The organism is Kitasatospora aureofaciens (assembly GCF_019192735.1).
Classification (GTDB): Bacteria; Actinomycetota; Actinomycetes; order Streptomycetales; family Streptomycetaceae; genus Kitasatospora; species Kitasatospora aureofaciens_A.
In genome coordinates this window covers 110860-224255 of record NZ_JAHTKP010000003.1, presented here as the reverse complement: position 1 = coordinate 224255, position 113396 = coordinate 110860, and the positions used below count along the sequence as shown (strand labels likewise).

General features: G+C 71.1%; 111 protein-coding genes and 1 tRNA gene (2 of these 112 only partly in view). 21 read left to right on the top strand and 91 right to left on the bottom strand.

The window, feature by feature from the left end:
- Positions 1–417, top strand: the final stretch of a protein-coding gene (locus tag KV557_RS05090; RefSeq protein WP_218198463.1) for a PspC domain-containing protein. The gene continues 1044 nt to the left of window position 1, outside the view; the window shows 417 of its 1461 coding nt (coding positions 1045–1461); the start codon falls outside the window, past its left edge; it ends in the stop codon at positions 415–417.
- Positions 414–623: a hypothetical protein gene (locus KV557_RS05085; RefSeq protein ID WP_218198462.1), complete on the top strand. Its 210-nt coding sequence runs from the start codon at positions 414–416 to the stop codon at positions 621–623. The genes KV557_RS05090 and KV557_RS05085 overlap by 4 nt, the downstream gene beginning before the upstream one ends.
- A 37-nt stretch (positions 624–660) precedes the next feature.
- Here KV557_RS05085 and KV557_RS44790 read toward each other — a convergent pair whose 3' ends face one another.
- From KV557_RS44790 to KV557_RS05050, 7 genes are all read right to left on the bottom strand, one after another.
- Positions 661–1725, bottom strand: coding sequence for a Rieske (2Fe-2S) protein (locus tag KV557_RS44790; RefSeq protein WP_218198460.1), 1065 nt, complete (start codon positions 1723–1725; stop codon positions 661–663).
- Between the two features lie 193 nt (positions 1726–1918).
- Positions 1919–3487 carry a glutamine-hydrolyzing GMP synthase gene (guaA, locus tag KV557_RS05075; protein ID WP_374106591.1) on the bottom strand — a complete coding sequence of 523 codons (1569 nt, stop codon included), beginning with the start codon at positions 3485–3487 and terminating at the stop codon, positions 1919–1921.
- A 1026-nt stretch (positions 3488–4513) separates the two neighbouring features.
- Positions 4514–6295: a hypothetical protein gene (locus tag KV557_RS05070; protein WP_218198452.1), complete on the bottom strand. Its 1782-nt coding sequence runs from the start codon at positions 6293–6295 to the stop codon at positions 4514–4516.
- Between the two features lie 119 nt (positions 6296–6414).
- Positions 6415–8220: a GMC oxidoreductase gene (locus tag KV557_RS05065; protein ID WP_218198449.1), complete on the bottom strand. Its 1806-nt coding sequence runs from the start codon at positions 8218–8220 to the stop codon at positions 6415–6417.
- Positions 8221–8346: 126 nt separating this feature from the next.
- Positions 8347–9987 (bottom strand): succinic semialdehyde dehydrogenase, encoded by a 1641-nt coding sequence (locus KV557_RS05060; RefSeq protein WP_218198448.1) that lies wholly within the window; start codon positions 9985–9987, stop codon positions 8347–8349.
- 66 nt (positions 9988–10053) lie between these two features.
- Entirely contained in the window at positions 10054–11814 is a 1761-nt protein-coding gene (locus tag KV557_RS05055) for a serine/threonine-protein kinase (RefSeq protein ID WP_218198444.1), read from the bottom strand.
- A 160-nt stretch (positions 11815–11974) separates the two neighbouring features.
- Complete coding sequence (locus tag KV557_RS05050) at positions 11975–13069, bottom strand: protein kinase domain-containing protein (RefSeq protein ID WP_218198442.1); 1095 nt, start codon at positions 13067–13069, stop codon at positions 11975–11977.
- 307 nt (positions 13070–13376) lie between these two features.
- Here KV557_RS05050 and KV557_RS42185 point away from each other — a divergent pair, with 307 nt between their 5' ends.
- A complete protein-coding gene (locus tag KV557_RS42185; RefSeq protein WP_256176941.1) occupies positions 13377–13499 on the top strand; it encodes a hypothetical protein in 123 nt (40 codons plus the stop codon).
- 9 nt (positions 13500–13508) lie between these two features.
- On the opposite strand, the gene KV557_RS05045 is transcribed toward KV557_RS42185, so the two are convergent.
- Entirely contained in the window at positions 13509–15509 is a 2001-nt protein-coding gene (locus tag KV557_RS05045) for a serine/threonine-protein kinase (protein WP_218198441.1), read from the bottom strand.
- A 253-nt stretch (positions 15510–15762) separates the two neighbouring features.
- Between KV557_RS05045 and KV557_RS05040 the strand changes: the two genes are divergently transcribed.
- Positions 15763–16341 carry a hypothetical protein gene (locus KV557_RS05040; RefSeq protein ID WP_218198433.1) on the top strand — a complete coding sequence of 193 codons (579 nt, stop codon included), beginning with the start codon at positions 15763–15765 and terminating at the stop codon, positions 16339–16341.
- A 59-nt stretch (positions 16342–16400) separates the two neighbouring features.
- Here the strand turns inward: KV557_RS05040 and KV557_RS05035 are convergent, their stop codons facing one another.
- The 4 genes from KV557_RS05035 to KV557_RS05020 form a co-directional block, all read right to left on the bottom strand.
- Positions 16401–17528, bottom strand: a complete 1128-nt coding sequence (locus tag KV557_RS05035; RefSeq protein WP_218198432.1) for a GuaB3 family IMP dehydrogenase-related protein — start codon at positions 17526–17528, stop codon at positions 16401–16403.
- Between the two features lie 161 nt (positions 17529–17689).
- Positions 17690–19192: an IMP dehydrogenase gene (gene guaB, locus KV557_RS05030; protein ID WP_218198431.1), complete on the bottom strand. Its 1503-nt coding sequence runs from the start codon at positions 19190–19192 to the stop codon at positions 17690–17692.
- A gap of 248 nt (positions 19193–19440) precedes the next feature.
- Entirely contained in the window at positions 19441–20025 is a 585-nt protein-coding gene (gene shbA / locus KV557_RS05025; protein ID WP_374106596.1) for an RNA polymerase sigma factor ShbA, read from the bottom strand.
- Between the two features lie 503 nt (positions 20026–20528).
- Complete coding sequence (locus KV557_RS05020) at positions 20529–21140, bottom strand: response regulator transcription factor (RefSeq protein WP_014136228.1); 612 nt, start codon at positions 21138–21140, stop codon at positions 20529–20531.
- A gap of 560 nt (positions 21141–21700) precedes the next feature.
- On the opposite strand from KV557_RS05020, the gene KV557_RS05015 reads away from it, so the two are divergent.
- Positions 21701–22027 carry a WhiB family transcriptional regulator gene (locus KV557_RS05015; protein ID WP_218198430.1) on the top strand — a complete coding sequence of 109 codons (327 nt, stop codon included), beginning with the start codon at positions 21701–21703 and terminating at the stop codon, positions 22025–22027.
- Between the two features lie 87 nt (positions 22028–22114).
- On the opposite strand, the gene KV557_RS05010 is transcribed toward KV557_RS05015, so the two are convergent.
- The 3 genes from KV557_RS05010 to groES form a co-directional block, all read right to left on the bottom strand.
- On the bottom strand, positions 22115–23113 hold the full coding sequence (locus KV557_RS05010) for a LysR family transcriptional regulator (RefSeq protein ID WP_218198429.1): 999 nt from the start codon (positions 23111–23113) through the stop codon (positions 22115–22117).
- A gap of 257 nt (positions 23114–23370) precedes the next feature.
- Positions 23371–25002, bottom strand: a complete 1632-nt coding sequence (gene groL, locus KV557_RS05005; RefSeq protein ID WP_218198428.1) for a chaperonin GroEL — start codon at positions 25000–25002, stop codon at positions 23371–23373.
- Positions 25003–25118: 116 nt separating this feature from the next.
- Positions 25119–25424 (bottom strand): co-chaperone GroES, encoded by a 306-nt coding sequence (gene groES / locus KV557_RS05000; RefSeq protein WP_049654366.1) that lies wholly within the window; start codon positions 25422–25424, stop codon positions 25119–25121.
- A 280-nt stretch (positions 25425–25704) separates the two neighbouring features.
- On the opposite strand from groES, the gene KV557_RS04995 reads away from it, so the two are divergent.
- Positions 25705–26871 carry a class I SAM-dependent methyltransferase gene (locus tag KV557_RS04995; RefSeq protein WP_218198427.1) on the top strand — a complete coding sequence of 389 codons (1167 nt, stop codon included), beginning with the start codon at positions 25705–25707 and terminating at the stop codon, positions 26869–26871.
- Positions 26872–26908: 37 nt separating this feature from the next.
- Here the strand turns inward: KV557_RS04995 and KV557_RS04990 are convergent, their stop codons facing one another.
- From KV557_RS04990 to tsaB, 5 genes are all read right to left on the bottom strand, one after another.
- Positions 26909–27814 carry a polysaccharide deacetylase family protein gene (locus KV557_RS04990; RefSeq protein WP_218198426.1) on the bottom strand — a complete coding sequence of 302 codons (906 nt, stop codon included), beginning with the start codon at positions 27812–27814 and terminating at the stop codon, positions 26909–26911.
- A gap of 79 nt (positions 27815–27893) precedes the next feature.
- A complete protein-coding gene (locus tag KV557_RS04985) occupies positions 27894–28154 on the bottom strand; it encodes a hypothetical protein (protein WP_218198425.1) in 261 nt (86 codons plus the stop codon).
- Positions 28151–29242 (bottom strand): tRNA (adenosine(37)-N6)-threonylcarbamoyltransferase complex transferase subunit TsaD, encoded by a 1092-nt coding sequence (tsaD, locus tag KV557_RS04980; RefSeq protein ID WP_218198424.1) that lies wholly within the window; start codon positions 29240–29242, stop codon positions 28151–28153. The genes KV557_RS04985 and tsaD overlap by 4 nt, the downstream gene beginning before the upstream one ends.
- The gene (gene rimI, locus KV557_RS04975; protein WP_218198606.1) at positions 29235–29714 is read right to left on the bottom strand and encodes a ribosomal protein S18-alanine N-acetyltransferase; all 480 of its coding nucleotides are present in this window, start codon (positions 29712–29714) and stop codon (positions 29235–29237) included. The genes tsaD and rimI overlap by 8 nt, the downstream gene beginning before the upstream one ends.
- 23 nt (positions 29715–29737) lie before the next feature.
- Positions 29738–30412 (bottom strand): tRNA (adenosine(37)-N6)-threonylcarbamoyltransferase complex dimerization subunit type 1 TsaB, encoded by a 675-nt coding sequence (gene tsaB, locus KV557_RS04970; protein ID WP_218198423.1) that lies wholly within the window; start codon positions 30410–30412, stop codon positions 29738–29740.
- A gap of 165 nt (positions 30413–30577) precedes the next feature.
- Here tsaB and KV557_RS04965 point away from each other — a divergent pair, with 165 nt between their 5' ends.
- Complete coding sequence (locus KV557_RS04965) at positions 30578–31144, top strand: L,D-transpeptidase (RefSeq protein WP_218198605.1); 567 nt, start codon at positions 30578–30580, stop codon at positions 31142–31144.
- Between the two features lie 9 nt (positions 31145–31153).
- On the opposite strand, the gene KV557_RS04960 is transcribed toward KV557_RS04965, so the two are convergent.
- The 6 genes from KV557_RS04960 to glmS all read right to left on the bottom strand — a co-directional run bounded on the left by KV557_RS04960 (position 31154) and on the right by glmS (position 38434).
- Positions 31154–31348: a hypothetical protein gene (locus tag KV557_RS04960; RefSeq protein ID WP_218198618.1), complete on the bottom strand. Its 195-nt coding sequence runs from the start codon at positions 31346–31348 to the stop codon at positions 31154–31156.
- A 98-nt stretch (positions 31349–31446) separates the two neighbouring features.
- Positions 31447–31941, bottom strand: a complete 495-nt coding sequence (gene tsaE, locus KV557_RS04955) for a tRNA (adenosine(37)-N6)-threonylcarbamoyltransferase complex ATPase subunit type 1 TsaE (protein ID WP_218198422.1) — start codon at positions 31939–31941, stop codon at positions 31447–31449.
- 291 nt (positions 31942–32232) lie between these two features.
- Positions 32233–33417, bottom strand: a complete 1185-nt coding sequence (locus KV557_RS04950; RefSeq protein WP_218198418.1) for an alpha/beta fold hydrolase — start codon at positions 33415–33417, stop codon at positions 32233–32235.
- Positions 33418–33516: 99 nt separating this feature from the next.
- Entirely contained in the window at positions 33517–34713 is a 1197-nt protein-coding gene (alr, locus tag KV557_RS04945; protein ID WP_218198416.1) for an alanine racemase, read from the bottom strand.
- 199 nt (positions 34714–34912) lie between these two features.
- Positions 34913–36388 (bottom strand): NAD(P)H-hydrate dehydratase, encoded by a 1476-nt coding sequence (locus KV557_RS04940; RefSeq protein ID WP_218198414.1) that lies wholly within the window; start codon positions 36386–36388, stop codon positions 34913–34915.
- Between the two features lie 189 nt (positions 36389–36577).
- The gene (gene glmS / locus KV557_RS04935) at positions 36578–38434 is read right to left on the bottom strand and encodes a glutamine--fructose-6-phosphate transaminase (isomerizing) (RefSeq protein WP_218198412.1); all 1857 of its coding nucleotides are present in this window, start codon (positions 38432–38434) and stop codon (positions 36578–36580) included.
- Between the two features lie 99 nt (positions 38435–38533).
- Here glmS and coaA point away from each other — a divergent pair, with 99 nt between their 5' ends.
- Positions 38534–39529 (top strand): type I pantothenate kinase, encoded by a 996-nt coding sequence (coaA, locus tag KV557_RS04930; protein ID WP_218198411.1) that lies wholly within the window; start codon positions 38534–38536, stop codon positions 39527–39529.
- Positions 39530–39622: 93 nt separating this feature from the next.
- Here coaA and glmM read toward each other — a convergent pair whose 3' ends face one another.
- The 42 genes from glmM to rfbB all read right to left on the bottom strand — a co-directional run bounded on the left by glmM (position 39623) and on the right by rfbB (position 69606).
- Positions 39623–40987 (bottom strand): phosphoglucosamine mutase, encoded by a 1365-nt coding sequence (gene glmM / locus KV557_RS04925; RefSeq protein WP_218198409.1) that lies wholly within the window; start codon positions 40985–40987, stop codon positions 39623–39625.
- A 163-nt stretch (positions 40988–41150) separates the two neighbouring features.
- Positions 41151–41654: a 30S ribosomal protein S9 gene (rpsI, locus tag KV557_RS04920; protein WP_030300426.1), complete on the bottom strand. Its 504-nt coding sequence runs from the start codon at positions 41652–41654 to the stop codon at positions 41151–41153.
- A 45-nt stretch (positions 41655–41699) separates the two neighbouring features.
- Positions 41700–42143, bottom strand: coding sequence for a 50S ribosomal protein L13 (rplM, locus tag KV557_RS04915; RefSeq protein WP_030055846.1), 444 nt, complete (start codon positions 42141–42143; stop codon positions 41700–41702).
- A gap of 231 nt (positions 42144–42374) precedes the next feature.
- Positions 42375–44033 carry an ABC-F family ATP-binding cassette domain-containing protein gene (locus KV557_RS04910; protein ID WP_218198408.1) on the bottom strand — a complete coding sequence of 553 codons (1659 nt, stop codon included), beginning with the start codon at positions 44031–44033 and terminating at the stop codon, positions 42375–42377.
- A gap of 41 nt (positions 44034–44074) precedes the next feature.
- Positions 44075–44986, bottom strand: a complete 912-nt coding sequence (gene truA / locus KV557_RS04905) for a tRNA pseudouridine(38-40) synthase TruA (protein ID WP_308129768.1) — start codon at positions 44984–44986, stop codon at positions 44075–44077.
- An 89-nt stretch (positions 44987–45075) separates the two neighbouring features.
- Positions 45076–45570, bottom strand: coding sequence for a 50S ribosomal protein L17 (rplQ, locus tag KV557_RS04900; RefSeq protein ID WP_218198406.1), 495 nt, complete (start codon positions 45568–45570; stop codon positions 45076–45078).
- A gap of 127 nt (positions 45571–45697) precedes the next feature.
- On the bottom strand, positions 45698–46720 hold the full coding sequence (locus KV557_RS04895) for a DNA-directed RNA polymerase subunit alpha (RefSeq protein ID WP_030055844.1): 1023 nt from the start codon (positions 46718–46720) through the stop codon (positions 45698–45700).
- A 146-nt stretch (positions 46721–46866) separates the two neighbouring features.
- Positions 46867–47274 (bottom strand): 30S ribosomal protein S11, encoded by a 408-nt coding sequence (rpsK, locus tag KV557_RS04890; RefSeq protein WP_030232513.1) that lies wholly within the window; start codon positions 47272–47274, stop codon positions 46867–46869.
- Positions 47275–47346: 72 nt separating this feature from the next.
- Positions 47347–47727 (bottom strand): 30S ribosomal protein S13, encoded by a 381-nt coding sequence (gene rpsM / locus KV557_RS04885; protein ID WP_188306769.1) that lies wholly within the window; start codon positions 47725–47727, stop codon positions 47347–47349.
- A 178-nt stretch (positions 47728–47905) separates the two neighbouring features.
- Positions 47906–48019, bottom strand: coding sequence for a 50S ribosomal protein L36 (rpmJ, locus tag KV557_RS04880; protein WP_003956441.1), 114 nt, complete (start codon positions 48017–48019; stop codon positions 47906–47908).
- Positions 48020–48053: 34 nt separating this feature from the next.
- Positions 48054–48275 (bottom strand): translation initiation factor IF-1, encoded by a 222-nt coding sequence (gene infA / locus KV557_RS04875; RefSeq protein WP_003956442.1) that lies wholly within the window; start codon positions 48273–48275, stop codon positions 48054–48056.
- Between the two features lie 180 nt (positions 48276–48455).
- A complete protein-coding gene (gene mscL / locus KV557_RS04870; protein WP_218198405.1) occupies positions 48456–48881 on the bottom strand; it encodes a large conductance mechanosensitive channel protein MscL in 426 nt (141 codons plus the stop codon).
- Between the two features lie 170 nt (positions 48882–49051).
- Positions 49052–49891 carry a type I methionyl aminopeptidase gene (gene map / locus KV557_RS04865; RefSeq protein WP_218198400.1) on the bottom strand — a complete coding sequence of 280 codons (840 nt, stop codon included), beginning with the start codon at positions 49889–49891 and terminating at the stop codon, positions 49052–49054.
- Positions 49892–49980: 89 nt separating this feature from the next.
- Positions 49981–50634 carry an adenylate kinase gene (locus KV557_RS04860; protein ID WP_218198398.1) on the bottom strand — a complete coding sequence of 218 codons (654 nt, stop codon included), beginning with the start codon at positions 50632–50634 and terminating at the stop codon, positions 49981–49983.
- Positions 50634–51944 (bottom strand): preprotein translocase subunit SecY, encoded by a 1311-nt coding sequence (gene secY / locus KV557_RS04855; protein ID WP_218198397.1) that lies wholly within the window; start codon positions 51942–51944, stop codon positions 50634–50636. Before secY ends, KV557_RS04860 begins: the two co-directional genes overlap by 1 nt.
- A gap of 341 nt (positions 51945–52285) precedes the next feature.
- A complete protein-coding gene (rplO, locus tag KV557_RS04850; protein ID WP_255752515.1) occupies positions 52286–52738 on the bottom strand; it encodes a 50S ribosomal protein L15 in 453 nt (150 codons plus the stop codon).
- 2 nt (positions 52739–52740) lie between these two features.
- Complete coding sequence (gene rpmD / locus KV557_RS04845; RefSeq protein ID WP_030055835.1) at positions 52741–52923, bottom strand: 50S ribosomal protein L30; 183 nt, start codon at positions 52921–52923, stop codon at positions 52741–52743.
- Positions 52923–53543, bottom strand: coding sequence for a 30S ribosomal protein S5 (gene rpsE / locus KV557_RS04840; protein WP_218198395.1), 621 nt, complete (start codon positions 53541–53543; stop codon positions 52923–52925). Before rpsE ends, rpmD begins: the two co-directional genes overlap by 1 nt.
- A gap of 48 nt (positions 53544–53591) precedes the next feature.
- Positions 53592–53975, bottom strand: coding sequence for a 50S ribosomal protein L18 (gene rplR, locus KV557_RS04835; protein WP_218198393.1), 384 nt, complete (start codon positions 53973–53975; stop codon positions 53592–53594).
- A 3-nt stretch (positions 53976–53978) separates the two neighbouring features.
- Complete coding sequence (gene rplF / locus KV557_RS04830) at positions 53979–54518, bottom strand: 50S ribosomal protein L6 (RefSeq protein ID WP_218198392.1); 540 nt, start codon at positions 54516–54518, stop codon at positions 53979–53981.
- 22 nt (positions 54519–54540) lie between these two features.
- Positions 54541–54948, bottom strand: coding sequence for a 30S ribosomal protein S8 (rpsH, locus tag KV557_RS04825; RefSeq protein WP_030055831.1), 408 nt, complete (start codon positions 54946–54948; stop codon positions 54541–54543).
- Between the two features lie 269 nt (positions 54949–55217).
- Entirely contained in the window at positions 55218–55403 is a 186-nt protein-coding gene (locus tag KV557_RS04820; RefSeq protein ID WP_030055830.1) for a type Z 30S ribosomal protein S14, read from the bottom strand.
- A 4-nt stretch (positions 55404–55407) separates the two neighbouring features.
- Positions 55408–55977 (bottom strand): 50S ribosomal protein L5, encoded by a 570-nt coding sequence (rplE, locus tag KV557_RS04815; protein ID WP_030393302.1) that lies wholly within the window; start codon positions 55975–55977, stop codon positions 55408–55410.
- The gene (gene rplX, locus KV557_RS04810) at positions 55977–56288 is read right to left on the bottom strand and encodes a 50S ribosomal protein L24 (RefSeq protein ID WP_030055828.1); all 312 of its coding nucleotides are present in this window, start codon (positions 56286–56288) and stop codon (positions 55977–55979) included. The genes rplE and rplX overlap by 1 nt, the downstream gene beginning before the upstream one ends.
- Before the next feature lie 15 nt (positions 56289–56303).
- Positions 56304–56675, bottom strand: coding sequence for a 50S ribosomal protein L14 (rplN, locus tag KV557_RS04805; RefSeq protein ID WP_030055827.1), 372 nt, complete (start codon positions 56673–56675; stop codon positions 56304–56306).
- Between the two features lie 102 nt (positions 56676–56777).
- Complete coding sequence (rpsQ, locus tag KV557_RS04800; protein WP_030055826.1) at positions 56778–57050, bottom strand: 30S ribosomal protein S17; 273 nt, start codon at positions 57048–57050, stop codon at positions 56778–56780.
- On the bottom strand, positions 57050–57274 hold the full coding sequence (rpmC, locus tag KV557_RS04795) for a 50S ribosomal protein L29 (RefSeq protein ID WP_063348970.1): 225 nt from the start codon (positions 57272–57274) through the stop codon (positions 57050–57052). The genes rpsQ and rpmC overlap by 1 nt, the downstream gene beginning before the upstream one ends.
- Entirely contained in the window at positions 57274–57693 is a 420-nt protein-coding gene (gene rplP / locus KV557_RS04790; RefSeq protein WP_030055824.1) for a 50S ribosomal protein L16, read from the bottom strand. The genes rpmC and rplP overlap by 1 nt, the downstream gene beginning before the upstream one ends.
- A 5-nt stretch (positions 57694–57698) precedes the next feature.
- Positions 57699–58523: a 30S ribosomal protein S3 gene (rpsC, locus tag KV557_RS04785; RefSeq protein ID WP_188301636.1), complete on the bottom strand. Its 825-nt coding sequence runs from the start codon at positions 58521–58523 to the stop codon at positions 57699–57701.
- Positions 58523–58870: a 50S ribosomal protein L22 gene (gene rplV / locus KV557_RS04780; RefSeq protein ID WP_033824229.1), complete on the bottom strand. Its 348-nt coding sequence runs from the start codon at positions 58868–58870 to the stop codon at positions 58523–58525. Before rplV ends, rpsC begins: the two co-directional genes overlap by 1 nt.
- A gap of 50 nt (positions 58871–58920) precedes the next feature.
- Entirely contained in the window at positions 58921–59202 is a 282-nt protein-coding gene (gene rpsS / locus KV557_RS04775; RefSeq protein ID WP_030055821.1) for a 30S ribosomal protein S19, read from the bottom strand.
- An 11-nt stretch (positions 59203–59213) separates the two neighbouring features.
- On the bottom strand, positions 59214–60050 hold the full coding sequence (rplB, locus tag KV557_RS04770) for a 50S ribosomal protein L2 (protein WP_218198386.1): 837 nt from the start codon (positions 60048–60050) through the stop codon (positions 59214–59216).
- A gap of 43 nt (positions 60051–60093) precedes the next feature.
- The gene (rplW, locus tag KV557_RS04765) at positions 60094–60414 is read right to left on the bottom strand and encodes a 50S ribosomal protein L23 (protein WP_374106590.1); all 321 of its coding nucleotides are present in this window, start codon (positions 60412–60414) and stop codon (positions 60094–60096) included.
- Positions 60414–61091, bottom strand: a complete 678-nt coding sequence (gene rplD / locus KV557_RS04760; protein ID WP_218198384.1) for a 50S ribosomal protein L4 — start codon at positions 61089–61091, stop codon at positions 60414–60416. Before rplD ends, rplW begins: the two co-directional genes overlap by 1 nt.
- A gap of 4 nt (positions 61092–61095) precedes the next feature.
- Positions 61096–61743, bottom strand: a complete 648-nt coding sequence (rplC, locus tag KV557_RS04755; RefSeq protein ID WP_218198382.1) for a 50S ribosomal protein L3 — start codon at positions 61741–61743, stop codon at positions 61096–61098.
- Between the two features lie 14 nt (positions 61744–61757).
- Entirely contained in the window at positions 61758–62066 is a 309-nt protein-coding gene (rpsJ, locus tag KV557_RS04750) for a 30S ribosomal protein S10 (protein ID WP_012785157.1), read from the bottom strand.
- Between the two features lie 392 nt (positions 62067–62458).
- Positions 62459–64270 (bottom strand): hypothetical protein, encoded by a 1812-nt coding sequence (locus KV557_RS04745; RefSeq protein WP_218198381.1) that lies wholly within the window; start codon positions 64268–64270, stop codon positions 62459–62461.
- Between the two features lie 191 nt (positions 64271–64461).
- Entirely contained in the window at positions 64462–66021 is a 1560-nt protein-coding gene (locus tag KV557_RS04740) for a hypothetical protein (RefSeq protein WP_218198379.1), read from the bottom strand.
- Between the two features lie 98 nt (positions 66022–66119).
- Complete coding sequence (locus tag KV557_RS04735; protein ID WP_218198378.1) at positions 66120–66527, bottom strand: DUF2304 domain-containing protein; 408 nt, start codon at positions 66525–66527, stop codon at positions 66120–66122.
- Positions 66524–67216, bottom strand: coding sequence for a glycosyltransferase family 2 protein (locus tag KV557_RS04730; protein WP_256176937.1), 693 nt, complete (start codon positions 67214–67216; stop codon positions 66524–66526). Before KV557_RS04730 ends, KV557_RS04735 begins: the two co-directional genes overlap by 4 nt.
- Before the next feature lie 81 nt (positions 67217–67297).
- Positions 67298–68632, bottom strand: a complete 1335-nt coding sequence (locus tag KV557_RS04725) for a lipopolysaccharide biosynthesis protein (RefSeq protein WP_218198376.1) — start codon at positions 68630–68632, stop codon at positions 67298–67300.
- Positions 68629–69606 carry a dTDP-glucose 4,6-dehydratase gene (rfbB, locus tag KV557_RS04720; RefSeq protein WP_218198375.1) on the bottom strand — a complete coding sequence of 326 codons (978 nt, stop codon included), beginning with the start codon at positions 69604–69606 and terminating at the stop codon, positions 68629–68631. Before rfbB ends, KV557_RS04725 begins: the two co-directional genes overlap by 4 nt.
- A gap of 116 nt (positions 69607–69722) precedes the next feature.
- Between rfbB and rfbA the strand changes: the two genes are divergently transcribed.
- From rfbA to KV557_RS04690, 6 genes are all read left to right on the top strand, one after another.
- Positions 69723–70598, top strand: coding sequence for a glucose-1-phosphate thymidylyltransferase RfbA (gene rfbA, locus KV557_RS04715; RefSeq protein ID WP_218198373.1), 876 nt, complete (start codon positions 69723–69725; stop codon positions 70596–70598).
- Positions 70595–71194 (top strand): dTDP-4-dehydrorhamnose 3,5-epimerase family protein, encoded by a 600-nt coding sequence (locus KV557_RS04710; RefSeq protein ID WP_218198372.1) that lies wholly within the window; start codon positions 70595–70597, stop codon positions 71192–71194. The genes rfbA and KV557_RS04710 overlap by 4 nt, the downstream gene beginning before the upstream one ends.
- A 45-nt stretch (positions 71195–71239) precedes the next feature.
- On the top strand, positions 71240–72136 hold the full coding sequence (locus KV557_RS04705; RefSeq protein WP_218198370.1) for a glycosyltransferase family 2 protein: 897 nt from the start codon (positions 71240–71242) through the stop codon (positions 72134–72136).
- A 57-nt stretch (positions 72137–72193) separates the two neighbouring features.
- A complete protein-coding gene (locus tag KV557_RS04700) occupies positions 72194–73156 on the top strand; it encodes an NAD-dependent epimerase/dehydratase family protein (protein ID WP_218198368.1) in 963 nt (320 codons plus the stop codon).
- 127 nt (positions 73157–73283) lie between these two features.
- A complete protein-coding gene (locus tag KV557_RS04695; protein ID WP_218198366.1) occupies positions 73284–74534 on the top strand; it encodes an acyltransferase family protein in 1251 nt (416 codons plus the stop codon).
- Between the two features lie 115 nt (positions 74535–74649).
- Positions 74650–75915 (top strand): acyltransferase family protein, encoded by a 1266-nt coding sequence (locus KV557_RS04690; protein WP_218198365.1) that lies wholly within the window; start codon positions 74650–74652, stop codon positions 75913–75915.
- Between the two features lie 61 nt (positions 75916–75976).
- Here KV557_RS04690 and KV557_RS04685 read toward each other — a convergent pair whose 3' ends face one another.
- The 8 genes from KV557_RS04685 to KV557_RS04650 all read right to left on the bottom strand — a co-directional run bounded on the left by KV557_RS04685 (position 75977) and on the right by KV557_RS04650 (position 85494).
- On the bottom strand, positions 75977–76414 hold the full coding sequence (locus KV557_RS04685; RefSeq protein WP_218198364.1) for a GtrA family protein: 438 nt from the start codon (positions 76412–76414) through the stop codon (positions 75977–75979).
- A gap of 29 nt (positions 76415–76443) precedes the next feature.
- Entirely contained in the window at positions 76444–78831 is a 2388-nt protein-coding gene (locus KV557_RS04680) for a hypothetical protein (RefSeq protein ID WP_218198362.1), read from the bottom strand.
- Between the two features lie 42 nt (positions 78832–78873).
- Entirely contained in the window at positions 78874–79887 is a 1014-nt protein-coding gene (locus tag KV557_RS04675) for a glycosyltransferase family 2 protein (RefSeq protein ID WP_218198361.1), read from the bottom strand.
- A gap of 228 nt (positions 79888–80115) precedes the next feature.
- Positions 80116–81309, bottom strand: a complete 1194-nt coding sequence (gene tuf / locus KV557_RS04670) for an elongation factor Tu (RefSeq protein WP_031063092.1) — start codon at positions 81307–81309, stop codon at positions 80116–80118.
- Between the two features lie 235 nt (positions 81310–81544).
- A complete protein-coding gene (gene fusA / locus KV557_RS04665) occupies positions 81545–83650 on the bottom strand; it encodes an elongation factor G (protein ID WP_218198359.1) in 2106 nt (701 codons plus the stop codon).
- A gap of 39 nt (positions 83651–83689) precedes the next feature.
- Positions 83690–84160, bottom strand: a complete 471-nt coding sequence (gene rpsG, locus KV557_RS04660; RefSeq protein WP_148644378.1) for a 30S ribosomal protein S7 — start codon at positions 84158–84160, stop codon at positions 83690–83692.
- Between the two features lie 2 nt (positions 84161–84162).
- Positions 84163–84534, bottom strand: coding sequence for a 30S ribosomal protein S12 (gene rpsL, locus KV557_RS04655; RefSeq protein WP_014144289.1), 372 nt, complete (start codon positions 84532–84534; stop codon positions 84163–84165).
- Between the two features lie 435 nt (positions 84535–84969).
- Entirely contained in the window at positions 84970–85494 is a 525-nt protein-coding gene (locus tag KV557_RS04650; RefSeq protein WP_256176935.1) for a DUF1707 and DUF4190 domain-containing protein, read from the bottom strand.
- A 242-nt stretch (positions 85495–85736) separates the two neighbouring features.
- Between KV557_RS04650 and KV557_RS04645 the strand changes: the two genes are divergently transcribed.
- The 4 genes from KV557_RS04645 (at position 85737) to KV557_RS04630 (ending at position 90750) form a co-directional block, all read left to right on the top strand.
- Positions 85737–86558 (top strand): ABC transporter ATP-binding protein, encoded by an 822-nt coding sequence (locus KV557_RS04645; RefSeq protein WP_218198354.1) that lies wholly within the window; start codon positions 85737–85739, stop codon positions 86556–86558.
- Positions 86555–88168: a transporter gene (locus KV557_RS04640; RefSeq protein WP_218198353.1), complete on the top strand. Its 1614-nt coding sequence runs from the start codon at positions 86555–86557 to the stop codon at positions 88166–88168. The genes KV557_RS04645 and KV557_RS04640 overlap by 4 nt, the downstream gene beginning before the upstream one ends.
- A 132-nt stretch (positions 88169–88300) precedes the next feature.
- Positions 88301–89578 carry a DUF2786 domain-containing protein gene (locus tag KV557_RS04635; protein WP_218198351.1) on the top strand — a complete coding sequence of 426 codons (1278 nt, stop codon included), beginning with the start codon at positions 88301–88303 and terminating at the stop codon, positions 89576–89578.
- Between the two features lie 68 nt (positions 89579–89646).
- Entirely contained in the window at positions 89647–90750 is a 1104-nt protein-coding gene (locus KV557_RS04630; RefSeq protein ID WP_218198350.1) for an ADP-ribosylglycohydrolase family protein, read from the top strand.
- A 21-nt stretch (positions 90751–90771) separates the two neighbouring features.
- Here KV557_RS04630 and KV557_RS04625 read toward each other — a convergent pair whose 3' ends face one another.
- The gene (locus KV557_RS04625; RefSeq protein ID WP_218198344.1) at positions 90772–92088 is read right to left on the bottom strand and encodes a serpin family protein; all 1317 of its coding nucleotides are present in this window, start codon (positions 92086–92088) and stop codon (positions 90772–90774) included.
- Positions 92089–92180: 92 nt separating this feature from the next.
- On the opposite strand from KV557_RS04625, the gene KV557_RS04620 reads away from it, so the two are divergent.
- Entirely contained in the window at positions 92181–92819 is a 639-nt protein-coding gene (locus KV557_RS04620) for a hypothetical protein (RefSeq protein ID WP_218198343.1), read from the top strand.
- Positions 92820–92823: 4 nt separating this feature from the next.
- On the opposite strand, the gene KV557_RS04615 is transcribed toward KV557_RS04620, so the two are convergent.
- The 3 genes from KV557_RS04615 to KV557_RS04605 all read right to left on the bottom strand — a co-directional run bounded on the left by KV557_RS04615 (position 92824) and on the right by KV557_RS04605 (position 95875).
- Positions 92824–93822: an ADP-ribosylglycohydrolase family protein gene (locus tag KV557_RS04615; RefSeq protein ID WP_308129767.1), complete on the bottom strand. Its 999-nt coding sequence runs from the start codon at positions 93820–93822 to the stop codon at positions 92824–92826.
- 19 nt (positions 93823–93841) lie between these two features.
- Positions 93842–95068 carry a cytochrome P450 gene (locus KV557_RS04610; protein ID WP_218198342.1) on the bottom strand — a complete coding sequence of 409 codons (1227 nt, stop codon included), beginning with the start codon at positions 95066–95068 and terminating at the stop codon, positions 93842–93844.
- A 66-nt stretch (positions 95069–95134) separates the two neighbouring features.
- Entirely contained in the window at positions 95135–95875 is a 741-nt protein-coding gene (locus KV557_RS04605; protein WP_218198340.1) for an SIR2 family NAD-dependent protein deacylase, read from the bottom strand.
- Between the two features lie 126 nt (positions 95876–96001).
- Here KV557_RS04605 and KV557_RS04600 point away from each other — a divergent pair, with 126 nt between their 5' ends.
- Both KV557_RS04600 and KV557_RS04595 read left to right on the top strand, forming a co-directional pair.
- Complete coding sequence (locus KV557_RS04600; RefSeq protein WP_218198339.1) at positions 96002–97066, top strand: ATP-binding protein; 1065 nt, start codon at positions 96002–96004, stop codon at positions 97064–97066.
- Positions 97063–98865 carry a vWA domain-containing protein gene (locus tag KV557_RS04595; protein ID WP_218198338.1) on the top strand — a complete coding sequence of 601 codons (1803 nt, stop codon included), beginning with the start codon at positions 97063–97065 and terminating at the stop codon, positions 98863–98865. The genes KV557_RS04600 and KV557_RS04595 overlap by 4 nt, the downstream gene beginning before the upstream one ends.
- A 32-nt stretch (positions 98866–98897) precedes the next feature.
- Here KV557_RS04595 and KV557_RS04590 read toward each other — a convergent pair whose 3' ends face one another.
- The 11 genes from KV557_RS04590 to KV557_RS04540 all read right to left on the bottom strand — a co-directional run.
- Complete coding sequence (locus tag KV557_RS04590; protein WP_218198336.1) at positions 98898–99521, bottom strand: hypothetical protein; 624 nt, start codon at positions 99519–99521, stop codon at positions 98898–98900.
- Positions 99522–99724: 203 nt separating this feature from the next.
- Positions 99725–100405: a response regulator gene (locus KV557_RS04585; RefSeq protein WP_218198335.1), complete on the bottom strand. Its 681-nt coding sequence runs from the start codon at positions 100403–100405 to the stop codon at positions 99725–99727.
- The gene (locus KV557_RS04580) at positions 100402–101538 is read right to left on the bottom strand and encodes a sensor histidine kinase (protein WP_218198334.1); all 1137 of its coding nucleotides are present in this window, start codon (positions 101536–101538) and stop codon (positions 100402–100404) included. The genes KV557_RS04585 and KV557_RS04580 overlap by 4 nt, the downstream gene beginning before the upstream one ends.
- A gap of 133 nt (positions 101539–101671) precedes the next feature.
- Positions 101672–102325 (bottom strand): hypothetical protein, encoded by a 654-nt coding sequence (locus tag KV557_RS04575; RefSeq protein WP_218198333.1) that lies wholly within the window; start codon positions 102323–102325, stop codon positions 101672–101674.
- A 205-nt stretch (positions 102326–102530) separates the two neighbouring features.
- Positions 102531–102604: transfer RNA gene (locus KV557_RS04570), tRNA-Met, on the bottom strand.
- 139 nt (positions 102605–102743) lie between these two features.
- Positions 102744–106637, bottom strand: a complete 3894-nt coding sequence (locus KV557_RS04565; RefSeq protein ID WP_218198331.1) for a DNA-directed RNA polymerase subunit beta' — start codon at positions 106635–106637, stop codon at positions 102744–102746.
- A gap of 102 nt (positions 106638–106739) precedes the next feature.
- On the bottom strand, positions 106740–110216 hold the full coding sequence (gene rpoB, locus KV557_RS04560; RefSeq protein ID WP_218198330.1) for a DNA-directed RNA polymerase subunit beta: 3477 nt from the start codon (positions 110214–110216) through the stop codon (positions 106740–106742).
- Positions 110217–110925: 709 nt separating this feature from the next.
- A complete protein-coding gene (rplL, locus tag KV557_RS04555; RefSeq protein WP_218198329.1) occupies positions 110926–111309 on the bottom strand; it encodes a 50S ribosomal protein L7/L12 in 384 nt (127 codons plus the stop codon).
- Positions 111310–111397: 88 nt separating this feature from the next.
- Positions 111398–111961, bottom strand: coding sequence for a 50S ribosomal protein L10 (gene rplJ, locus KV557_RS04550; protein ID WP_218198325.1), 564 nt, complete (start codon positions 111959–111961; stop codon positions 111398–111400).
- Between the two features lie 363 nt (positions 111962–112324).
- A complete protein-coding gene (locus KV557_RS04545; protein ID WP_218198324.1) occupies positions 112325–113188 on the bottom strand; it encodes a hypothetical protein in 864 nt (287 codons plus the stop codon).
- Between the two features lie 72 nt (positions 113189–113260).
- Positions 113261–113396, bottom strand: the 3' portion of a protein-coding gene (locus tag KV557_RS04540) for a hypothetical protein (protein ID WP_218198323.1). It continues 803 nt past the right edge of the window; the window shows 136 of its 939 coding nt (coding positions 804–939); the start codon falls outside the window, past its right edge — the gene reads right to left on this strand; it ends in the stop codon at positions 113261–113263.

Sequence of the window (113396 nt, the reverse complement as noted above, 5' to 3'; positions counted from 1 at the left end):
GGCCTGCTGCTCACCATGGCCCTGGTCTTCGTCGGCCGGTCGCCGACCTCGCTGCAGAACGCGGTCGGCGACCGCGACTGGACCGTCACCTCGGCGGCCCAGCTGGAGCCCAGGTACGCCCTCGGCGCCGGCCAGCTCCGGCTCGACCTGAGCAGGCTCGACCCCGCCGGGGCGGCCCTCGCCAGCCGGGCGGAGCTCGGCGCCGGCGACCTGACCGTGGTGGTGCCCGCCGACGTGACGGTGACGGTGATCGCCCGGATGGGCCTCGGCAACGTCAGCGTCCCCGGCACCGACCAGAGCGACGGCACCGGCACCCACACCTACCAGATCAACCCCGGCAGCGACCGGCCGTCCAAGGGCACGCTCGACCTCCAACTCTCGGTCGGGCTCGGCAACATCAAGGTGGTCCAGCAGTGAGGAAGCACCGGCTCGACCTGTTCTCGCTGACCGCGGGCGCACTGTTCACCGTGATCGCGGTGGTCTACCTGGTCGCGGCACTCAACGACCAGTCGGTGAACGGACGGATCGTCGTCCCTGTCGCCTTCCTCGTGCTGGGCGCCGGCGGCCTGGCCGGGGCGGTCGCCGCGGTGGCCCGCCGCGGGCGCACCGACCGGGAGGAGTGACGCCGGGACGCCCCGGGAAACCTCGGCCCTGCGCAGCTCAGCTCTGCAGCGGGCCGAGGTTCAGCTTGTCGCCGTCCTTGGTGACGGTGTACTTCGGCAGCGGCTTGGTGGCCGGCCCGTTGACCACCGCGCCGGTGGCCGCGTCGAACCGGGAGCCGTGGCACGGGCAGTACAGATGACCGTTCTTCGGGGCGTCCACCGCGCAGCCGGAGTGCGTGCAGACCGCCGAGAGGCCGCAGTACTGACCGGCCTTGGGCTGGACGATGTAGACGGCGTCGCCGGTCGCCGGGTCCTTGACCTGGGCCGAGCCGCCGACCGGCACGCTCGCGGCGGCCACCGCCGGGGCCGGCCGTGCCGTCGCGCCGGTGCCCGGGGCGGTGCTGCCCGAGGCGGTGCGGCCCGGGGCGGTGCTGCCCGGGCCTGCGGCCTGCTTCGGGGCGGCCTGCTTGTCCCGGCCGAAGGTGCGGGTCAGCGAGCCGGTGAGCAGCCCGGCGCCGCCGAGCGCGACGGCGGCGATCCCGCCGTCCACCAGGGCCCGGCGCTTGACGTGGTCCTCGGTCAGCCCGCGCTCGCGGTCGCGGCCGGCGCGCCGGGCGAGGTAGCCGTCCACCGACAGCTCCGGGGTGCCGGCCAGCAGCAGCGGCGTCCAGGCCAGCAGGTAGCCCAGGTCGTTGCCGAGGTAGTACGGCGAGACGTTCCAGCTGACGGTCAGCCAGAGGCTGAGGTTGATCAGCGCGCCGCCGAGCGCGGCGACCCGGCCCCAGAGGCCGAGCAGGGTGCCGAGGCCGACGGCCAGTTCACCGAAGGCGATGGCCAGCGCGAACAGCGTCGGCGTGTCCAGGGCGGCACCGAGCAGGAAGGAGATCGGGCTGCTGCCCTTGACCGCCTGGGTCTGCGAGACGAACGACGCCGGATCGCCCGCCCCGGCCAGGTAGTGCGCGTCGGACAGCTTGTCCAGGGCGGCGTACACGAAGGTGATGCCGAGGAAGAACCGCAGCGGCAGCATCGCGTACCGGGTCGCGAACGCCCGCCGCTGGGCCGCCCGGTCCGCCAGGCCGGCCGCTCCCCCGTCGACCGCCACGGAGTTGCTGGCCTCCGACATGCCTCACACCTTCCCTCACGGCCCGCCACTGCTGACAGGTCCGGTCCGATTCTGCCCGCTCCTGAACGCTTTCGGTGGGAGGTCCCACCCGCCCGCCACCTGCCGGACCGCGAAACGGCCGCGCCGCCGTTCCCTTGTACACGGGAACGACGGCGCGGCCGTTCGGCTCCGGCTCAGCGTCCGGCGGGAGTGCTCACTCCCACTCGATGGTGCCCGGCGGCTTGCTGGTGACGTCGACGACGACGCGGTTCACGTCGGGGACCTCGTTGGTGATCCGGGTGGAGATCCGGGCCAGGACGTCGTACGGCAGGCGCGACCAGTCGGCGGTCATGGCGTCCTCGGACGAGACCGGGCGCAGCACGATCGGGTGACCGTAGGTGCGGCCGTCGCCCTGCACACCCACGCTGCGCACATCGGCGAGCAGCACGACCGGGCACTGCCAGATCTCACGGTCCAGGCCGGCCGCGGTCAGCTCCTCGCGGGCGATCGCGTCGGCCTCGCGGAGCAGGTCCAGCCGCTCCTTGGTGACCTCGCCGACGATCCGGATGCCCAGGCCCGGGCCCGGGAACGGCTGGCGCTGGACGATCTCCTCCGGCAGGCCAAGCTCCTGGCCGACCATCCGGACCTCGTCCTTGAACAGCTTGCGCAGCGGCTCGACCAGCTGGAACTGCAGGTCCTCGGGCAGGCCGCCGACGTTGTGGTGGGACTTGATGTTGGCGGTGCCGGTGCCGCCGCCGGACTCCACCACGTCCGGGTACAGGGTGCCCTGGACCAGGAAGTCGACCGACTCGCCGTGCTCGCCGGCCTCGGCGATGATCTCGGCCTGGGCCTGCTCGAAGACCCGGATGAACTCGCGGCCGATGATCTTGCGCTTCTCCTCGGGGTCGGAGACACCCTTGAGCGCGTTCAGGAAGCGGTCCGCCGCGTCGACCACCTTGAGCTGCACGCCGGTGGCCGCGACGAAGTCCTTCTCGACCTGCTCGGTCTCGCCCTTGCGCATCAGGCCGTGGTCGACGTAGACGCAGGTCAGCTGGTCGCCGATGGCCTTGTTGACCAGGGCCGCCGCGACCGCGGAGTCCACGCCGCCGGAGAGGCCGCAGATCGCGCGCTTGCTGCCGACCTGGGCGCGGATCAGCGCGACCTGCTCGTCGACCACGTTGCCGGTGGTCCAGGTCGGGGCGATGCCGGCGCCGCGGTAGAGGAAGTGCTCCAGGATCAGCTGGCCGTGGTCGGAGTGCAGCACCTCGGGGTGGTACTGGACGCCGTAGAGCCGGGCCTCGTCGTTCTCGAAGGCCGCGACCGGCACCACGTCGGTGGAGGCGGTGACGGTGAAGCCCGCCGGGGCGGCGGAGCAGGCGTCGCCGTGCGACATCCACACCGAGTGCTGCGCCGGGACGCCCTCGAACAGGGTGGAGCCGGTGCGGCTGACGGCCAGCGGGGTGCGGCCGTACTCGCGGGCACCGGTGTTGTCGACCGTGCCGCCGAGCACCTTGGCCATCAGCTGGAAGCCGTAGCACATGCCGAAGACCGGGACACCGGCCTCGAAGATCGCGCGGTCGAGCTGCGGCGCGCCCTCCTCGTAGACCGAGGACGGGCCGCCGGACAGGATGATCGCCTTCGGGTTCTTGGCGAGCATCTCGGCGACCGGCATGGTGCTCGGCACGATCTCGCTGTAGACCCGGGCCTCACGCACCCGACGGGCGATGAGCTGGGCGTACTGGGCACCGAAGTCGACCACCAGGACGGTGTCGGTCTCAGGCACGGACTGGACGGGAATTGCAGCGGACACAGACGGCCTTCCGGCAGCGGTATCGAGGGTGTCGCACGGAACGCGTCCCTGACAGGGCCGCGGCGGCGACGGGTGGGGGTGTCTGAGTACCGATTCTACCGGGCTGCCCGGTTTCACTCGTCTGCCCATCCAAGCGACCGTGACCGGGCGGGCCAGTTCTTCGTTGCTTCTGACGACGTGCGACCGCGCCGCGCCTGCCAGACGCGCCGCCTCCGCCCCGGGCGCGGGGCGCCGCCGCACGGCATGCAGGACCACGCGTGGAGCTTCATCCCAGTCCACCGGCGCACGTGGCGCCGCCGCCGTTCCGGCCCCGCCGGGCGCGGCGCGCCGTGGGACCGTGCGCGGGTGCCGCGGCCGGCCAGCAGGGGACAGCGACCCCGGCCGCGACTGGACCACGAGGTGGGGCGGCCGGCCCCGGGGACGCCCGGGACGGCCGCCGCACCCCGGCACGACCCCGGTGTGCGCCCGAGATGCGACCGGGCGCACACCCTTCACCGTCCCGCGCCGCTACGCGCGTCCTCGTGCGCCGCAATCGGCCAAACCACTACACACCGTGATCATCGACGGGGCGAACGGGGGCTCGCCGCCCCAAAATGGACTGTGCCGAAGTGTGCCGAACCGGTTGCAGAGCGAGCCCCTCGTCCAGCACGATGCTCCGTGGAAGCGGTTCTCCCGGCGGCCGACGGCTCACCGTGGGGACCGGGACCGCTGCCGCCGCGACCCGGGGCGGCAACGGCGATCACCTCACGCTCCGTGAGCGAAGGCCCGGCGCAGGCATGCGCGCCGACCCGCCGCACCGCGAGCGTGCGCGCCCCGCGCCGCCGGCCACCCACGCCGGAGCCGCACCCGGCGCGACCCCCGACCAACCGACACGACGGCGCTCCTCCCCCGGCGCCGTCACTCCAGCACCGGCGCAGCCCTGACGCCGCGTGCTGAGCGACAAAGGGCCCCGTTCCCCCGCGGGGCCCTTTGCCCTGTCCACTTCGCTCAGGGGGCCGCTCAGGGGTGCTCGCGCCAGACGCTCGGGTCGACCGGCTCGTCGCCGTCCCGCGGGCCCTTGAGCAGTTCCACCGGCCCGGCCCCCGGCACGCGCGGCCCCTCGTGCGAGCCGACCACGTCGCTCACCCGGGCGTCCACCGGGTGCTGCTCGGGCTCGGCGGCCGGCCCGTACCCGTACGGCACACCCTGCTGCGGCACCCTGCCGTACGGGACGGCCACCGCGCCCCGGCCGCTCGTGAAGGCGGCCAGCACCGGCGGCAGCACCACCGCGCCGATCACCGCCCAGATCACGTTGGCCGCGAGCAGCGACACGAAGACCAGGCTCACCGCGTAGTGCTGGCGGAGAGGCTCGCCGTGCGAGTACGCCGCGGTGGCCGTCGAGTACGCGCCACCGGCCACCACCATCAGCAGGGTCAGCCCGACCGCGTACACCACCGCCAGCCGGATCCGGTCGGCCGCGTCGAGCCGGCGCCGGTGGGCCGTCCAGGCCAGCAGGGCCACCGCGAAGAGCGCCAGCAGCCCGGCCCAGCGCCAGTCGGCGGTCTCGTCGTGCAGGTCGAAGAAGGAGAAGTCCTGGGCCCCGGGGGACCCGCTGTCGTAAGGGCCCCAGCCCGACGAACCGGTCCGGCCGGCGACGGCGTCCTCGGCCCGGGCGGTCGCCCCCGAGCCGATGCCGATCAGCATCAGCCCGAGATTGGGCAGGAAGGCGAGCGACAGGGCGACCTGCGAGCCGTCGCCGTTGGCCGCGACCAGGATGAAGACCGCCACCACGGAGACCCCGACCAGCAGCGCGAGCACCTGGCCGGCCGCCAGCGAGGCCACCGCCCAGCCGCGGATCGCCCGGCTGCGCCAGGCCGCCCAGCGCAGCGCGTCGGTGCCGTGGACGGCGAACGCGACCAGCCCGGCGAGCAGCGCGCTCCAGCCGACCGCCTGCGGCCAGCCGGAGTCGGCGGTGTACGTCACCGCAGCCGCCCTCCCGTACAGGCCCGACGGGCCGTCGATGTACGGGCTCCAGCTGGTGCCGGCGAACAGACCGAGCAGCAGCGTCACGGCCGCCGCGACCACCGCGGTGCGCAGGGCCTCCCCGGCCGCCTGTCCGCGGGTCGGGTGCTGGGCCGTCCGGGCCTGGCGGCGACGGGAGAAGAACCGCAGGCCGAGCCAGAGTGTGAGCAGCCAGAGCGCGGTGACGGTCAGCGGGACCAGCCGCACCATCGCGTCGATGCCGTTGCCGGTGCTCCGCCAGTGGGACGTCAAGCCCAGCTGGAACGGGGCGCCGAGCGCGCCGAGCGCCATCGCGAGGGTGGCGCCGAAGCGCTCGCCGAACCCGGGGACCTCGATCAGGGGGCCGGTGTCGTAGCCGCTCGGGGACGCCGCGATCAGCGCGGCGATCAGCAGCACGGCGGTCGGCGCGAGCAGCACGGTGAGCGCCGGGCGCCAGTCCGCGCCGGTCAGCCGGCGCAGTACGGGCGACTGCCCGACCGCTGGGTCGTACAGCCGGCCGGCGCCCCAGGTGCCCAGCGCGGGTGCCCCGGCGCCCGGCGGGTACGGCGCGGGGCGTCCGGGCGGGGGCGTGGGTGCGTACCCAGGCGGAGGCGCGTAGCCGGGCGGGGGCGTGGGCGCGTACCCGGGAGGGACGGTCGGCCCGTACGAGGGCGGCACGGGCGGCGGCGGCACGGCGGGCGGGGCGACCGGCGGTGGCGGCGGTGCCGACGGCCGTCCGCACCCGGCGCAGGCGAGCGCCCCCTCCATCGAAGCCGCGCCGCACGATGCGCAGATGGCCATGAAACCGCATTCCCCCCGCTCGACGAGTCCCCTGGTCCCCAGGGAGCCCGTTTATCCCATCGGACCCGAACGGCTGTCAACCGGCATACCGGCCGGGCGTGTTGACCAGGCGCCTGCGCTCAGTCGCGCTTCTTCGGCACCTCCGGGACGGGCAGCAGCGGCAGCCGCAGCGCCCCGAACGCGCCCTCCGGCACCGCCGGCCGCACCGGCGCCACCGCGGCGACCCGGCGGTACGCCTCGCCCTGCTCCGGCCGCCGGTCCGCCTCCCCCTTGTTGGGCCACATCGACAGGGCGCGCTCGGCCTGCGCGGTGATGGTCAGCGAGGGGTTGACGCCGAGGTTGGCGGAGACGGCCGCGCCGTCCACCACGCTGATCCCCGGGTGCCCGTACAGCCGGTGGTACGGGTCGACCACGCCGGTCTCGGGGGCGTCGCCGATCGGGCAGCCGCCGAGGAAGTGGGCGGTCATCGGGATGTCGAAGATCTCGCCGACGGTACTGCCGGCGAAGCCGTTGATCTCCACGGCCAGCGCCCGGGCGCCCTCCTCGGCGGCCGGGATCCAGGTCGGGTTGGGCGCGCCGTGGCCCTGGCTGGAGGTCAGCCGGCTCTTGCCGAGCAGGTCCTTCTTCAGCGAGACGGTGATCGAGTTGTCCAGCGACTGCATCACCAGGCCGATGATCGTCTTCTCCGACCAGCGGTGCTGGTTCATCGAGCGGGCGAAGGTCACCGGGTGACGCACCGAGCCGCCCAGGTAGCGCAGCCAGCGCGGGGTCCGCCCGGCGCCCTTGACCTGGGCGATCGACAGCGCGCCCATCGCGTTCGAGCCCTTGCCGTAGCGGACCGGCTCGATGTGGGTGTTCGCGTCCGGGTGGATCGACGAGGTGATCGCGACGCCCTTGGTGAAGTCCGCCCGGGCGCCGTACCGCCGGTCGGTGGTCTGCGCACCCACCAGCGCCTCGGAGTTGGTCCGGGTCAGCTCGCCGAGCCGGGCCGAGAGGCGGGGCAGGTGACCGTCCGCGCGCATCCGGTGCAGCAGCGACTGCGTGCCGTACGTGCCGGCCGCGACCACCACCCGGGCGGCCGTGATGGTCCGCGCACCCGCCTTCACCCGGTCCGTCCGGGAGCGCGCGTCGGTGCGGCGCACGTCGACCGCGAAGCCGCTGTTCCCCTCGGCGTCGGCGCACTCGCGGATCCGGGCCACCGTGGTGAGCGGGTGGATCTCCGCGCCGCCCTTCTCGGCCAGGTACAGGTAGTTCTCGGTGAGCATGTTCTTGGCGCCGTGCCGGCACCCGGTCATGCACTCGCCGCACTCCACGCAGGCCTTGCGGGCCGGGCCGGCGCCACCGAAGTACGGGTCGGCGACCTCGTCCCCGGGGGCCGCCTTGGCGGTGCCGTCGGTGTCCTTGCCGTCCCCGAAGAAGACCCCGACCGGCGCCATGTGGAAGGTGTCCGCGACGCCCATCCGCTCGGCCGCCGCCTTGAGGTGGACGTCGGACGGGGTGACGGTCGGGTTGAGCCGGACGCCCAGCATCCGCTGCGCCTGGTCGTAGAACGGCGCCAACTCCTCCTGCCAGTCGGTGATGTGGCGCCACTGGCGGTCCTCGAAGAACGCCTTCGGCGGCACGTACAGGGTGTTGGCGTAGTTCAGCGAGCCGCCGCCGACCCCCGCACCGGCCAGGATCAGCACATTGGCCAGCAGGTGGATCCGCTGGATGCCGTACAGCCCGAGCCTGGGCGCCCACAGGTAGTTCGGTAGGTCCCAGGAGTTCCTGGGCAGTTCGTCGCGGTCGAAGCGCCGCCCGGCCTCCAGGACGGCGACCCGGTAGCCCTTCTCGGTCAGCCGCAGTGCGGCCACCGAACCGCCGAAGCCGGAGCCGACCACGACCACGTCGTAGTCGAACCCGCCCTGCTCCCGGGACTCCGCCATCTGCCACTGCTCCTTCGCCGTGTGAACCTGCCTGTGGTGCCCGCGAGTCGGGCCACTCCCTGAACGCAGCCTGCAGCGCGCCTGCTTGAGGCGCAGCTACTTGAGGCGCAGCTACTTGAGGCGCAGCTACTTGAGACGCAGCGCCTTCAGCACCCGCAGTCCGCTGGTCATCACCGCGGCGAACTGCTTGTCGTCCAGGCCGAACGAGGGCGCGATCGGCATCAGCCGCTGGGTCGCGATCGTCTGCGCCTCGGTGAACCGCAGGATGCCCTCGGCGCCGTGCCGCCGGCCGAGCCCGGAGTCGCCCATCCCGCCCATCGGCGAGCCGACCGAGCCGTACGCGGCGGCGTAGGCCTCGTTGACGTTGACCGTGCCGGTGCGCAGCCGGGCCGCGACCGACCGGCCGCGCCTCAGGTCCCGGGTCCAGACGCTGGAGTTGAGGCCGTACGGGGTGGCGTTGGCGGCGGCCACCGCCTCGTCCTCGGTGTCGAAGCGGTAGATCGAGACGACCGGCCCGAAGGTCTCCTCGCCGCAGACCGCCATCTCCGGGGTGACGCCGTCGAGGATGGTCGGCTCGTAGAAGAACGGGCCGAGGTCCGGCCGGGGCCGGCCGCCGGCCAGGACGGTGGCGCCCGCCTTGACCGCCTCCTCGACGTGCCGGGTGGTGGTGTCCAGCTGGCGGACCGAGACCAGCGAGCCCATGTCGGCGCCGTACGCGAGACCGCCGCCGAGGCGCAGGTTGCGGGTGCGCTCGGCGAACTTCTCCAGGAAGGCGTCGGCCACCGAGCGGTGGACCATCAGGCGCTCGATCGAGATGCAGAGCTGCCCGGCGGAGGAGAAGCAGGCCCGGACGGCGCCCGCGGCGGCCCGGTCGAGGTCGGCGTCGGCGAGCACCAGCATGGCGTTCTTGCCGCCGAGTTCGAGCGAGGCGCCGACCAGCCGGGCGGCGGCGCGCTGGGCGACGTCGCGGCCGGTGCGGGTGGAGCCGGTGAAGGAGACGTAGTCGGCGTGCTCGACCACGGCCGGGCCGATCACCGGCCCGTCGCCGATCACGACCTGCCACAGGTCGGCCGGCAGCCCGGCCTCGACCAGCAGCTCGCGGGCCCACAGCGCGGTCAGCGCGGTCTGCGTGTCGGGCTTGTTGACCACCGCGTTGCCGGCCACGAAGGCGGGCAGCGCGTCGCCGACGGACAGCTCCAGCGGGTAGTTCCACGGCGAGACGTGGCCGATCACGCCCTTGGGGCGGCGGGCCTCGATCGCCTGGGTGAGCACCGGCAGTGCACCGCCGTGCCGCTTGTCGCGCAGGTAGCCGTGCGCGGCCCGCCCGTAGTGCCGGGCGGCCATCGCGACGGCGAGCACCTCCTCGAAGGCGTGCAGCCGGGCCTTGCCGGTCTCGGCCTGGATCAGGTCCAGGACCTCGTCCTGCCGCTTGAGCAGCAGGTCGTGGAAGCGCAGCAGGACGGCGGCGCGGCGGCGGACCGGCAGCGCGGCCCAGGCCGCCTGGGCGCGGCGGGCCAGCTGGAAGGCGACCTCGACGTCGGCCGGGGTGGACTGCGGCAGGCTCGCCAGCCGCTCGCCGGTCAGTGGGGCGACGGTCTCCACCACGCTGGGCTCGTCGGTCGCGGTGACGCCGGCGGCCAGCCGGGTGATCAGGGACGGCGGGACGGCCGAGGCGACGGTCCGGCCGCCGCCGGGGGCGGCGGGGTTGCCGCCCGCGCGAGCTCCGGGGTGTTCGGTGGCCACTGCATCTGCTGTGAGGTCCGACATACGGCGCAGCCTAGGCGCTCGGAGGTCGGTTCGGTACCCGGCGGTAACAAGAATCTGCCGAAGCCGTCAGCGGGTCGGCGTGAAGTGGTTGAGCACCGTGCGGAAGCGCTGCTCGGCCTCGTTCCACTCGGTGCCCCGCTCCGGGCTGGACGAGTAGATCGCGTAGCCGGTGCCGTCGTCATCGAGGAACTCGGCCTCGATCGCCCGCCGCCGGCCGCCCTCCTTGGCCGCGTAGCTGAACTCCCAGACGGCCGCCTCGTGGCCGTTCACCGCGACGCTGGTCATCTGGTGCTGCTTGTAGTCCTTCAGCGACTTGGAGACGGAGGTCTCCATCTCCCGCATGTGCTCCAGCGGCTTGACGGACTGGCCGACGGTGACCGCGAACTGCAGGTAGTGCACCTTGCCGTCGGGGCTGTAGTAGATCTGGTTGTCGGACGAGGTGATGCGCTGCCAGACCGGGGTCGAGCTCGGCAGCGGGAAGCGGAAGCCGGCCGGGTCGTCCACCCAGTGGTAGCCGGCGGGCGCCGGCGTGGAGCTGGCGGAGCCGCTCGGCTCCGGGCCGGCCGAGGCGGTCGGGGCGGGCGTTGCCGGGTCGTCGGCCTGGGTGCCGACGACGTGCCGGGTGGCGAAGAAGGTCGCCCCGGCCGCCACCAGGCCGACGGCCAGCGCGATCGCGACGATCTTCAGCGTGTTGCGGCGTCTGGCCGGTCCGCGCGCGGGCGCGACGGGGTGCGCGACGGGCGCGACCGGTCCCGTGGGTGTCGTTCCCAGGGCCTGCACGCCCCCGGCCGGGGCGTCCGGTGCCGTGACGGCCGTCGCGGCCCCACGCGCCTCGGTGGTCCCGTCGGTGGTCCCCTCGGCGTCCTCCGCAGCCACCTCGGAGGCAGCCTCGTCGTCCGCCTCCGCCGGCACCTCGCTGCGGTCCACCACCGGCACCGACAGGGTCGGCGTCCGGACCGACGCGACCGACTTCAGACCGATCGTGTGCCCGGCCTGCACCTCGGCCAGCATCCGGGCCGCCTCGTCCGCGGTCGGCCGGTCCGCCGGGTCCTTGGCCATCAGCGCGGCCAGCACCGGCCCCAGCGGCCCGGCCCGGCGCGGCTCCGGCAGCGGGTCGCCCACCACCGCGGCCAGCGTGGTGATCGGCGAGGTCCGGCGGAACGGCGACTGGCCCTCGACCGCCGCGTACAGCGTCGCCCCGAGGCCCCACAGGTCGGAGGCCGGCCCGGGCCGCTCCCCCTGGGCGCGCTCCGGCGCCAGGTAGTCCGGCGAGCCGACCAGGTCGCCGGGCCGGGTCAGCTCGGCCGAGCCCTCGTACGTCGCGATGCCGAAGTCCAGCAGCACCACGCGGCCGGTGCCGCGCTCCAGCAGCACGTTGGCCGGCTTCACGTCCCGGTGCAGCACTCCCAGCTGGTGGCCGCGGTGCAGCGCGGCCAGCACCTGGCTGCCGACCTCGGCGGCGGCGCGCGGCTGGAGGGTGCCGTCCTGGCTGATCACGTCGGCCAGCGAGCGGCCGTCCACCAGCTCCATGACGATCCACGGCCGGCCGTCCTGCTCCAGCACGTCGTGCACGGTGATCACGCCGGGGTGCTTGATCCGGGCCGCCGCACTGGCCTCGCGCTTCATCCGGGCGTGCAGGATCTGCAGCTCGTCCTCGGGGAGGTGGTTGACGGTCAGCTCCTTGACCGCGACCTCGCGGTCCAGCATCCGGTCCCAGGCCCGCCAGACGGTGCCCATCCCGCCCCGGCCGAGCCGCTCGCCCAGCTCGTACCGCCCGGCCAGCAGCCGCTCCGCCTCGGCCGTCTCCGGCCGGTCCTGCACGCCCATCGGCGACCGCTCCCCCTCGCTCCCACCTGCCGTCAGTGCGACGGAGGGCCTGGTGCAGACCACTGTTCGAACAAATCCCAGGCACACATTAGGCGCACCTTGCCAACGCCGGTAATCTCCCCGGCCCGCCGCACCGGCGAACGGGGTACGGCCGGGGCCGTCAGCCCGCGAACAGCACCACGGCGGCCACCCCCAGCGCCAGCAGCAGGAAGATGCCTCCGACCAGCAGCGGCCCCAGCAGGGCCGGGGGTATCAAGGGCGGCCTGCCCCCACCCGTCCGCGCCGGCCCGTCGGTCGGCGGCCCAGCCGCACCCCGGCCGCGCCGCCGCGGCCGGAACAGCACCAGCGGCCCCTCCGGCCGCACCACCAACTCCCGCGCGGCCCGCTCCTCGTCGGCCGGCTCCGGCGCGCCTGCCAGCAACTCCGCGAGCTCCCGGCGGATCGCCTCCGCGGTCGGCCGCTGCACCGGATCAGGCTGGAGCAGCCGCTCGACCAGCGGCGCCAGCGGCCCGCAGACCGCCGACGGCTCCCGCCGCCCGTCCCGGACGGCCGTCACCAGCTCCGGCACGCTCCCGCCCGGGAACGGCGAGCGCCCGGTCAGCAGCCGCTGGAGCAGCACCCCGAGCGCCCAGCAGTCGCCCGCCGGACCGCCGTCCAGCGGCCAGCGCTCCGCCACCGGGCCGACCAGGGTGGCCCGGACGTCGTACCGGCGGCGCCCGCCCGGCCCACCGAGGTCCTCGGCCAGCGCCTCCTCGGCCGCCCCGGACAGCAGCCCGCCGAGCATCGCCGCGCCGTCCTCGCAGACCAGCACCGACTCGGCGGTCAGGTTGCCGTGGCTGAGCCCGGCCTCGTGCAGCGCCCGCAGCGCGCCCGCCAGGTCCGCCGCCAGCTCGGCCGCGCGGTACGGCGGCACCGGCCCGGCCGCGGCCAGTTCGGCCAGCGACACCCCGGCGGGCCGCTCCTCGACGGTCCACAGCAGCTCGCCCTCGACGAACGCCCCGACCCCGCGCAGCAGCCGCGGGTGCCAGGCCGGCGCGGCCGAGCCGACCGCCGCGACCCGGCGGACCAGCCGGTCGGCCTGCGCCGGGACTTCGTCTTCCGGCTCGTAACCACTCGTCAGCAGCGAGGGAAGTTCCAGGGCGCGCAACAGCACCGGCTCACCGGTCACCTCGTCCACCGCGACCGCGCACAGCGGCCCGGGACGGTCCGTCAGCCGGTAACGCCCCGCCAGCACCTGCCCCGGGCCCGCTCGCATGCCTGTTCCTCTCGCTCACCGAGCAGCCTACTGAGCGGCTCCTTCACGCTCGGTCCCATGGACTGGACCGATCTGATCGACACCGCCTTCCGGGTGGCCGGCACCGGCAATCGGACGGCGCAGGCCGAGGCGCTCGCACGGTCGAGGCGACCGTGATCGACGGCGAGAAGCCGGTCGCCTCCACCGCCGGGCGGCACCCCGACCACTTCCGCAAGGGCGCGCTCATCCTCACCATCCACCGGCCGCTCTTCCTCAGGACGGCAAACCGCCGGTGCCGGTTCCGCTTTCCGCGGTCACCGACACGACCGTGACCAGGACCAAGCTCAACGGCGACGTCCTGACGGTCATCGCCCTGACCGGCTCGCACCGCTTCGAGGACGTGGTCAAGGCCGACGTGGTCGCCCGGGCCGAGGAGCGCCTGATCGGCTGACCGCCGCTGTTACGGCGCGGGCTGGAAGCTGGCGAAGGCCTGGTCCCTGGCCTGGGAGTTGGCCGGGGCGTTCCAGTCGGCGTCAGGCGTGATCCAGTAGATCGCGTATCCGTACTTGGCCGGATTCCCGGTCACGAAGCCGCGGTTGAGCGAGTGCATCTTCGGCGTGCCGTTGGTCCACTCCCAGTCCGCCGCGTTGCTCCACTGCCGGTAGTTGGTCGCCGCCAGGTTGACCCGCTGGTAGTTGGTGACCTGTGCGCGCAGATCGGGCTCGGCATCCTGCCAGTCCGCGACGGCGCTGGCGTGGGGGCTGGTGCGCCACTCGATCTTCAGGGTGCTGCCGTTGCCCTGGAAGGTCCGACGGATGCTCTCCGAGCCGGTCTGCTGGAGCCAGTCCGGCAGCACGACCGAGAAGCCGGTCGGGTCCTTGTACAGGTGGTACCCGGGCGGCACCGCGGCACCGGCGGCGGTAGGGGCCGCGCTCGGCGTGGCGGACGGGGTCGGCGTGGGCGTCGGGGTCGCCACGGGGCCGGCCACCGTGGTGGCCGGGGCCGGCGGCGGCGCGGCCGACGAGACGGCCGGAGCCGGCTCGGCCGCCGTCGAGGCCGGGGCCGAGGCCGTCGCGGTCGGCGAGGTCGCGGCAGGCGGCGCAGCGCTCGGCGTGGCGTCCGTGCTGGCCGCCACCGGCGAGGTGGCGCCCGCGCCGTGCGCGGAGCCGCTGTCCGAGCCGCCGACGGCCTTCACCACCGCGACCACCCCGGCGATCAGCAGCAGCACCAGCACCACCGTCACCACGGCCAGCCGCCGCCGGCCCTTGCGCGGGTCGGCGCCGGCCGCCTGGGTCGCGCCCATCGTCCACTCGCTGGTCACCGGCCGGAGCGGCTCGGCGGACGCGGCCGGCGTCGACGTCGACGTCGGCTCGGGAGCCGGCTCGGGGGCGGTCTCCACGACGGCCGGGGACTCCGCGTCCTTCGCCTTGCTGCCGACCCGGACGGTCCCCAGCAGCCCGGCGATGGTCCGCTTCGGGGCGCCCTCGGACGCCGCGGCCTCCGTGTCGACTTTCTTCGCGGCCTCCGGCTCCCCCTTCACGGCCTCCGGCTCCCCCTTCGCGGCCGGAGCCGCAGGGGCGGCGGGCTTCAGCGGCACCGCGTGCTCGGTCGTCGACTCGGCCTTCGCCGTGGCCTCCGCAACCACCCGCTTCAGCATCGACCGGGTCTGCGAGGCGTCCAGCCGCTCGGCCGGGTCCTTCTCCAGCAGCCCCTCGATCACCGGCAGCAGCGGCCCCGCGTTCAGCGGCGTGGCCAGCTCCTCGGTCATCACGGCCGTCAGGGTGGCCAGCGCCGACCCCCGGTCGTAGGGCGGCCGGCACTCCACCATCGCGTACAGCGTGCCGCCCAGCGACCACAGGTCGGCCGGCGGGCCGGGCTTCTGCCCGCGCGCCCGCTCCGGGGATATGTACGAGGGCGCGCCGACCAGCATGCCGGTGGAGGTGACCGAGGCGTCGCCCTCGACGCTGGCGATGCCGAAGTCGGTGAGCACCACCCGGCCGTCGTCCCCGATCAGCACGTTCGACGGCTTCACGTCCCGGTGCAGGATGCCGAGCGCGTGCGCGGCGATCAGCACGCCCAGCACGTCGAGCGCGATCTCGGCCGCCCGAGCGGGCGTCAGCGGCCCGTCCTCCTTGATGACGTCCGCCAGCGAGCGGGACTCCACCAGCTCCATGACGATCCACGGCCGGTCGTCCTCGTCGACCACGTCGAAGACGGTGACCGCCGAGTTGTGCCGGATCCGCGCGGTGGCCTTGGCCTCGCGCAGCGTCCGGACGATCAGCCGGTGCTTCTCCTCCTCCTCGACGCTGCCGTTCATCCGAAGTTCCTTGACCGCGACCACACGGCCCAGCATCTCGTCCTCGGCGCGCCAGACGGTGCCCATACCGCCGCGCCCGAGCACCGTGTCGAGCCGGTAGCGTCCGGCCAGAAGTCGGCCGGTGGAACCCTGCGCCTGGGTCATTCGGAACGTTCCCCCATGTGCTGCTGGCGGTCGAGGTGACGGCGCGTCGGCCCGGGGTCGGGCCCGAACGCCCAAGCCTCCATCATCCCCTGTCCCGGGGGCCCGCGACCACCCGGCCCCCGCCCCGGGCTCCGACGGACCGCAACGGGCCGGGCTCTCCGTGCCCGATCTGTGATCGAAAACTCGCCAAGATTAATCTCGAACACTGTTACGGTTCGGCAGCTCACCGTCTTTCCGGGGGGATTCGACACCCATGACCGCACCCACCTGGGGCACTGACGAACAGTCGGGCCGACCGCAGACCGCCCAGCACTACTCGGTGGCGCCCGCCCTGGGCGCCCCGGAGGGCTACGTCGCTCCCGGTATGCCCGGTGCCCCGGTGGCCGGATACGAACCCACCGCCGCCGGCCGTCCGGGCCCGCGACGCCGCACCGGTCTCGCCACCGCGACGGCGGTCGGTGCGATGCTGCTCGGCGCCCTCGCCTACGGCCTCGCGCCGCTGCGGGCCGAGGACAGCATCGGCTGGCTGGCCATCGCCCCGGCCGCCGCCGTCGCCTGGCCGCTCGGCCGGCTCGGCGGCCGCAGCCGGGTGCTGCCGCTGCTGGGCGCGCTGCTCGCGGCCGGCGCGCTCTTCCTCGGCCAGTTACTCCTCCAGTCCCGCGAGATCCGGTCCCAGGAGCTGCCCGAGCGGGCCGGCGCCCCGATCCGGGTCCTGCTGCACGACGCGCTGGTGCAGTGGCGCGCCGACCTCCGCCCGCTGGACCTCGCCTTCTACGGCATCGCCCTGGTCGGCGGCTTCATCCTGACCCGCCGCACCGCCACCCGGAGCTGAGCCCCGGGCAGGACGAGGCCCCCGCCGGCATTCCGGCGGGGGCCTCGGTCACGCGGGCGTCAGCGGTGGTTGAGCGCCGGGTTGACGGTCACCTCGACCCGCTGGAACTCCTTGAGCTCCGTGTAGCCGGTGGTGGCCATCGCGCGGCGCAGCGCGCCGAACAGGTTCATGGTGCCGTCGGGGGTGTGCGACGGGCCGGTGAGGATCTCCTCGGTGGTGCCGACCGTGCCGAGGTCCACCCGCTTGCCGCGCGGCAGCTCCTCGTGGACGGCCTCCATGCCCCAGTGGAAGCCCTTGCCGGGCGCGTCGGTGGCCCGGGCCAGCGCGGCGCCGATCATCACCGCGTCGGCGCCGCAGGCGACGGCCTTCGGGATGTCACCGCTGTAGCCGACGCCGCCGTCCGCGATCACGTGCACGTAGCGGCCGCCGGACTCGTCCATGTAGTCGCGGCGGGCGGCGGCCACGTCCGCGACGGCGGTGGCCATCGGCACCTGGATGCCGAGCACGTTGCGGGTGGTGTGGGCGGCGCCGCCGCCGAACCCGACCAGCACGCCGGCCGCGCCGGTGCGCATCAGGTGCAGCGCGGCGGTGTAGGTGGCGCAGCCGCCGACGATGACCGGAACGTCCAGCTCGTAGATGAACTGCTTCAGGTTGAGCGGCTCGGCGGCGCTGGAGACGTGCTCGGCCGAGACGGTGGTGCCGCGGATCACGAAGACGTCGACGCCGGCGTCCACGACGGCCTTGGAGAACTCGGCGGTGCGCTGCGGCGAGAGCGCGGCGGCGGTGACCACACCCGAGTCGCGGACCTCCTGGATCCGCTGCTTGATCAGCTCGGCGCGGATCGGCGCCGAGTAGATCTCCTGCAGGCGGCGGGTGGCGGCGGCCTCGTCCGTGATCGTGGCGATCTCGTCGAGCAGCGGCTGCGGGTCGTCGTAGCGGGTCCAGAGGCCTTCCAGGTTCAGCACGCCCAGGCCGCCGAGGCGGCCGATGGCGATCGCCTGCTGCGGCGAGACCACGCTGTCCATCGGGGCGGCCAGGAACGGCAGCTCGAAGCGGTAGGCGTCGATCTGCCAGGCGATCGAGACCTCCTTCGGGTCCCGGGTACGGCGGCTGGGGACGACGGCGATGTCGTCGAAGGAGTACGCCCGGCGGCCGCGCTTGCCTCGCCCGATCTCGATCTCAGTCACTTCGAGCCCTTCTGGTTTGTTGCTCATGCCCGCCGGGTCACCCCGGCCGCCCCCAGTATCCCGCAAGGTAGCTGCGGGTGCCCTGACGGCCCAGCCCACGGACGCACGCGAGGGGCCCGCCGCTGCTCGGCAGCGACGGGCCCCTCGGGAGTCTCAGGTGATCAGCGGGCGGAGTAGTTCGGCGCCTCGACGGTCATCTGGATGTCGTGCGGGTGGCTCTCCTTGAGGCCCGCCGAGGTGATCCGGACGAAGCGGCCCTTGCTCTCCATCTCGGCGATGGTGGCGGCGCCGACGTAGCCCATGGTCTGGCGCAGACCGCCGACCAGCTGGTACAGCACCGCGGACAGCGGGCCGCGGTACTGCACCTGGCCCTCGATGCCCTCGGCGATGAGCTTCTCGTCGGAGGTGACCTCGCCCTGGAAGTAGCGGTCCTTGGAGAAGGACCTCGCCTGGCCACGGGACTGCATGGCGCCCAGCGAGCCCATGCCGCGGTAGGACTTGTACTGCTTGCCGTTGATGAACAGCAGCTCGCCCGGGGACTCCTCGCAGCCGGCCAGCAGCGAGCCCAGCATCACGGTGTCGGCACCGGCGGCCAGCGCCTTGCCGATGTCGCCCGAGTACTGCAGGCCGCCATCGCCGATGACCGGCACGCCGGCCGCCCGGCAGGCCAGCGCGGCCTCGTAGATCGCGGTGACCTGGGGGACGCCGATGCCGGCGACCACGCGGGTGGTGCAGATGGAGCCCGGGCCGACACCGACCTTGACGCCGTCCACGCCGGCGTCGATCAGCGCCTGAGCGCCGTCGCGGGTGGCGACGTTGCCGCCGATGACGTCGATGCCGACCGCCGACTTGATCTTGGACATCCAGCTCAGCGCGTTGCTGTTGTGGCCGTGCGAGGTGTCGACGACCAGGAAGTCCACCCCGGCCTCGACCAGCGCCTGGGCGCGGTCGAAGGCCTCCGGGGAGGCGCCGACGGCGGCACCGACCAGCAGCCGGCCCTCGGCGTCCTTGGCGGCGTTCGGGTACTTCTCGGCCTTGACGAAGTCCTTGACGGTGATCAGGCCCTTGATCCGGCCCTCGTCGTCGACCAGCGGCAGCTTCTCGATCTTGTGACGGCGCAGCAGCGCAATCGCGTCCTCGCCGGAGATGCCGACCTTGCCGGTGATCAGCGGCATCGGGGTCATGATCTCGCGGACCTGGCGGCTGCGGTCCGACTCGAAGGCCATGTCGCGGTTGGTGACGATGCCGAGCAGCTTGCCCGCCTCGTCGGCGACCGGGACGCCGGAGATGCGGAACTTGGCGCACAGCGCGTCGGCCTCGGCCAGGATGGTCTCCGGGCCGACCGTGATCGGGTCGGTGACCATGCCGGACTCGGAGCGCTTCACCAGGTCGACCTGGTTGGCCTGGTCCTCGACCGACAGGTTGCGGTGCAGGACGCCGACGCCGCCCTGGCGGGCCATGGCGATGGCCATCCGCGCCTCGGTGACCTTGTCCATCGCCGCGGAGAGCAGCGGGATGTTGACGCGCACGTTCCGGGAGACCCGCGAGGAGGTGTCGACCTGGTTCGGCAGCACCTCGGAGGCCCCGGGCAGCAGCAGGACGTCATCGAACGTGAGCCCGAGCATGGCGAACTTCTCGGGTACGCCTGCGGCGTTGTAAGACATTTCGGGGGTACCTTCCGTGGCCGGCCTAATCCGCTCACGCCCTGAGGGTGCGGGCGCGTTCATCGCTCACTCGCGCAGACCGCCGAAAGCCCGGTGTTCTTGGAGGATCCTCCAGGGGAACCCCGTTCGCACCCACGAAACTTTGGCAACCCGCCCAGGCGCCGATACCCCATGGTACTGGCACCGCGAATGTGTCCTCGTGTGCCCTTGACAACACCCGCACCCCATGAGCCATTCCACGGCAGGCGTCAGGACGACTCCTCCGCGAGCGCCCGCAGCCGGCTGAGCGCCCGGTGCTGGGCCACCCGGACGGCGCCGGGCGACATCCCCAGCACCTCGCCGGTCTCCTCCGCCGACAGCCCGGCGGCCACCCGCAGCAGCACCAGCTCGCGCTGACGGGCCGGCAGGTTGGAGAGCAGTTCCTTGGCCCAGGCCGCGTCGCTGCTGAGCAGCGCCTGCTCCTCCGGGCCGAGCGCCTCGTCCGGCACCTCCGGCAGGTCGTCCTGCGGGATCACCGTCGAGCCGGGCCCGCGCATCGCGGCCCGCTGCAGATCGGCGATCTTGTGCGCGGCGATGCCGTAGACGAAGGCCTCGAAGGGCCGCCCCTGGTCCTTGTACCGGGGCAGCGCGCACAGCACGGCGACGCACACCTCCTGCGCGATGTCGTCCACGTGGTGCCGGGCACCGCCGGGCAGCCGGATCAGCCGGCCGCGGCAGTACCGCAGCGCCAGCGGGTGGACGTACGCGAGCAGCGCGTCGATGGCCGGGCCCTCACCGCGGACGGCGGCCGCGACCAGTTCGCCCACCAGCGGCGAACCGCCCGCGCCGAGCACCGGCGGGCGACCGGGGCCTGCGCCACCACCGGGAGCTGCACCGGTCTCGCCGGGAACCGCGCCGGTCTCGCCAAAATCGGCGTACGACGGATCGCGACCCGGATCGGAGGGCTCGGCCTCCACCGGGTCCGCCTGGCCGGCCGCACCGGCGACGTCGTCACGCATCGGTCCATGGTGCCTGGTCGAACGGGAAAACGCGGCACCGCGTCCGGAGTTGTGCACCGGAACGTTATGCGGTGCGGCACCGAACGGCGTGCCGCCGCGCACCACCGGCCCCTCCTGCACCGTGCCGCCTCCCGCCCCGCCGCCGTCGGTGGTCCCGTCCGTCGCGCCGTCCGCCGAGTGTCCTGCGGCTGCGTGGTTCGCCGCAGTGCCTGTCCGCTGGTCCCCGAGGTGCTCCACTACTCCATGGTGCAACCTCGGGACCGTAACGTCACACGCCCGTGCGGCGCCCGTCCAAGGAAACGCCGGCGGCGCGCCGCAGCCGGCGCCGCCGCCGGTGGTCAGCGGACCAGGCCCCAGCGGAAGCCGAGCGCCACCGCGTGCGCGCGGTCCGAGGCCCCGAGCTTCTTGAACAGGCGCCGGGCGTGGGTCTTGACGGTGTCCTCGGAGAGGAAGAGCTCGCGGCCGATCTCGGCGTTGCTGCGGCCGTGGCTCATGCCCTCCAGCACCTGGATCTCACGCGCCGTCAGGGTCGGCGCCGCGCCCATGTCGGGGCTGCGCAGCCGGCGCGGGGCGAGCCGCCACGTCGGGTCGGCGAGGGCCTGGGTGACGGTGGCCCGCAGCTCGGCGCGCGAGGCGTCCTTGTGCAGGTACCCGCGGGCGCCGGCGGCCACGGCGAGCGCGACACCGTCGAGGTCCTCGGCGACGGTGAGCATGATGATCCGCGCGCCCGGGTCGGCGGACAGCAGCCGCCGGACCGTCTCGACCCCGCCGAGGCCGGGCATCCGGACATCCATCAGTACGAGATCGGAGCGGTCGGCCACCCAGCGGCGGAGGACCTCCTCCCCGTTCGTCGCGGTGGTGACCCGGTCGACCCCGGGTACAGTCGCGACGGCGCGGCGAAGCGCCTCGCGGGCGAGCGGGGAATCGTCGCAAACGAGAACGGAAGTCATGACCGTCGTCCTCCGCAGCTGATCCGCGTCACGTTGAGCCTCCTGGCTGGTACGAACCTCTCCGACACGGCCGATCGGCGACAGAGTCCGTGCTGATCGCCTCAACTTCCCCGCGATCGTTCCCGACGTCCGGCGCCCGCTAACCGCCTCCGCACTTCCAACGACCGTCACTCGAATGAGTTACGGCCTTCAGGGCCATCTCCACCACTGTACGTGGCCAACCCGTTACCGATCAGCCGCATCGCGGTGCACACGCCGCACTTTTGTGCAGCTCGCGCGCGGTCGGCGTACGACCCGCACATCGGTGCGGAGCGTCGTGCGCCCGTCGGCCACCCGATTGCCACGCCCGCGCCCGGCGAAGTCCATGCCCACTTTGCCCGTTTTTATAGCTTTCGTATGGTCATTGACTGTTGTGCCACTCTGTGGGTGACTTGTCCATGGAGTTGCCTTAAGTCATATTTCCAGGTGTCCATACCAATGCATCGACGCCCCGCCGTGCCCGCAGCCACAGCCCGCTGGGGCCGGCCCGCGGGCCGACGAGCCTCTGAAGGGAATGAGCCATGGCAGATTTCTCCCGCCTCCCCGGTCCCAACGCGGACCTCTGGGACTGGCAGCTCTCCGCAGCATGCCGTGGCGTGGACAGCTCGCTCTTCTTCCACCCCGAGGGCGAGCGCGGGGCCGCGCGCAGTTCGCGCGAGGCCAGCGCCAAGGAGGTCTGCATGCGCTGTCCGGTGATCGCCGAGTGCGCGGCGCATGCGCTGGCGGTCCGCGAACCGTACGGCGTCTGGGGCGGGATGACGGAGGACGAACGCGAGGAGATGCTCGGGCGCTCGCGGCACCGCCTGGTGGAGGTCCCACTGGCCGCCCCGTCGGTCGCGCAGCGTTAGACCCGTACACGCGACGCGCCGTGAAGAAACGTTTCTCCTTGGCGCCTCAAGCCTTACCCGTCCGGGGTAACCCGGCGTCAGCGGGCCTCAGCGACCTTCAGCGGCGCCCGCCAACCGCTCCAGCATCAGCGCCACGGCCGGCACCTCGGCCAGATCCGGCAGCGTCAGCGCGACCACCTGGCGCACCGCCGGCGCCCCCGAGGCCGTCCGCACCGGGACCGTCGACACGCCGTCAGGGCGCACCGACTCCAGCGCCAGCCGGGGCAGCACCGCCACTCCCAGCCCGGCCGCCACCAGGCCGACCACCGCCGGGTAGTCGTCCGTCGCGAAGTCGATCCGGGGCTCGAACCCCGCCCCCGCGCACAGCTCCACCAGATGCCCCCGGCACTGCGGGCAGCCGGCGATCCACTGCTCCCCCGCCAGCCCGGCCAGCTCCACCGGCCCGCCGCGCCCCGCCAGCGGGTGTGCGGCGGGCAGCACGCCCACCAGCGGGTCGTCCAGCAGCGGTGTGACCACCAGATCGGACCAGTCGGTGCCGGCGCTCAGCTGCTGCGCCTCCAGATTGGCCTCGGCCCGCGCCTCGCGCGGCGTGCCGTGCGCGGGTGCCGACAGCACGGCGGGCCCGTCGGACTGCGGGTAGCGGAAGGCCAGTGCGATCTCGCACTCCCCGCCGCGCAGCATCGCCAGCGACTCCGGCGGCTCCGCCTCGACCAGCGACACGCGCACCCCCGGATGGCTGTCCCGCAGCCGGGCGACGGCGGGCGGCACCAGGGTGGAACTCGCGGTCGGGAAGGACACCAGCCGCACCCGTCCGGCCCGCAGCCCGGCGATCGCCGCGACCTCCTCCTCGGCGGCGGAGAGCCCGGCCAGGATCCCCGTGGCATGCTTGAGCAGCACCCGCCCGGCCTCGCTCAGCTGCATGCCCCGGCCCGAGCGGACCACCAGCGGGGTGTCCACGGACTTCTCCAGCGCCTTCATCTGCTGGCTGATGGCGGGCTGCGTACAGCCCAGCTCGCGGGCGGCCGCGGAGAAGGAGCCGGTGCGGGCGACGGCACGCAGGACGCGCAGATGGCGGGCCTCGATCATGCCTCAGTTATAAGGCAATCTTTGCCGTATGCAAAATTCTGCTGATAGTTGAACGATTAAGCACGCCCCCCGCGCCGAGCCAAAGGGGAGCGCCGGTGCCGAAAGGGAGAGAGCGAGGAGGACCGAGGAACGAGGGCCTTGGAGCGATGACCGTCGGCACCGGACCAGAGCGGACCGGAGGCGAGCGCGCGAGTAACTGCCGGAGGCCCGGCCCGCGTCCCGAGGGAGCGGACCGGGCCTCCGGTCGACGGCAGGCGTCAGTGCGAGTGGCCGTGGCCGTGCGAGTGGCCGTGACCGTTGTCGGCGGCCTCCTCCTTCTTCTCCACCACGAGGGTCTCGGTGGTGAGCAGCAGGGAGGCGATCGAGGCGGCGTTCTCCAGGGCGGAGCGGGTGACCTTGACCGGGTCGATGACGCCGGCCTTCACCAGGTCGCCGTACTCGCCGGTGGCCGCGTTGAAGCCCTGGCCGGACTCCAGCTCGGCGACCTTGGAGGTGATGACGTAGCCCTCCAGGCCGGCGTTCTGGGCGATCCAGCGCAGCGGCTCGTGCAGCGCCTTTCGGACCACGGCGACACCGGTGGCCTCGTCGCCCGACAGGCCCAGGCCGTCGTTCAGCACCTTGGCGGCGTGCACCAGGGAGGCGCCACCACCGGCGACGATGCCCTCCTCGACCGCGGCACGGGTCGCCGAGATGGCGTCCTCCAGGCGGTGCTTGCGCTCCTTCAGCTCCACCTCGGTGGCGGCGCCGACCTTGATGACGCAGACGCCGCCGGCCAGCTTGGCCAGGCGCTCCTGCAGCTTCTCGCGGTCCCAGTCGGAGTCGGTGTTGGCGATCTCGCCCTTGATCTGGGCGACGCGGCCGGCCACGGCCTCGGCGTCGCCGGCACCCTCGACGATCGTGGTCTCGTCCTTGGTGATGGTCACGCGGCGGGCGGTGCCCAGCACGTCCAGACCGGCCTGGTCGAGCTTGAGGCCGACCTCCTCGGAGATCACGGTGCCGCCGGTCAGGGTGGCCAGGTCGCCGAGGATCGCCTTGCGGCGGTCGCCGAAGCCCGGGGCCTTGACGGCGACGGCGTTGAAGATGCCGCGGATCTTGTTCAGCACCAGGGTGGACAGCGCCTCGCCGTCGACGTCCTCGGCGATGATCAGCAGCGGCCTGGAGCCACCGCCCTGCAGGATCTTCTCCAGCAGCGGGAGCAGCTCCTGGATCGAGGAGATCTTGCCCTGGTGGATCAGGATGTACGGCTCATCCAGGACCGCCTCCTGCCGCTCCGCGTCGGTGACGAAGTACGGCGACAGGTAGCCCTTGTCGAACTGCATGCCCTCGGTGAAGTCCAGCTCCACGCCGAAGGTGTTCGACTCCTCGACGGTGATGACACCGTCCTTGCCGACCTTGTCGATCGCCTCGGCGATCAGCTCGCCGACCTGGGTGTCCTGGGCGGAGAGGGACGCGACGGCGGCGACGTCGTCCTTGCCCTCGATCTCGCGGGCCACCGACAGCAGGTGCTCGGAGACGGCGGCGACGGCCTTGTCGATGCCCTTCTTCAGGGCGGCCGGGCCGGCGCCGGCGGCGACGTTGCGCAGACCCTCGTTGACCAGGGCCTGGGCCAGCACGGTGGCGGTGGTGGTGCCGTCACCCGCGACGTCGTTGGTCTTGGTGGCGACCTCCTTGACGAGCTGCGCGCCAAGGTTCTCGTACGGGTCGTCCAGCTCGACCTCGCGGGCGATGGTGACACCGTCGTTGGTGATGGTCGGGGCGCCGAACTTCTTGTCGATGACGACGTTGCGGCCCTTGGGGCCGATGGTCACCTTGACGGTGTCGGCCAGCTTGTTGACACCGCGCTCCAGCGAGCGGCGGGCGTCCTCGTCGAACTGCAGGATCTTCGCCATGTTCCCTATTCCCTCGGGGCTGCGGCCGGCCCACCGGCCGCCGAACTACGTGAACCAACGACCACGCCCCGGGCCCCTGTCACTTGGGACACGGATCCGGGGCGGGTCGGGACGCCTTACTTCTCGATGACCGCGAGCACGTCGCGGGCCGAGAGGACGAGGTACTCCTCGCCCTTGTACTTCACCTCGGTGCCGCCGTACTTCGAGTACAGGACGATGTCGCCGACGGCGAGGTCGAGCGGAAGTCGCTGGCCGTCCTCAAAGCGGCCCGGGCCGACGGCCAGGACGACGCCCTCCTGGGGCTTCTCCTTGGCGGTGTCCGGGATAACCAGGCCGGAGGCCGTGGTGGTCTCGGCGTCGAGCGGCTGGACCACGATGCGGTCCTCAAGCGGCTTGATGGCAACCTTGCTGCTGGTGGTCACGTCCGAGCTCCCCTTCGGAGATTACGGGGTTTTCTAACGGGTAAGTGGCGAACCTGCGGGCCTGCCGTCGCGGGGGTCAGACACGCGTCTTCGCGTTAGCACTCCCCTGGTGGGGAGTGCCAAGGACGACCATAGGCCCGTGTTAGCACTCAGTCAACCAGAGTGCCAACGACGCGCCCCGAGGTCTCGCACGGCGGATGGTCACCCGCACGCATGTACGACCGGGCCCGTACGACCGGTCCGCCGATCGCCGCACGCCCCGACCGGCGAGAATGGGGCCGTGGACACCGAGAACCTCCAGCCGCTGCTGACCTCCGAGGGGCAGGCCCTGCTCGCCGAACTGCGCGAGTTCACGCCCGAGGAGGAGTTGGCGCTGGCCACCCGGCTGCGGCGGGAACACCCGGCGGAGCTGGTGTCGGCGGCGTTCGGGCAGGCGCGGCTGCGGCAGCGGGCGCGGGCGAAGTTCGGGGCGGACGCCGACCTGATGTACTTCACGCCCAACGGCGTCGAGCAGTCCACGCGGCGCAGCGTGGCCGAGTGGCGGGCCGGGCGGTTCGCCGAGCTGGGCGTGCGCCGGCTGGCGGATCTGTGCTGCGGGATCGGCGGGGACGTGCTGGCGCTGGCCCGGGCCGGGATCGAGGTGCTGGCCGTCGACAAGGACCCCGCCGCCTGCGCGGCCACCGCCGCCAACGCTGCCGCGCTGGGCCTGGCCGACCTGGTCGAGGTGCGCTGCGCGGACGTCGCCGAGGTGGACGTCACCGGCTACGACGCGGTGTTCACCGACCCGGCCCGCCGCACCTCGCGCGGCCGGGTGTTCGACCCGGAGGCGTACGCCCCGCCGCTCTCCTGGGCGATCGAGGCCGGCCGCCGCACCCCGATCGGCGCGCTCAAGGTGGCGCCGGGCATCCCGCACGAGGCCGTCCCGGCGGACGCCGAGGCCGAGTGGGTCTCCGACCACGGGGACGTCAAGGAGGCGGTGCTCTGGTTCGGCACGAAGGCCGCCCGCCCGCACCGCGCCACCCTGCTGCCGCAGGGCGCGAGCCTCACCGGCGGCGACCTGCCCGACCCGGCGGCCGGGCCGGTCGGCCGCTACCTGTACGAGCCGGACGGCGCGGTGATCCGGGCCCACCTGGTGGCCGAGGTGGCCGAGCAGGTGGGCGGCCGGCTGATCGACCCGAAGATCGCCTACCTGACCTCGGACGCGCTGGTCCCCACCCCGTACGCGCACGCCTTCGAGCTGACCGACGTGCTGCCGTTCCACATCAAGAAGCTGAAGGCCCTGCTGCGCGAGCGCGGCGTCGGCACGGTGGTGATCAAGAAGCGCGGGATGGCGATCACCCCGGAGGAGCTGCGCCGTCAGCTCAAGCCCTCCGGGCCGAACACCGTCACGGTGATCCTCAGCCGCACCGACAACGGCCCGCTCATGATGCTCGGTCAGCCGGTCTGAGCGACTGCGACGACTGCCACGACTACGACTGCCACGACTACGACGCGGGCGCCTGGATGTAGTCCTCCAGCCGGGCCACCGAGAAGCCCTGCTCCTGGATCCGGGCCAGCAGCTCGCCGAACATCTCGGTCATCGCCGCGCCCTTGAGCTCCTTCGGGCCGCGGAAGTGGGCGAGGATGATGTCGCCGGGCTTCAGCTTCTTCTCCCCCTGGTACTGCATGTCGTGGATCTGCATCGACTCGCGCCAGAGCACGATCGCGCGCGGCCCGCACTGCTGCACCGCGTTGTTGAGGGTCGGGGTGTTGGCGCCGTCGCCGAACGGCGGGCGGAACAGCAGCGGCGCGGTGCCGTACTGCTGGGTGAGCGCGGACTGGTCGTCGCAGACCTCGGACTTCTGCTTCTCAGGCGGGATCTTGCTCATCACCGGGTGGTCCACGGTGTGGTTCTGGATGTGGTTGCCGAGCGCCTGGAGCGGCTTGAAGTAGCCGTAGTCGTTCTTGACGATGTCCCGGGTCAGGAACATCGAGATCGGCACCTTGAGGTCGGTCAGCATCTCGACGAACTTCGGGTCCTTCTCGGCGCCGTCGTCGATGGTGATGAAGACGACCTTGTCGTTCGTCTTCACGTCGCTGAACACCGGTACGGTGCCGGTCCGTTCGAGCTTGATGGGCTTGTCGGCGGGCGGCGCGGGGGCCGGCGCCAGCGGCTTGAGGTTCCACTTCGCCCACGCGGCGTCCCCGGCGGCCGGCGCCGCGGTGGGCGTGCCGGCCGCGGTCGACGCCGCGCCGCCGCCGGTCGGCTGGGGCGCGGCCGGGGCCGTCGTCCTGGCAGCCGGGGCGGCGGCGGCGCCGTCCCCGTTGTCGCCGCACGCGGTGGCGAAGGCCAGCAGGGCCAGCGCCCCCGCCGCGTACGCCTTGGTCCTGTTCCGTCCGTCCTGCTTCACCGCACCGCGCTCCCGGTCCCGTCCAGCCTTCTCTCAGCTATGCACGGTAGCGGCCGGGCGAGCGGTTCCCGGACAGCTCCTACTCGACGTGCTCGCTGGTGAAGGACCAGCAGTGCACCGGACGGCCGATCAGCTCGGCCGGCGGGTCGGCGACGGGCACCGGCTCACCGCTCCACCAGGTGATCAGCAGCACCCGGTCGCCGGAGGCGCCGAACAGCTCGGTGCGCTCCAGCCCGGCCGAGCCGCGCAGCGCGGGCAGCGCCACTTCCCGCACCCAGACGGCGAGTTCGGCCCCGCGGCCGTCGGCGGCGCGGGCCTCCCACATCGCGGCGACGGTCATGCGGCACCGCCGCCGAGCGCGTCGTACGCCTGGCCGTGGAAATCCGTGTGAGGCACGTGCACGTCGGTGACGGGCAGCGAGGAGTCGGCGGACAGGTCGAAGGCGGACGGCGTGCGGCCCCGCCACACCATCTCGGCGCCCAGCGCGGCCACCATCGCGCCGTTGTCGGTGCACAGGCCCGGCCGGGGCACCCGCAGCCGGATGCCGGCCCGCTCGCAGCGCTGCTGGGCCATCTCGCGCAGCCGCGAGTTGGCCGCGACCCCGCCGCCGATCATCAGGTGGTCGACGCCGTTGTCCCGGCACGCCTTGACGGCCTTGCGGGTGAGCACGTCGGTGACCGCCTCCTGGAAGGACGCCGCCACGTCGGCGATCGGCACCTCCTCGCCGGCCCGGCGCTTGGCCTCCACCCAGCGGGCGACGGCGGTCTTCAGGCCGGAGAAGGAGAAGTCGTACGCCGGGTCGTTCCTGCCGCTCAGGCCGCGCGGGAAGGCGATCGCCTTGCGGTCGCCCTCGCGGGCCGTCCGGTCGACCACCGGGCCGCCCGGGAAGCCCAGGCCGAGCACCCGGGCGACCTTGTCGAAGGCCTCGCCGGCCGCGTCGTCGATGGTGGCGCCGAGCGGGCGGACGTCGCTGGTGATGTCCTCGCTGAGCAGCAGCGAGGAGTGCCCGCCGGAGACCAGCAGCGCCATCATGGGCGACGGCAGCCGGCCGTGCTCCAGCTGGTCGACGCAGATGTGCGAGGCGAGGTGGTTGACCCCGTACAGCGGCTTGTCGAGCGCCCAGGCGTACGCCTTCGCGGCGCTGACGCCGACCAGCAGCGCGCCGGCCAGGCCGGGGCCGGCGGTGACCGCGATGCCGTCCAGGTCGCTCGCCTTGACCCCGGCGGTGTCCAGGGCCCGCTGGATGGTCGGGACCATCGCCTCCAGGTGGGCGCGGCTGGCGATCTCCGGGACGACGCCGCCGAAGCGGGCGTGGTCGTTGACGCTGGAGGCGACCGCGTCGGCCAGCAGCGTGGTGCCGCGCACGATGCCGACGCCGGTCTCGTCGCAGGAGGTCTCGATGCCGAGGACGAGCGGTTCGTCAGCCATGGCGGGTGTCCTTAAGGTCCTTCGGGTCAGTGCTCGGGTGGTCGAGGCGCATCACCAGCGCGTCGACGTTGGCGGGCTGGTAGTAGCCGCGCCGGATGCCCACCGGCTCGAAGCCGAAGCGCTCGTACAGCCGCTGGGCGCGCGGGTTGTCCACCCGGACCTCCAGCAGCAGTTCGGCGCAGCCGCGCCGGGCGGCCTCCCGGATCAGGTCGGTGAGCAGCGCCGCGCCGAGGCCGGCGCCCTGGTGGCGCTCGTCGACGGCGATGGTCTGGACGTCGCCCTCGCCGGCGATCGACATCAGTCCGGCGTAGCCGACGATCGTGCCGTCCGCGGTGGTGGCGACGCTGTAGTGGCGGGTGCCGCCGGGGTGGGTCTCGGCCAGCTCGGACCAGTACATCCCGGTGGACCAGGCGTCCTCGGGAAAGAGCCGCAGCTCCAGTTCCATCACCGGCGCGATGTCCCACCAGCGCATCGGGCGCAGGGTGGTGCCGTGGTTCACGCCGGGAGCACCGCCTTGCCGCCTAGAACGGTCTTATAGGCGGCGGGAACCTGGGCGTCGGGGCGGCGCAGGTAGAGCGGCACGTTCCGCAGCAGCTCGCGGCCGGCGGCCAGCTCGGCGGCGGCGAAGCCGGCCAGGGCGCCGGCCGAGACGTGCTCGGGGCCGTGCGCGCCCGGGAAGGCGTCGGGGTAGAGCAGCGCGCCGGCGCCGACCGCGCGGGGCTGCGGCGTCAGCTCGGCCGGGCGGTCCACGGCGGGGCCCTCGGTGCGGCGGCCCTCGGCGTCGTACGAGGCCCAGTAGACCTCCTTGCGGCGCGCGTCGGTGGCGACCGTGAACGGCTGCCCGGCCAGGCCCTCGGCGCGGGCCTGGAAGGCGATCGCGTCCAGGGTGCAGACGCCGTGCACCGGCAGGCCGAGCGCGTGCCCGAGCGCGGCGGCGGTCACCAGGCCGACCCGCAGGCCGGTGTACGGGCCCGGGCCAACGCCGACCGCGATGCCGGTGAGCTGGTGCTTGTCGACCCCGGCCGTCCGCAGCACCCGGTCGATGGCGGGCAGGAGCAGTTCGCCGTGGCGCCGGGCGTCGACCTGGTCGGTCTCGGCGAGGACGGCCGTGCCGTCGTGGACGGCGGCGGTGACGGCGGGGGTAGCGGTGTCGAACGCGAGCAGCAGCACGGGGTCAAGGTTAGACCGACGTTGGGCCGACCGGCCGATCGAGCCGATCGAGAAGACGTCCTGGTCCGGAACACACGTCCGACGCGCTGCGGACCGGCCGGGCGGACCTGGCACGATAAGGGCCGTACGGTTGTGGACGGCGGCGGGAGCGGGCACGTGTCGAAGATGGGTCCTGGAGTGGTGGTCACGGGGCTGACCCTGGGGGCCCTGGCGGTGGTGAGCCTGCTGGCCTTCCAGGCGAACGGCGCGCAGGACCGCGCGGGCGGAGCCCGTCCGACCCCCTCGGCGACGTCGAGCGGGCCGGCCGCCTCCGCGGCGCCGAGCGCGTCCGCGACCCCGACCGTCCCGGCGCTGCCCACCACCTCGGGCAGCGGCACGCGGGTCGTCTACTCCGTCGGCAGCCACTACGTCTGGCTGGTCGACCCGAAGAAGAACCCGCAGGTGGTGGCCGCCTACCCGGTCACGCCGGGCTCGGTGGAGCCGACCCCGGGCAGCTACCCCGTGTACAGCCGGACGCCGAGCACCACGGGGACGGACGGCCGGCAGATCGAGCACGTGGTGCGCTTCGCGCAGCAGAACGGCGTGGTGTTCGGCTTCAGCGCGGCTCTGGACGGCGCGACCCCGACCACCGACCCGAAGGCCAAGACCGGCGGCATCCGCAGCTCCCGCCAGGACGGGCAGCTGCTCTGGGACTTCGCGCCGAACGGCACCAGGGTGATCGTGGTCGCCTGAGCGGGCGCGTCACGCGGCGCGGGGCGTGCCGGTCTCCGCGTCGTCGGCCGGCCGGGGCTCCGGTTCGGGCGGGGTGGACACCGCCTCGGCGGCGGCACACGCGGCCAGCAGGGCCCGCATCGGCTCACCCGGAGCGCAGCGGGCGGACTCTCCGGCTCCGGTGCCGCGCACGGCGCGCTCCGGGGCGGGGGTGGGGCTCGACATGGCGCCTCCCTAGTTAGGCAGACCTAACCGCAACACCCATCCCATCACGCCCGGTACCCCGCCCGCAACACCTTCCCGACAGCCTGTCGGCAAAGCCGCTACGCGAGCTTCGCCAGCTCGACGCCCTCCCAGCGCGCTCCGATGCCGGTCAGCACCACCCGGCGCGGGTCGTGGTCCTCCCCCGCGGTGTCCCCGATCGCCCGCTCGATCCGTACCTCCAGCCGATCCTCGGACAGCCGCTCGACCTTGCCCTCGCCCCACTCGACGACGATCACCGACTCCGGCAGCGAGACGTCCAGGTCGAGGTCCTCCATCTCGTCCAGGTCGCCGCCCAGCCGGTACGCGTCCACGTGCACCAGCGCCGGGCCACCCACCAGCGACGGGTGCACCCGGGCGATCACGAAGGTCGGCGAGGTCACCGCGCCGCGCACCTGCAGCCCCTCCCCGAGGCCCCGGGTCAGCGTCGTCTTCCCCGCCCCCAACTCGCCGGAGAGAAGCACCAGGTCCCCGGGCCGCAGCAGCGCGGCCAGCTCGCGGCCGAGCCGGCCCATCCGCTCCGGGGTGGGGACGGTGAGAGTGGCGTGCGAGCCCATGCGCGTGTCTTGCCCTTCGGTCCGTACCGGGCGCGCCGACCGCCGGCCGCCCCCGCTACCGTGCCACATCCCCGCCCGCGCGTGCTCCGGGCTCCGCTCTGTCCGGATACGGACGGCTTTCACCACCGTGATCGCCCTGACCGGTGGCGTCGTGCTCGCCGCCGGCGCCGGCACCCTCGTGTTCCTGCGCCGCCGCAAGGGCGGCGCGAGCGCCTGATCCGCCCCTCCGGACGAACGGTGGCCCGGCCCCCTCTGCGCGAGGGGGCCGGGCCACCGGCGGTCGGGCGGGCCTCAGGCCTCGTCGAGGACCGCCGAAGGCAGCGGCGAGGCGCCGCGGAAGGCGGCGGCCCGGCGCAGCAGGTCGACGAGGTGACGGTCGACCAGTTCCGGGCGCTCCAGCATCACCAGGTGGCCGGCGCCCTCGACCAGGACCAGCTCCGCCCCGGGCAGCTGCTCGGCCATCGCCTCGCTGTGCGCGGCCGGGGTCAGCAGGTCCTTGGTGCCGGCCAGCACCAGCGCCGGAAGGCCGCGCAGGGCCGCCAGTGCGGCGGTCTTCTCGTGCGCGCCGAACACCGGGTAGAACTCGGCGACCACGTCGATCGGGGTCGCGTCCAGCAGCTGCTCGGCGAACCGCACCACGCCCGGGTCGACGTCCTTCCCGCCGAAGGAGAACTTCCGGTAGAAGACGGCCGTGACGTCCGAGCCGAACCGCCTGGTCGCCTCCACCAGCTCGACCTGACGGCCCAGCAGCTTCATCACCCCGGGCGCGACCTTCTTGAACAGCTTGGCGCCCGCCGACGGCAGGCCCAGGCTGACCTGGTCCCAGTTCCCGGCCAGCGTGCCGACCAGCGCCACCCCGGCCACCCGCTCCCGGAACAGCTCCGGGTGCTGGTCCGCCAGCGCCATCACCGTCATGCCGCCCATCGAATGGCCGACCAGCACCAGCGGCCCGGTCGGGGCGACGGCGTCGATCACCGCCCTGAGGTCCCCGCCCAGCTGGTCGATGCTGGCGGGCTCGCCGGCGACGTACGAGCGGGAGCGCTCCGAGCGGCCGTGGCTGCGCTGGTCCCAGAAGACCAGCCGCAGGCCCTCGCGCAGCGCGGCCCGCTGGAAGTGCCAGCTGTCCTGGTTGAGGCAGTAGCCGTGGCAGAACACGACGGTCAGCGGCTCGGGCCCGGCTCCATCCCCGTCAGGCTCGGCCCAGCCGGTGCCGTCCAGCTCGACGTACAGCTCGGAGCCGTCCGGCGCGGCCACCGTCAGCGGGCGCCCGCGCAGCGAACCGTACGGGGCACCGGCGTCCAGCTCGGCCCGGGCCCGGCGGCGGGTCGCCCGGCCGACCGTCAGTCGGTCGATCGCCACCCCGGCCGCCGCACCGGCGGCCAGCACGCCGACCGAGATCCCGATCACGCCCGCCCGGCTCACCCCGGACGCCGCCTTCGCGACCGCCTCGACCGGGCCGTCGGCCGCCTCACTCATGCGCCCGCCTCGCTCCGCTCGGCAGGGGCATTCGCCCACACGCGCCTCTCGATGATGAGCTCGCTACGCTCCCTCATGCGCCCGCCTCGCTCCGCCCGCTCATGCGGCCGTACCCGGTTCCGTACCGCCCACGTAGCGGCGCGGGACCCGGGCGCCGATCCGGGTCACGATCTCGTACGCGATGGTGCCGCAGGCCCGGCCCCAGTCCTCCGCGGTCGGCTCGCCGCGCTCGCCGTTGCCGAACAGCAGCACCTCGTCGCCGATCGCCGGGGTGTCCCCGCCCAGATCCACGACGAACTGGTCCATCGCCACCCGGCCGGCCACCGTGCGCCACTTGCCGCCGATCTGCACCGGGCCGGCGCCGCTCGCGTGCCGCGGAACGCCGTCGCCGTAGCCGACCGGGACGAGCCCCAGCGTGGTCGGCCCGGGGGTGACGTAGTGGTGGCCGTAACTGACCCCGTGCCCGCCCGGCACCTGCTTCACCAGCGCCAGCCGGGCCGACAGCGCCATCACCGGGCGCAGCCCGAAGTCGGCCGGCGAGCCCACCTCCGGCACCGGCGACAGCCCGTACGCGGCCAGGCCGGTGCGGACCATGTCGAAGTGCGATTCCGGCAGCAGCAGCGTGGCCGGCGAGTTCGCGAGGTGCCGGACCTCCGGGCGCAGCCCGGCGGCCTCGGCGTGCGCCAGTGCGACGCGGAAGGATTCCAGCTGGGCCTGGATCGACGGGTGCCCGGGCTCGTCCGCGGCGGCGAAGTGCGACCAGACGCCGACCACCCGGAGCAGGCCCTCGGCCTCGGCGCGGCGGGCGGCGGCGACCAGCTCCGGCCAGTCGTGCGGCTGGCAGCCGTTGCGGCCCAGGCCGGTGTCCGCCTTCAGGTGCACCCGGGCCGGGATGCCGGTCTCACGGACCACCGGCAGCAGCTCGTCCAGCGCCCACTGGCCGCTGACCGAGATGTCCAGGTCCGCGAGCAGCGCCTCCCGCCACGGGCCGCCGGGCGTCCACAGCCAGCACAGGATGCGGGCCTGGTCCGGGCGGATGCCGCCGACGCGCAGCGCCAGCGCCTCCTCGGGCGTCGCGCAGCCCAGCCAGCCGACCCCGTTCGCGACCGCCTCGCGGGCACACGCGACCGCGCCGTGGCCATAGGCGTCCGCCTTGACCGCGAACATCACCGCCGTACTGCCGACACGTTCGCGCAGCGCGGCGAGATTGCCGCGCAGGGCGCCCAGATCGATGGTCGCCTCGGCCCGTACGCCGTCGGTGAGGGTGGCCGAGCCGGCCGTCTTCGCAGTTGTCATCAGGGTCAGTCTCCCAGACGTCCCGGAGTCCTCGCCGAACGGCCCTTCGGCGCGGCGATCCCACTGACCTGCCCCGAACCGTCCGCCACCCCTTCCGGACGCCCCCACTCCGCCCCCGGTTCCGAGAGTTGACTCACCTCTCCCCAACCGTTCGCGGCCCACCGGCCCCGAAATAGCGAGCCAACCGGGCCCCACCGGCCTACTTCTCCTTCACGCCCCGCCACACCGCCGGCAGGGCCTCCGCCACGCCCAGGGCCGTCACCGGGGCGCCCGGGTCGCCCGCTGCGTGGCGGCCGGCCAGGCCGTGCAGGTAGGCGGCGACCGAGGCGGCGTCCAGCGGGGAGAGGCCCGCGGCGAGCAGCGAGCCGGCGAGGCCGGCCAGCACGTCGCCGCTGCCGGCGGTGGCCAGCCAGGAGGTGCCGGTCGGGTTGACGCGGACCGCGCCGCCCGGGTCGGCGATCACCGTGGTGGAACCCTTGAGCAGGACCGTCGCCCGGTAGGCGGCCGCCAGTCGGCGGGCCGTGGTCAGGCGGGCGGCGGCCAGGTCGCCGGCCGCCGGGGGCGGGGTGCCGTCCGCGCCCGCGAGCAGGCGGGCGGCCTCGCCGGTGTGCGGGGTGAGCAGGGTGGGTGCCGTCCGCCCGGCCAGGGCGTCCGGGCCGAGGCGGGCCAGCTCGGTGAGCCCGTCCGCGTCCACCAGCACCGGGACGTCGCTCGCGAGCGCCTCGGCCAGCGCCTGCCGGGCGCCCTCGCCGCCGCCCGGGCCGACCACCCAGGCCTGCACCCGTCCGGCCCCGTGCGGCCCGCCCTCGGTGACCAGCGCCTCCGGGAAGCGCCGCACCACCTCCTCGGCCGCCGCGCCGACGTACCGGACGGCCCCCGCGCCGCCCCGCAGCGCCCCGGCGACGGCCAGCACCGCCGCACCCGGGTACGTCGCCGAGCCGGCCGCCACCCCGACGACGCCCCGCCGGTACTTGTCGCTCTCGACGCCCGGTACGGGCAGCAGCGCCGCCACGTCCGCATGCTGCAGGGCCGTCACGTCCGGCACCGGCAGCTCCAGCCCGATCCCGACGAGCTGGACGGTTCCCGCGTACGAGGCCCCGGGGTCGATCAGCAGGCCCGGCTTGTACGTGCCGAAGCAGACCGTGACGTCCGCGCGCAGCGCCTCGCCCGGCACCTCGCCGGTGTCGGCGTCCACCCCGCTGGGCAGGTCCACGGCCACGACGACCCCGCGCCGCGCAGCCTCCGCGTACGGCCGGGCCTCGGCCCGCAACCCGCCCCGGCCGCCGATGCCGACGATCCCGTCCAGCACCAGGTCCGCACGAGAGAAGTCGGCCAGGCCGACTTCCTGCTCCACCACCACCCGCCCCCGCGCCGCCCGCACCGCGGCCAGTCCACCCACGTGCACCCGCTCGGGCGCGAGCAGCACCGCCGTCACCCGCGCCCCGCGCCGCGCCAGCGCGGCCCCGGCGTACAGGGCGTCACCCCCGTTGTCCCCACTGCCCGCCAGCACCACCACCCGACTGCCGTACACCCGCCCACGACGCCCCGTCAGCAGCCGCGCACACGTCGCCGCGAGCCCGGCAGCGGCCCGCTGCATCAGCGTCCCCTCCGGCAGCCGCGCCATCAGCTCGCCCTCGGCGGCCCGAACCACTTCAACCCGGTGCGCGTGACGCATACGAAAGCTCCTCCAGCAGTCGGCTACCGCCGACGCTAGCCCGCGGAAGCCACACCTGCGGCACGCTTTCGGGTGACACACACCCGGGTCGACTTCGGCAAGTCGATCGACCTGCCCGCCCCCTTCTCCTTCGCGCTCGACACGGCGCCCCTGCGGGAGGGCACAGCCACCGCAGGGGCGCCGTGGCGGCTACTCGACGGTGACCGACTTCGCCAGGTTGCGCGGCTGGTCGACCTCGTGGCCCTTGGCCGTGGCCAGCTCGCAGGCGAAGACCTGGAGCGGGACGGTGGAGACCAGCGGCTGGAGCAGGGTCGGGGTGACCGGGATGCGGATCAGGTGGTCGGCGTACGGGACGACGGCCTCGTCGCCCTCCTCGGCGATCACGATGGTCCGGGCGCCGCGGGCGCGGATCTCCTGGATGTTGGACACGATCTTGTCGTGCAGGATCGACCGCCCGCGCGGCGAGGGCACGACCACGACGACCGGCAGCCCCTCCTCGATGAGCGCGATCGGGCCGTGCTTCAGCTCGCCGGCCGCGAAGCCCTCGGCGTGCATGTAGGCGAGCTCCTTGAGCTTGAGCGCGCCTTCGAGAGCCACCGGGAAGCCGACGTGGCGGCCGAGGAAGAGCACCGAGCGGGCGTCGGCGAGGGAGCGGGCCAGCTCGCGGACCGGCTCCATGGTCTCCAGCACCTGCTCGACCTGCTTGGGCGCGTCGCCGAGCTCGCGGATGATGGTGAAGATCTCGTCGCCCCACTTGGTGCCGCGGACCTGGCCCAGGTACAGCGCGACCAGGTAGCAGGCCACCAGCTGCGTCAGGAACGCCTTGGTGGACGCGACGGCGACCTCGGGACCGGCGTGGGTGTACAGCACCGCGTCGGACTCGCGCGGAATGGTCGAGCCGTTGGTGTTGCAGATCGCGAGCACCTTGGCGCCCTGCTCGCGGGCGTGCCGCAGGGCCATCAGGGTGTCCATGGTCTCGCCGGACTGCGAGATGGCGATGACCAGCGTGCCCGGGCCCATGATCGGGTCGCGGTAGCGGAACTCGGAGGCGACCTCGACCTCGCAGGGGATGCGGGTCCAGTGCTCGATCGCGTACTTGGCGATCATGCCGGCGTGGAAGGCGGTGCCGCAGGCGACGATGACGACCTTGTCGACGGAGCGCAGGTCGGCGTCGGAGATGCGCAGCTCGTCGAGGGTGAGCCGGCCGTCGGTGCCGATCCGGCCGAGCAGGGTGTCGGCGACGGCCTTCGGCTGCTCGGCGATCTCCTTGAGCATGAAGTAGTCGTAGCCGCCCTTCTCGGCGGCGGAGGCGTCCCAGTCGACGTGGTACTCGCGCACGTCGGCCGGGGTGCCGTCGAAGTTGGTGACGGTGACGGCGTCCGGGCGCAGCTCGACGACCTGGTCCTGGCCGAGCTCGATGGCCTCGCGGGTGTGCGCGATGAACGCGGCGACGTCGGAGGCGAGGAAGTTCTCGCCCTGGCCGCGCCCGACGACCAGCGGCGAGTTGCGGCGGGCGCCGACGACGACGTCCGGCGCGTCGGCGTGCACGGCGACGAGGGTGAAGGCGCCGTCCAGCCGGCCGCAGACCACCCGCATGGCCTCCGCGAGGTCGCCCTCGTACGCCTCGCCGAGCAGGTGCGCGACGACCTCGGTGTCGGTCTCGGAGCGCAGGGTGTGGCCGCGCTCGGCGATCTCGGCGCGCAGCTGGGCGAAGTTCTCGATGATCCCGTTGTGCACGACGGCCACCCGGCGGTCGTCGTCCAGGTGGGGATGGGCGTTGGCGTCCGTCGGGCCGCCGTGGGTGGCCCAGCGGGTGTGGCCGATGCCGGTGGTGCCGCCGGGCAGAGGGGTCTCGGCGAGCGACTTCTGGAGGTTGGCGAGCTTGCCGGCCCGCTTGTCGGTGGACAGGCTCCACTGCCCGTCGGAGCCCTGGACCTGCACCGCGACGCCGGCCGAGTCGTAACCCCGGTACTCCAGTCGCTGCAGGCCTGCGATTACTACGTCGAGGGCGGTCTGCGCGCCCACGTATCCAACAATTCCGCACATGCGTGCCAGCATAAGGGCGGGTCTGAGCCCGTTTTCCCGTCTTTCGCCAACACTGCGTGACCGACACCACAACCACCGTGAACGCCGCTACGGCTCACAATGGAGCATGTGCTGACCGAACTCTGTACGCGGGGCGCCGCCACGCCCGGCCCGTCGCCGTCCCCCTACGTGGACCTCAGCCGGGCCGAGTGGAGCGCACTGCGCGAGCGTACGCCGCTGCCGCTGACCGCGGAGGAGGTGGAACGGCTGCGCGGCCTCGGCACCGCGCTCGACCTGGACGAGGTCTGCGACGTCTACCTGCCGCTGTCCCGGCTGCTGAATCTCTACATCCATGCCACGCACGAGCTGCGCGGCGCGCTGGGCACCTTCCTGGACACGCCGGACACCGAGCGCACCCGCACCCCGTTCATCATCGGCGTGGCCGGCTCGGTGGCGGTCGGCAAGTCCACCACCGCCCGTCTGCTCCAGGCCCTGCTGGCCCGGTGGCCCGAGCACCCGCGGGTGGAGCTGGTCACCACGGACGGCTTCCTGCTCCCCAACGCCGAGCTGCGCCGGCGCGGCCTGATGGCCCGCAAGGGCTTCCCCGAGTCGTACGACCGCCGGGCGCTGATGCGCTTCGTCGCGGACGTGAAGGCGGGCAAGGAGAGCGTCAGCGCCCCGGTGTACTCGCACCTGGTGTACGACATCGTGCCCGGCGAGCGGCTCACCGTGGAGCGCCCGGACATCCTGATCGTCGAGGGCCTGAACGTGCTCCAGCCGGCGCTGCCCGGCACCGACGGCCGGACCCGCCTGGCGGTGGCCGACTACTTCGACTTCTCGATCTACGTCGACGCCCGCACCCACGACATCGAGCACTGGTACCTGGACCGCTTCCGCAAGCTGCGGCAGACCGCCTTCCAGGACCCGAACTCCTACTTCCGCCGCTTCACCGAGGTGCCGGAGGAGGAGGCGATGGAGTACGGCCGGCAGGTCTGGCGCACCATCAACAAGCCGAACCTGCTGGAGAACGTGCTGCCGACCCGGGGCCGGGCCACCCTGATCCTGCAGAAGGGCTCGGACCACAAGGTCCGGCGGGCGCTGCTGCGCAAGCTCTGAAACCCACGAAGGGCCCCCGCCCGGCGGGGGCCCTTCGTCATGTGGCTCAGGCGTCGTACGGGCTCAGCCCAGAACGGCCCAGCCCAGCGCGGCTCAGCCCAGGTGCGTCCGCACGGCCTCGGCCAGCCGCCCGGCGACGGCCTCGGCCTGCACCGGGTCGGCGGCCTCGACCATGACCCGGACCAGCGGCTCGGTGCCCGACGGGCGCAGCAGCACGCGGCCGGTGGAGCCCAGCTCGGCCTCGGCCTCGGCGACCGCGGCGGCCAGCTCGGCGCTGCTGTTCACCCGGCTCTTGTCGACGCCCTTGACGTTGATCAGCAGCTGCGGCAGCCGGGTCATCACGGTGGCCAGGTCGGCCAGCGGCTGCTTGGTGGCGGCCAGCCGGGCGCCCAGCATCAGGCCGGTCAGGGTGCCGTCGCCGGTGGTGGCGTGGTCGAGCAGGATGACGTGGCCGGACTGCTCGCCGCCCAGCGCGAAGCCATGCTCCTTCATCGCCTCCAGCACGTAGCGGTCGCCGACGGCGGTCTCCACCAGGTCGATGCCCTCGCGCTCCATCGCCAGCTTGAAGCCGAGGTTGGACATCACGGTGGCGACCGCGGTGTTGCGGCGAAGGGTGCCGGCCTCCTTCATGGCGACGGCGAGGATGGCGATGATCTGGTCGCCGTCCACCTCGTTGCCGTCGGCGTCGGCTGCCAGGCAGCGGTCGGCGTCGCCGTCGAGGGCGATGCCGAAGTCGGCCTTGTACTCCTTCATCGCGGCGCGCAGCCGGTCCAGGTGGGTGGAGCCGACGCCGTCGTTGATGTTGAGGCCGGTGGGCTCCGCCCCCAGGGTGTGGACGACCTCGGCGCCGGCCCGGGCGAAGGCCTCGGGGGCGACGTAGGCGGCGGCGCCGTGGGCGCCGTCGATGACCACCTTGATGCCGTCCAGGCGGTTGGGCAGTACGCCGATCAGGTGGGCGACGTACTTGTCGAAGCCCTCGGTGTACTCGCGCACCCGGCCGACGGCCGCGCCGGTCGGACGGTTCCAGTCCTCGTCGCCGAGGGTGTGGGTGCGGTAGTGGGCCTCGATCGCGTCCTCGATCGTGTCGTCCAGCTTGTGGCCGCCGCGGGCGAGGAACTTGATGCCGTTGTCGGGCATCGCGTTGTGGCTGGCGGAGAGCATCACGCCGAAGTCGGCACCGAGCGCCCCGGTGAGGTAGGCCACGGCCGGGGTGGGCAGCACCCCGACGCGGAGCACGTCGACGCCGGCGCTGGCCAGACCGGCGATGACCGCGGCCTCCAGGAACTCGCCCGAGGCGCGCGGGTCCCGGCCGACGACCGCGACCGGCCGGTGGCCGTCGAAGGCGCCGGCCTCTCCGAGCACATGGGCCGCCGCGACCGACAGGCCGAGCGCGAGCTCCGCCGTCAGGCCCTCGTTGGCCACCCCGCGTACGCCGTCCGTACCGAAGAGTCGTCCCACTGTCCCGTCCTCCATCACCTGTCGGAACCCATCCGATCGATTCCCGGCCGCCGCACAGTAGCCGGGGAACACGTCGCCCCGGAGTACACGTGGTACTCCGGGGCGACGGTTGCGCAACCAGGGGGCGTGCGCCGCCGGGGCGGTGCACCCCCCAGGGACGCGATTAGCGCTTGCTGTACTGCGGCGCCTTGCGGGCCTTCTTCAGACCGGCCTTCTTGCGCTCGACGGCGCGGGCGTCACGGGTCAGGAAGCCGGCCTTCTTCAGCGCGCCGCGGTTGTTGTCCACGTCGGCCTCGTTCAGGGCACGGGCCACGCCGAGGCGCAGCGCGTAGGCCTGGCCGGAGACGCCACCGCCGGTGATGCGGGCGACGACGTCGTAACGGCCGTCAAGCTCCAGGAGCTTGAAGGGCTCGTTCACGGTCTGCTGGTGCACCTTGTTGGGGAAGTAGTTCTCCAGGGTGCGACCGTTGATCTTCCACTGGCCGGTGCCGGGGACGATGCGCACGCGGGCGATCGCCTCCTTGCGACGGCCGAGGCCGGCGCCCGGGACGGCCTCGCCGAAGCGGCCGGCCAGCGACTCGGAGGTGTAGCTCTCCTCGGAGGTGTACTCGCCCTCGACGACGGTCTCGTCGAAGTCGACCTCAAGGGTTTCAGTGGTCTCGGCCACGATGTTCCTCAGCTCTTTTCAGTGTTGGGGGGCTTGGTGGCCGAATTACTGCGCGACCTGGGTGATCTCGAACGGCACCGGCTGCTGGGCAGCGTGCGGGTGCTGGTCGCCCGAGTAGACCTTCAGCTTCGAGAGCATCTGACGGCCCAGGCTGTTCTTGGGGATCATGCCCTTGATGGCCTTCTCGACGGCCTTCTCCGGGTTGTTCGCCAGCAGGTCGTCGTAGCGCACCGAGCGCAGACCGCCCGGGAAGCCCGAGTGGCGGTAGGCCAGCTTCTGGGTCTTCTTGTTACCGGACAGGTGCACCTTGTCGGCGTTGATGATGATGACGAAGTCACCAGTGTCAACGTGCGGCGCGTAGATCGCCTTGTGCTTGCCCCGGAGGAGGTTGGCGGCCTGGGAAGCCAGGCGGCCGAGCACGACGTCGGTCGCGTCGATGACGTGCCACTGACGCTGGACGTCGCCGGGCTTGGGGCTGTACGTACGCACGGTCGTAGCCTTCGCTTTTCAGTGAGTGAGTCCTGACAGGAGCACCCGGACGGAAGAGCAGCCTGGCCAACCTTGGACGCAATTCAAGGGGGACCGCTGGTCGTCGACCTGATGTCTCCGGCGTACCGACCTCTCACGTGAGATAGAGCGAGCCAATACGCACATCAAGCGTCCAGATTACCGGGCGGGAGGGGAGGGGTCAAAAAACCCCTGACCCTCCTCTCCCGTCACTCAGCGTTCGCGCTCCACGCGCGTGACATCCCAGACCGGCTCGGGCGACTCGTACACCCGGCCGTCCGCCCCGAACACCAGGAAGCGGTCGAAGGTCTTGGCGAACCAACGGTCGTGGGTGACGCACAGCACCGTACCGTCGAATGCCTCCAGCCCGGCCTGCAGCGCCTCGGCGCTCTCCAGGTCCAGGTTGTCGGTCGGCTCGTCGAGCAACAGGGCCGTCACACCGGAGAGTTCGAGCTTGAGGATCATCAGCCGGGCCTGCTGCCCGCCGGACAGCGACTCGAACTTCTGCTCCTCCTGCCGGTCCAGCTCGTACCGGCGCAGCGCGCCCATCGCCGCGCCGCGGCTGAGCGCGTGCTCCTCCTCGACGATCGAGCGCACCGTCCGCCCGAACAGCTCCGGGTGGGCGTGGGTCTGCCGGAAGTGGCCGGGGACGACCCGCGCGCCGAGCTTCCACTCCCCCGCGTGTCCGACCGTCCCGTCGCCGGCCAGCAGGCGCAGGAAGTGCGACTTGCCGGAGCCGTTGGAGCCCAGCACCGCGACCCGCTCGCCGTAGAAGACCTCCAGGTCGAACGGCCGCATCAGGCCGGTGAGCTCCAGCCGCTGCATGGTGAACGCGCGCACGCCGGTGCGGCCGCCCTTGAGCCGCATGGTGATGCTCTGCTCGCGCGGCGGCGCCTCCGGCGGGCCGGCCTCCTCGAACTTCTTCAGCCTGGTCTGCGCGGCGGAGTAGCGGGAGGCCATGTCGTGGCTGATCGACGCGGCCTGGCGCAGGTTGACGACCAGCTTCTTGAGCTTGGCGTGCTCCTCGTCCCAGCGGCGGCGCAGCTCCTCGAAGCGCTCGAAGCGGGCCTTGCGGGCCTCGTGGAAGGTGTCGAAGCCGCCGCCGTGCACCCAGACGCTGCTGCCGGCCGCGCCGGTCTCGACGCTGATGATCTTGTCGGCGGTACGGGAGAGCAGCTCGCGGTCGTGCGAGATGAACAGGACGGTCTTCGGGGTGGCCTTGATGGCCTCCTCCAGCCAGCGCTTGCCCGGGACGTCCAGGTAGTTGTCCGGCTCGTCGAGCAGCAGCACCTCCTCCGGGCCGCGCAGCAGCGCCTCCAGGACGAGCCGCTTCTGCTCGCCGCCGGAGAGGGTGTTCAGGCCGCGCCACTGGGCCTTGTCGAAGGAGACGCCGAGGGCCGCCATGGTGCAGACGTCCCAGTCGGTCTCGTAGTCGTAGCCGCCGACGTCGGCCCAGTCGGAGAGCGACTGGGCGTAGGCCATCTGCGTCTTCTCGTCGTCCTGGGCGATCATCGCCAGCTCGGCGGCGTCCACCGCGCGGGCGGCCACGGCGATCCGCTCGGGGGCGACGGACACCAGCAGGTCGCGGACCGAGGCGTCCGGCGGCAGCGCGCCCGGGGTGGTCTGCTGGTCCTCGCGGCCGGTGGTGCCGACGAACTGGCGCATCACGCCGAGCCCGCCGCTGATCGTCACCGAGCCGCCGTGCGGCTGGAGGTCGCCCGCGATCATGCGCAGCAGGGTGGTCTTGCCGGCCCCGTTCGCGCCGACCAGGGCGACCGCGGCGCCCTCGCCGACCCGGAAGGACGCGTCGTCGAACAGCACCCGCCCGTCCGGCAGGTAGTACTCCAGGTGCGAAATCTCGACGTGTCCCATGGCAGCGATTGTCCCAAGCGGACGCGCAGGGCCAAAACGGATTAACCGACGGCCGGCTGCCCGGGCAGCGTACGCAGACGCCTGGCCTGGCGGTTGCGCTCGGCGAGCTGGTCGTCCGGCGGGTACCCGACCTCCTCAAGGGTGAGCCCGTACGGCCGGATCACGTTGACGGCCGAGTTGCGGACCCCGCCGGCCAGCACCTCGCCGGGGAACTCCACCGGCCGGTGCCCGTCGCCGACCAGCAGCATCGCGCCGACCAGCGCCCGCACCATGTTGTGGCAGAACGCGTCGGCGCGGACGGTGGCGACCGCGAGCGTGCCCTCCTGAGCGGCGTAGGTGTCCACCGGGACGCGGTCCCAGTGCAGCTCCAGCAGGGTACGGATGGTCGTGGCACCCTCGCGCTTCTTGCAGTACGCGGCGAAGTCGTGCTCGCCGAGCAGCAGCTTCGCGGCCGCGTTCATCCGGTCCAGGTCGAGCGGCCGGTCGTGCCACAGCACGTGCCCGCGCAGCAGCGGGTCGACCCCGCCCGGGTGGTCGGCGACCCGGTAGGCGTACCGGCGCCAGATCGCCGAGAAGCGCGCGTCGAACCCGGCCGGCGCCTCGCCGAGCCGGTAGATCCGGACGTCCCCGGGCAGCCGCCCGGCCAGCCGGCGCAGCAGCTTCTCGCGGTGCGCCTCCCACAGCTCGGCCGGCAGGTCGACGTGCGCGACCTGGCCGCGGGCGTGCACCCCGGCGTCGGTGCGGCCGGCCACGGTCAGCGGGAACAGCTCGGCGCTGCGGGTGACGATCTGCAGCGCGGTCTCGATCTCCTCCTGGACCGTCCGGCGGCCGCCGCGCTGGCGGGCCCAGCCGGAGAACTCGGCGCCGTGGTAGGCGAGGTCGAGCCGGACCCGGACATGCCCGTCGGCCGGGCCGTCCTTCACCGGCGGCTGCTCGGCGCAATCGTTGACCACTGCTTCTCTTCTCCCAGGGACCCCAAAGACAAGGAACGGGCCCGCTCCCCCATCGCTGGGGAAGCGGGCCCGCACTACACCTGGCGGTGTCAGGCCTGCTCGGCGGCCTCGGCGGCGTCGGCCACGGGGGCGTCCTCCACCTTGGTCTCCTCGGCCTTGGCGTCGGACTCCTTGACGGCACGCTTGGTGGCGGCCTCGGCCTCGCCGACGGCGGTCTGCGCGACGGTCAGCGCCTCGACCAGCTCGATCACGGCCATCGGGGCGTTGTCGCCACGACGGGGACCGATCTTGGTGATACGGGTGTAGCCACCCGGGCGGTTCTCGTAGCGCGGCGCGATCTCGGTGAAGAGGGTGTGCAGCACGGCGATGTCGGTGATCGTCTTGCGCACCAGGCGACGGTTGTGGATGTCGCCCTTCTTCGCCTTGGTGATCAGCTTCTCCGCCAGCGGGCGCATCCGACGGGCCTTGGCCTCGGTCGTGGTGATGCGGCCGTACTGGAACAGCTCCCGGCACAGACCGGCGAGCAGCAGCGGCTCGTGGTGCGGGCCGCCGCCGAGGCGGGCACCCTTGGTGGGACGCGGCATGGAATTACTCCTCGAATCTCCGACTGCGGCCGTACCAGGTACCGCAGCGGGCGTACGGGCACTGTGCCCGCACGACTTTCACGACGACGGGGGCGGTTCCTCAGAACCGCCCCCGCGGCCAAATCTCTCAGTACTGCTCGGTCTCGGCGTAACCCGCGTCGTCCAGGTCGTCGGCGCCGAAGGCGTCGGCGGCCGCGGTCGGGTCGAACCCGGGCGGGCTGTCCTTGAGGGCCAGGCCCATGCCGGCCAGCTTCGCCTTGACCTCGTCGATCGACTTCGCACCAAAGTTGCGAATGTCGAGCAGGTCGGCCTCGGAGCGGGCGACGAGCTCACCCACGGTGTGGATGCCCTCGCGCTTGAGGCAGTTGTAGGAGCGGACGGTGAGCTCCAGCTCCTCGATCGGCAGCGCCAGGTCGGCGGCCAGGGCGGCGTCCGTCGGGGACGGGCCCATGTCGATGCCCTCGGCGTCGATGTTCAGCTCGCGGGCGAGGCCGAACAGCTCCACCAGGGTCTTGCCGGCCGAGGCCATGGCGTCGCGCGGACGCATGGCGGGCTTGGTCTCGACGTCGACGATCAGCTTGTCGAAGTCGGTCCGCTGCTCGACACGGGTGGCCTCGACCTTGTAGGTGACCTTCAGCACCGGGCTGTAGATCGAGTCGACCGGGATGCGGCCGATCTCCTGGCCGGAGGCCTTGTTCTGGACGGCGGAGACGTAGCCGCGACCGCGCTCGACGGTCAGCTCCATCTCCAGCTTGCCCTTGCCGTTCAGGGTGGCGAGGACCAGCTCCGGGTTGTGCACCTCGACACCGGCCGGCGGCGCGATGTCGGCGGCGGTGACGACACCCGGGCCCTGCTTGCGCAGGTACATCACGACCGGCTCGTCGTGCTCCGAGGAGACGACCAGCTGCTTGATGTTGAGGATGAGGTCGGTCACGTCCTCCTTGACGCCCGGCACGGTGGTGAACTCGTGCAGGACGCCGTCGATGCGGATGCTGGTGACAGCGGCACCCGGGATCGACGACAGGAGCGTGCGGCGCAGGGAGTTGCCGAGGGTGTAGCCGAAGCCCGGCTCCAGCGGCTCGATCACGAACCGCGAGCGGAACTCGTCGACGACCTCTTCGGTCAGCGACGGACGCTGAGCGATAAGCATGGGGGATGTTCCTCCAGTTGTCTTCGGCACCCACTATTTGATGCCGACAGGACCAAGCGTACGGGGTCCCGCACGCAGTGACACTCACCACAGGGGACCCCGTACGAGGTTTAAAGCAGTACTACCGCGTGCCCGAAGGCGCTGCGTCAGACGCGGCGGCGCTTCGGCGGACGGCAGCCGTTGTGCGGGGTGGGGGTGACGTCCTGGATCGAGCCGACCTCCAGGCCGGTGGCCTGGAGCGAACGGATCGCGGTCTCGCGGCCGGAGCCCGGACCCTTCACGAAGACGTCAACCTTGCGCATGCCGTGCTCCTGCGCGCGACGGGCAGCGGCCTCGGCGGCCATCTGCGCGGCGAACGGGGTGGACTTGCGCGAGCCCTTGAAGCCGACGTGGCCGGCGGAGGCCCAGGAGATCACGTTGCCCGCGGGGTCGGTGATCGAAACGATGGTGTTGTTGAACGTGCTCTTGATGTGCGCGTGGCCGTGAGCGACGTTCTTCTTTTCCTTGCGGCGGATCTTCTTCGCGCCGGCAGCCTGACGACCCTTGGGGGGCATAAGTCTGTTCTCCTACTGAGGTGGTCGGTCCGCTGACCCGCGGGCCGGAGGGATGTCCGGTGACGGGACGGACTACTTCTTGCCCGGCTTCTTCTTGCCGGCGATCGCGCGACGCGGGCCCTTGCGGGTACGCGCGTTGGTGTGGGTGCGCTGGCCGCGGACCGGCAGGCCACGGCGGTGACGCAGACCCTCGTAGCAGCCGATCTCGACCTTGCGGCGGATGTCGGCGGCCACCTCACGGCGGAGGTCACCCTCGACCGTGTAGTTGGCGTCGATGTACTGGCTCAGCTTGACGAGGTCATCCTCGGAGATGTCGCGAACGCGGACATCCGGGTTGACGCCGGTCTCGGCCAGGGTCTGCTGAGCGCGGGTACGGCCGATGCCGTACACGTAGGTGAGGGCGATCTCGATCCGCTTCTCACGGGGGAGATCAACGCCAGCGAGGCGTGCCATTCAAGGCTCCTGTGTTTCTTCAGAGGTCTTGCGTGCTACCTACTCCTTCGCCTCTCGACGATGGAGCCCCGGCCTCTGACCGGGGGCGGCAGTCCGCCTTGTCGCAAGGACGGATCGGGTAGCCCGCTTATGACGTTTTCGCGTCGCGCGAAGTACTACGAGAAATGCGGGGGAGAGATCAGCCCTGGCGCTGCTTGTGGCGCAGGTTGTCGCAGATCACCATGACCCGGCCGTGACGGCGGATCACCTTGCACTTGTCGCAGATCTTCTTGACGCTCGGCTTGACCTTCATGTTTCAGGTTCTCCGGGTCTAGATCTGGCCTTGCTTACTTGTAGCGGTAGACGATCCGGCCGCGCGTGAGGTCGTAGGGGCTGAGCTCCACGACGACCCGGTCGTCCGGCAGGATGCGGATGTAGTGCATGCGCATCTTGCCACTGATGTGCGCGAGGACCTTGTGACCGTTCTGCAGCTCGACCTTGAACATCGCGTTCGGAAGAGACTCGATCACGGTGCCCTCGATCTCAATGGCGCCTTGCTTCTTAGCCATGAACTGCGAGATCCACCTTCCGGGACCGGCTACCGTATGCGGAACGCTCGTGCGAACCTGGGTTCACCCCGCCCCCGAAGGGAAGAGGGCGTGCTGGGGCACGCTACGAGTGAGCCGACGGTCCATCCTACGCCAGCCCGTCCGATGGGCCAAAACCGGGGCCCCGGAAGGCGGTCACCGTCACACTCCGATGGGGGTCGCCACCGGCTCGACGTGGGCGGTGCAGGCCGAGCAGCGGCGGGCGGCCTCGGGGATCTCGGTCAGGCATTCGGGGCAGGGGCGCTTCGGGGTCGCCGGCTTCTTCGGCAGGTACTTCGCGGTGGCCTTGGTGATCGGCAGGACGACGCAGAAGTAGAGCACCGCGGCGGTCATGACGAACGCGATCAGGACGTTGAGGAACTGGCCGTACGGGAAGGTGACCCCCGCGACCGTCGCCTTGTACGAGCTGAAGTCGCCGGCGGCGCCGACCACCACACCCACCAGCGGGGTGAGGAAGGCGGACACGAAGCCGGTCACCACCGCGGTGAACGCGGCACCGATGACGACACCGACCGCCATGTCGACGACGTTGCCGCGCATCATGAAGTCGCGGAATCCCTTGAGCACTTGCTCTCTCCCTGCTCGCTCGAAAGCGCCCGAAGCGCCAGAGGCCACTGAAGCCACCGACGCCACTGCCAGCCGTTAAAAATAGGACAAAAGCCCTGGAGGTTCAAACCTCCAGGGCTCTGATCCCTTGTCAGCAACGGCAGTCGGCCGCCCCGACACGCCGCCGGCGACTAGCCGAGCGGGTCCGGCGCCGCGGTGATGCCGAGCTTCGCGAGCTCCGCCTTGCCGCCGTCGAAGGCGGTCAGGACCAGCGGGCCCTGCTCGGTCACGGCCACCGAGTGCTCCCAGTGCGAGGCCCAGGTGCCGTCGTTGGTGACGACCGTCCACTCGTCGTCCAGCACGGTGGTGTGCGGGGTGCCCAGCGAGACCATCGGCTCGATCGCCAGCACGGTGCCGGGCACCAGCTTCGGGCCCTTGCCGCGGCCGCGCTCGACGTAGTTCAGCACGTGCGGCTCCATGTGCATCGCGGTGCCGATGCCGTGGCCGCCGTAGCCCTCGGTGATGCCCCACTTGCCCTTCGGGGGCAGCGGCTGGCGGCGGATGAAGCCCTCGATCGCCTTGGAGACGTCGACCAGGCGGTTGTTCTTCTTCATCTGGGCGATGCCGGCCCACATCGAGCCCTCGGTCACCCGGCTCAGCATCTCGACCTCCGGGCGGACCTCGCCGACCGCGACGGTGATCGCCGAGTCGCCGTGCCAGCCGTCCAGGATGGCGCCGCAGTCGATCGAGATGATGTCGCCCTCCTGGAGCACCCGCTCGCCGGGGATGCCGTGCACGACCTCGTTGTTCACCGAGGCGCAGATCACGCCCGGGAACCAGAGGCCGCCGTGGTGGGCGCGGAAGTTGGAGGTGGCACCGTGGTCCGTGATCACCTTGTCCGCGATGTCGTTCAGCTCCTGGGTGGTCACCCCCGGAGCGACCGCCTCCCGGCAGGCCTTCAACGCCTCGGCGACGACCAGCCCGGCCGCTCGCATCTTCGCGATCTGCTCGGGGGTCTTGATCTCCACCATCTGGTCACGCCTTCCACGCTCTGTTTGCCACTGCCTACCACCGTACGTACGTCGCCAAGAAACGTCCCTGGGAGACGTCGCCGAGAAACTCAGCTGTCCTGCTTCAGCGCCTCGATCGCGCGCTGGGTGACCTCGTCCACCTTGCCGAGGGCCGAGATGGTCGCCACCAGGCCCTGCTGGACGTAGTAGTCGATGATCGGCTCGGTCTCCGTGTGGTAGACCTCCAGGCGGGTGCGCACCTTCTCCTCGGTGTCGTCCGAGCGCTGGTACAGCTCGCCGCCGCACTCGTCGCAGACGCCCTCGGCCTTCGGCGCGTTGTAGTCCACGTGGAACACGTGGCCACCGTCGTTGCGGCACAGGCGACGGCCGGCGATCCGGCGGACCACCTCGTCCTCGGGGACCTCCAGGTCCAGCACGCCGTCCAGCTTGATGCCCTGCTCGGCGAGGAACTCATCGAGCGCCTTGGCCTGGCCAAGGTTGCGGGGGAAGCCGTCGAGCAGGAAGCCGTTGGCGGCGTCCGGCTGGAGCATGCGGTCCTTGGCCATCCCGATGGTGACCTCATCCGGCACCAGGCGACCCGCGTCCATGTAGCTCTTGGCCTCGAGCCCCAGTGGGGTGCCCTGGCCGATGTTGGCGCGGAACAGGTCGCCGGTGGAGATGTGGGGAATGGACAGGGTCTTGGCGAGCAGGTGCGCCTGAGTACCCTTCCCGGCCCCGGGAGGACCGACGAGGACGATACGCATCAGCGGAGGAACCCTTCGTAATTGCGCTGCTGGAGCTGGCTCTCGATCTGCTTGACAGTTTCGAGTCCGACGCCGACGACGATGAGCACACTGGTGCCACCGAACGGGAAGCTGGTCTGCTGTCCGAAGGCGACCAGGGCGATCATCGGGATCAACGCGATCAGGCCCAGGTAGAGCGAACCCGGCCACGTGATACGGGTGAGCACGTAGTTCAGGTACTCGGCCGTCGGCCGGCCGGCCCGGATGCCCGGGATGAACCCACCATACTTCTTCATATTGTCGGCAACTTCTTCGGGGTTGAAGGAGATGGCGACGTAGAAGAAGGCAAAGAAGACGATCAGCAGGAAGTAGGTGGCCATGTAGATCGGGTGGTCACCCTTGACGAAGTTCGTCCGGATCCAAGTCGCCCAGCCGGCCTGGCTGTTGGTCAGCTGGACCACCAGGGCGGGGATGTACAGCAGCGACGAGGCGAAGATGACCGGGATGACACCGGCCTGGTTCACCTTGAGCGGGATGTACGTCGACGTGCCGCCGAACGCCCGGCGGCCGATCATCCGCTTCGCGTACTGCACCGGGATCCGGCGCTGGGCCTGCTCGACGAAGATGACCAGCATCACAACGATGATGCCGACCGCGATCACGGACAGGAACTCGACCCAGCCACCGCCGATGGTGCCGGTCGACTTGATGTTCCACATCGAGGACGGGAACTGCGCGGCGATCGAGGTGAAGATCAGCAGCGACATGCCGTTGCCGATACCGCGGTCGGTGATCAGCTCGCCCAGCCACATGATCACGCTGGTGCCGGCGGTCATGGTCAGCACCATGACGGCGATCCGGAACACGCCGGTGTCGGGCACGATCTGGTTGGCCAGCGGGCAGCCGGAGAACAGCGCACCGCTGGAGGCCGTCGCGACGATGCCGGTGCCCTGCAGCACCGCGAGCGCGATGGTCAGGTAGCGGGTGTACTGGGTGATCTTCGCCTGGCCGGCCTGCCCCTCCTTCTTCAGCGCCTCAAGTCGCGGGATCACGACGGTGAGGAGCTGGAGGATGATGCTCGCCGTGATGTACGGCATGATGCCGAGGGCGAAGATCGTCAGCTGGAGCAGCGCACCACCACTGAACAGGTTGACGAGCCCGAAGAGACCGTTGTTCTTGGTCTCCTTCACACACTCGTTCACCGCGGTGAAACTCACGCCAGGGATCGGGATGTGCGAGCCCAGCCGGAACAGCACCATGATGCCCAGCGTGAACAGCAGCTTCTTGCGCAGGTCGGGCGTCTGGAACGCCCGCGCGAACGCACTGAGCACGGTGCCTCCTGCGCCTCCCGCACGTCGTCGGCGGGAGGGTCGGTCCTGAATGGGGAGTTTGCGGTTCGGGCTCCCGTACAGACGGCATAGGCGAGCCTACGCGCAGCCTACAAGGGAACTCCACGGACTCTAACAGTGCGCAGCCACTCGGAAGAAGCGCGTACGGCCCCTCCCCCACTCACGGGGTACGGGATGCCCGGGTTTGCCACACAAAAGAACGAGGGCCGGTCCGGCCTGATTTCGGTCCGCCGGCCGGGCCGGTCCCGCAGGTAAAAGGCCGGAAAAGCACGAGCCCCGCACCTCCCGGAGGAGGTGCGGGGCTCGAAGCTGTGTCAGCGGGCTCAGACGAGCTCGGTGACCGTACCGCCGGCGGCGGTGATCTTCTCGGCGGCGGAACCGGAGACGGCGTCGACCGTCACCTGCAGCGCGACCGAGATCTCGCCGGTGCCGAGCACCTTGACGAGGGAGTTCTTGCGAACCGCGCCCTTCGCGACCAGGTCCTCGACCGTGACCTCGCCACCCTGCGGGTAGAGCTCGGCCAGCTTGTCGAGGTTGACAACCTGGAACGTGATCTTGAACGGGTTCTTGAAGCCCTTCAGCTTCGGCAGGCGCATGTGGAGCGGCATCTGGCCACCCTCGAAGCGCTGCGGAACCTGGTAGCGGGCCTTGGTGCCCTTGGTACCACGACCGGCGGTCTTACCCTTGGAGCCCTCACCACGACCCACGCGGATCTTGTCGGTCTTGGCACCCGGGGCGGGACGCAGGTTGTGGATCTTGATCGGGTTGTCGCCCATGATCAGTCCACCTCCTCAACCGTCACCAGGTGACGGACCGTGTGGGCCATCCCGCGGATCTCGGGACGGTCCTCCTTCACCACGACGTCGTGCATGCGCTTGAGACCAAGCGAACGCAGGGTGTCACGGTGGTTCTGCTTGCTGCCGATGTACGACTTGGTCTGCGTGATCTTCAGGCGAGCCATCAGGCGCTCACCCCAGCAGCACGCGCCCGCAGCAGAGCGGCGGGAGCCACGTCCTCCAGCGGCAGGCCACGACGGGCGGCGATCTCCTCGGGGCGAACGAGGCCCTTCAGAGCCACCACGGTGGCGTGCACGATGTTGATCGCGTTGTCCGAGCCGAGCGACTTCGACAGGATGTCGTGGATGCCCGCGCACTCCAGCACGGCACGCACCGGGCCACCGGCGATAACACCGGTACCGGGGGCAGCCGGCTTCAGGAGCACGACGCCGGCAGCCTTCTCGCCCTGGATCGGGTGCGGGATGGTGCCCTGGATACGGGGAACCTTGAAGAAGTTCTTCTTGGCCTCCTCAACACCCTTGGCGATGGCGGCCGGAACCTCCTTCGCCTTCCCGTAACCAACACCCACGGTGCCCTCGCCATCGCCCACCACGACCAGCGCGGTGAAGGAGAAGCGACGACCACCCTTGACAACCTTGGCGACACGGTTGATGGCAACCACGCGCTCGACGTAAGCGGTCTTCTCGACGGCGGGGGCGTTACCCCGGTCGTCACGCTTACGGTCGCGCCGCTCGCCACCGGTGCCGCCGCCGGCGCCGCTACCGCGGCGCTGGGGTCCAGCCATTGGAATTACCTCTCTCGATTACGTCCGTCGACTGAGCCGACGAGCGGCTTAGAAGTCGAGCCCGGCCTCGCGAGCCGCGTCCGCCAGGGCGGCGATGCGGCCGGCGTACCGGTTGCCCGCGCGGTCGAAGACGACCGACTCGATGCCGGCGGCCTTGGCGCGCTCGGCGACCAGGCTCCCGACCTTCTTGGCCAGCTCGGTCTTGTCGCCCTCGGCGCCCTTGATGGACACGTCGAGGGTGGACGCCGACGCCAGGGTGTGACCCTTGGCGTCGTCGATGACCTGGGCGACCATGTGACGGTTCGAGCGCGTCACGACGAGGCGCGGACGCACCTCGGTGCCGACGACGCGCTTGCGAACGCGAATCGCGCGGCGCTTGCGAGCGGCGGCCTTGTAGGCGTTGCCCTTGCCGATCTTGACAGAGACGCTCATCGCTTACTTACCACTCTTTCCGACCTTGCGGCGGATGACCTCGCCCGCGTACTTGACACCCTTGGCCTTGTACGGGTCGGGCTTGCGCAGCTTGCGGATCTTCGCGGCGACCTCGCCGACCTTCTGCTTGTCGATGCCGTCCACGTGGAACTTGGTGGCCGACTCGACGACGAAGGTGATGCCCTCCGGGGCCTCGACCAGGATCGGGTGGCTGTAGCCGAGCTGGAACTCCATGTCGGAGCCCTTCGCCAGAACTCGGTAGCCGACACCGCTGATCTCCAGCGACTTGCGGTAGCCCGCGGTCACGCCGGTGATCATGTTCGCCACCAGCGTGCGGGAAAGGCCGTGCAGGGCCTTCGACATACGCTCGTCGTTGGGGCGGGTGACGAGCAGCGTGCCGTCCTCGCCCTTACCGATCTCGATCGGCGCGGCGACGAGGTGGGTGAGGGAGCCCTTGGGGCCCTTCACCGAGACCGCCTGGCCATCGATGGTGACGTCCACGCCGGCGGGAACCGGGATGGGCAGCCGTCCAATGCGCGACATTGCTGTACCTCCGTTTCCCGAATTACCAGACGTAGGCGAGAACTTCTCCGCCTACGCCCTTCTTGGCGGCCTGCTTGTCGGTGAGGAGACCGGAGGACGTGGAGATGATCGCCACGCCCAGGCCGCCGAGCACCTTCGGCAGGTTGGTGGACTTTGCGTAGACCCGCAGGCCCGGCTTGCTGATCCGCTTGATGCCAGCGATCGAGCGCTCACGGTTGGGGCCGAACTTGAGCTCGATGGTCAGCTTCTTGCCGACCTCGCCCTCAACGGGCTCCTCAACCTTGTAGGAGGAGATGTACCCCTCCTGCTGCAGGATCTCGGCGACGTGCGCCTTGATCTTGCTGGCCGGCATCGCCACGGAGTCGTGGTACGCCGAGTTAGCGTTACGCAGACGCGTGAGCATGTCTGCGATGGGGTCGGTCATGGTCATGATGGCCTCAGGCCTCTCTCGCCGTGGTTTCTCCGCGCCAGGTCCCCCCGCCGCACTCCGAGGAGTGCGGCGGGGGCACAGACGCAGGGGACCTGCGGCGTCGTAAGACTGGGTGCGAGCCCTCCGAAGAGGGTCGACGGCAGCTATGGAGCTCCCGCGACAGGGGGCCCGACCTCACTACCCTACGGGATTCCGTACGTAGCCCCAAAAAGGGGCTCTGTGGGGTCGGGCACACCTGCTTCGCTATGGCGTTACCGCGAGGTCCTGGATTACCAGGAGCTCTTGGTCACACCCGGCAGCTCGCCACGGTGCGCCATCTCACGAAGACACACACGGCAGAGGCCGAACTTGCGGTACACCGAGTGCGGACGGCCGCAGCGCTGGCACCGGGTGTAGGCCCGGACGCCGAACTTCGGCTTGCGCTCGGACTTCGCGATGAGGGACTTCTTCGCCATTGGCTCACGCCTCCTTGAACGGGAAGCCCAGAGCACGCAGGAGCGCCCGGCCCTCGTCGTCGGTCTGAGCGGTGGTCACGACGGTGATGTCCATACCGCGCTGACGGTCGACCTTGTCCTGGTCGATCTCGTGGAACATAACCTGCTCGGTCAGACCGAAGGTGTAGTTGCCACGGCCGTCGAACTGCTTCGGGGAGAGGCCACGGAAGTCACGGATTCGCGGCAGGGCCAGCGAAACCAGACGGTCCAGGAACTCCCACATGCGGTCACCACGGAGGGTGACGTGGGTGCCGATCGGCTGGCCCTCGCGCAGCTTGAACTGCGCGATGGACTTGCGAGCCTTGGTCACGGCCGGCTTCTGACCGGTGATCGCGGTCAGATCGCGGATCGCGCCCTCGATCAGCTTGCTGTCACGGGCGGCCTCGCCGACACCCATGTTGACGACGACCTTGACCAGGCCGGGCGTCAGCATGACGTTCTCGTACGAGAACTGCTCCTGCAGCTGACCCTTGATCTCGGAGTTGTAACGCTCCTTGAGACGGGGGGTCACCTTCTCAACAGTCGTCTCAGACATCAGATGTCCTCACCGGTTCGCTTGGCAACGCGGATCTTGTTGCCCTCGTCATCGAAGCGGTAGCCAACGCGGGTGACGACCTTCTTGCCGTCCTTCTCCACGACCAGCTGGACGTTGGAGACGTGCACCGGGGCCTCGACGGTGACGATGCCACCCTGAGTGCCCGGGCCCGGCTTGGTGTGCTTCTTGACCCGGTTCACACCCTCGACCAGGACCTTGTTCTCGGCGGGCATGGCCTGGATGACCTTGCCCTGCTTGCCGCGGTCCTTGCCGGTGATGACCTGAACCAGGTCACCCTTCTTGATCTTCATGCTGTTCGCCATGGGTTAGAGCACCTCCGGCGCAAGCGAGATGATCTTCATGAACTTCTTGTCGCGCAGCTCGCGGCCCACCGGGCCGAAGATGCGGGTACCGCGGGGGTCACCCTCGGTGTTCTTGAGGACGACGGCGGCGTTCTCGTCGAACCGGATGTACGAACCGTCGGGACGACGGCGCGACTTCACGGTACGGACGACGACGCACTTGACGACGTCACCCTTCTTCACCGAACCGCCGGGGATCGCGTCCTTGACGGTGGCGACGATGACGTCCCCGATACCGGCGTAGCGGCGACCGGAGCCACCGAGAACGCGGATGCAAAGGATTTCCTTCGCGCCCGTGTTGTCGGCGACACGCAGTCGCGACTCCTGCTGGATCACAGCTTTCTCCTGATCGTCAACGAGAGCTGACGGGCCGGCCGCTGCTCACACCAGCGCCCGCAAGGGGCCTGATGCACATACGGCCGTACCGCATCAACTTCGTTACTTGGCCTTCTCGAGGATCTCGACGACGCGCCAGCGCTTCGTCGCGGACAGCGGGCGGGTCTCCGCGAGGAGGACCCGGTCGCCGATGCCACAGGCGTTCGCCTCGTCGTGCGCCTTCAGCTTGTTCGTACGGCGGATGACCTTGCCGTACAGAGCGTGCTTGACGCGGTCCTCGACGGCGACGACGACGGTCTTGTCCATCTTGTCGCTGACGACGAGACCCTCACGGGTCTTGCGGAAACCGCGCGTCTCGTTGGTGTTCTCAGTCATCAGGCGTTCTCCACCGTCTCGATGCCCAGCTCGCGCTCGCGCATCAGGGTGTAGATCCGCGCGATGTCCTTACGGACGAGCTTGAGCCGTCCGTGGTTGTCGAGCTGCCCGGTCGCCGCCTGGAAGCGGAGGTTGAACAGCTCCTCCTTGGCCTCACGGAGCTTGGCAACGAGACCCTCGTTGTCCAGCTCGCGGAGGTCAGCAGCCTTGGTGCCGGCCGACATCAGCTCTCACCTGCCTCGCGCCGGATGATCCGGCACTTCATCGGGAGCTTGTGAGCTGCGCGGGTCAGCGCCTCACGAGCCACCTTCTCGTTGGGGTACGACAGCTCGAACATGACCCGACCCGGGTGCACGTTCGCGATCCACCACTCGGGCGAACCCTTACCGGAACCCATGCGGGTCTCGGCCGGCTTCTTGGTGAGCGGACGGTCCGGGTAGATGTTGATCCAGACCTTGCCGCCACGCTTGATGTGACGGGTGACGGCGATACGAGCGGACTCGATCTGCCGGTTCGTCACGTAGGCCGGGGTGACGGCCTGGATGCCGTACTCGCCGAAGGCGAGCTCGGTGCCACCCTTGGCAGCGCCACGGCGCTTCGGGTGGTGCTGCTTGCGGTGCTTGACCCGACGGGGGATCAGCATTTGAGTCAGGCCTCCGTTCCGGTGTTCTCGGCAGCCGGAGCCTCGGCCGCCGCGGCCGCGGGGGCCTCGGCAGCGGCGGGGCGACGGCCACGGCCACCGCGCTCGCCACCACGGCGCTCGCCACCGCGGGCGGGACGACCACCCTCGGGACGGGCCGGGCGGTTGCCCGAGCGGGCAGCGGCGTTCTCAGCGCGGACCTCGGCGATGTTCTTGACGTCGCCCTTGTAGATCCAGACCTTCACACCGATACGGCCGAAGGTCGTCTTGGCCTCGAAGAAGCCGTAGTCGACGTTCGCGCGCAGGGTGTGCAGCGGCACACGGCCCTCGCGGTAGAACTCCGAACGGCTCATCTCGGCGCCGCCGAGACGACCGGAGCACTGCACCTTGATGCCCTTGGCGCCGGACTTCATGGTGCCCTGCATCGACTTGCGCATGGCACGGCGGAAGGAGACGCGCGAGGACAGCTGCTCCGCGACGCCCTGAGCCACGAGCTGGGCGTCCAGCTCGGGGTTCTTGACCTCGAGGATGTTCAGCTGGACCTGCTTGCCGGTCAGCTTCTCGAGGTCGCCGCGGATGCGGTCGGCCTCGGTGCCACGGCGGCCGATGACGATGCCGGGGCGAGCGGTGTGGATGTCAACGCGGACGCGGTCGCGGGTGCGCTCGATCTCGACCTTGGAGATGCCGGCGCGCTCCATGCCCTTCGTCATCATGCGACGAATGGCGACGTCTTCCTTGACGTAGTCCTTGTACAGCTTGTCGGCGTACCAGCGGGACTTGAAGTCCGTGCTGATGCCGAGGCGGAACCCGTGCGGGTTAACCTTCTGGCCCATTACCGGGTCCCTTCCTTGCTGCTGACGACCACGGTGATGTGGCTGGTCCGCTTGCGGATCCGGTAGGCACGACCCTGGGCACGCGGACGGAACCGCTTCAGGGTCGGGCCCTCGTCAACGTACGCCTCGCTGATGACGAGGTCGTCCACGTTGTTGTGGTTGTAGTTGTGCACGGCGTTGGCAATGGCGCTGTCGAGCACCTTGCCGACCGGCACGGTGGCGGCCTGCGGAGCGAAACGCAGGACCGCCTGGGCCTCCGTGGCATTCAGGCCACGGATGAGGTCCACCACGCGGCGGGCCTTCATGGGCGTGACGCGGATGTACCGCGCCTGGGCCCTGGCTTCCATGGTTGTCCCCTTGCTGGTGTAAGTCATTGAGTCGGTAATCTCGCTGGCGACTAGCGACGCTTCGACTTGCGGTCGTCCTTGACGTGACCGCGGAACGTACGCGTCGGCGCGAACTCGCCGAGCTTGTGGCCGACCATCGACTCGGTGACGAACACCGGGACGTGCTTACGGCCATCGTGCACCGCGATCGTGTGGCCGAGCATGGCCGGGAAGATCACGGAGCGACGGGACCAGGTCTTGATGACGTTCTGGGTACCCGCCTCGTTCTGCGCGTCCACCTTCTTGAGAAGGTGGCCGTCGATGAAGGGGCCCTTCTTGAGACTGCGCGGCATCTGACCTGCTCCTAGCGCTTCTTGTTGGTCTTGCGGCGGCGCACGATGAGAGCGTCCGACGCCTTCTTCGGGCGACGGGTGCGACCCTCCTTCTGGCCCCACGGCGAGACCGGGTGGCGACCACCAGAGGTCTTACCCTCACCACCACCGTGCGGGTGGTCGATCGGGTTCATGGCGACACCACGCACGGTCGGGCGGACGCCCTTCCAGCGCATGCGGCCGGCCTTGCCCCAGTTGATGTTCGACTGCTCGGCGTTGCCGACCTCGCCGACGGTGGCGCGGCAGCGCGCGTCGACCAGGCGGATCTCGCCGGAGGGCATGCGCAGGTGCGCCATCTTGCCCTCACGCGCCAGCAGCTGGATGCCGGCACCGGCGGAGCGGGCCATCTTGGCACCGCCACCGGGACGCAGCTCCACAGCGTGGATGGTCGTACCGACCGGGATGTTGCGAAGCGGCAGGTTGTTGCCCGGCTTGATGTCGGCGCCAGCGCCGTTCTCGATCCGGTCACCCTGCGCGATGCCGCGCGGCGCGATGATGTAGCGCTTCTCGCCGTCCGCGTAGTGCAGGAGCGCGATGCGCGCGGTGCGGTTCGGGTCGTACTCGATGTGCGCGACCTTGGCCGGCACGCCGTCCTTGTCGTGACGACGGAAGTCGATCACGCGGTAGGCGCGCTTGTGACCGCCACCCTGGTGGCGAACGGTGATCCGACCGGCGTTGTTACGGCCGCCCTTGCTGTGCAGGGGGCGAACCAGCGACTTCTCCGGCGTGGACCGCGTGATCTCTACGAAGTCGGCCACGCTGGAGCCACGACGGCCCGGCGTAGTCGGCTTGTACTTGCGGATGCCCATTTGGCTCTCTCGTCCTCGTCCTTATCGACGATCACGATCTCCGTTAGGAGACCGGACCACCGAAGATGTCGATGCGGTTGCCCTCAGCCAGCTTCACGATGGCGCGCTTGGTGTCCTTGCGCTTGCCAAAGCCCGTCTTGGAGCGCTTGCGCTTGCCCTGACGGTTGATCGTGTTGACAGCCTCGACCTTGACCGAGAAGACCGCCTCGACGGCCTGCTTGATCTGGGTCTTGTTGGCGCCCGGCGACACGATGAACGTGTACTTGTTCTCGTCGAGAAGGCTGTAGCTCTTCTCGGAGATGACCGGCTTCACCAGGACGTCACGGGGGTCCGTGAACGTCTTGCTCGTGATCTCTGCAGCCATCAGGCGGCGCTCCCTTCGAGCTCGCCCTCAGCAGCCACGGCCTTGGCGGACGCGGCGGGACCCGCCACGAAACGCTCGAAGGCGGCCTGGGTGAAGACCACATCGTCGGAGACGAGCACGTCGTAGGTGTTCAGCTGACCGGCGTCCAGGATGTGCACGTGCGGCAGGTTGCGGGCGCTCTTCAGACCCAGCTCGTCGGCACGCTCGACGACGAGGAGGATGTTCTTGCGCTCGGTGATCTTGCCGAACAGACCCTTGGCGGCCTTGGTCGACGGCGCCTCGGTCGCGGTCACGTCGGTGATGACGTGGATGCGGTTGTGGCGGGCCCGGTCGGTGAGCGCACCGCGCAGGGCGGCGGCGATCATCTTCTTCGGGGTCCGCTGCGAGTAGTCGCGCGGCACGGGACCGTGCACAACGCCACCGCCGGCGAACTGCGGCGCACGGGTCGAGCCCTGACGGGCGCGGCCGGTGCCCTTCTGGCGGTACGGCTTCTTGCCGCCACCGCGGACCTCGGCACGAGTCTTGGTCTTGTGGGTGCCCTGACGGGCCGCAGCGAGCTGCGCCACGACGACCTGGTGCATCAGCGGAACGCTGACCTTCGCGTCGAAGATCTCGGCCGGCAGCTCAAGGCTGCCGGTCTTGTCGCCCGAGGGCGACAGGATGTCAATGGTGCTCATATCCTCACAGCCCCTTCGCCGCGGTGCGGACGAGGACGAGGCCGCCGTTCGGGCCCGGGATTGCACCCTTGATCAGGAGCAGCCCCTTCTCCGCGTCAACGGCATGGATGGTCAGGTTCTGGGTGGTCACACGCTCGTGGCCCATCCGGCCGGCCATCCTCACGCCCTTGAACACGCGACCCGGGGTGGCGCAGCCACCGATCGAGCCGGGCGAGCGGTGCTTGCGCTGCACACCGTGACCGGCGCCGAGGCCCCGGAAGTTGTGGCGCTTCATGACACCGGCGAAGCCCTTGCCCTTGGAGGTGCCGGTCACGTCGACCTTGACACCCGCCTCGAACAGCTCCGCGGTGATCTCCTGGCCGAGGGTGTACTCGGAAGCATCCGCGGTGCGGAGCTCGACCAGGTGGCGGCGCGGGGTGACACCGGCCTTGGCGAAGTGACCCGCGAGGGGCTTGTTCACCTTGCGGGGGTCGATCTCGCCGAAGCCGATCTGGACGGCGTCGTAGCCGGCCGGGCTGTCGGCGGTGTGGACCTGGGTCACGACATTGGGCCCAGCCTTGACGACGGTCACCGGAACGACCCGGTTGTTCTCGTCCCAGACCTGGGTCATGCCGAGCTTCTCGCCCAGGATGCCCTTAATCTGCTTAGCCATCTTCGGTGCGCCTCTCAGAGCTTGATCTCGATGTCGACGCCAGCCGGCAGGTCGAGACGCATGAGCGAGTCAACCGTCTTCGGCGTGGGGTCGAGGATGTCGATCAGACGCTTGTGAGTACGCATCTCGAAGTGCTCGCGCGAGTCCTTGTACTTGTGCGGCGAGCGGATGACGCAGTACACGTTCTTCTCAGTGGGCAGCGGCACCGGGCCTGCGACCTGCGCACCAGTACGGATCACCGTCTCGACGATCTTCTTCGCCGAGGAGTCGATGACCTCGTGGTCGTAGGCCTTGAGCCGGATGCGGATCTTCTGTCCCGCCATGGCTACTCAGTAGTCCTTCTGTCGATAGTTGCCACACGACTTCCCTCCGACCCCCGCGCTCGGGCGTGTCGCACTCGCGCTTGCAAAAAACCGGCGAAGAACTCGTCGGTTTCGAACTTTCGGGGTTGGGGGGGCCGGGTCGAGGCCCCGCACACGCTTCCCGGAAGATTCCCGTACTTTCGCCCCGCAGCTGCCGTGGCGTCGACTTCACGCTTAACGGCCATCACGGGAACGACGAGTACATGGGACTCGCTTCCGGTCCTCCCGGCGGGAGGCGCGCAGCATCGGCACTCAACCGAGCAACTTGGACATACTGCCACATGGAGCAGCCCGGATGCCAATCGGGGCCGGTGAGGTCTCCCTCATCGGCCCCGATCGGGTGATCGCGCTGATCAGCCCTTGCGCCAGAGCACCCAGCCGCGGTCCTTGCTGTACTTCGCGACGTGCCAGCCGGCCGGCGGCTTCGGCCAGCTGGACTCCGGGCTGGCGTCCTTCGGCAGCGTCAGCAGCACCGTGTTGGCCTGCTCCTGCGGGGCGTTGCCGCCCTTCACGTTGTTGGTCCAGACCCGGCCCCAGTAGACCTCGAAGGACAGCGCCATCCTGGTGCCCCAGTCGAGGTCCCAGTCCATGATCAGGTTGTCGCCCTTGGTCAGGCCGGCCTCCTTGGCCAGGCCGACGGCCTCGTACTTGCGGGTCTTGGTGTGCGGCTCGGCGACGTTGTCGGTGATGACGACCGTCGCGTAGGCGGTGAACACGGTGAGGCAGCCGACCACGGCCGCGACCACCCGGCGGCCGCCCGCAGCCCGCAGCAGCAGGCAGGCGCCCAGCACCGCGAGCGCGCCCGCCGTGGTCCGGCTCATGTGCACGCCGTCCCAGGTCGAGGCCAGGAACTGCGCGTCCGGGACGGTCCACGGCAGGACCCATTGCCGCAGCTCGGAGCCCGCGTACGCGCCCACCGACAGCTGGATGACCCCGATCACCAGCGCACCGGCCAGCGCGAGCTTCAGCAGCTGGCCGACCCCGGCCCGGAACAGCGCAACCAGGCCGACCACCAGGAACAGCGGCACCAGCACCGCGCAGTACCGGGCATACACCCAGTTGTCCGTCCGGTTGGTGTCCGCCAGGCCGGCCGCGGCGGCCAGCGCGACGCCGAACAGCATCGCGGCCATGCAGAAGGCCACCACCCGGTCGGCGACCGTGAAGGCGCGGCGGAAGACGACCACCACGCACAGCACGAAGGCGACCGCCCCGAAGCCGTACGTGGAGGTCATGAAGTACCAGAGCTGGCCGAAGGTCCGGGCGATGATCGTTCCGATGTACTTGCTGTCGCCGAGGTTCTCGAAGACCTTGTTGCCGACCGTGCTCGGCGGCACGTCCTTGAACTGGTTCTCGATGAAGCCGGCCAGCAGCTTGGCCCCCAGGTACGTCACCCCGAGGCCGCCGATCCCGGCCAGCGAGGCGAGCCGAGGCGCCCAGCCGAAGGCCAGCACCACGACCAGGACCAGCCCGGTCAGCGCCACCACCACGCCGCCGCGGTCGTGGGTGGCCATCGTGTAGCCGGCCGCCACGCCCATCCCCACCGCGTAGAGCGAGCGGCGGCGCAGGGAGCCGGGCGAGAGCCAGCCGTGCATGGTGATGAGCCAGGCCAACAGGAGCACCGGGAGCACGGTGTCCGACATCACGAACTGGGAGTAGAAGACCACCGGCGGCGCCAGGGCCGCGGCCGTCGCCGTCAGGTACGCGTGCGGCCGGGCGAGGCCCAGGCGGCGGGCGGCGACGAAGACCAGCGGGAAGACCAGCGCGTTGAGCACCGCGTTGATGCCCATGATCAGGTGGTACGCGGTCGCGGGGTTGTCGGCGATCCGCAGCGCCGGCGACAGCAGCAGCGGGTACCCGCCCGGGATGACCACGCCGACGGGCATCTCGGTGGTCGGCCGGCCGGCCAGCACCCGGGCGATGACGAGGTAGGAGTCCTCGTCCGCGTGGACCGACGGGTAGTAGTTGTTGATCGACAGGGAGAGTCGGAACAGGGTCTGTCCGACGTAGCCGACCAGTAGGGCCACCGGCCAGAACCAGCGGCGGGTCGTCAGGGCCCGCAGGCGGATCCACGTCGCCGAAGGCGGCGTCGCAGTGGCGGACACGCGGGCCGATCGTTCACTGCTGGCCGACTCCGGCTGGTCGTCGACGGCTGTGCTCAGATCCACGGGCTATCTCCCCTGGGACATCAACGTGGTTGACCGGGTCAGCCTGTGTGACCGGGTGGTGTACCGAGTGGCTCGGCGGAATGCGGTTGGCCGACACGCTCTTTCCGCAACCAAACTACCTGCCGGAATCGGCGTCGGAATTCTGTCACGGCGCGCAACTTTCACGCCACTCTCACAAGTCGTGACCGTCCTCAGCGGACCAGCGGCTTCGGCTCGTGGCACTTCCCCTCGGGCGCGAACTTCGGGCAGTGGCCGTTCGGCAGCCGGGTGGTCTGTGCGGTCCAGCCCTGCGCACCGTGGGAGTTCTGGTCGCCGGACGGCATGAACCGGTCCACCGTGGACGATCCGGCCATCGCCGCGAAGAAGGCCAGCGCGCACAACACGGCGCCGCTGGTCCGCAGCGCGGGTGCCGAGATCGGCAGGCGGTGTCTCGGCGTCTCGGGCTCGACCGCGCCGCGGCCTGCGAACTTCTGGCTGATCAGGTAGCCGGCCATCGCGCACAACACGATGCTGCAGTAGAGCAGTTCTGCCGAGGTCCTCGGGTAGAGCTGGACGAGCTGGTCGCGCTCCATGTGCGAGGCGAACCAGTACCTCAGCAGGAACGCCCCGAGCATGCAGAACGCGGCCACCTGGACGACCGGCAGGCTCGAGCCGAGCCAGAGTGCGACGCCGATGCCCACCACCAGCAGCAGCACGAAGACGCCGACGCCCCCCAGTTCGCCCGGCGGCGGCCAGAGGCCGTTCGCTGCCGCACCGGGCTGGTCGCCCTGCCACATGACGAAGTACGCCGGATCGCTGTTGGTGTCGAAGTACATGTAGGTGTCCGGCTCGCCGGAGTTGCTGATCAGCCGGATCGCGTAGGACCCGGCGATCAGCAGGAAGGTCACCGCGCTCGCACCCATCACCGTCGCCGCACGCAGCAGAGCGGGGCGTCCCCCTTCTCGGGCGACCCTGGCGATCATGACGATGACCAGCGCCAGCACCCCGGGCGCGGACCAGACGAACCAGCCCGAGTACCAGAGGAACAGCAGGCCGAAAGCTGCACCGAACACCGCACCCGACAGCAGCGAGGCCTTCGCGCTGAACCTCGCGGCTCGCAGGATCGTCTCGACGAACTTGGCGAGCAGCGGGATCAGGACGAGCAGGGGGATGTCCGCGTAGGGCTTGGCCGGGCTGACGAGCGGGAAGACCGCGACCACGCCGAGCCCGAGCGCCCAGAGCGGGGGAAGGAGCAACCGCCAGGCCAGGTAGACCGCCGGGCCCGAGAACGCGAGCAGCACCATGCCGAACATCTTGAGCCCGGCGCCCGGGTGATCGGGATTGAACACCTCGGTCCACCACGTGAGGGCCCGAGGAAAGAGCGGCGGATAGACGTCGGAGATCGAGCGGCCGTGCTGGATGTCGAAGACCCACTGCTGGAGCTGCCCGGAGTCCCCCGATGTCCCGTTCAGCGGCCACTCGGTACCACGCAGGATGACCGCCACGCCGCCGGCGACAAGGCCGCTGGCCAAGCCCGCCAGCGAGCCGCAGGCGACCCGCAGTGCCACCGGCCTGGAGATAGACCGGCTCAGCGCCCACCAGACCAGCGCGATGACGATGAAGACCAGGATGAAGCGAAGCTGCATCGCGGCCAGGCCGCTCACCTGGCCGATCCGCTGCACCGGGTTCACGTCGATCGACATACACAGGCGGGTAAAGCCGACGGCCACCAATGCGCCGGCGGCCGCCTCCAGGGCTGCCAGACCGATCACGTGCGAAAAACGTATTCGAGGCCCGGCGGCCCGCGCAGACATGATTCTTGTTTCTCCGAAGCGACAACGTGCCGGCCCGCCGCACGGCGGGCCGGATCTCAGCCCTGAGCTATCTTCTCGGACGCCGGGCGCTCCCCGGCCGGCTGCTCGTCCGCGAAGCGCTCGTTGTTGACCCGCTGGCCGTCGTTCACGGCGACGGTACGAGCGAGGTCCGTGAGCTTCTTCTCCAGCGAGCGGAAGCGCATGAAGGTGTTGAGCGTCATGAAGGCCATGCCGACGACGAGCAGGTAGAGCACCAGGTCGGTGCCGCGGCCGACGCCGAGCTGGTTGGCGATCCAGGTCACGTCCTGCGGCCGGAACACGGCGTAGACGTTGGCGATCACGAAGGCGAAGAACGCCATGCGCTTCCAGGCGCGGGTGTGCGCGCGGTCCCAGTTGCGCACGAAGGCCAGCGAGAGCGTGCCGGTGCCGATCAGCAGCAGCAGCTGAATCCAGATGTACTTCACTTGCGGCCACGCTCCCGGAGCGAGATGTCGAAGAGGATGTTGACGCCGTTGATCAGCGACTGGCCCTTGGAGCGGGAGTACTCGGTGTACAGGATGTCGACCGGTACCTCGGTGACCCGCAGGTCGGAGGAGGCCAGGAAGGCGACGATCTCCGACGCGTGAGCCATGCCGTTCATGGTGATGCGGAGCTTCTCGGCCGCCGTCCGGTTGATCACCCGGAGGCCGTTGTGCGAGTCGGTGAGGTTGAGCTTGCGCGCGGTCGGGCTGATCGTCGCGGCGGTCCGCAGGACCACCCGCTTGATCCACGGCACCTCGCCGGTCTGCTCGATGAAGCGCGAGCCGAGGACCACGTCGGCCTCGTCCGCGCGCAGCAGGGCGACCATCCTCTCGACGTCTGGCGTCTGGTGCTGGCCGTCGGCGTCGAAGGTCGCGAAGTACTTCGAGCCCGGCTGCTTCAGCGCGTACGCCAGACCGGTCTGGAGGGCCGCTCCCTGGCCGAGGTTGACCGGGTGCTGGACCAGGTGCGCACCGGTTGTCATGATGTGTTCAACCGAGTTGTCGGTGCTGCCGTCGTCGACCACCACGATGTTCGGGAAGGTCTTGCGGGCACCCTCGATCACGTCGGCGATGACGGTTCCCTCGTTGTAGGCCGGGATGACCAGCCACACATCGTCATAGTCGGACATCATGACTCCATGCCGCAGCCGTGGGCCGCGAGTTTCGGGTTGCGAGGAGAAGAAGCTGCGCGGACGTCGGCAATGTCGGCGTCGTCATACCGTGTCCACGAGTGAGGGGCGCGCGGACTGGGCGGCCGGAGGCTCGCGCAGGAAGGTCAGCCGAACCGCGGCGAACATGCATACGACAGCAGTCAGCGAACCCAAAGTGTACGCGAGGCAGACCCGGGTAGCGATGGGCCCAGGTACCAGGGTGGTTACGATCAGTGCAACAGTTCCCAACGCCCAGCCGAGCAGCTGGAGCCGGTGCCGGTGCAGCACCAGCAGGGCCTGTCCGAGCACCATGGCGAGCATGTAACAGAGCGTGCCGGCGGACATCCACAGGAAGTCCAGCGAGCCGAGCACGTCGTCGGCCTTGAACAGCACCTGGATCAGCCAGGGGCCGAGGATGGTCGCCGGGATGCCGCCGGCCAGGCCGAGGACGGTCACCACCACGCAGGTCCTGCCGAGCAGCTTGGAGAAGCCGGCGCGGTCGCCGGCGGCCGCGGTGCTCGACAGCCCGGCCAGGAGCGAGGCCTGCAGCGAGCCGAAGACGAACAGTGGGACGCGGGCCAGCACCACGGCGTTCAGCAGGCCGGCCACCAGGGCGGCGTTGTCGGGCGCGAGCAGTTGGGTGCTCACCACCGCCGCGTTGACCACGACCTGCGACAGCAGCGTGGAGGCGACCAGCGGGGCCAGCCCGGAGGTGAGCGCCGACCAGGCGACCTGCGGACCGGGGCGCACGCTCGAGAGCAGCGGCCGGAGGGTGACCAGGACGGCCACCAGCGGGGCAACGGTCAGGATCAGCGCGAAGACCAGCGGCGAGCGGACATGGCCGAGCGCGCAGCCGAGCGCGATCGCGATCCGCAGCGCGCCGTCGACGGCCAGCTGGGTGCCGTACGCGCCGAAGCGGCCGAGGCCGGCCAGGACGCCGCGGGTGACGTTGCCGGCCGCCATGGCAACGAAGGCCGCGGCCAAGGCCAGGACCATGTCGGTGCGGCCGTCGAAGAAGGTGTCCGCCAGCGGGCGGACGGCGACCGCCATCCCGCCGGTCAGCACCACGAGCATCGTGGCGGTGATCACCAGCGTGCGGCGCAGCACCGGGGCCACGCCCTGCCCGCCGACCACCCGGGCCGCCACGATGCGGGTGAGCTCCTGCTCGACCGGGAAGAACAGGCCCAGGCCGACCGACATCAGGATGGTCCAGAGCAGCGAGACCGATGCCATGTTCGGCTTGCTGAGGCTGTAGCCCGCGGCCATCAGGTGCGCGTAGGAGGCCGCCCCGAGCAGCACGGTCCCCCCGATCACCAGCTGGGTGCCCGGGGGGAGCGCGCTGAGCACCTTGGCCAGCGGTGAACGGCGTCCGGTCGCCGTGCTGCCCTCGTCGTTCACGACTGCTGCGCGGCCCTCACCTTGAGCGGCTCCCACCAGGCGCGGTTGTCGCGGTACCAGGCGATGGTCGAGGCGAGGCCCTCCTCGAAGGTGACCTGCGGCTCGTAGCCGAGCTCCTCGCGGATCTTGGTGATGTCCAGCGAGTAGCGCAGGTCGTGGCCCTTGCGGTCCTCGACCCGGTCGACCATGTCCCAGCCCTGGCCGCTGGCCTCCAGCAGCAGGCCAGTGAGCTCCTTGTTGGTGAGCTCGACGCCGCCGCCGATGTTGTAGACCTGGCCGGCCCGGCCCTTGCGCAGCGCGAGGTCGATGCCGCGGCAGTGGTCCGAGACGTGCAGCCAGTCGCGGATGTTGCCGCCGTCGCCGTACAGGCCGACGCGCTTGCCGTCGATCAGGTTGGTGGTGAAGAGCGGGATGACCTTCTCGGGGAACTGGTACGGCCCGTAGTTGTTGGAGCACCGGGTGACCACGACGTCCATGCCGTGGGTGCGGTGGTAGGCCAGCGCCAGCAGGTCCGAGCCGGCCTTGGAGGCGGAGTACGGGGAGTTCGGCACGAGCGGCCAGTCCTCGGTCCAGGAGCCCTCGGTGATCGAGCCGTAGACCTCGTCGGTGGAGACGTGGACGAAGCGGCCGACGCCGTGCTTACGGGCGGCGTCGAGCAGCACCTGGGTGCCCACCACGTTCGTCATCACGAACGGGCCGGCGCCGGCGATGGAGCGGTCGACGTGCGACTCGGCGGCGAAGTGCACCACCGCGTCGTGGCCGGGCATGGCCTGGTCGACGGCGTCGACATCGCAGATGTCGCCGCGGACGAAGGTGTAGCCGGGGTGGTCGGCCACCGGCGCGAGGTTCTCCTCAACGCCCGAGTAGGTCAGCTTGTCGAAAACGGTGACGCGGGCCGCGGGGTCCCCCGACAGCAGCGCGCGCACGAACTGGGAACCGATGAATCCGGCGCCGCCGGTGACGAGGATGCGCATAGTGCGGCTGAGTATAGTGCGCGCGCGCAGGGGTCATCGCCCCAGGTACCCGGGGCCCGTTCGGGCCCCGACGCCTGGTTGTCGCCCGGTTCCCCGGGCCACGTAAGGTGTCCGCCATGCGCGGCATTCTTCTTGCAGGTGGCACCGGTTCCCGCCTCTGGCCCCTGACCCGGGCCGTTTCCAAGCAGCTCCTTCCGGTCTTCGACAAGCCGATGATCTACTACCCGCTCTCCACGCTGATCATGGCGGGGATCCGCGAGATTCTGATCATCACCACTCCGCAGGACCGCGACCAGTTCGAACGCCTCCTCGGCGACGGCTCGCAGTTCGGCCTCGACCTGCAGTACGCCGTGCAGGAGCGGCCCGAGGGCATCGCCCAGGCCTTCGTGCTCGGCGCGGACTTCATCGGCGACGAGCCGGTCGCGCTGATCCTGGGCGACAACATCTTCCACGGCAGCGGCCTCGGCACCCGGCTCGCCCAGCGCACCGACCCGCGGGGCGGCATGGTGTTCGCGTACCCGGTGGCCGACCCGACCGCATACGGCGTGGTCGAGTTCGACGAGGACGGCCAGGTCATCTCCATCGAGGAGAAGCCGCAGAAGCCGAAGTCCCGCTACGCGGTGCCGGGCCTGTACTTCTACGACAACCGCGTGGTGGAGATCGCCCGCACCATCACCCCCAGCGCCCGCGGCGAGCTGGAGATCACCGCCGTCAACGACGCCTACCTGAAGAGCGGCGAGCTCCAGGTCACCGTGCTGGACCGCGGTACCGCCTGGCTGGACACCGGGACGTTCGTCTCCATGGTGCAGGCCTCGGAGTTCGTCCGGGTCATCGAGGAGCGCCAGGGCTTCAAGATCGGCTGCGTCGAGGAGGCCGCCTGGCGGGCCGGGTTCCTCACCTCCGAGCAGCTGCGCGAGCTCGCCGAGCCGCTGCTGAAGAGCGGCTACGGCCAGTACCTGGTGAACCTGCTCGACGAGGAGGCCGCGCGATGAAGTTCCGCGAGCTGTCCATCGAGGGCGCCTGGGAGGTCACCCCCCAGCAACACGGCGACCCGCGCGGCCTGTTCATGGAGTGGTACCGCTTCGACAGGCTCTCCGAGGTCGTCGGTCACCCGCTGCGGATGGCCCAGGGCAACCTCTCGGTGTCCGCCAAGGACGTCGTGCGCGGCATCCACTTCGCCGACGTCCCGCCGGGGCAGGCCAAGTACGTCAGCTGCGTGCGCGGCGCGGTGCTCGACGTGATCGTCGACCTCCGGGTGGGCTCCCCCACCTTCGGCCGCTGGGAGTTCGTCCGGCTCGACGACGTGGACCGCCGCTCGGTCTACATCTCCGAGGGCCTGGGCCACGGCTTCTGCGCGCTGAGCGACGACGCCACGCTGTCCTACGTCTGCTCGGAGACGTACAACCCGACCGGCGAGCACGCCGTGCACCCGCTGGACCCGGACCTCGCGATCGACTGGCCGGCCGAGGTCCCGCAGCTGTCCGCCCGTGACGCGGCCGCTCCGACCCTGGCGCAGGCCCTGGAGACCGGCCTGCTGCCGGACTACGAGGAGTGCCTGCGGTTCCGCCGGTCTCTCAGCGGCCAGTAGCCTTCTCGCCGTCCCCACTTACCCGGAAAACCTGGTGCGCCGCCCATGACAACTCTTGACATCATGCTGCCCTACTACGGCAACGTCGCGCTGATGCAGGCCGCCGTGCGCAGCATCCTGGCCCAGAGCGACCCCAACTGGCGGCTCACCGTGGTGGACGACGGCAAGGAGCCGGACGTCCCCGGCTGGTTCGCCGAGCTCGGGGACGACCGGGTCTCCTACCAGCGCAACGAGCAGAACCTCGGCGTGACCGGCAACTACCGCAAGTGCCTCGGCCTGGTGCGCGAAAAGAACTTCGTCATGATGGGCACCGACGACATCATGCTGCCGGACTACGTCGCCACCGTCCGGGCCGTCCTGAAGGACAACCCGGACATCGGCATGATCCAGCCGGGCGTCCAGGTCATCGACGGCGACGGCAAGCCCACCGAGGGTCTGGCCGACCAGGCCAAGAAGCGCATCTACTCGCCCAAGGTCAACGGCCGCAAGCTGATGGGCGGGGAGGAGCTGGCCACCAGCCTGCTGCGCGGCAACTGGCTGTTCTTCCCCTCCATCTGCTGGCGCACCGAGGCCGTCCGGGCCGCCGGCTTCCGGGACAACCTGGAGGTCACCCAGGACCTCGCGCTGGTCATCGACCTGCTGCAGGCCGGCGAGCAGATGATGATCACCGACAAGACCTGCTTCCAGTACCGCCGGCACGCGGTGAGCATCTCCTCGGCGCAGGCCTTCACCGGCGTCCGCTTCGAGGAGGCCAACCGCTTCTTCCGGGACGTCGCCGACCGGCTGGACGCGCACGGCTGGCCGAAGGCCGCCAAGGCATCCCGGCTTCACCTGTCGTCCCGGATCCACGCACTGACCATGGTCCCCGGCGCGGTCAAGAACCGGAACGGCGACGGCACCAAGACCCTGCTCCGGCACGTCGCCGGCAGCGACCGGTACTGAGGCAGCACCCCTCCCCCGTACGACCATCCGACCGAACCGGAACCAGAGGCCATGGCCGTGAGCAGCTCAGCCCTTCCCCGCATCGCCGTCCTCGGCGGCACCGGCTTCATCGGGCGCACGATCCTCGGCGCCCTGGACGAGCGGGGCCACCACCTGCTCACCATCGCCCGCAAGGCGCCGGCCGAGCCGCTGCCCGGCGAGTTCGCCCGGCTGGACCTCACCCTCGACCCGCCCGCCGACCTGGCCGCGCTGCTGACCGAGCACCGGATCGACGTGGTGATCAACGCGGCCGGCGGGATGTGGGGCCTGACCGACGAGCAGATGGTCGGCGCCAACGTCGGCATGGTCAGCCGGCTGCTGGACGCGCTGCGGAGCATGCCCGCCGCCCCCCGCCTGGTCCACCTCGGCACCGTGCACGAGTACGGCCTCTGCCCGATCGGCGTCAGCCTGACCGAGGACTCCGAGCCGAAGCCGTCCATGGTGTACGGGCAGCTCAAGCTGCAGGCGACCGAGCTGATCAAGGACGCCGTCCGCACCGAGGGCCTGGACGCCGTGGTGCTGCGCCTGGGCAACGTGGTCGGCGCCGGGCAGCCCGGGCACAGCCTGCTCGGCGTGATGGCCGGCAAGCTCGCCACCGCGCAGGCCGCCGGCGCCACCGCCGAGCTGGCGCTCCAGCCGCTCACCGCCCAGCGCGACTTCGTCGACCTGCAGGACACCGTGGACGCCATCATCGCCGCGATCCCGAGCAACCCCGCCTCCCCCTCAGTACTCAACGTCGGCCTGGGCAAGGCGAGTTCGGCGCGCGAGCTGGTCGAGCTGCTGATCGAGGTCAGCGGCGTCCCGGTCGAGATCACCGAGGTCCCGGCGCCCGACGGCAGCGGACCGGAGACCGAGTGGCAGCAGCTTGACATCACCGCCGCCGGCAAGGCCCTCGGCTGGCAGCCGGAGCGCAGCCTGCGCTCGGCCGTCGCCGAGCTGTGGAACGCAGCGTCGGGCAGCAGGACTTCGACTGCGGGATAAGGATTCGATCACAGCCGGTGAAGGGTTCCGGCAGGCCCCGATAGGATCGTATGAAGGTCCAGTCGGGGCCTGTGCGCCGGAACCCTTCTCCGTGTACCTCCTTCCAGGGAAAGCATGATCCGCTCTCATGTCTCCTAGGCTCCATCTGCCCGGCCGCCGCGGCACGTTGGCCGAGCTGTACTCCTCTCGCGCCAACAGCTTCGGCCTCCTGCGACTGCTGCTGGCGTCTTCGGTCGTCGTCTCGCACACGATCCCACTTGCCTGGGGGAAGCCGGATCCACTGTGGAGCTGGAGCGGCGAGCAGACCGATGTCGGCAAGTTCGCCGTCGTCGGTTTCTTCGTGCTCTCCGGATTCATGATCACCGGCAGTGGAGCGCGCATCACGCCCGGCCGGTACGCCTGGCACCGCGCGCTGCGCATTCTGCCCGGCCTGTGGGGCTCGATCCTGGTGTCGGCGCTGGTGATCCTCCCACTGCTCTACCACTGGCAGCACGGCACGTTCAGCGGCTACTGGCACCACCCTCAGGGCCCCTGGAACTACATCACCGGCACCTGGAACACCTCGATCAGCACCGGCTGGGACATCTCCGGCGTCATCGCGGACGGCATGCACCGCGGCACCAACTTCAACCCGGGCATCAACGGCGCACTCTGGTCGCTGAAGTACGAGATCCTCTGCTACATCCTGGTCGGCCTGATGGGTGCCGCCGGCGTGCTGCAGCGCGCCCGCAAGTTCGTACCGCTGATCGTCCTCGTGCTCGGCCTGGTGATCCTGCGCGACTGGGTCCTCGCGGGCTTCGGCCGCGGCATCCCCCGGAACATCTACGAGGTCGTGCAGGTGCCGATCTTCGCCGAGATGCAGACCTACGCCCTGATCTACCTGGTCTACGCCTTCATGATCGGTGCGACCTTCCAGCTCTACCGCGAGCGGATCGTCATCCACGACGGCCTGGCGGCGCTCTGCGCGATCGCCCTGGGTGTCAGCATGTTCACCGGCGGCCTGTTCGTCTTCGGCTACCCAGCCTTCGCCTACCTGCTGCTCTGGCTCGCCATCCGGCTGCCCGGGCCGTTCCAGAAGATCGGCCGCAAGCGCGACTACTCGTACGGCATCTACATCTACGGCTTCACCGTCCAGCAGGCGCTGGCCATCCTCGGCTATGCCAAGTACGGCAAGCCGGCCTACTTCGCCCTGACCATGGCCGGCACCGTGGTGCTCGCCGCACTCTCCTGGCACCTGCTGGAGTCCCCGGTGATGAAGGCCAAGAACTGGACGCCGAAGCCGGTCCGCAAGCTCCTGGAGAGGCGACTGGCCCGGAGCCACGCGGAGGCGGCGACCACCGTCAACCCGGAGACCGAGACCGTACTCACCAAGGCTTAACTGAACCCTGCAGGTTGACATCTCGGGTGAAATCGGGCAATCGCCCCGATAAACTCGGCGGGCAGCGCTGCCGGGGGGCTCTACGTCGTAGTGCCTCCCGGAAGGCTGTCACCCGATGCCCCCCAGGCTTCGCCTGTCCTGCACCCGTGGGAAGTTGGCCGAGCTGTACTCCTCACGGAGCAACAGCTTCGGCTTCCTGCGGTTCCTCCTGGCCTCCTCGGTCGTCCTGTCGCACCTGTATCCGATCGCCTGGGGGCACCTGGACCCCCTGTGGAACCTGAGCGGCCGACAGACCGACATCGGCAAGATGGCGGTGGTCGGCTTCTTCGTGCTCTCCGGATTCATGATCAGCGCCAGCGGCGCCCGGAGCACGATCGGCCGGTACGCCTGGCACCGCGCGCTGCGCATTCTGCCCGGCCTGTGGGGCTCGATCCTGGTGTCGGCGCTGGTGATCCTCCCACTGCTCTACCACTGGCAGCACGGCACGTTCAGCGGCTACTGGCACCACCCTCAGGGCCCCTGGAACTACATCACCGGCACCTGGAACAGCTCGATCAGCACCGGCTGGGACATCTCCGGCGTGATCGCCGAGGGCCGCAATCGGGGCACCAACTTCGACCCGGGCGTCAACGGCGCACTCTGGTCGCTGAAGTACGAGATCCTCTGCTACATCCTGGTCGGCCTGATGGGTGCCGCCGGCGTGCTGCAGCGCGCCCGCAAGTTCGTACCGCTGCTGGCGCTGGGCCTGAGCGTACTCATCCTGCGGGACTGGGTCGACAACCCGATCCTGCGCGGCATTCCGGGTGACATGAACTCCGTCGTCTACGTGCCGTTCCTCGGTGCGATGTCGGTGCACTTCGTCATCCACCTGGTCTTCGTCTTCATGATCGGCGCGACCTTCCAGCTCTACGGCGAGCGCCTGGTCATCCACGACGGTCTGGCGCTGATCTGCGCGGCCGTGCTCGGCGTCACCCTGTGGACCGGCGGCCTGTTCGTCTTCGGCTACCCGGCCTTCGCCTACCTGCTGCTCTGGCTGGCCATCCGGCTGCCCGGCCCGTGCCAGAAGATCGGCCGCAAGCGCGACTACTCGTACGGCATCTACATCTACGGGTTCACCGTCGAGCAGGCGCTGGCCATGCTGGGCTACGCCAAGCACGGCAAGCCGGTCTTCCTGGCCCTCGCCATGGCCGGCACGGTGGTACTGGCCGCGCTCTCCTGGCACCTGCTGGAGTCGCCGCTGATGAAGGCCAAGAACTGGACGCCGTGGCCGGTGCGCAAGCTCAAGGAGCGCAGCGCCGCCCGGGTCGCGGCCGCGGCCGATCCACTCACCGCGCCCCAGCCGGCGCCGGCGGCCGAGGAGCCGCCCAAGGTGTCCGCCTGACAGCCCGCACAGCGAAGCGCCCGCCCGGACGGACCGGGCGGGCGCTTTCCGCTGTCGGAGCTCAGCGGCCGCGGAAGACCCACACCTTCATCAGCAGGAACCGGACCACGGTGGCCAGGCCATTCGCCACGATCAGCCCGCCCACCTCCACCACCCGCGAGGCGTCCGGCACCGCGATGTCGAGCAGGGCCAGCACGCCGGCACTCAGCCCCAGGCCGATCAGGAACGCCACCGCGCCCTGGAGCTGGTGGCGCACCGCGCCCTCGGAGCCGGTGATCCCGAAGGTGAAGCGGCGGTTGGCCGCGGTGTTGGCGACCGCGCTGACCGCCAGCGCGATCAGGTTGGCCGCCTGCGAGTCGGTGAACCCGCGCGCGACCACGAACAGCCCCAGGTAGAAGAGGGTGCTGAGGACACCGATCACCAGGAAGGAGGGCAGCTGGCGGCGCACCGGCCGCCCGTCGGTCTGCGGCTGCCCGCTCTTGTCGTCCGTGGAAAGCATCGCGGAGTACCCGTCGTCCGTTCGTCCGGTCAGGGCAGCCGGTACCCGGCAACCCGTCCATTGTCGAAGACCGGCTCGGCGAACTCCCGCAGCCGGGGCGATTCGGCGCCCGCCTTCCGGTCGGCCACCAGGAATCGCACCCGGTGCTCACGCCGCAACCGCTCGATCAGCTCTGCGGTAGGACGGTACACCGCGTCCTCGTTGAGCCTGAACAGCTCCTGGTCCCAGAAGGGTTCCCGGGCCGCCACGTCGCCCTTCGCCCGGGCGACCATCCGCGGCGCGTACGCCCAGCCCTCGACCAGGACGGACCGCTCGGAGTACGCGCTGAGCCACTGCGAGCGGTAGTTGTCGCAGCCCGGACCGTCCGCGTAGTCGTCGTACTGCCAGCAGTGGCTGTTGGTGGCGATCACGTCCGAGGGCCGGCTGTGCGCCCGGATCCAGCGGGCCGCCTCGACCTGCCGGCCGGACAGCGCCCAGGTGCCGTCCCAGGCGTACTGCCGGGCCTGCAGGACGTCCAGCGGCAGGCTCGGCAGCGCCACCGCGAACAGCGCGGTGAGCAGCACGATCCCGCCCCGGCCGCGCAGCGGCGGCACGGCCCGGCCGGCGCCCCGCCAGAGCAGCGCACCGAGGACGGCGAGGGCCGCGACGCCGAGCCCGGCAGTCAGCATCGGCAGCAGCGGCTGGTACGAGCGGCTCTCGGTGCCCCGGCCCAGCAGCCGCACCGCGAGGTCGGCCCAGCGCCCGGAGTAGCGGTAGGTCAGCCAGGTGAGCGCGGCGGCCACCGCGAGCACACCGACCGCCAGCGCGGCCCCGACCCGGCGCGGCAGCACCGCCCGCTCGGCCAGCTCGCACCAGCCCCAGGCGGAGAGCAGCGCGGCGAAGGGCGCCGCGGCGACGGTGAAGTAGCTCGCGTTGAAGCCGCCGACCAGCAGGTACGCCGCCGGTCCGGCCAGCGCCGCCCCGAGCAGGAACCACTGCACCGGTTCCAGCCGCATCCGCCGCCGCCACAGCAGCGGCACCGCGCCGAGTAGCCTCAGCTGGTGGTTGAGCAGGAACGCGGCCAGGGTCGCCGGCACGGCCACCGCCTCGACCGGGGCCGGACGCAGCCCCTGCGGGTCGGCCCAGTACTTGCGCACATTGCCGAACGGGTCGATCTGCAGCCCGTAGCTATCGAAGCCGAAGACCAGCGCGGTGGCGAAGAGCTGGGCCCCCAGCAGGATCGCGCCCAGCGCCACCACCGGCCAGGGGATCCGACGGGTGGTGAGCAGCAGCGCCAGCCCCGCGACGGCCAGCCCGGCCACGGTGACCGGCAGGATGCTGGCCTTGGCGGCGCTGGAGGCCAGCGCGAACAGCGCCGCCAGCGCGAAGGCCCCGTGCCCGAGCGGCGGCACCCCGCCCCGGGCGGTCCCGTCGCCGCGGCCGCGCAGCACGTCCCCGACCACGGCGGCCAGGGCGATCAGCAGCGGCTGGCTGTAGGTGAACGAGAGGCTGGCCCAGGACATCAGCCGCACCGACGGGGCGCCGAAGGCCCAGGAGCCGATGTTGTTGGGGTACGCCGCGGTGAACTCGCCCACCGCCGTGAGCAGGACGGCCGCGACGGGCCCGGCCCAGCGCCGACCGGTCAGGCGGTGCGCGGCCACCACGACGGCCAGCAGCGTGAGCGCGCTCAGCGCGGGGACCATCAGGCGCATCGCGACCACCGGCAGGTCGATGCCGCCGACCAGGCTGGACATCGCCATGTGTGCGAAGGCGAACCAGTGGTAGTGCAGCGGCTCGCCGGCCGCCTGCGGAAAGGTCGGCGGCATGTGGTACTTGGCGTTCCCGGCGAGCGAGATCAGGTACGGCAAGTCGCCGTAGATCCTGCTCTGCTCCCCTGTCGGCAGGATCGGGAAGCGGGCCAGGCAGACCTCGTAGTAGTAGCCGGCGGTCAGCACGACCAGCCCGGCGACCGTCCACGACCAGCTCACCGGCAACCGGACGTACCCGCGCGGGCGCCAGTGCCGACGCAGCACGGGCACCGCGGCGAACGGAACCACCACGACGAGCGGCCAGAGCGCGGCGACCGCCTGCAGGCCGAGGCGGACGAGCACGGCCCAGGCGGCGAGTTCGAGCACCAACCCGGTGACGGCCCCCAGCACGAGGTCCTCGACCAGGGTGTGCGGGCGGCGGCGCAGGACGCGGAAGACCAGGGTGCCGGGGAGCAGGACGGCCCACAGCGCGTAGAGCGCGTAGCGGCCGACGTCCGCAGGGGGCGTGTCGGAGGCGAGCAGCACGGCGGCCACCGCGAGGAGGGCGGTTGCCGGGGGCAGCAGACGCAGCGCCGGATGCGGGCCCCGGGTCGGCGCCGAGGCCCCGGCTCCGCCGTCGGCCGCCGCCTCGGTGCCGCCGGCCGGAGCAGCCGTCTCGGAGCCGTCCACCGTACTGCCTCCTCGCACATGCCGGGCCGTCGCCGGCGCGTGCTAGCCGACGCAGTCGGAGAGCTTCTCCGCCCCGGGCCCGGCCTGCTCCTCGGCCGAGTCGTAGCCGATGAAGTAGGCGGGCCTGGCCTGTACCGCCGAGTAGATCCGGCCGACGTACTCGCCGAGCAGGCCCACGCAGATCAGTTGGACGGCGCCGATGAACAGCATTCCGATGAACAACGACGACCACCCGGGAACGGTGTTGCCGAGCGCGTATTCGATCGCGGTGTAGACGCCGAGGACGAGGCAGACGGCGAAGCTGAACAGGCCGAGCCAGGTGGCCAGTCGCAGCGGGGCGGCGGAGAAGTTGGTGACGCTGTCGAGGGCGAGGCGGAGCATCTTGGACAGCGGGTAGTGGGTGCTGCCCGCCACCCGCTCCTCGCGGACGTAGACCACCTCGCCGCTGGGGAAGCCCAGCCACGGCACGAGCAGCCGGTAGACCGGCTGGTGCTCGGGCATCGCCTTGAGCGCGTTCACCGCGGCCCGGCTGAGCAGCCGGTAGTCGCCGGCCTGGTTGGGCATCCGCTTGCCGACGAGCTTGCGCATCAGCCAGTAGTACGCGCCGGCGGTGTGCCGCTTGAAGGAGGTGTCGGTGCCGCGGTCGCCGCGGACGCCGTAGACGATGTCGAGGCTCTGCTCACGGGCGAGCCCCAGCATCTCGGGGATCTTCTCCGGCGGGTCCTGCAGGTCCGCGTCGATGGAGACCACGTAGTCGCCGAAGGCGCGGTGGATGCCGGCGGTCAGCGCCGCCTGGTGCCCGGAGTTGCGGGCGAAGCGGACGATGCGGAACTCGGGCCAGTCCTGACGGATCTTCTGCATCAGCACCGGGGTCGCGTCGGTGCTGCCGTCGTCGATCCCGACCACCTCGTAGGTGACGTCGAGCCCGTCGAGGATCGGCCGCAGCCGCTCGACGGTGAGGGGCAGGGCCTCCTGCTCGTTGTAGATGGGGATGACCACCGACAGCAGCGGAGTCGTCCGGGCGGTCGGCTCGCCGGGTGCTGACGCGTTGAGCATTGGTGCCCGCCTGTCCCCAAGTATCCGAAGCTGGCCGTCGGTTGTGTCCCACCTATCGGCCGAGCGGCCAGAATAGCAGCGCTCCATGAGGGCTTTCTCAATGCGAATTCGCCCGATCAGCGGCCGAATACCTGAACGTCGGACGGAAGCCGAAGGGCCCCGCACACCGGAGCGGTGTGCGGGGCCCTTCGGACTCGCCTGTGCGAAGCAGGCAGGTCAGATCATCAATTACTTGATGATCTTGGTGACCTGGCCGGCGCCGACGGTGCGGCCACCCTCACGGATGGCGAACTTCAGGCCCTCCTCCATGGCGATCGGCTGGATCAGCGCGACCGTCATGGCGGTGTTGTCGCCCGGCATGACCATCTCGGTGCCCTCGGGGAGGGTCACGACGCCGGTCACGTCCGTGGTACGGAAGTAGAACTGCGGGCGGTAGTTGTTGAAGAACGGGGTGTGGCGGCCACCCTCGTCCTTCGACAGGATGTAGGACTGGGCCTCGAAGTCGGTGTGCGGGGTAACCGAACCCGGCTTGATGATGACCTGGCCGCGCTCGACGTCCTCGCGCTTGATGCCACGGAGCAGCAGACCGACGTTCTCACCGGCCTGGCCCTCGTCGAGCAGCTTGCGGAACATCTCGATGCCGGTGACCGTGGTGGTGGTCTTGGTCTCCTTGATGCCGATGATGTCGACAGTCTCGTTGACCTTGAGGATGCCACGCTCGATACGACCGGTGACGACGGTGCCACGACCGGTGATCGTGAAGACGTCCTCGATCGGCATCAGGAACGGCTGGTCCACGGCGCGGGCCGGGGTCGGGATGCTCTCGTCGACGGCGTGCATCAGGCCGAGGAGCTTCTCGCCCCACTCCTTGTCGCCCTCCAGCGCCTTCAGCGCGGAGACGCGGACGACCGGCAGGTCGTCGCCCGGGAACTCGTACTCGGAGAGGAGCTCACGGACCTCGAGCTCGACGAGCTCCAGGATCTCCTCGTCGTCCACCATGTCGGCCTTGTTCAGGGCGACGACGATGTAGGGGACGCCGACCTGGCGGGCCAGGAGGACGTGCTCCTTGGTCTGCGGCATCGGGCCGTCGGTGGCGGCGACGACGAGGATCGCACCGTCCATCTGGGCCGCACCGGTGATCATGTTCTTGATGTAGTCCGCGTGACCCGGGCAGTCAACGTGGGCGTAGTGACGCGCCTCGGTCTGGTACTCGACGTGCGCGATCGAGATGGTGATACCGCGCTGCCGCTCCTCCGGCGCCTTGTCGATCTGGTCGAACGGCGTGAAGGGGTTGATCTCCGGGTACGCGTCGTGCAGCACCTTGGTGATGGCCGCGGTAAGGGTCGTCTTACCGTGGTCGATGTGACCGATGGTGCCGATGTTGACGTGGGGCTTCGTCCGCTCGAACTTCGCCTTCGCCACTGCAGTCCTCCTGAGGACAGTTCTGTACGCCGTGCTGACGTCAGTTGGTCTTGGTCGGGCTTGGTGCGGGATGCCCGAAAGCACCTCGTACCGTCCCGCGGGTGGGGGCCGGAGGCCCCCGGGAGAATCCGAGCGGATCCTCCCGGGATGCCTCCTAATAGCCTAAGGGTTCGCAATCGTCCCGATTGTCGGGACATCCTGCGGCCTCGGGTAAGAACGCGGCTGGTGCCGGTCCTTACTCGCCCTTGGCCTTGGCGATGATGTCGTCCGCCACGTTCTTCGGAACCTCGGCGTACGAGTCGAACTGCATCGAGTAGCTCGCGCGACCAGAGGTCTTGCTGCGCAGATCACCGACGTAGCCGAACATCTCGGAGAGGGGCACCAGCGCCGTGACGACGCGGGCACCGTGACGCTCGTCCATGGACCGGATCTGGCCACGGCGAGAGTTGATGTCGCCGATCACGTCGCCCATGTAGTCCTCGGGCGTGGTGACCTCGACGGCCATCATCGGCTCAAGAAGGACCGGCTTGGCCTTCCTGGCGCCTTCCTTGAAGGCCATCGAGCCGGCGATCTTGAACGCGAGCTCGGAGGAGTCGACGTCGTGCGACTGACCGTCGAGCAGCTTCACGCGGACACCCTGGAGCGGGTAGCCGGCGAGCACACCGAACTCCATGGCCTCCTGGCAGCCGGCGTCGACCGAGGGGATGTACTCCCTCGGCACGCGGCCACCGGTGACCATGTTGACGAACTCGTAGCCCTCGGCCTGCTCGAGCGGCTCGATCGCGATCTGCACCTTGGCGAACTGACCGGAACCACCGGTCTGCTTCTTGTGGGTGTAGTCGATGCGCTCGACGGCCTGACGGATCGTCTCGCGGTACGCGACCTGCGGCTTGCCGACGTTGGCCTCGACCTTGAACTCACGCTTCATACGGTCGACCAGCACCTCGAGGTGCAGCTCGCCCATACCCGCGATGATGGTCTGGCCGGTCTCCTCGTCCGTGTTGACCTGGAAGGACGGGTCCTCCTCGGCGAGACGCTGGATGGCGACACCCAGCTTCTCCTGGTCACCCTTGGACTTGGGCTCGATGGCGACGCGGATGACCGGGGCCGGGAAGTCCATGGACTCCAGGATGACCGGGTTCTTCTCGTCGGCCAGCGTCTCACCGGTGGTGGTCTGCTTCAGGCCCATGACGGCGACGATGTCGCCGGCGCCCACCGACTCGATCTCCTCACGCTTGTTGGCGTGCATGCGGTAGATCTTGCCGATGCGCTCCTTCTTGCCCTTCACGGCGTTCAGCACCGAGGTGCCGGACTCCAGGCGGCCGGAGTAGATCCGGACGAAGGTGAGCTTGCCCAGGTGCGGGTCGGACATGATCTTGAACGCCAGCGCGGACAGCGGCTCTTCGTCCGACGCCTTGCGGGAGATCTTGGTCTCCGGGTCGTTGGGCTTGGTGCCCTCGATCGACTCGATGTCCAGCGGCGACGGCAGGTACTTGACGACCGCGTCGAGCAGGGGCTGAACGCCCTTGTTCTTGAAGGCGGTACCGCAGAAGATCGGGGTGAAGTCCGAGTTCAGGGTGCCCTTGCGGATCGCGTCCTGCAGCAGCTCGACCGGGATCTCCTCGCCCTCGAGGGCGAGCTCCATGATCTCGTCGCTGACGTTCGAGACCGTGTCGATCAGCTGCTCGCGGTACTCGTCGGCCTGCTCCTGCAGCTCGGCCGGGATGTCGACGACGTCGTACATCTCGCCCTTGGCGGCCTCGGCGGACCAGACCAGCGCCTTCATGCGGACCAGGTCGACAACGCCCTGGAAGTCCGACTCGGCACCGATCGGGAGCTGCATGACCAGCGGGGTGGCGCCGAGGCGGTCCACGATGGTCTGGACGCAGAAGAAGAAGTTCGCGCCCGTGCGGTCCAGCTTGTTGATGAAGCAGATGCGCGGGACGCCGTAGCGGTCAGCCTGCCGCCACACGGTCTCGGACTGGGGCTCGACACCGGCGACACCGTCGAACACCGTCACGGCACCGTCGAGGACGCGCAGCGAACGCTCCACCTCGACGGTGAAGTCGACGTGCCCCGGGGTGTCGATGATGTTGATGGTGTTGTCGACGCCGTCGACGGTCCAGTGACAGGTCGTCGCGGCCGACGTGATCGTGATGCCGCGCTCCTGCTCCTGCTCCATCCAGTCCATGGTGGCAGCGCCATCGTGGACCTCACCGATCTTGTACGAGACACCGGTGTAGAACAGGATCCGCTCGGTGGTGGTGGTCTTGCCCGCGTCGATGTGCGCCATGATCCCGATGTTGCGGACCCTGGCGAGGTCAAGGGAGGTTGCAGCCATGGTGGCTCGTTCTCTCTCTGTCTAGTGACGGGGTAGGGACTACCAGCGGTAGTGCGCGAAGGCCTTGTTGGACTCGGCCATCTTGTGGGTGTCCTCGCGACGCTTCACGGAAGCGCCCAGGCCGTTGCTGGCGTCGAGGATCTCGTTCATCAGACGCTCGGTCATGGTCTTCTCGCGACGGGCGCGGGAGTAACCGACCATCCAGCGCAGCGCCAGGGTGCTGGCGCGGCCCGGACGGACCTCGACCGGAACCTGGTAGGTCGCGCCACCGACACGGCGGGACTTGACCTCAAGAGCCGGCTTGACGTTCTCCAGCGCGCGCTTCAGCGCGACGACCGGGTCCGAGCCGGTCTTCTCACGGACGCCCTCGAGGGCGCCGTAGACGATCCGCTCGGCGGTGGAGCGCTTGCCGTGCAGCAGGATCTTGTTGACCAGCTGGGTGACGACCGGGGAGCCGTAAACCGGGTCGATGATGACCGGGCGCTTCGGGGCGGGGCCCTTACGAGGCATTCTTACTTCTCCTTCTTGGCGCCGTAGCGGCTGCGGGCCTGCTTGCGGTTCTTGACACCCTGGGTGTCGAGCGAGCCGCGGATGATCTTGTAGCGGACACCAGGAAGGTCCTTCACACGGCCACCGCGCACCAGCACGATGGAGTGCTCCTGCAGGTTGTGGCCCTCGCCCGGGATGTAAGCGGTGACCTCGATCCCGCTGGTGAGGCGCACACGGGCGACCTTACGAAGCGCCGAGTTCGGCTTCTTCGGGGTGGTCGTGTACACACGCGTGCAGACCCCACGACGCTGCGGGGAGCCCTTCAGCGCGGGAGTCTTGTTCTTCTCGACCTTGTCCTGCCGGCCCTTTCGGACCAGCTGCTGGATCGTAGGCACCGTTTCTCCGTTTTCTGTGTGCCAAGGCTGGGTGAAACTAACCTGCGGTGTCTCCCTCGCACACGGCCCCGTGGTCGACCCACGCGGTCGGGTGTGTTGGGCTTATTCCGACACGGAATCCCATGAGCTGATGTACAGCGACGGCGCTCTACGCGCGGGGCGCTGGAGGGCGCTCCGGCTCGGCGCGGCGACCGGTGTGCATGCACGCACAAGGACCCGGGGACACCCCAGGCACAAGGTCAGAGCGTACCTAGCGCATCGGGCGCGGTCAAAACAAATGCAACGCCGCAGGTCGCGGCCGTCGGCCGGGTGTCGCGCGGGTGTCCCGCGAACGGCCGCCCGGTGTCGGGCCGTCCTCCTGCCGCTCTACCACAGCCGGTGGCGTGGCGCCACCGGAGCACCGGCGGGTGCGCGCCCGGCCGGCATGGGCGTCGGTCAGCCGCGGCTCACGGCGACCAGGGCGGGCAGCAGGAACGCCAGGGTCCAGAGCGCGGAGCCCAGGTAGCCGACCACCAGCCCGACGACGGCCGCCCACTCCCCGTCCTCGTTCCGCTGCCGGATCTGCGACCGGGCGATGTGGCCGGTGACCACCGCGGGCAGCGAGAGCCCGACCACCCCGAGCACCATCGAGGTGATCGCGAGGCCGTTGGTGGACCGCGTCGGGTAGGGCATCGGCTGGTACGGCATCGGCTGGTACGGCTGGAAGGTCGCCGGGACGGGCTGCCCGCCGTACGCCGCCGGAGCCGGCGCCGGACCGGACGGCAGGTCCGCGACCAGCGCGGCCAGCTGGCCGTAGGTCTGCGCGACGCTCACCGCCTCGTGGCGCTGCTCGTACTCCTGCATCGACAGCCGGCCCTCGGCGTACGCCGCCTTCAGCACGTCGACGGTGCGGTCGCGGTCCGCGTGCGCCGCCCGCATCGCGGACTGCGACCCGGCCTCACCCCATGGCTGCACGGCCATCCGCCACCTCCCGACACCCCTGCGCGACCCGCGCGCTCACTGGTCCTCATACTGCCGGACGAACGGGGCGCCTGAGTAGTTGCCAGTCGGACGCACGCTCTTCCGGGAAGCGGCGCGCCTCACCCGTTCGGCGGACACGCTCAGGGGATCCTCAACTCGGACGACAGCCCGTTCGCCGAGTGACAGGCTGAACCCGAACGACCCCGAGCCCCACCCAGACCCACTCAGCAGAGAAGGCCGCCATGCAGGTGTCAGCGCCTCCGCCGTCCGGCGCCCCCGGACCCGTCACCCCCTCCGCCGTCAGCATCCAGGGGCTGTGGAAGCACTTCGGCACCCAGGCCGCCGTCGCCGGGCTGAGCCTGGAGCTGCCGACCGGCGCGTTCATCGGCCTGGTCGGCCCGAACGGCGCGGGCAAGACCACCACGCTCTCCATGGTCACCGGCCTGCTCCGGCCCGACCAGGGCACCGTCCTGGTCCACGGCGGCGACGTCTGGGCCGACCCGGTCGCCATCAAGGCGCGGATCGGCATCCTGCCCGAGGGCCTGCGGATGTTCGAGCGGCTCAGCGGGCGTGAACTGCTGCAGTACAACGGGCGGCTGCGCGGCCTGCCCGGCGCCGAGGTGGACCGCCGCGCCGAGGAGCTGCTGGCCGTCCTGGACCTCGCCCGCGACGCCGACAAGCTGGTCGCCGACTACTCCACCGGCATGCGCAAGAAGATCGGCCTGGCCGCCGCGCTGCTGCACAACCCCGACGTGCTGTTCCTGGACGAGCCCTTCGAGGGCGTCGACCCGGTCTCCGCCCAGACGATCCGCGGCGTGCTCAAGCGGTACGCGGCGGCCGGTTCCACGGTGGTCTTCTCCAGCCACGTCATGGAACTCGTCGAGCAGCTCTGCGACTGGGTCGCCGTGGTCAACGCCGGCCGGGTGATCGCCCACGGCCCGCTGGACGCCGTCCGCGGCGGGCGCAGCCTGCACGAGGCGTTCCTCGACCTGATCGGCGTCCGCGAGGACGACGGGCAGGCGCTCGGCTGGCTCGGCGGCGGACACCTCGGAGGGGGACAGTGACGGCGGCCGTCCCCGACGGCCGGACGGTCGTCCGCGCGCTCGTGGCGCTCAAGCTGCGGCTGCTGCGCAACGGGCTGAAGCGCAGCCCCGGCCGGGCCGCGGTGTTCGTCATCGGCGCCGTCCTCGGCCTGCTGTTCGCCGGCGGGATCGCGTTCGGCCTGGCGATGCTCAACGGGCGCTTCGCCGGCTCCGGCGACGCCGGTGTGATGCTGCTCGGCGTGCTCACCCTCGGCTGGGCCGCGATCCCGCTGTTCCTGTTCTCCAGCGACGAGAGCGCCGATCCGACCCGGCTCACCATGCTGCCGCTGCGGCCCGGACCGCTGCTGCGCGGCTCGCTGCTGGCCTCGCTGGTCGGGCCCGGGCCGCTGGTCAGCCTGGTGCTGGCCACCGGCGCCGCGCTGTCCGGCGCGGCGGGCGGCGCCTCGGCGGCGTTCGCCGTGATCGGCGTGCCGCTCGCCGTGGTCTGCCTGGTCGCGCTCTCCCGCGCGGTCGCGGCCGGCAACGCGCGGATGCTCTCCAGCCGGCGCGGCAAGGACTTCGCGATCTTCGGCGGGCTGCTCTTCGCCCTGCTGATCCAGGCCGCCAACGTCGGCTCGCAGAGCATCTTCGGCCGCCACCACGGGGGCCAGCCGGACCTCGGGCCGATCAAGCCGATCGCCTCGGTGGTGCGCTGGATCCCGCCGGTCGGCGCGGTGGACGCGGCCCGGACGGCCGGCGAGGGCCACTACGGGCTCGCGCTGCTCCAGCTGGCTACCGCCGGTGCCCTGCTCGCCGTGCTGCTGCGCTGGTGGCGGCGCAGCCTCCAGGAGCTGATGGTCACCGCGGACTCCTCCACCCTGGAGGTGGCCCGCGGGGTGCAGAGCTCGCGCGGCTGGGGCTTCCTGCCGGCCGGCCGGGCCGGCGCGGTGATGCAGCGCCACCTGCGGTACGCCTGGCGGGAGCCGCGGGCCAAGGCCGCGGTGTTCACCAGCATCGGCATGACGCTGGTGATCTGCGTGCTGTCGGTGGTGCAGGGCTGGTCGAGCGTCTACCTGCTGGCGATGACCGGCATGTTCCTCGGGCTGCAGATGCTCAACCTGTTCGGCATGGACGGCTCGGCGTTCTGGATGGTCGCGGCCACCCTGCTCACCCCGGCCGACGCCCGGGACGAGCTGCGCGGGCGGGCGTACGCGGTGCTCTCGTACGCCGTGCCGGTGACGCTGGTGCTCGGCCTGGTGCTGACCGTCGTCACCGGCGACTGGGCGCACCTGCCGTCCGCGTTCGGCCTCGCGCTGGGGCTGCTCGGCTGCGGCGTCGCGGTCGGCGCGATGCTCAGCGTGCTCGCGCCGTACACGATGCCGGCCGACAGCAACCCGATGCGCAACGCCGCCCCCGGCCAGAGCGGGCTGGTGCTGCTCAACCAGTTCGGCTCGATGTTCGGCGTCGCGCTGCTCGCCCTGCCGATCGGTGGCTACCTGCTCTGGGCCCTCACCGGCGACGGCCCGACCTGGCCGCTCCTGCTGCTCGGCCCGCTCTACGGTGCCCTGGTCGCGTACGCCGGCATCCGACTGGCCGCCGTGCGGCTGCTGGAGCGCACCCCGGAGATCCTGGCCAAGGCCATCGAGCGCTGAGCCCGGCCGGGCGACGGCGGGGGTCCGACGGTCGGCGGCGGGGGTCCGGCCGGGCGACGGCGGGGGTCCGGCCGGGCGCTCCGGCATCATGGGCGGGAGGGAACGGGCCGTCGAGGAGAGCAGGGACACACCGTGGGCGAGCGGACGCAGCAGGGCGGGAACGCCGGGCCGCTGCTGGAGCAGGCGGTGCGGTCGGTGCTGACGGCCCCGGACCAGTCGCTGGACCTCGCGCTGGACACGGGCGCGTCGCTGCTGGCCGCGTCGGCCGCGCAGTGGCCGGCGGTGAGCCGGGCCGTGCTCGGGTACGCGGACACCGCCGTCGGGCGGTGCTGGTCGGCGGGCTGGCGGCCGGCCGACCTGGTACGGGTGGTCCGGCGCGAGCTGAAGCCCGTCCACCTGGCGCTCGCCGTGGACCTGATCGCCGCCGAGGGCCGCCGCCACCCGGCGGCCGCACTGGACCGGCGCTGGCAGGAGCAGCTGGGCGAGTTGGAGGCCGAGGTGTGGTGGCCGGGCGACGACGGCTACCTGGCCGCGTTCGCGCACCGGCACCGGCTGGACCGCTTCGCGCTCGCCACCGCCGCCCTGGAGCTGCTGCGGACCTGGGGCCGGCTGCCGCCGATCGCCCCGGTCGGTCCTGCCCCCGGGCAGGCCGCGCCGCGGGCCGAGCGGTCCGCCGGGCCGGTGCCGGGCGAGCCGCGGATGCTGGCGCGGATCCGGGCGCTGCTGGCGAAGGCCGAGTCCACCGAGTACCCGGAGGAGGCCGAGGCGCTGACCGCCAAGGCCCAGCAGCTGATGGCCCAGCACAGCATCGACGAGGCGCTGCTGGCCGCCGCCGGCGCGGACCGCAACGCCCCGGCGGCGCTGCGGATCGGCGTGGACAACCCGTACGAGGGCCCGAAGACGATGCTGCTTGACGCGGTCGCGGCGGCGAACCGGTGCCGGGTGGTGTGGGCGAAGGAGTTCGGTTTCTGCACCGTGGTCGGCTTCGACGGGGACCTGGACGGCGTCGAGCTGCTCTACACCTCGCTGCTGGTGCAGGCCACCCACACGCTCAACAAGGCCGGTTCGGGCCGGGATTCGCGCACCAAGGCGTTCCGGCAGTCCTTCCTGGTCGCGTACGCGGCGCGGATCCGCGAGCGGCTGACCGCCGCCACCGAGCAGGCCACCAGCGCCGCCGCGGCCGGGCGGCATCTGCGCGAGGACGGCACCGAGGAGCAGCTGCTCCCCGACGAGCGGCTGCTGCCCGCGCTGGCCGCCCGCTCCGAGGCGGTGGACGAGGAGGTCGGCCGGCTGTTCCCGAAGCTGGTCTCGCAGCGGGTGCGGGTGAGCGACGGCGAGGGCTGGGCGGCCGGCCGGGCCGCCGCCGACCGGGCCGCCCTGCACGGGCGCGCCGGGGAGATCCGCCGGTAGACGACCGACCGGGGGCGACCTGATAGAACGTACTCCGCCACGAACAAAGGGGGATCAACGTGACGGAGATGGCGGCCGATTCGGGATACCGGGACCGCGTGCGCGGGGCACTGCTCGGCGGGGCGATCGGCGACGCGCTGGGCTGGCCGGTGGAGTTCCTGCAGCTGCAGCAGCTCCGGGACAAGCACGGGCCGGACGGCGTGACCGGGCTGCCGGACGGCGCCCGGCCGGTGGAGGTCACCGACGACACCCAGATGACGCTGTTCACCGCCGAGGGCCTGATCCGCGGCTTCGTCCGCGGCTGGTCGGGCGGCGGCGGCTCGGTGCCGGAGGCCGTCCACGGCGCGTACCGGCGCTGGCTGCTGACCCAGCGCCAGGGCGGGCCGACCACCGACCCGATGCTCCGCCCGTACGACGGCTGGCTGCTGCGGCAGCCGTTCCTGTACGCGAGCCGGGCGCCGGGCAACGCCTGCCTGAGCGGGATCGCCGAGCACCAGGTCTTCGAGCCGCCGGCCCCGATCGGACGGCCGGGGCCGATCAACCCGGGTTCCAAGGGCTGCGGCACGGTGATGCGCTCGGCGCCGTTCGGGCTGGCCCGGCTGGGCGTCGAGCAGTCCTTCGGACTGGCCGTGCAATGCGCCCAGCTCACCCACGGGCACGTGACCGGCTACCTCGCGGCGGGCGCCTTCGCGGCGCTGGTCGAGCGGCTGGCGGCGGGCACCGAGCCGTGGGCGGCGGTCGGCGAGACCGTCGAGCAGATCCGCGAGCTGCCGGGCTCGAAGGAGACCGTGCAGGCGCTGGCCCGGGCGGTCCGGGTGGCCCAGGAGTCGGAGCCGTCGGCGGAGGCCGTGGAGCGGGTCGGGCTCGGCTGGATCGCCGAGGAGTGCCTGGCCATCGCGGTGTACGCGCTGCTGGCCGCGACCCTCGAACCTGACCCGGTGCGCACCGCGCTGCTGCTGTCGGTGAACCACTCCGGGGACAGCGACTCCGCCGGGGCGGTCTGCGGCAACCTGGTCGGTGCCGCGTACGGCGCCTCGGCCCTGCCCGCGGAGTGGGCCGAGGCGGTCGAGGGCCGGGCGGAGCTGCTGCGGGTGGCGGACGACCTGCTGGTGCTGTTCGGCAGCCGGGACCCTTCGCACCCGGCGCTCGGCGGGCGCTACCCGGCCTGGTAGCCGCCCTGGCGGGCCCGGTGGCTACCGGGCCTGCGGGTCGGTGACCTGGCCGAGGAACAGCGGCCGCCCGCCGGCGGTGTCCCGGATCAGGAACAGGAACGGCCGGTCGATGTGCAGTTGGACGGGCTGGTGCGCGGCCGGTGCCGCCGCCCCGGCGATCCCGACGCCGCTGCCGGCCGCCGCAACCGTGCCGTCCTCGTCCACCTCGATGGTGGCCTTCTGCACCACCGTGCTGACGGCGAGCGGCTCCTTGGCGATGCCGCCGAGGTCGGCCTTGTCGAAGGCCGACCGGACGCCGAGCGAGCGCAGCGCGGGGGTGAGCTCGTTGGACGTGTCGAAGTGGAAGCGCGGGAGCTCCAGGTCGACGGGCCGCTCGCCGAGCCCGCCGAGGATCCGGTCGAGCTGCGGCTGGTCCAGCCCCTTGGTGAAGGCGGCGAACCCGCCCTGCGCCGGGACGATCAGATCCATCGCCAACCCGCCGTCCGCGTAAGGGAGTTCGACGGCCTGCCAGGGCTCGCCGACGATACCGCCGGAGCCCTCGGCGTACCGGAAGGTGCCGGTCTGGCCCATCGTGCTGACGGAAGGGGTGGAGCCGTCGAGCTTGTGGAACGGGCGGTCGGCGGTGTGCGCGGGCTTGAACGCGGAGGCCCACTTGGCCTTGAGGTAGAGCGCGTCGGTGAGGACCAGCCGGGTGTCCCCGGTGATCTGGTGCGAGGCGAAGAGGTCCTTGATGCGCCCCTCGGTGGCCTTCTCCACGGCCGCGTTGATGGCCTTCCGGGCGCCCTCCGGGTCCTTGGTGAAGTCCGCGGGGTGCACGCCGGTGTCGAAGGCGGCGGCGAGGGTGGCCAGGTAGTCGGGCGAGACGGCCAGCCCCTGCTGCGTCCACAGGTCGTCGGTCTGCCGCAGGGTGAGCCGGTCGGTGGCCGGGACCGGGCGGTCGAGCGCGCCGGTGGCGAGGGCGTACTGCTGCGGGGTGAGGTCGGTGTGCAGGGCCTTGGCGAGCTCGTCGGCGGTGGCGCCGCGGGCGCCGGGCAGCAGCATGGCGAGCACGGCGGCCAGGCCGGACGGGGAGAGCACGAGGTTGCGGCCGGCGCTGTCCGGCGCCGCGGTGAGGGCGTGCAGGAGGTCGAGGCCGAAGGCGTTGGTGGCGGTCGCGGTCGCGGCCACCTGGGCCGGGTCGACCGGGGGCCGGGTGGCGGGCGCGGAGACCCGGAGCTCCGTGGGAGCCGCGGGAGTGCTGCCGCAGCCAGTGAGCAGCGGTGCGGCGAGCGCGGCCGCGAGGAGCAGCGCCGCCGGGCGGCGACGGCTGTAGGCACCGGTGGTGCTGCGGTTCGTCATGGCCCTTCGACGCGACGGATGCCCGGGAGGTTCCGCCCGCGCCGGGCTGTGCCATGATCAGCTGCCGCAGGACCGGCCCCGGGGGAGAAATCATGAGCAGAATCGACTGCCCGCAGTGCGGGACGCTCGATCAGGTGAGCAGCGTTCCGAGCGTCTACGAGTCGCAGACCAGCACCTACTCGGGGCAGAGCACCGGCTTCAGCTCCGGGGTCGGGTACGCGCGCGGGGTCGGTCCCGTCTCGACCTTCGGCAGGTCGACCGTCTACACCTCCGGCTCCACCAGCAGCCGGCTGGCGGACCAGATCGCCCCACCGCCGGTGCCGCGGCTGGCGAGGCCCGGCGGAGGGTGCGGGCTCGCCATTCTGGTCGCGTTCGTACTGGGGGCCGCGGTGATCGTGCTGCCGGCGCTGCTGACGTCCGACAAGCCCGAGGCCCTCCGCAGCTCGCTGCTGGTCTTCGGCCTCCTGGGCGGCCCGTTCCTCATCGCGGCGGTGGCCCTGACCCTCAAGCGTGCCAAGGAGCGGCGTCGCCTCCGCCGGGAGTTCCAGGAGTACTCGGTGGTCCAGCCGTCGCTGGCCACGGCCTGGAGCGCCACCTACCTGTGCCGGCGCTGCCATGTCGCCTTCCTGCCCGAGGGCGCGCTCGGGCTCGGCGGCTCGGCGATGGCGCCGGTGCCGGCGTTCCGCGCGCTGGTCGAGACCGTGGCGCGCCGCCTGCGCGGCGAGGCCTGACGGGTCAGTCCCAGAGCGCGCCGAACTCCAGCAGCTCGTCCCGGTACTCGATCCGCTCGACCCACTCGGCCGGCCAGACCGCCTCCCCGTGGTGGGCGCCGGCGAAGGCGCCGGTGAGGCAGGCGATGGAGTCGGAGTCCCCGCTGGAGCAGGCGGCCCGGCGGACGGCGGCCACCGGCTCGTCCGGCAGCAGCAGGAAGCAGAGCAGGCCGGTGGCGAACGCCTCCTCGGCGATCCAGCCCTCGCCGGTGGCCAGGCACGGGTCGGCCTCCAGGTCGGGCGCGGCGAGCGCGGCCTCCAGCTGGTCGAGCACGCCGAGACAGTCGTCCCAGCCGCGGGCGATGACGTCCTGCGGCGAGCGGCCGTACCAACGGTCGGCGAGGTCGCCGAGCCAGAACTCGTCGTACCGGTTGCGACTCGCCAGCGCGTACGCCCGCAGCACGGCGGGCAGGCCGGCCGGCGGCAGGCCCTCGGCGAGCTTTCGGACGGCGTACGCGGTGAGGTCGCTGGCGGCCAGCGCGGTGGGGTGGCCGTGGGTGAGCGCGGACTGCAGCTGCGCGGCGCCGGAGAGCTGCCGGGCGTCGAGCTCGCGGATCAGCCCGATCGGGGCGACCCGCATGTTGGCGCCGCAGCCCTTGGAGCCGACGTCGCTCGCCTGCTGCCAGCGGTACGTGTCGTGGCTGAGCCGCTCGCAGGCGCGGAGGCAGGTCATGCCGGGGGCGCGGTTGTTCTGCGGCGAGCGCCACCAGTCGACGAACTCCTCGCGTACCGGCCGCTCAAGCCGCAGGGGCGTCAGCGGCCCGCGCGCCAGGCCGGTGCGCAGGCCGCGGGCGAGGGCGAGCGTCATCTGCGTGTCGTCGGTGACCAACGCCTTGGCAGGCAGCGGGAGTTGCCGCCAGTCGGGGCAGTCGTTCGCGATCATCTCGACCGTCCTGAACTCCGTCACCCGGCCGATCGCGTCCCCGATCGCCAGCCCCAGCAGTGCCCCCGTCGCCTTGCCCACGGCCGCTCCCCCTTCTCCGCTACACCTCGACGAACAGTTCCTCAAGCCCCCGGATCACGTAGCCCGGGCGCCACTCGGGCTCGCGGACCAGCCGCAGGCCCGGCGCCCGGCGCAGCAGTGCGCCGTACGACTCGGTGAGCTCCAGTCTGGCGAGCGGAGCGCCGAGACAGAAGTGAATTCCGGCGCCGAAGGTGATGTGCGGGTTGTCGGCGCGGCCGAGGTCGAACCGGTCCGGGTCGGCGAAGCGCTCCGGATCGCGGTTGGCGGAGCCGAAGAGCAGGGCGATCTCGGAGCCGCGCGGGACGGTGACGCCGCGGACCTCGATGTCCTCCAGCACCCAGCGCTCGAACATCTGCAGCGGGGTGTCCCAGCGCATCAGTTCCTCGACGGCGGTGGGCAGCAGCTCGTCCACCGCGCCGCGCAGCCGGGCGAGTTCGCCGGGGTTGCGGAACAGCGCCCACCAGCCGTTGCCGGTGGTGTTGACGGTGGCCTCGTGGCCGGCATTGAGCAGCAGCACGCAGGTGGAGATCATCTCCTGCTCGCTGAGCGCGTCCGAGCCCTCCTGGGCCTGGATGAGCGCGCTGATCAGGTCGGTGCCGGGGGTGGCGCGGCGCTCGCGGATCAGGGCGCGCAGGTAGTCGGAGAACTCGATGCTCGCGGTGACCGCCCGGCGGGCCGCCTCCTCGGTGGGGTTGAGCTCGAACATGCCGGTGATGTCGGCGGACCAGGGCCGCAGCAGGTGCCGGTCGGCCTCCGGGACGCCCAGCATCTCGGCGATCACGGCGACCGGCAGCGGCTCGGCGACGGCGGAGATCAGGTCGCCGCCGCCGGCCGCGAGCAGCCCGTCCACGAGTTCCCCGGCGAGCCGCTGCACGGTCGGCCGCAGGCCCTCGACCATGCGCGGGGTGAATGCCTTGGACACCAGCCGGCGGATCCGGGTGTGGTCGGGCGCCTCCAGGTCGAGCAGCCCGTTGTCGTTCAGGGTGTGGAACGGCTCGTGCGCCGGATCGGGCTCGGGCCGCCCGAACTCCTCGTGGCTGAAGCGGTGGGTGTAGGTGCGCCCGAGTCGCCGGTCGCGCAGCAGCGCGCTGACGTCCTCGTGGCGCGAGACCAGCCACTGCCCGGTCGGCTCGTAGTACGTCACCGGCGCGTGCTCGCGCAGCTCGGCGTACGCGTCGTACGGGTGGGCCACGAACGCCGCCGACCAGGGGTCGAACTTCGCCGTCGTCGTCGATCGGTCAGTCATCGGTCGATCACTCCAGGCCGTGAGGGGGAGCCGGGACGATCATCGTACGCATCCGGTTCGTCCGATTTAAGAGAGCTCGGCGAGCAACTTCCGTACCAGCGCCGGGAGAGCCGTGGAGATCGGCTCCCGGATCACCTCGGCCGCGGCCTCGTCGAAGGGCGTCGGCTCGCCGTTCATGACGACCAGACGAGCGCCGGCCTCCAGCGCGATCTGCGGGAGCGAGGCCACCGGGTAGACCTGAAGGCTGGTGCCCACCGCGACGAACAGGTCGCAGGCCTTGGCGACGGCGTCGGCCTGCTGGAGCACCACCGGATCCAGCGCCTCCCCGAACATCACCGTGCGCGGCCGCAGCACGCCCCCGCACTCCCGGCAGGCCGGATCCGGCTCCCCCGCCGCCACCCTCGCCAGCGCCTCGGCCATGTCGCCGACCACCCGGCAGCGCATGCACTGCACCTCCCGCGCAGTGCCGTGCAGTTCGAGCACCTTGCGGGCGGGCAGACCGGCCCGCTGGTGCAGGCCGTCCACGTTCTGGGTGAGCACCCGCACCGGCAGCCCGGAGCGCTCCAGCCCGACCAGCGCCAGGTGGCCGGCGTTCGGCTCGGCGGCCATGGCCCCGGCGTCCCGGCGCATCAGCCAGGCCCGGCGGCGCACCTCCGGGTCGGCCAGGTACGGACCGATCGTGACCAGCTGCTGGGCGGCCGGGTCGCGCTGCCAGAGGCCGTTCGGGCCGCGGTAGTCGGGGATGCCGGAGTCGGTCGAGATGCCGGCGCCGGTGAGCACGGCGATCAGCGGGCGCTTCGCGTTCATACCCCGGACGGTACGGCGGCGGGCCCGCCGCGGCCACCGAAAAACGGCCGCCGAAAATCCGCGTGCGCCGCGTCAACTGTCCCCGCACACTGGGCCGGTCACCCCGACACTCGCCAAAGGAGCCCCGTGCAGGGAGCAGTCAGCGTCTCACCCGCCCAGATCCCCGAGCTGCTGCTCGGCCTGGCGACCGTCCGCCCGGTGTTCCTCTGGGGCGCTCCCGGCATCGGCAAGTCCTCCCTGGTCCGGGCGTTCGCCGAGTCGCTCGGCCTGGAGTGCGTGAGCCTGGTCGGCACCCAGCTCGCCCCGGAAGACCTGATCGGCGTCCCGCAGCTCACCCCGGAGGGCCGCTCCCGGTTCTGCCCGCCCGAGCAGATCGCCCGCGACGAGCCGTACTGCCTGTTCCTGGACGAGCTCAACGCGGCCGGCCCGGACGTCCAGAAGGCCTTCTACTCGCTCATCCTGGACCGCCGGATCGGCTCGTACGAGCTGCCGCCCGGCTCGATCGTGATCGGCGCCGGGAACCGCGCCACCGACGGCGCGCTCGCCCGCCCGATGGCGTCCGCACTGGTCAACCGCATGATCCACGTCCACCTGCGGGCCAGCGCCGAGGACTGGCTGCACTGGGCGGCCGGCGCCGGCATCCACCCCTGGGTCGTCGACTACCTCACCGACCGGCCCGACCACCTGTGGTCCGCCCCGCCGAAGTCCGAGGAGCCGTTCTCCACCCCGCGCGCCTGGCACATGCTCTCCGACGCGCTGCACTCCTTCGGGCCCACCCTCGACGAGGGCACCCTCAAGATCCTCGCGTACGGCCTGCTCACCCCGCAGCACGCGGTGGCCTTCTGCGGCTACGCCAAGATCGTCCGCAACTCCTACGGCCTGGAGGCGATCCTCAAGGGCGACGCCCGCTGGCCGCACCGCGTGGAGGACCGCGACCTGCTCTACTACCTCGCCGACGCCTTCCGCGGCCGGCTCGTCAAGGAGCTGCCCGCCGGCAAGGAGCACGCCTCCGGGGCGCAGCGGCAGACCGCCTTCCGGGCCAAGTCGCTGCTGGTGCAGCTCGCCGAGATCTCGGTCGAGGTCGCCCAGACGGTGATCGCCGACGGCGCGGACGGCAATCCGGTGCTGCCGTCCTGGTTCCTGATCGAGGCTGCCCGGGACATGCCCCGGCTGGTCGAGGCCCGCCGGTGAAGCGCACCGCGGCCGGCCGGAAGAAGCCGGATCCGGGCGCGGAGATCTTCGCCGAGGGCGTCCAACTGCTGCGCCGCAACCCGGCCTTCGCCGCCCTGAAGGCCGGGTTCTGCCGCCGCGACGACTGCGGGCACGCCCCCGTCGGCGGCTGGGCGGTGGTCGACTCCGACGGCACCGTCCACGTCAACCCGCGCCGCCGCGCCGAGCCCGAGGAGTGGGCCTGGGTGCTGGCGCACTGCCTGCTGCACCTCGGCTTCGGCCACGTCCCGGCCGCCCGGGGCACCCGCGTCCAGCCCGACGCGTACGAGACGGCCGCCCGCTGCGCGGTGGTCAACCGCTTCCTCGCCACGTTCCCGATCGGCCGCGCCCCGGTCGTTCTCCCGCACGAGTACCCCGGCGGGGACGAGGAGGAGCTGGCCGGCCGCTGGCGCCGCGACGGCCTGCCGCCGGCCGGCACCGCCGGGGCGGACGGCACCGCGGGTGCCGTCGCCGACCAGCTGCTGGTCGAGTGGACGGGCCACGGGCAGCACCCGGAGGACTGGTCCGCCGCCTTCGCCGCCGCGCTCACCCGCACCATGTCCGCCGCGATGGACCGGGCCGGCGGCCGGATCGACGAGCAGACCGGCGCCCGCCTGCCCGAGCGGCCGTGGACCAGGGCGCTCAACTGGTTCGTCTCGTCCTACCCGCTGCTGGGCGGCATCGCGGCCGGCCTCACCGTCGTCGCCGACGCCGAACTCGCCCGCGCGCACGACATCTCCATCGCCGCCGTGAACGCCGACGCCGGGGAGATCTACGTCAACCCGCTGCGCCACTTCACCGACGAGGAGTGGCGGTTCATCCTCGGCCACGAACTGCTGCACGCCGCCCTGCGGCACGGCGAACGCCGCGGCGGGCGCGACCCGTTCCTGTACAACGTCGCCGCCGACTACGTCATCAACGCCTGGCTGCTGGAGATGGGCGTCGGCGACATGCCCGACGGCCTGCTGCACGACCCGCAGCTGAAGGGCCTGTCGGCCGAGGAGGTGTACGACCGGATCGTCCGCGACCAGCGCCGGATCCGCCGGCTCGCCACCCTGGCGGGCAAGAACCGCCCGGACGTCCTCGGCACACCCCTCGACCGCGGCCCGCGCGACTACGTCGACCTCGACGACTTCTACCGGCGCGGCCTCCAGCAGGGCTTCGAACTGCACCAGCGCGAACGCGGGCTGCTCCCGGCCGGGTTGGTCGAGGAGATCCGCGCACTCGCCCACCCGCCGCTCCCCTGGGACGCCCAACTGGCGCGCTGGTTCGACGAGTTCGTGCCGAGCCCGGAGCCCGTCCGGAGCTACTCCCGCCCGGCCCGCCGGCAGTCCGCCACCCCGGACATCCCCCGGGCCGGGCGCTACCACCCGGAGGAGGAGGTGCCGCGCTGCACCTTCGGGGTGGTGCTGGACACCTCCGGCTCGATGAGCACGGTGCTGCTCGGCAAGGCGCTCGGCGCGATCGCCTCGTACGCCACCGCCCGGGACGTTCCCGCGGCCCGGGTGGTGCACTGCGACGCCGCCCCGCACGACGCCGGGTACGTCGCGGTCACCGAGATCGCCGGCCGGGTCCGGATCCGCGGGCGCGGCGGCACCGTCCTGCAGCCGGGGATCGACCTGCTCGAACGGGCCGAGGACTTCCCGCCCGGGGCGCCCGTCCTGGTCATCACGGACGGCGAGTGCGACGTGCTGCGGGTGCGCCGCGAGCACGCCTACCTCGTCCCGCGGGGCGCCGGGCTGCCCTTCACCCCGCGCGGGCCGGTCTTCCGGATGACCTGAGGGGCTTCCGGTCCCGGACGTGCCGGGGTGCGTCAGGCCAGCGCCACGCGGGGCGCACCGCCGAGCCGGACGAGCGGCGCCAGCGCCACCAGGTAGCAGCCGGCGGCCAGCGGGATCAGCGCCAGGTCGGCCGCCGACGCGACGGTCCCGACCACCATCAGCACCGGGCTCCACCAGCGCAGCGTCCGGGCCGCGCCCACCGAGGCGGCGATCAGCAGCGCCAGCAGGCCGACGTAGAACAGCAGCGGGCCGACCTTGTAAACCGCCGCGAGCACCCCGGGGACGGCCTGGACGCGATCGAACATCCGCGACTGGTCGGCCTTGTCCGCCGCCGCCAGGCCGACGACCAGGTCGATCCCGATCTGCGCCAGCGAGGCCGCCAGGCCGGCGAACGCCGTCCCCAGCGCGGCGCCCGCTGCCAGCCGCCCGGCCATCGTGCCGCGAGGGGCGATCAGCCGGCGCAGGGCGAGGAAGACCGGGGCGAACAGCAGCAGCCCGGCGAACATCGCGGTGTGGCCGGCCGTCCAGCCGAGGCCCGGCTCGCGGGAGCCCGGCACCAGGCGGATGCCGCCGTACAGCGCCATCAGGGCGGGGGCGCCGACGACGGCGTAGGCGGTGCGGCGGGCGGTCCGTGCCGGGTTCTGCGAGGCGTTCATCTGCGGTCTCCTGTGGTGTCCGTGCTTGCTGCGTTCCGACACCACAGATGCTGTCCGCCGGGTCCCTCATCACGGATCGCCCGCGTCGGCGAACTCCCCGCCTCCCCCGTACGAAGGAGCCTGCCCGGCCGCGACCGCTCAGCCCCGACCGCTCAGCCCCGACGGCCCAGCGCCGCCCACTCAAGCCCCGCAGTCCTGCCCGCTCAGGCCTCCCCCGCCACCACCGCCCCGGCCTCGTACGCGAACACCACCGCGTGCACCCGGTCGCGCAGCCCCAGCTTGCTCAGCACATTGCTGACGTGCGTCTTCACCGTGTGCTCGCTGACCACCAGCTCCGCCGCGATCTCCGCGTTCGACAGCCCGCGCGCCAGCAGCCGCAGCGTCTCCTGCTCGCGCAGGGTCAGCTGCTCCAGCAGCTTGGACGGCGGCCGCACCGCCCGGTCCGGCGCGCCCGGCCGGCGCGCGGCGAACTCGCCGATCAGCCGCTTCGTCACCGACGGCGCGAGCAGCGCCTCCCCCGAGGCGACCATCCGCACCCCGTGCGCCAGGTCGTCCCGCCGGACGTCCTTCAGCAGGAAGCCGCTCGCGCCCGCGTACAGCGCGTCGAAGACGTAGTCGTCGATGTCGAAGGTGGTCAGCATGATCACCTTGGTGGACGGGAACTCGGCGCACACCCGGCGGGCCGCCTCCAGCCCGTCCATCACCGGCATGCGGACGTCCAGCAGCAGCACGTCGGGGCCGTGCTCGCGCACGGCCTCGACCGCCTCGGCGCCGTCGCACGCCTCGGCCACCACCTCGATGTCCGGCTGGGCGTCCAGGATCATCCCGAACCCGGCCCGCACCAGTTCCTGGTCGTCCGCGACGACCACCCGAATCGGCGTCATCCGCCCACCCTCTCCGCCACGCCGGCCGCCCCCAGCGGCAGCCGGGCACTCACCAGGAAGCCCTCGCCGGCCGGCCCGGGACCGGCCTCGGCACGCCCGCCGCAGGCCGCGGCCCGTTCCCGGATGCCGACCAGCCCGCGCCCGCCGGACCAGCCGCTCACCGCACGGTCGGCGGCCAGCGGCACCCCGCGCCCGTTGTCGGAGACGACGACCTCCAGCACCTCCTCGGCCCGCCGCACCCGGATCGCGGCCCGGTCGGCACCGGAGTGCTTGACGGTGTTGGTCAGCGCCTCCTGCACGATCCGGTACGCCGCCGCCTCCACGTCGGCGGGCACGGCGCCCAGCCCGTCGGCGAGTTCGAGCTCCACCCGCAGGCCGGCCCGGCGCACCCGCTCGGCCACGTCGGCGAGTTCGGCCAGCCGGGGCTGCGGCGCCAGCTCCGGGCCTGCCCCGTCCTCCTTCAACACCCCGAGCACGCGCCGGAGTTGGACCATCGCGTCGCGCCCCGCGTCGGCGATGGTGTCGAACGTGCTGATCGCCCGGTCCGGCTTGCTGTGCACCACCAACGGGCCGGCCTCGGCCTGAATCACCATCAACGAGACGGCGTGCGCCAGGATGTCGTGCATCTCCCGCGCGATCCGGGCCCGTTCCTCCGCGACCGCCCGCGCGGCCTCGCTGGCCGCCCGTTCACCGGCCTCCCGGGCCCGCTCCGCCTCCACCCGGGCCAGCTGCCGCTGGGCGCGCACCAGCGAGCCGAAGACGAACGAGCCGACGGAGGTCAGCAGGCTGAAGAGCGTGCCGTTCGGCGAGTGGGTGCCGATCACGTTGCCGACCACCACCACCGTCAGCACCGACCAGCGCGCCCGGTCCGAGCACCGCTCCGCGACCGTGTAGATGCCGATCACGCCGGCCAGCGGCACCTGCGCGTTCGCCGAGTGCGCCACCACCGACAGCGTGACGAAGGCCGCACTGCTCGCTGCCAGCACGGTCAGCGGCGCCCGCCGCCGCCAGGGCAGCGGCAGCGCCGTCGAGACCGCCACCAGGTAGACCCACCAGGGCCACGCGGTGTCGTCGTTGTACACCGCCCAGATCGAGATCCCGGCCGACGCCACCGCCAGCAGCGAGTCCAGCACATACGGACTCGGCCCCGCTGACCACGTCCGCCGGCGCACCGCTCCCACCACCGTCGATCCCTCCCCGTAACCGGGGACGCCGCCCCCGCGGAGAAGATCATGCCCTACCGGCAGGACCTCCGGTACGGCCCGGTCAGACACCGCTGACCGTCACACCGCCGGTGTCGGCCTGCGCGGTGATGCTGTGCGGCGCCCCCGCCCGGGACGGGACACCGACGTCCACCCCGCCGACCTTCGCGTGCGCATCCACCGCGTACGCCTCCCCGGCCGGCACCTTCAGCCGCACCCCGCCGGTCGAGGCCTTCGCCTCCACCTTCGTCGGCGCCGCCGCGAAGGTGGCCTCCACCCCGCCGTTCCCGGCGTTCAGCCGCGCCTGCGGCGAGGTCAGCCCGGTCGCCTCGACCCCGCCGGTCTGCACCGTCGCGTCCACCTCACCGGCCAGCCCGACCAGCCGCACCCCGCCGGTCTCCTCGCTCACCCGTACCTTCGTCCCGGCCGGCACCTCCACGCTGTACCCGACCCCGCAGGAGCCGCAGTCGTACGTCAGCCGCAGCACGCCGTCCTTCACCTCGTGCGTGGTGCGCGGCGCGCCCCCCTTGTACTTCTGGTCCTCGGTCACGTGCACCGCCGTCCCGCCGCCCGTGACGACGACCCCGCCCGTGTGCCCCTCGATCACCAGCTCCTGGACGGAGTCCGTCACCCCGTAGCCGACCGTCCTGTGCTCCGGCTCGTCGCCCCCCGGCAGACACGCCGACATCCCGAACAGCACGGCCCCCGTGATCGCCATTGCACCCAGCACCCGCTTCATTCCCGGCCCCTTTCACAAGCCCTGTCATCCCGACACCGAGAACTCTCACGGACCGACCCCTTCCCCCACCTCCCTCCCTGGAGCGGTTCCCGCCCCTCCCCCGCACGAGGGAGACACGAGGGAGAAACGCCCCCGGGGAAAGCCGAAGGGCCCGGAGGCAAAAGCCTCCGGGCCCTTCGATTTGTAGCGGGGACAGGATTTGAACCTGCGACCTCTGGGTTATGAGCCCAGCGAGCTACCGAGCTGCTCCACCCCGCGTCGGTAAACACGACCTTACGCGAGTTCGTCCAAGAAACCTAATCGGTTTCCTCCGGGCCCCCGGAACGCCGCAGGGCGGCCACCCCGGATGGGGTGACCGCCCATGCGGTCCGGGCCCGTTGTCGGGCAAGGAGGTGACTCAGCCGGTGTACGGGCCGTAGTCGTAGTCGTCCAGCGGGACCGCCTGGCCGGAGCCGGCGCCGAAGGGCGACAGGTCGTAGTCGTCGTAGCCGACGGCCGAGTACATGGCGGCCTTGGCCTCCTCGGTCGGCTCGACCCGGATGTTGCGGTAGCGGGGCAGACCCGTACCGGCCGGGATGAGCTTACCGAGGATGACGTTCTCCTTGAGGCCCAGCAGCGGGTCCGACTTGGCGTGGATCGCCGCGTCGGTGAGGACCCGGGTCGTCTCCTGGAAGGAGGCGGCCGACAGCCAGGACTCGGTGGCCAGCGAGGCCTTGGTGATACCCATCAGCTGCGGACGGCCGGAGGCGGGGTGACCGCCCTCGGCGACCACACGACGGTTCTCGGTCTCGAAGCGGCCGCGCTCGACGAGCTCGCCCGGGAGCAGCTCGGCGTCGCCCGACTCGATGATCGTCACACGGCGGAGCATCTGCCGGATGATGATCTCGATGTGCTTGTCGTGGATCGACACACCCTGCGAGTTGTAGACCTTCTGGACCTCGGCGACCAGGTGGACCTGGACGGCACGCTGGCCCATGATGCGCAGGACGTCGTGCGGGTTGGTGGCACCCATGGTCAGCTTCTGGCCGACCTCGACCGCCTCGCCCTCGCTGACCAGCAGCTTCACACGCTTGGAGACCGGGTAGGCGATCTCGTCGGTGCCGTCGTCCGGGGTGATGACGATCTTGCGGGTCTTCTCGGTGTCCTCGATCCGCGCCCGGCCGGTGGCCTCCGAGATCGGGGCCACACCCTTGGGGGTACGGGCCTCGAAGAGCTCGACGACACGCGGCAGACCCTGGGTGATGTCGTCACCGGCCACACCACCGGTGTGGAAGGTACGCATCGTCAGCTGGGTGCCGGGCTCACCGATGGACTGGGCGGCGATGATGCCGACCGCCTCACCGATGTCGACCAGCTTGCCGGTGGCCAGCGAGCGGCCGTAGCAGAAGGCACAGGTGCCGACGGCCGACTCACAGGTCAGGATCGAGCGGGTCTTGACCTCGCTGATGCCGTGGCGGATCAGCTCGTCGATCAGCACGTCACCGAGGTCGGTGTTGGCGGTGGCCAGCAGCTTGCCGTCGACGGTGATGTCCTCGGCGAGCATGCGGGCGTACACGCTGGTCTCGACGTCGTCGGCCTTGCGCAGCACGCCGTCGGCGCCCACGGAGCCGATCGCCAGCTTCAGGCCGCGCTCGGTACCGCAGTCCTCCTCGCGAATGATGACGTCCTGGGAGACGTCGACCAGACGACGGGTGAGGTAACCGGAGTCGGCGGTACGGAGGGCGGTGTCGGCCAGACCCTTACGGGCACCGTGGGTGGAGATGAAGTACTCCAGCACGGTGAGACCCTCACGGAACGACGCCTTGATGGGTCGCGGGATGGTCTCGTTCTTGGCGTTCGACACCAGACCACGCATACCGGCGATCTGGCGCATCTGCATCATGTTTCCACGAGCACCCGAGTCGACCATCATGAAGATGGGGTTCGTCTTCGGGAAGTTCGCGGCCATGGCGTCCGCGACCTCGTTGGTCGCCTGGGTCCAGATGCCGACGAGCTCCTGCTTGCGCTCGTCGTTGGTGATCAGACCGCGCTCGTACTGCTTCTGGACCTTCTCCGCCTTCGCCTCGAAGCCCTCCAGGATCTGGGGCTTGCTCGGCGGGACGATGACGTCCGAGATCGAGACGGTGACACCCGAGCGGGTCGACCAGTGGAAGCCGGACGCCTTCAGGTTGTCCAGGGTCGCCGCGACGACGACCTTGGGGTAGCGCTCCGCCAGGTCGTTGACGATCGCGGAGAGCTGCTTCTTGCCCACCTCGTAGTCGACGAACGGGTAGTCCTCGGGCAGCAGCTCGTTGAAGAGCGCGCGGCCCAGGGTGGTGGTCAGGCGGAAGGGCTCGCCCTCGAACCAGTTGGTCTGGCCGTCCTCGTCGACCGGCGGGGTCCAGCCACGGGGCGGGACGGTGCCGGCGCCGAGGCGCAGCTCGATCGGGGCCTGGACGTCCAGCTCGCGGGCGTCGAAGGCCATGATCGCCTCGGCGGTCGACGAGAAGGAGCGGCCGGCGCCCTTCACGTTGTCGCGGTCCGAGGTCAGGAAGAACAGACCGAGCACCATGTCCTGGGTCGGCATGGTGACGGGGCGACCGTCGGCCGGCTTCAGGATGTTGTTCGAGGACAGCATCAGGATGCGGGCCTCGGCCTGCGCCTCCGCGGAGAGCGGCAGGTGGACGGCCATCTGGTCACCGTCGAAGTCCGCGTTGAACGCGGTGCAGACGAGCGGGTGGATCTGGATGGCCTTGCCCTCGACCAGCTGCGGCTCGAAGGCCTGGATGCCGAGGCGGTGCAGGGTGGGCGCACGGTTCAGCAGGACCGGGTGCTCGGCGATGACCTCTTCGAGCACGTCCCACACGACCGGGCGCGCACGCTCGACCATGCGCTTGGCCGACTTGATGTTCTGCGCGTGGTTCAGGTCGACCAGGCGCTTCATCACGAACGGCTTGAAGAGCTCCAGCGCCATGGCCTTGGGCAGACCGCACTGGTGCAGCTTGAGCTGCGGGCCGACGACGATGACCGAACGGGCCGAGTAGTCGACGCGCTTGCCGAGCAGGTTCTGGCGGAAACGACCCTGCTTGCCCTTCAGCATGTCGCTGAGGGACTTCAGCGGGCGGTTGCCCGGGCCGGTGACCGGACGGCCGCGGCGGCCGTTGTCGAACAGCGCGTCGACGGCCTCCTGGAGCATGCGCTTCTCGTTGTTCACGATGATCTCGGGGGCACCGAGGTCGAGCAGGCGCTTCAGGCGGTTGTTGCGGTTGATGACGCGGCGGTACAGGTCGTTCAGGTCGGAGGTCGCGAAGCGGCCACCGTCCAGCTGCACCATCGGACGCAGGTCCGGCGGGATGACCGGGACGCAGTCCAGCACCATGCCGTTGGGCTTGTTGGTGGTCTGCAGGAACGCGGAGACGACCTTGAGGCGCTTGAGCGCACGGGTCTTCTTCTGGCCCTTGCCGGTGCGGATGATCTCGCGCAGGCGCTCGGACTCCTCCGCCAGGTCGAAGGTCTCCAGGCGGTCCTTGAGGGCCGCCGCGCCCATCGAGCCGGAGAAGTAGGTGCCGAAGCGGTCGCGCAGCTCGCGGTAGAGCAGCTCGTCGCCCTCGAGGTCCTGGACCTTGAGGTTCTTGAAGCGGGCCCACACCTCGTCGAGGCGGTCGAGCTCGCGCTGCGCGCGGTCGCGCAGCTGCTTCATCTCGCGCTCGGCGCCCTCGCGCACCTTGCGGCGCACGTCGGCCTTGGCGCCCTCGGCCTCCAGCTCGGCCAGGTCGGTCTCGGCCTTCTTGGCACGGGCTTCGAGGTCGGAGTCGCGGCGGTTCTCGATCTGCTGACGCTCGACCGAGACGTGCGCCTCCAGGGACGGCAGGTCGCGCTGGCGGCGCTCGTCGTCGACCCAGGTGATCATGTAGGCGGCGAAGTAGATGACCTTCTCGAGGTCCTTCGGCGCCAGGTCGAGCAGGTAGCCGAGGCGGGACGGCACACCCTTGAAGTACCAGATGTGCGTGACCGGGGCGGCCAGCTCGATGTGGCCCATCCGCTCACGGCGCACCTTGGCGCGGGTCACCTCGACGCCGCAGCGCTCACAGATGATGCCCTTGAAGCGGACGCGCTTGTACTTACCGCAGTAGCACTCCCAGTCCCGGGTGGGGCCGAAGATCTTCTCGCAGAAGAGGCCGTCCTTTTCGGGCTTCAGGGTGCGGTAGTTGATGGTCTCCGGCTTCTTGACCTCGCCGTGCGACCACTGGCGGATGTCGTCGGCGGTGGCCAGGCCGATGCGGAGCTCGTCGAAGAAGTTGACGTCAAGCACTGGTCGTCAAGCCCTCTTTCGTAAGTCGAGAGTCGTTCATGTGGTCTGAGGGGGGCCTGGGGGCGGGCCGGCTGCTCGTGGGGGCAGCCGGCCCAGCCTCCGTCAGACCTCTTCGACGCTGCTCGGCTCGCGCCGGGACAGGTCGATGCCGAGCTCCTCGGCGGCGCGGAACACGTCCTCGTCGGAGTCCCGCATCTCGATGGACTGGCCGTCCGAGGACAGCACCTCCACGTTGAGGCAGAGCGACTGCATTTCCTTGATGAGGACCTTGAAGGACTCGGGAATGCCGGGCTCGGGGATGTTCTCGCCCTTGACGATGGCCTCGTAGACCTTCACGCGGCCGAGCACGTCGTCGGACTTGATGGTGAGCAGCTCCTGCAGCGCGTAGGCCGCGCCGTACGCCTCAAGGGCCCACACCTCCATCTCACCGAAGCGCTGACCACCGAACTGCGCCTTACCACCGAGCGGCTGCTGGGTGATCATCGAGTACGGGCCGGTCGAGCGGGCGTGCAGCTTGTCGTCGACCAGGTGGTGCAGCTTGAGGATGTACATGTAGCCGACCGAGACCGGCATCGGGAACGGCTCGCCGGAGCGGCCGTCGAACAGCCGGGCCTTGCCGGTGGAGTTCACCAGGCGCTCACCGTCACGGGTGAGGGTGGTGTTGTCCAGCAGGCCGGTGATCTCGTCCTCGCGGGCGCCGTCGAAGACCGGGGTGGCGAGGTTGGTGCCGCCCTGGACGGTGTCGGCGCCGATCGCCTGCAGACGCTGGGCCCACTCGTCGGCGAGGCCGGAGACGTCCCAACCCTGCTTGGCGAGCCACCCGAGGTGGATCTCCAGGACCTGTCCCGGGTTCATTCGGGACGGGACACCCAGCGGGTTGAGGATGATGTCGACCGGGGTGCCGTCCTCCAGGAACGGCATGTCCTCGACCGGCAGGATCTTCGAGATGACGCCCTTGTTGCCGTGACGGCCGGCGAGCTTGTCACCGTTGGTGATCTTGCGCTTCTGGGCCACGTAGACGCGGACCAGCTGGTTCACGCCCGGGGGCAGCTCGTCGCCCTCTTCGCGGTCGAAGACGCGGACGCCGATGACCTTGCCGGACTCACCGTGCGGGACCTTCAGCGAGGTGTCGCGGACCTCACGGGCCTTCTCACCGAAGATCGCGCGGAGCAGGCGCTCCTCCGGGGTCAGCTCGGTCTCACCCTTGGGCGTGACCTTGCCGACCAGGATGTCGCCGGTGACGACGTCGGCGCCGATGCGGATGATGCCGCGCTCGTCGAGGTCGGCGAGGACCTCCTCGGAGACGTTCGGGATGTCCCGGGTGATCTCCTCGGGGCCGAGCTTGGTGTCACGGGCGTCGACCTCGTGCTCCTCGATGTGGATCGAGGAGAGGACGTCGTCCTGGACGAGGCGCTGCGACAGGATGATCGCGTCCTCGTAGTTGTGACCCTCCCACGACATGAACGCCACGAGCAGGTTCTTGCCGAGGGCCATCTCGCCCTCGTCGGTGCACGGCCCGTCGGCCAGCACCTGGCCGGTCTCGACCCGGGCGCCCTCGTCCACGAGCACCTTCTGGTTGAAGGCGGTGCCCTGGTTGGAGCGGGTGAACTTGGCGGCGCGGTACGTGGTGTACGTGCCGTCGTCGTTGGCCACGGTGACGTAGTCGGCCGAGACCTCCTGGACGACACCGGCCTTCTCAGCGGTGATGACGTCGGCGGCGTCGACGGCGCAGCGGTACTCCATGCCGGTACCGACCAGCGGGGCCTCGCTCTTCAGCAGCGGCACCGCCTGACGCATCATGTTCGAGCCCATGAGCGCGCGGTTGGCGTCGTCGTGCTCGAGGAACGGGATCATGGCGGTCGCGACCGACACCATCTGGCGCGGCGAGACGTCCATGTAGTCGATCTCGGTGCCCGGGATGTAGTCGATCTCGCCACCACGGCGGCGGACCAGGACACGCGGCTCGGCGAAGGTCAGCTCCGCCGTCAGCGGGGCGTTGGCCTGCGCGATGACGTAGCGGTCCTCCTCGTCGGCCGTGAGGTAGTCCACCTGCTCCGTGACGACACCCTCGATGACCTTGCGGTACGGGGTCTCGATGAAGCCGAAGGCGTTGACCCGGCCGTACGAGGCCAGCGACCCGATCAGACCGATGTTCGGGCCTTCCGGGGTCTCGATCGGACACATGCGGCCGTAGTGCGAGGGGTGCACGTCACGGACCTCGAAGCCGGCGCGCTCACGGGAGAGACCACCGGGGCCGAGGGCGGACAGACGGCGCTTGTGGGTCAGGCCCGACAGCGGGTTCGTCTGGTCCATGAACTGCGACAGCTGGCTGGTGCCGAAGAACTCCTTGATGGAGGCGACGACCGGCCGGATGTTGATCAGGGTCTGCGGCGTGATCGCCTCGACGTCCTGGGTGGTCATGCGCTCGCGCACGACGCGCTCCATACGGGCGAGACCCGTACGGACCTGGTTCTGGATGAGCTCGCCGACGTTGCGCAGGCGGCGGTTGCCGAAGTGGTCGATGTCGTCGACCTCGACCACGATGTCGCGGCCGGCGCCGTCCTGCCACTCGGTCTCACCGGCGTGCAGCTTCACCAGGTACTTGATCGCACCGATGATGTCGGGCTCGGTGAGCACGCCGGAGTCCAGCGACTCGGCGTTGCCCAGCTTGCGGTTGACCTTGTAGCGGCCGACCTTGGCGAGGTCGTAGCGCTTCGGGTTGAAGTACAGGTTCTCCAGCAGCGTCTGCGCGGCCTCGCGCGTCGGCGGCTCGCCCGGGCGCAGCTTGCGGTAGATGTCCAGCAGCGCGTCGTCCTGGCCCTGGGTGTGGTCCTTCTCCAGGGTGTTGCGCATGGACTCGTACTCGCCGAACTCTTCGAGAATCATCTCGTTGGTCCAGCCGAGCGCCTTGAGCAGCACGGTGACGGACTGCTTGCGCTTGCGGTCGATGCGGACGCCGACCATGTCGCGCTTGTCGATCTCCATCTCCAGCCAGGCACCACGCGAGGGGATGACCTTGCAGGAGTAGATGTCCTTGTCGGACACCTTGTCCAGGGTGGAGTCGAAGTACACACCCGGGGAGCGGACCAGCTGCGACACGACGACACGCTCGGTGCCGTTGATCACGAACGTGCCCTTGTGGGTCATGAGCGGGAAGTCGCCCATGAAGACCGTCTGAGACTTGATCTCACCGGTCTCGTTGTTGGTGAACTCGGCCGTGACGAAGAGCGGAGCCGCGTACGTGAAGTCGCGGTCCTTGCACTCGTCAATCGAGTTCTTCGGCGGCTCGAAACGGTGGTCGCGGAAGGTCAGCGACATCGACCCACTGAAGTCCTCGATCGGGGAGATCTCCTCGAAGATCTCCTCCAGACCGGACTTGGTGGGGACGTCGAGACCGTTCTCCAGCGCCTCCTCGACCCGGGACTTCCAGGCCGCGTTGCCGAGCAGCCAGTCAAAGCTCTCGGTCTGCAGGGCCAGGAGGTTCGGGACCTCGAGGGGCTCCTTGATCTTCGCGAACGAGACGCGGAGCGGGGCGGTGGATGCGGCGGAATTGTTCGAGGCGTTGCGCGGCGCGGCCAAGAGGGGGGTCCTTCCGAGGGCTCGGAGCTCACTACGCGCGTACCAGCCGGGCCTGCTTGGGCTTGGTCCCGCCTCCCTCGCCACTGGCCTCTGCCGGGATCGAAACCCAGGTCAGAGTCGCTTTGCGGAGGCGATGCCAGACCCCTTCAGGGCAACGCAAACTCCGGGCGACGAGTCACGGAGCAGCTAACAGGCAGCGCAAAGGGACAGTGTAGCCAAAGGGCACACTGCTGTCCAGCTCTGATTCGGAAACCGAATCGGAGACTCCTCCCGGTAGCCGGCGGACGCGGACGCCCACCGGTACTGCTCTGGTACTGCACCGGCCCGGGCACTGCCCGGGCCCCATAACTCACGTGGAGTCATTTCCCGCCGGAGGGCTGGTTATGCATCCAGCCGCAAACCAACCGGGCGGACTCGCGCCTTGAGAATCGCGCGCCTCGCCTGGTTCGTCAAGGGCCCGCCTCCGGTGCGGACCTCGACCCGTTCATCGGCCGGGAACCCCCCGGCGTTACAGAAGCCGTGGTGGGGGCTACTCCCGATGACGGTGATCACCATACCCGTCCGCACCGACAGTGCCGAGTGAGCAATCGGCCACACCGGTGTATCCCCGCCCTACGGGCGGCCCTGCGCCGGGAACGCGAAAAGGCCGGGCCGACCACCCGCAAGGGTGATCGGCCCGGCCTCAGGCCCCCTCAGAGGGGGCGAGAAGTCACTTGACGGTGACCTTGGCGCCGGCACCCTCGAGGGCGGCCTTGGCCTTCTCGGCAACGTCCTTGGCAACCTTCTCCAGGACCTTGGCACCAGCGGTGTCAACGAGGTCCTTGGCCTCCTTCAGGCCGAGGGAGGTCAGGGTGCGCACCTCCTTGATGACCTGGATCTTCTTGTCGCCGGCGCCATCGAGGATGACGTCGAACTCGTCCTGCTCCTCAACGGCCTCAACGGCGGCAGCAGCGCCACCGGCGGCGGCAACGGCGACCGGGGCGGCGGCGGTGACGTCGAACTTCTCCTCGAAGGCCTTCACGAAGGCAGCGAGCTCGATGAGGGTGAGCTCCTCGAACTGCGCGAGCAGCTCGTCCTGGGACAGCTTCGCCATGATGGCGTCCTTCCACTAAATCGGCAGGTGGTGCCGTATGTACGGGTTGGGCGGGCACGGGCCCGCAGCGAGGCGTGAGCCTGCCGAATTACTCGGCGGCGGCGTCCTCGGCGGCGGGAGCCGGCGTACCGGCACCGCCCTGCTCGACCTTGTCGCGCAGCGCGTCCACAGTGCGGACGAGCTTCGACGGCAGGGCCTGGAAGAGCGCGGCAGCCTGGGACTGCTTGGCCTTCAGGGCACCCGCCAGCTTGGCGAGCAGCACCTCGCGGGACTCAAGGTCCGCGAGCTTCTTGATCTCATCGGCGGACAGCGCCTTACCGTCAAGGACACCGCCCTTGATGATGAGAGCGGGGTTGTCCTTGGCGAAGTCACGCAGAGCCTTCGCCGACTCCACCGGGTCACCGGTGACGAAGGCGACAGCCGTCGGACCGTTGAACAGGTCGTCGAGCTCGGAGATCCCGGCCTCATTGGCCGCGATCTTGGTCAGCGTGTTCTTCACCACGGCGTACTCGGCGTTCTCGCCGAGGGAGCGACGCAGGGTCTTGACCTGCTTCACCGAGAGACCGCGGTACTCGGTCAGCAGCGCCGCGGACGAGCCACGGAACTTGTCCGTGATCTCGGCGACGGCAGCAGCCTTGTCGGGCCTTGCCATAGGCTTACGCCTCCTTCCGTGATGTCGAAGTCGGGCCGACCGTGAAAGTCGACCATTCGCACCGCGGACCGGCCGGACGGAAGGAAAGCTCCTGCGAAAAGCAGATGAGCCCCGGTGCGCAGGCGCACGGGGCTCGACACGACCTCGACGGGCTGTCGCGCGAACGCGGAACCCGGAAGTCGAAGCTCCAGACACACCTGCGCGGGCTGCCTGCGACGAATCGCAGATCCTTCGGCCACTGTCTCCCTCACGGGCACACAGTGACAACCAGCGGTCTTTGGCTTCCGCCACAGTAGCCGGACTCCGCCGTCCGGGGCAAATCGCCCCTGATCAGCCCCTGAGGTGGGGGCCGGCGGCTGAGGGCTAACGGGCCAGCGGGGAGACCGTCCGGGTGCCGGTGTCCACGGTGTCCGTCTCGGCGGGGGCCTGCACCGAGAGCAGCGCCCCGGCGAGGTCCGTGTAGAGCACCGAGTCGTCCGCCCGGCCGGTGTCCCCGCTGCCGGTGCGCTGGAGCTTCACCAGCTGGTCCTTGTCGTTCAGCCAGAGGTCCAGGGTGAGCGAGATCGAGCCGCCCGGGGCGAGCGCGGCGCGCAGCCCGTCCCGGCGGGCCTGGGTCAGCTGGGTCTGGACGGTCGCGTACTTCTCGGCGGTGGTGGTGACCCGGTAGTGCTCGACCGTCGAGTCCTCGAACTTCTCCTCGCCGACGAACCTGGCGTCCGCGCCGTCGGCGGTCGCGGCGGCCAGCGCCTCGACCGGGTTCAGCAGGTCGATCAGGCCGGCGTACGGCACCTCCCGGTGGCCGTCCGGGTCCGGCGGGACGGCGAAGCGCTCCCAGTGCCGGCCGCCCTGCCGGACCGCGGTGGCGGCGTCCCCGCCCTGGTAGGCGACGGTGTCCACGACGATCAGCTGCTCGGCGTCGGCCGGGGTGGAACGTTTGATCTGGAGCGCCGTCTTGGGCTGCCAGAACAGCGGCCCGGCGCCGGCGTCGGTGCCCAGCCGGTAGCTGACCTTGGCCCGGCGGGCGGTCTGCATGGCCAGCTGGGCGGAGAGCAGGACGCCGTGCGGCGACCGGTCGGTCGGCTTGGCCGGCCCGGTCGGGGAGGCGCTGGTCGGGGTCGGGCTGCCCGAGGGGGTGGGCGACGTGTCGCCGCCCCCGCCGCACCCGGTCAGCCCGGTCGCCAGCAGCACGACGGCCGCCAGGGCCGCCAGCCGCTGCCGTCCCGCCATCGCCTTCCCCTTTCACCCGGTCGCCGCCTCGGCGGCCTCTGCTTTCCGGCCACCTTGCCACCCGGCTCCGGGTCAGCTTGCGGCGCCCCCCTTGTCCAGCTTCGCCAGCTCGGACGGTTCCACCGTGTCGGCCGGGTCCGGCGCGGCGGTTGTGACCGGAGTGCCGTAGTCCGAGTAGGTGACGGTGACCTTGAACGGGCCCGACTTG

Bases quoted from the DNA above. Each gene is read 5' to 3' on its own strand.
- KV557_RS44790 (WP_218198460.1), bottom strand. From the start codon at position 1,725: ATGTCGGAGGCCAGCAACTCCGTGGCGGTCGACGGGGGAGCGGCCGGC.
- KV557_RS05070 (WP_218198452.1), bottom strand. From the start codon at position 6,295: ATGGCCATCTGCGCATCGTGCGGCGCGGCTTCGATGGAGGGGGCGCTC.
- KV557_RS05065 (WP_218198449.1), bottom strand. From the start codon at position 8,220: ATGGCGGAGTCCCGGGAGCAGGGCGGGTTCGACTACGACGTGGTCGTG.
- KV557_RS05060 (WP_218198448.1), bottom strand. From the start codon at position 9,987: ATGTCGGACCTCACAGCAGATGCAGTGGCCACCGAACACCCCGGAGCT.
- KV557_RS05055 (WP_218198444.1), bottom strand. From the start codon at position 11,814: ATGGGCGTGCAGGACCGGCCGGAGACGGCCGAGGCGGAGCGGCTGCTG.
- KV557_RS05050 (WP_218198442.1), bottom strand. From the start codon at position 13,069: ATGCGAGCGGGCCCGGGGCAGGTGCTGGCGGGGCGTTACCGGCTGACG.
- KV557_RS05045 (WP_218198441.1), bottom strand. From the start codon at position 15,509: ATGACCCAGGCGCAGGGTTCCACCGGCCGACTTCTGGCCGGACGCTAC.
- KV557_RS05040 (WP_218198433.1), top strand. From the start codon at position 15,763: ATGACCGCACCCACCTGGGGCACTGACGAACAGTCGGGCCGACCGCAG.
- guaB (WP_218198431.1), bottom strand. From the start codon at position 19,192: ATGTCTTACAACGCCGCAGGCGTACCCGAGAAGTTCGCCATGCTCGGG.
- KV557_RS05020 (WP_014136228.1), bottom strand. From the start codon at position 21,140: ATGACTTCCGTTCTCGTTTGCGACGATTCCCCGCTCGCCCGCGAGGCG.
- KV557_RS05015 (WP_218198430.1), top strand. From the start codon at position 21,701: ATGGCAGATTTCTCCCGCCTCCCCGGTCCCAACGCGGACCTCTGGGAC.
- KV557_RS05010 (WP_218198429.1), bottom strand. From the start codon at position 23,113: ATGATCGAGGCCCGCCATCTGCGCGTCCTGCGTGCCGTCGCCCGCACC.
- groL (WP_218198428.1), bottom strand. From the start codon at position 25,002: ATGGCGAAGATCCTGCAGTTCGACGAGGACGCCCGCCGCTCGCTGGAG.
- KV557_RS04985 (WP_218198425.1), bottom strand. From the start codon at position 28,154: ATGACCGTCGCCGCGATGTGGGAGGCCCGCGCCGCCGACGGCCGCGGG.
- tsaD (WP_218198424.1), bottom strand. From the start codon at position 29,242: ATGGCTGACGAACCGCTCGTCCTCGGCATCGAGACCTCCTGCGACGAG.
- rimI (WP_218198606.1), bottom strand. From the start codon at position 29,714: ATGCGCTGGTGGGACATCGCGCCGGTGATGGAACTGGAGCTGCGGCTC.
- KV557_RS04965 (WP_218198605.1), top strand. From the start codon at position 30,578: ATGGGTCCTGGAGTGGTGGTCACGGGGCTGACCCTGGGGGCCCTGGCG.
- KV557_RS04960 (WP_218198618.1), bottom strand. From the start codon at position 31,348: ATGTCGAGCCCCACCCCCGCCCCGGAGCGCGCCGTGCGCGGCACCGGA.
- tsaE (WP_218198422.1), bottom strand. From the start codon at position 31,941: ATGGGCTCGCACGCCACTCTCACCGTCCCCACCCCGGAGCGGATGGGC.
- KV557_RS04950 (WP_218198418.1), bottom strand. From the start codon at position 33,417: ATGAGTGAGGCGGCCGACGGCCCGGTCGAGGCGGTCGCGAAGGCGGCG.
- alr (WP_218198416.1), bottom strand. From the start codon at position 34,713: ATGACAACTGCGAAGACGGCCGGCTCGGCCACCCTCACCGACGGCGTA.
- KV557_RS04940 (WP_218198414.1), bottom strand. From the start codon at position 36,388: ATGCGTCACGCGCACCGGGTTGAAGTGGTTCGGGCCGCCGAGGGCGAG.
- glmS (WP_218198412.1), bottom strand. From the start codon at position 38,434: ATGTGCGGAATTGTTGGATACGTGGGCGCGCAGACCGCCCTCGACGTA.
- coaA (WP_218198411.1), top strand. From the start codon at position 38,534: ATGGAGCATGTGCTGACCGAACTCTGTACGCGGGGCGCCGCCACGCCC.
- KV557_RS04910 (WP_218198408.1), bottom strand. From the start codon at position 44,033: ATGGGACACGTCGAGATTTCGCACCTGGAGTACTACCTGCCGGACGGG.
- rplQ (WP_218198406.1), bottom strand. From the start codon at position 45,570: ATGCCGCGTCCCACCAAGGGTGCCCGCCTCGGCGGCGGCCCGCACCAC.
- KV557_RS04895 (WP_030055844.1), bottom strand. From the start codon at position 46,720: ATGCTTATCGCTCAGCGTCCGTCGCTGACCGAAGAGGTCGTCGACGAG.
- rpsK (WP_030232513.1), bottom strand. From the start codon at position 47,274: ATGCCCCCCAAGGGTCGTCAGGCTGCCGGCGCGAAGAAGATCCGCCGC.
- rpsM (WP_188306769.1), bottom strand. From the start codon at position 47,727: ATGGCACGCCTCGCTGGCGTTGATCTCCCCCGTGAGAAGCGGATCGAG.
- rpmJ (WP_003956441.1), bottom strand. From the start codon at position 48,019: ATGAAGGTCAAGCCGAGCGTCAAGAAGATCTGCGACAAGTGCAAGGTG.
- infA (WP_003956442.1), bottom strand. From the start codon at position 48,275: ATGGCTAAGAAGCAAGGCGCCATTGAGATCGAGGGCACCGTGATCGAG.
- map (WP_218198400.1), bottom strand. From the start codon at position 49,891: ATGGTGGAGATCAAGACCCCCGAGCAGATCGCGAAGATGCGAGCGGCC.
- KV557_RS04860 (WP_218198398.1), bottom strand. From the start codon at position 50,634: ATGCGTATCGTCCTCGTCGGTCCTCCCGGGGCCGGGAAGGGTACTCAG.
- rplO (WP_255752515.1), bottom strand. From the start codon at position 52,738: ATGGGCGACAACCCGATCAAGATCCACAACCTGCGTCCCGCCCCGGGT.
- rpmD (WP_030055835.1), bottom strand. From the start codon at position 52,923: ATGGCTCGCCTGAAGATCACGCAGACCAAGTCGTACATCGGCAGCAAG.
- rpsE (WP_218198395.1), bottom strand. From the start codon at position 53,543: ATGGCTGGACCCCAGCGCCGCGGTAGCGGCGCCGGCGGCGGCACCGGT.
- rplR (WP_218198393.1), bottom strand. From the start codon at position 53,975: ATGAGCGTCTCTGTCAAGATCGGCAAGGGCAACGCCTACAAGGCCGCC.
- rplF (WP_218198392.1), bottom strand. From the start codon at position 54,518: ATGTCGCGCATTGGACGGCTGCCCATCCCGGTTCCCGCCGGCGTGGAC.
- rpsH (WP_030055831.1), bottom strand. From the start codon at position 54,948: ATGACCATGACCGACCCCATCGCAGACATGCTCACGCGTCTGCGTAAC.
- KV557_RS04820 (WP_030055830.1), bottom strand. From the start codon at position 55,403: ATGGCGAAGAAGTCCCTCATCGCGAAGTCCGAGCGCAAGCCGAAGTTC.
- rplE (WP_030393302.1), bottom strand. From the start codon at position 55,977: ATGTCTGAGACGACTGTTGAGAAGGTGACCCCCCGTCTCAAGGAGCGT.
- rplX (WP_030055828.1), bottom strand. From the start codon at position 56,288: ATGAAGATCAAGAAGGGTGACCTGGTTCAGGTCATCACCGGCAAGGAC.
- rpsQ (WP_030055826.1), bottom strand. From the start codon at position 57,050: ATGACTGAGAACACCAACGAGACGCGCGGTTTCCGCAAGACCCGTGAG.
- rpmC (WP_063348970.1), bottom strand. From the start codon at position 57,274: ATGTCGGCCGGCACCAAGGCTGCTGACCTCCGCGAGCTGGACAACGAG.
- rplP (WP_030055824.1), bottom strand. From the start codon at position 57,693: ATGCTGATCCCCCGTCGGGTCAAGCACCGCAAGCAGCACCACCCGAAG.
- rpsC (WP_188301636.1), bottom strand. From the start codon at position 58,523: ATGGGCCAGAAGGTTAACCCGCACGGGTTCCGCCTCGGCATCAGCACG.
- rplV (WP_033824229.1), bottom strand. From the start codon at position 58,870: ATGGAAGCCAGGGCCCAGGCGCGGTACATCCGCGTCACGCCCATGAAG.
- rpsS (WP_030055821.1), bottom strand. From the start codon at position 59,202: ATGCCGCGCAGTCTCAAGAAGGGCCCCTTCATCGACGGCCACCTTCTC.
- rplB (WP_218198386.1), bottom strand. From the start codon at position 60,050: ATGGGCATCCGCAAGTACAAGCCGACTACGCCGGGCCGTCGTGGCTCC.
- rplW (WP_374106590.1), bottom strand. From the start codon at position 60,414: ATGGCTGCAGAGATCACGAGCAAGACGTTCACGGACCCCCGTGACGTC.
- rplD (WP_218198384.1), bottom strand. From the start codon at position 61,091: ATGAGCACCATTGACATCCTGTCGCCCTCGGGCGACAAGACCGGCAGC.
- rplC (WP_218198382.1), bottom strand. From the start codon at position 61,743: ATGGCTAAGCAGATTAAGGGCATCCTGGGCGAGAAGCTCGGCATGACC.
- rpsJ (WP_012785157.1), bottom strand. From the start codon at position 62,066: ATGGCGGGACAGAAGATCCGCATCCGGCTCAAGGCCTACGACCACGAG.
- KV557_RS04730 (WP_256176937.1), bottom strand. From the start codon at position 67,216: ATGATGTCCGACTATGACGATGTGTGGCTGGTCATCCCGGCCTACAAC.
- rfbB (WP_218198375.1), bottom strand. From the start codon at position 69,606: ATGCGCATCCTCGTCACCGGCGGCGCCGGATTCATCGGTTCCCAGTTC.
- rfbA (WP_218198373.1), top strand. From the start codon at position 69,723: ATGCGCGGCATTCTTCTTGCAGGTGGCACCGGTTCCCGCCTCTGGCCC.
- KV557_RS04710 (WP_218198372.1), top strand. From the start codon at position 70,595: ATGAAGTTCCGCGAGCTGTCCATCGAGGGCGCCTGGGAGGTCACCCCC.
- KV557_RS04705 (WP_218198370.1), top strand. From the start codon at position 71,240: ATGACAACTCTTGACATCATGCTGCCCTACTACGGCAACGTCGCGCTG.
- KV557_RS04695 (WP_218198366.1), top strand. From the start codon at position 73,284: ATGTCTCCTAGGCTCCATCTGCCCGGCCGCCGCGGCACGTTGGCCGAG.
- KV557_RS04690 (WP_218198365.1), top strand. From the start codon at position 74,650: ATGCCCCCCAGGCTTCGCCTGTCCTGCACCCGTGGGAAGTTGGCCGAG.
- KV557_RS04685 (WP_218198364.1), bottom strand. From the start codon at position 76,414: ATGCTTTCCACGGACGACAAGAGCGGGCAGCCGCAGACCGACGGGCGG.
- KV557_RS04675 (WP_218198361.1), bottom strand. From the start codon at position 79,887: ATGCTCAACGCGTCAGCACCCGGCGAGCCGACCGCCCGGACGACTCCG.
- fusA (WP_218198359.1), bottom strand. From the start codon at position 83,650: ATGGCTGCAACCTCCCTTGACCTCGCCAGGGTCCGCAACATCGGGATC.
- rpsG (WP_148644378.1), bottom strand. From the start codon at position 84,160: ATGCCTCGTAAGGGCCCCGCCCCGAAGCGCCCGGTCATCATCGACCCG.
- KV557_RS04650 (WP_256176935.1), bottom strand. From the start codon at position 85,494: ATGGCCGTGCAGCCATGGGGTGAGGCCGGGTCGCAGTCCGCGATGCGG.
- KV557_RS04645 (WP_218198354.1), top strand. From the start codon at position 85,737: ATGCAGGTGTCAGCGCCTCCGCCGTCCGGCGCCCCCGGACCCGTCACC.
- KV557_RS04630 (WP_218198350.1), top strand. From the start codon at position 89,647: ATGGCGGCCGATTCGGGATACCGGGACCGCGTGCGCGGGGCACTGCTC.
- KV557_RS04625 (WP_218198344.1), bottom strand. From the start codon at position 92,088: ATGACGAACCGCAGCACCACCGGTGCCTACAGCCGTCGCCGCCCGGCG.
- KV557_RS04620 (WP_218198343.1), top strand. From the start codon at position 92,181: ATGAGCAGAATCGACTGCCCGCAGTGCGGGACGCTCGATCAGGTGAGC.
- KV557_RS04610 (WP_218198342.1), bottom strand. From the start codon at position 95,068: ATGACTGACCGATCGACGACGACGGCGAAGTTCGACCCCTGGTCGGCG.
- KV557_RS04605 (WP_218198340.1), bottom strand. From the start codon at position 95,875: ATGAACGCGAAGCGCCCGCTGATCGCCGTGCTCACCGGCGCCGGCATC.
- KV557_RS04590 (WP_218198336.1), bottom strand. From the start codon at position 99,521: ATGAACGCCTCGCAGAACCCGGCACGGACCGCCCGCCGCACCGCCTAC.
- KV557_RS04585 (WP_218198335.1), bottom strand. From the start codon at position 100,405: ATGACGCCGATTCGGGTGGTCGTCGCGGACGACCAGGAACTGGTGCGG.
- KV557_RS04575 (WP_218198333.1), bottom strand. From the start codon at position 102,325: ATGGCGATCACGGGGGCCGTGCTGTTCGGGATGTCGGCGTGTCTGCCG.
- rplL (WP_218198329.1), bottom strand. From the start codon at position 111,309: ATGGCGAAGCTGTCCCAGGACGAGCTGCTCGCGCAGTTCGAGGAGCTC.
- rplJ (WP_218198325.1), bottom strand. From the start codon at position 111,961: ATGGCAAGGCCCGACAAGGCTGCTGCCGTCGCCGAGATCACGGACAAG.
- KV557_RS04545 (WP_218198324.1), bottom strand. From the start codon at position 113,188: ATGGCGGGACGGCAGCGGCTGGCGGCCCTGGCGGCCGTCGTGCTGCTG.